This window comes from Georgenia subflava, assembly GCF_009193155.1.
In the GTDB taxonomy this organism is placed as follows: domain Bacteria; phylum Actinomycetota; class Actinomycetes; order Actinomycetales; family Actinomycetaceae; genus Georgenia; species Georgenia subflava.
In genome coordinates this window covers 397,976-513,318 of sequence record NZ_VUKD01000003.1, presented here as the reverse complement: position 1 = coordinate 513,318, position 115,343 = coordinate 397,976, and the positions used below count along the sequence as shown (strand labels likewise).

Genomic DNA, 115,343 nt, shown 5'->3' with positions numbered 1-115,343 from the left:
GGCGCCGCAGGCGTCCGCGGGTGGTGGCACCGCCTCGCCGCCGGCCCGCAGCGACGCCACGACTGCCATGGGGTCCGCGCCGTGCGGGCTCACGGCCGTGCCGGCCAGGCGACCGTGGCGGACCAGGACGATCTCCCAGCCGCCCTCGTCGCGCCGGCGGGCCGCGACGATCTCCGGGGTGGTGACGAGCGGTCGCAGCCGCTCGGTGCGGCGGGCGCCCTGCAGCAGGGCGCGGAGCCTGTCCCGCTCCGTGGCGGCCTCCTCGTAGCGCTGCTGCGCGGCCAGCCCGGCGATCCGCTCCCGGATGGTCGCCACGGCCTGGTCGACGTCGCTCGCCAGCGCGGCCCGCACCGGCGCGATGGCGACGGCGTACGCGCGGCCGTCCTGCCCACCGGTGCAAGGCGCCCCGCACCGACCCATCTCGGCGAGCACGCAGGCGTTGGCCCCCGCCCGCGGGACTGCGGGAAGCCGCGGCGTGCACCGTCGCAGCCCGGCGATCTCCTGCAGCGCCTCCATCGCGGCGGTTGCCGAGCCCCGGCTGCTGAACGGGCCGAGCGCTCGGTGCAGGTCCGTGGCGGGCACCCGGCGCACCACGCTCAGGCGGGGGAAGGCCTCGTCGGTCAGCCGCAGCCACGGCCGCCGCTCCGGCCGGCGGGACCGGCGGTTGTACGGGGGGTCGAGCTCGGCGATCTGGCGGAGCTCGCGCACACGGGCCTCCAGGGCGGTGGCGCACGGGACGGTGCGCACCCCGGTGGCGATGTCGAGCATCTCGCCGATGCGGGCACGCTTCTCCGCCGCGGTGAAGTACTGGCGGACCCGGCGGCGCAGGTTGACCGCCGTGCCGACGTAGAGCACCTCGCCGCCCGGGCCGACGAACTGGTAGACCCCGGGGGTGTCGGGCAGGCCGTCGGCCATGCTCACCTTGCGGCGTCGGCGCGCTGGGACCGGGTCCGTCGCGGTGGCCAGGTCCTCCAGGTGGGTGACCCCCAGCGGGCCGACCCGTCCGAGCAGCGCGTGCAGGACGTCGACGGTGGCGCGGGCGTCGTGCAGGGCCCGGTGGTCGGGGGTGACGGCGGTGGAGAAGAGCGCGGCGAGGGTGCTCAGCTTGTGGTTGGGCGCCTCGTCCCGGGTGACGACTCGTCGGGCCAGGGCGACGGTGTCCAGGACCTGCGGGCGCGGCCACTCCAGGTCCATCCGCTCGGTCGCGTGCCGCAGGAAGTCGACGTCGAAGCCGGCGTTGTGCGCCACGAGCACGGTGCCGTGGCCGAGGCCGGCGAACTCGAGGAAGGCCGGCAGGACCTCGGTGATCGGAGGCGCCGCCATCACCATCGCGTTGGTGATGCCGGTCAGCACGGTGATCATCGGCGGGATCGCTAGCCCCGGGTTCACGAGCGTCTGGAACTCGCCGAGCACCTCCCCGCCGCGGACCTTGACGGCGCCGATCTCCGTGATCTCCGAGCCGGCGGGGGAGCCGCCGGTCGTCTCCAGGTCGACGACGACGAACGTGACCTCGTGGAGCGGGGTCCCGATCTCGTCCAGGCCGAGCTGGACCGGGACGCCCCGACCGTCGGCCGCCCGGGTGACGTCGTCGAGCCTCAGCCGGGCGCCGGGTGCGGCGTCGAGGAGGGTGGTGCTGGCCATGGGCGCGACAGTACGGGCGGGCACCCACATATCGGCTGAGCGACCCGCCAGCGCCTCCGCCGTGGCTGCGGTGGCCGAGCACCGCTCGGCACGCGGGCCGGTCGCGGAGCACCTGTCGTGCGGGCCGGTCGGAAGCGCACCTGTCGTGCGGGCCGGGCGGAAGCGCCGTCGTGCGGCCGGTCGGAGCCCACCTGTCCGGGTGCGGCGGTGCCGCCGGACGCACCGCGGGCCCGGCACGTGCGTCGACGTTCCGGGCCCGCGGTGGAGCGTGGCGTCAGGCGGCGCCGGCGCCCGTGGCGCGCGACGCGGCGGCGCCGGCGTAGAACTCCTCCACGGTCTGCGCGTAGTCGGCGAGGACGAGGTTGCGCTTCACCTTCAGCGACGGGGTCAGGTAGCCGTTCTCGACGGTGAAGTCCTCGTCGAGGACGTGGAAGGCCCGCACGGACTCCGCCCGGGAGACCTTGGCGTTGGCCCGGTCGACCGCCATCTGGAGGTGCTCGCGCACGAACTCGTCGCGCGCGGCCTGCTCCACCGTCATCGCCTCCTTGCCGTGGTTGGACAACCAGCCGGGCAGCATCTCGGCGTCGAGGGTGATCAGTGCGCCGATGAAGGGCTTCTGGTCACCGACGACCACGCACTGGGAGATGAGCGGGTGCGCCCGCATCGAGTCCTCGAGCGGGGCCGGCGCGACGTTCTTGCCGCCGGCGGTGACGATGATCTCCTTCTTGCGCCCGGTGATCCGCAGGTACCCGTCCTCGTCGATCGAGCCCAGGTCACCGGTGCGGAACCAGCCGTCGTCGAAGGCCTCCGCCGTCGCCTCGGGGTTGTTGTGGTACCCGCGGAAGACCGGGATGCCCTTGGTGAGGATCTCCCCGTCCTCGGCGATCCGCACGGACGTGCCGGGCAGGGGCGGGCCGACCGTGCCGATCTTGACCTTCTCGGGGCGGTTGACGTTCGTCGGCGCGGTCGTCTCCGTCAGGCCGTACCCCTCCAGGACGATGAGGCCCACGCCCCGGTAGAAGTGGCCGAGCCGCTCACCCAGCGCCGCACCGCCGGAGACGGCGTACTGCGCCTGACCGCCGAGCGCGTGGCGGATCTTGGACAGCACGAGCTTGTCCGCGACGCGGTGCTGGGCCTTGAGCGCGGCCGAGGGGCCGGCGGGGTTGTCCAGCGCCCGCGAGTAGCTGATGGCGACCTTGGCCGCCCACCGGAAGATCTTGGTCTTGAGCCCACCGCCGGTGCGTGCCTCCACACCGTTGTAGACCCGCTCCCACACGCGCGGGACCGAGAGGATGAACGTCGGCCGGAAGGTCGCGAAGTCGGCGACCGCCTGCTTGGTGTCCGGCGTGTGCCCCATCGGCTTGCCGGCCACGAGGACGAGGACCTCCACGAACCGGGCGAAGACGTGGGCGAGCGGGATGAACAGCAGGGTCCGCGCGTTCGCCGGCTGCACGACGACCGCGAGGGCGTCCACGGCCTCGACGCTGAGCAGGACGAAGTTGCCGTGGGTGAGCTCCGCGCCCTTGGGACGCCCGGTGGTGCCAGAGGTGTAGATGATCGTCGCGAGGTCGTCCAGACCGACGCCGTCGTGGCGGGCGGCGAGCTCGGCGTCCGAGACGTCCCGCCCGCGCTCGGCGAGGGTGTCGAGCGCGCCGTCGTCGATCGTGAGGACCTCGCGCAGGTGGGGCAGGCCGTCGTCCTCGGACCGTGCCTGCTCGACGACGGCGGCGTTGTCCGCGGTCTCGGCGAAGACGATCGCGGTGTCGGAGTCCGACAGGATCCAGTGGGCCTGCGAGGGCGACGACGACTCGTAGATCGGCACGGGGACGGCGCCGGCGTGCCAGGCGGCGAGGTCGAGCAGGGTCCATTCCAGGCGGGTGCGGCACATGATCCCCACCCGGTCGCCGGGCGCCACGCCGCTGGCGACGAGCCCCTTCGCGAGCTCCTCCACCCGGGCCAGGGTCCACGCGGCGTCGTGCCGGACCCAGGTCTCGCCGACCTTCTCCTCGTAGAGGACCTGGTTCGGACGCTCACGGGCGTGGTCGACCAGGTAGTCGGTGATGCTGCGCGAGGGGTCGACCTCGACGCGGCGGGGGGTGGTGAACTCTTCCATGCTGTCTCCATCGGCAGTGGGGGGTGTCCGCGCGGCGGTCCGGGTGCCCGCGGGGCCCAGACTATCGGCAGAGTGGCACGGATCGGCGCGGCGCGCGGGCGGTTCGCGACCGTGGGCGCGAGGATCGACGCCAGGGACGGACGACGAACGAGGGGTCATGGACGCGATCGGTGTGGACATCGGCGGGACGAAGATCGCCGCCGGGGTGGTGGGCGAGGACGGCACGCTCAGGGCGCAGACACGCCACGACACGGACCCGACCGACCCCGCGGCCATCGAGGCGGCGGTGATCGCCGCCGTGGCGGAGCTGCGCGACGGCCACGACGTGGGCGCCGTCGGGGTGGCCGCGGCCGGCTACATCAGCCCGCGGCGCGACGGCGTGGTCTTCGCCCCCAACATCGCCTGGCGCGACTACCCGCTGCGGGAGCGGCTCTCGCACGGCATCGACCTGCCGATGGTCGTCGAGAACGACGCGAACGCCGCGGGCTGGGCCGAGTTCCGCTTCGGGCGGGGCCGGCACGTCGAGCACATGGTCATGGCCACCGTGGGCACCGGCCTCGGCGGCGCGATCATCGCCGACGGGCGCCTGCTGCGGGGCGCATTCGGGGCCGCGGGGGAGATCGGCCACATGGAGATGGTGCCGAGCGGGCACTACTGCGGGTGCGGCCACGAGGGCTGCTGGGAGATGTACGCCTCGGGCGCGCCCTGACCCGGGCGGCCCGCGCCGCGGCGGTGGCGTACCCGGACCGGGCCGTCGCGCTGGTCGAGGCCGCGGGCGGCCCCGGCGCGAAGATCAGGGGCCCGCACGTGACGGAGGCGGCCCGGGCGGGCGACCCGCTCGCCGTCGAGCTCTTCCGCGAGCTCGGCACCTGGCTCGGCGCCGGCATCGCCGACCTCGCCGCGATCGTCGACCCCGAGCTCGTCGTCGTCGGCGGCGGGGTCGCCTCCGCCGGCGACCTGCTGCTCGAGCCGGCGCGCGAGTCCTTCCGGCGCAACCTCACCGCCCGGGGGTTCCGCGGGGAGCTGACGATCGAGCAGGCCGAGCTGGGCAACGAGGCAGGGATGGTCGGCGCCGCGGACCTCGCCCGTCACTGACGGGGCCGACCTGGCCGGCACCGGAGCGGTGCCGGCCGAGCCCGACCGGGGACTGCGCCGCCGCCCCCGGGTCAGACGACGGCGCCGTCCCCGGGACCGCTGTCGTCGGGTTCGGTAGGCATCCGCCACAGCAGGAGCGCGACCCCGCCCACCAGGGCCGCGCCGAGCCCGACGAGCACCAGCGTGGGCACGGGGGACCAGAAGATCGCCAGCAGCAGGCCGACGACGACGGAACCCACCACGCCGACCCAGCCGAGCGTCAGCGCCGGGTCGGTGTGGTCCAGCGGCCCCGGGTCGGGTGCCTCGAAGCCGTCGATGCCCGAGGCCGGGTCGTCCTCGTCGTCGTCCTCCGGCGAGTAGTCGCGCGGACCGGGCGGCGCCGGGCGGTGGACCGGTCGGTCGGCGGACTCGGCGGCGCCCACCTCCGGCTCGGGCGCCTCGGGCATCCGCAGCTCGCCGAGCGCGGCCGTCAGCTCCGCCCAGCGGGCGTCCACCGCGGCGTCGTCGAGGGCGTCCCCGGGGGCGTCGTCGCCGTCGGGGGACTCGTCGCGGGTAGGTCCGGCCATGCCGATCACTCTAGAGTGATCGTGTGTTCTACCGGCTGATGAAGGCGACCCTCGGGACGATCCTGCGCGTCTTCTACCAGCCGTGGATCCGCGGCTCCGAGCACATCCCGGCCTCCGGTCCGGCGATCCTCGCCTCCAACCATCTCGCGGTGATCGACTCGTTCTTCCTGCCGCTGATGATCCCGCGCGAGGTCGTCTTCCTGGGCAAGCAGGACTACTTCACCGGCACCGGGATCAAGGGCAGGCTGGTCGCGGCGTTCATGCGCGGCGTCGGCACCATCCCGGTGGACCGGGCCGGCGGCAAGGCGTCCGAGGCGGCGCTCCAGACCGGGCTGCGACGGCTGCGCGAGGGCGGCCTGTTCGGGATCTATCCCGAGGGCACGCGCAGCCCGGACGGCCGGCTGTACCGCGGCAAGACGGGCGTCGCCCGCCTCGCGCTGGAGTCCGGAGCGCCGGTGGTCCCGGTCGCCATGATCGGCACGAACATCGCCCAGCCGATCGGCAAGCGGATCCCGAAGATGCACCGCATCGGAGTGGTCGTCGGCCGGCCGCTGGACTTCAGCAGGTACCGGGGGCTGGAGAACGACCGCTTCGTGCTGCGGGCGATCACCGACGAGATCATGTACGAGCTGATGCGGCTCTCCGGGCAGGAGTACGTCGACGTCTACGCGGCCACCATGAAGAACCGGATCGCCGCCGCCAAGAAGGAGGCTGGCCGGAAGGACGCCGGCCGCGGCGAGCCCCCGACCGTGACGGCGACGTCACCCGTCGGCGCGCCGGGCGGGCGTCCCGTGCCCCCGCACGTCGTCCCTGAGCCCGAGCCGGAGACGACGGCGGCCCCACCGACCGCCTGACGCGGACCGCCTGCCTGGCGCCCCGACCACCACAACTAGGATGGGTGCGGGCCGGCACCGCCGGACGGTGGGGGATCGGCCCGGCCCGCCGGCACCCGTCGGCGGCGCAGCTGAAGAGCTCAACGGAAGGTTCTCGATGTCGGTCCGTCGTGTCGCCCTGCTCACCGCGGGCGGTTTCGCCCCCTGCCTGTCCTCCGCCGTCGGCGGCCTGATCGAGCGCTACACCGAGATCGCCCCCGAGGTGGAGATCATCGCCTACCAGCACGGCTACCACGGCCTCCTGACCGGCACGAAGGTCGTCGTCGACGACGAGGCGCGCCGGCGTGCCGGGATCCTGCACCGCTTCGGCGGCAGCCCGATCGGCAACTCGCGCGTCAAGCTCACAAACGCCAAGGATCTCGTCGAGCGTGGGCTGGTCAAGGAGGGCGAGAACCCGCTGGCCGTCGCGGCCGAGCAGTTGCGGACGGACGGCGTCGACGTGCTGCACACCATCGGCGGCGACGACACGAACACCACCGCCGCCGACCTCGCGGCGTACCTGGAGGAGAACGGCTACCACCTCACAGTGGTGGGCCTGCCCAAGACGATCGACAACGACATCGTCCCGATCCGGCAGTCGCTCGGCGCCTGGACCGCCGCCGAGGAGGCCAGCGAGTTCGCGCAGAACGTTCTCGGCGAGCACCGCTCCGGGCCGCGCCAGCTGATCGTCCACGAGGTCATGGGCCGGCACTGCGGCTGGCTCACCGCGGCGGCCGCCAAGTCCTACCGCGGGTGGCTCGACACGCAGGAGTGGGTGCCGAGCATCGGCCTGAGCAAGGAGCGCTGGGACATCCACGCGGTCTTCCTGCCCGAGCTCAAGATCGACATCGCCGCGGAGGCGGAGCGTCTGCGGGGCGTGATGGACACGGTCGGCAACGTCAACATCTTCCTCTCCGAGGGTGCCGGCGTGCCGGAGATCATCGCCGAGCTCGAGGCGAAGGGGGAGGTGGTCGAGCGCGACCCGTTCGGTCACGTCCGCCTCGACGAGATCAACCCCGGCAAGTGGTTCGCCGAGCAGTTCGCCGAGCTCATCGGCGCCGAGAAGGTCATGGTGCAGAAGTCCGGCTACTTCTCGCGTTCCTCGCGGGCCAACGCGCAGGACCTGCGCCTGATCCAGTCGATGACCGACCTGGCGGTGCAGTCCGCGTTCGAGGGGACCTCCGGCGTGATCGGCCACGACGAGGAGAACGAGGACCGGCTGCGAGCGATCGAGTTCCCGCGCATCGCCGGCGGCAAGGCGTTCGACATCACCCAGGACTGGTTCGGCGACCTCATGTCCGGGATCGGGCAGGACGTCGTGGCTGCCGAGAAGGCCGCGCACTGACGGACTTGTCCGGGGTGCCCGGCCCGCTCCCTGGACGGCGTCCGTCTCACCAGTCGGCGGGACCTATCCTGGGCCGGTGAGTATCGAGGCATCCCAGGAGGTCCTGTCCGGTCTGGAGCGCTGGCGCGAGCTGCCGGCCGCCCAGCAGCCCCAGTGGCCGGACCGCGCCGTCCTGCGGTCCGTCACGGAGGAGCTGCGCCAGTCCCCGCCCCTCGTCTTCGCCGGCGAGGCGGACAGCCTGCGCGAGAAGCTCGCGGCAGCGAGCCGGGGCGAGGCGTTCCTCCTGCAGGGCGGCGACTGTGCGGAGACCTTCGCCGAGTCCACCGCCGACCGGATCCGCAACAAGATCCGCACGATCCTCCAGATGGCGGCCGTGCTGACCTACGGCGCGAGCCTCCCGGTCATCAAGATGGGTCGGATGGCGGGGCAGTTCGCCAAGCCGCGTAGCTCGGAGCTGGAGACGCGGGACGGGATCACCCTGCCGTGCTACCGCGGCGACGCCGTCAACGGCCACCCCTTCACCGAGGCGGACCGCACGCCGGACCCGACCCGGCTGCTCGGCGCGTACCACCGCTCGGCGACCACCATCAACCTCATCCGGGCCTTCACCTACGGCGGCTTCGCCGACCTGCGCCTGGTGCACGAGTGGAACCGCGGGTTCACCTCCAACCCCGCGTACGCGCGCTACGAGGTCCTGGCCGCGGAGATCGACCGGGCGATGCGGTTCATGCGCGCCGCCGGCGTGGACTTCGACGCGTTGAAGACCGTCGACTTCTACTCCTCGCACGAGGCGCTGCTGCTGGACTACGAGTCGGCGATGACCCGCATCGACTCGCGCACCGGCGACCCCTACAACACCTCCGCCCACTTCCTGTGGATCGGTGAGCGCACCCGGCAGATCGACGGCGCCCACGTGGACCTGCTCGCCCGCGTGCGCAACCCGATCGGGGTCAAGCTCGGCCCCAGCACCACCGGTGACGACGCGCTGGCGCTGATGGACCGGCTCAACCCCGACGGCGAGCCCGGCCGGCTCACGTTCATCACGCGCATGGGCGCGGGGAAGATCCGCGACAACCTGCCCGGCCTCGTCGAGCAGGTCACCGCGGACGGCCGTCCGGTCACCTGGGTGTGCGACCCGATGCACGGCAACACCATCACCTCGCCGTCGGGCTACAAGACGCGCGAGCTCGCCACGGTGCTGGACGAGGTGCGCGGCTTCTTCGAGGTGCACCAGGCGCTCGGCACCGTGCCCGGGGGCCTGCACGTCGAGCTCACCGGTGACGACGTCACCGAGGTTCTCGGCGGCTCGGAGAAGGTCGACGACGCCGCCCTGGCCCGCCGCTACGAGACGCTGGTGGACCCACGGCTGAACCACCAGCAGTCCCTCGAGATGGCCTTCGACGTCGCCGAGATGCTGCGCGACCACTGATCGTGAGCTGGGAGCGGGGGGACGTGCCGGGGCCGACGCCGAGCATGGGCGAGGGCCTCGCCGAGCCGCCGCGCCTGCCCGCCGACCGTTTCCTCCCGCCCGGCCAGCGCCCGGTGGTCGAGGCACCCGTCATGCACTACGGGCCGGTGCCGCGGCCCCGGCCGGAGCGCTGGCGGTTCACGGTCGGCGGCGCGACGGCGGACGGGGCCGAGCACGCCTTCACCTACGAGGAGGTGCTCGCCCTGCCGCGCCTCGAGGTCGTGGCGGACCTGCACTGCGCGACGGGCTGGTCCTCGGTGGACGAGACCTGGGCGGGCGTGACCGCCCGGGCCGTCGTGGACCTCGTCCCGCCGCGGACGGACGTCGAGCACGTGCTCGTCTTCGCGGAGTACGGCTACGCCGCCACGGTCCGCCTGGAGGATCTCGTCTCGCCGCGCGCCGTCCTGGCCACGCACCGGGACGGCGCCGAGCTCAGCGCGGAGCGGGGCGGTCCGATGCGGCTGATCGTCCCGCACCTGTACTCCTGGAAGGGGCCCAAGTGGCTCCGCGGCTGGAACTACCTCACCGACGTCGAACGCGGCTTCTGGGAGGAGCGGGGCTACCACCTGCGCGGGGACGCCTGGCGCGAGGAGCGCTACTCCTACCAGGAGTAGGTCGGCGAGCCCTCGGCCCCCACGAGCAGGTCGGCCGCAGATTGGCCGCTCCAGACGCTGCTGCCGCGATCGGGTCGGTCATCCCGGACGCAGGTCGGCCGGCGACCTCGACCCGCTCAGACCACCGTGAGCGTGATGACGCTGCCGCGGGGGAGCATCGTGCCGCCTGCCGGGTCCTGGCTGTGCACGATGGCGAAGATCCCGCCGAGGACCTCCTCCACCGCGACCTCGAAGCCGGCCTCCCTCAGCGCCTCGCTCGCCGGGCCGAGCTGCATGCGACGCACGTCCGGCACCTCGAAGAGCTCCGGACCGAGGGAGATCACGAGGTTCACCGTGTCGCCGCGGTAGACCTCGGCCGCCCCGGCTGCGGGCTGCTGGCTGATGACGGCTCCGGCGGGCACCGTGTCGGAGTGCTGCTCAGAGGTCTCGCCGACGCCCAGCCCCGCATCCTCGAGCGTCGCGGCGGCGTCGTCTCGTGCCTGCCCGGTGACGTCCGGCGGCTCGACCGGCTCACGCCCGGCGGAGACCACCAGGTCCACGGCCCGGGTGTGCGGCACCGACTCCCCGGCCGCCGGGTCGGAGGAGATCACGGTGCCCGCCGGCAGGGAGTCGTGGTACGCCTCCTCGGTGCTGCCTAGCGGCAGCCCGGCCGCCGCGAGGAGGTCGGTCGCGGCGCCGAGGTCGTTGCCCGGCAGCTCCGGGACGTCGAGCATCAGGATGCCCAGCGAGACCGTCAGCTCCACCGTGCCGCCCTTGCGGACGTCGTCGCCGGCCCCGGGGTCGGCGGCGATCACCACTCCCTCGGGGACGTCGTCGTGGTGGGTGCGCTCGACGTCGGGCACGAGCTCTGCCGCCGTCAGCTCGGCGACCGCCGCGTCCTCCTCCATGCCGACCACTGCCGGCGCGGGCACTGTGGCACCGGGACCGACCTGGAACCACCACAGGGCCGCGCCGCCGACCGCGACGAGCAGCACGAGGAGCACCGCCACCACCCGCGGCCAGGTGCGGCGTCGGCGCGTCTGCGGCTCCGGCCGTGCCTCGTCGCGGGTGATGGCGCCGATGGGCAGCGCCACGGTGCCGTGGGACTGCTGGACGTCCGTGACCCGGGTCGCGTCGGCGTCCACGTCGCCGGTGTCCGTCCCGGCACGCCCGTCGGCCTCCTCGGCAGGGGCGACGTCGGCGCGCCGTGCCAGGGTTGCCGGGTCGAGAGCGGCGGCGCACCGCCGGACCAGGTCGAGGGCGGCGTCGGCGTCGACGGGGCGTTCGTCCAGCTCGCGGGCGGTCAGGGCACCGAGCAGCTCGTCGACCTCGACGGGCAGCCACGGCACAGCGGCGGACGGTGCCGGGATCCGCCCGTTCACGTGCTGGAACGCCACCTGGATGGGCGCCTCGCCGGAGAACGGCTGACGCCCGGTGATGAGCTCGTAGAGGAGCACGCCGACGGCGTAGACGTCGGCTCGCGGGTCGGCCCGGCCCTCGGTGACGATCTCGGGCGCGAGATAGGCGACGGTGCCCAGCACGGTGCCGGTCGTCGCCGCGGTGGCCTCCGTGACCGCCCGGGCGAGGCCGAAGTCGGCCACCTTGGCGCGTCCGTCCGGGGTCAGCAGGACGTTCTCCGGCTTGATGTCACGGTGGACCAGCCCGCCCCGGTGGGCGCAGGCAAGGGCGTCCAGGACCTGCTCGACCAGGGAGAGCGACTCGCCGAGCGGCAGCGCACCACGACGGCGCAGGACCGTCCGCAGGTTCGGGCCCGCGACGTACTCCATCGTCAGGTAGCTGGCCTCGCCGGCCAGTCCCTGGTCGTGCACGGCGACGACTCCCGGATGGGCGAGGCGGGCCGCGGCCCGGGCCTCCCGGCGGAAGCGCGCCACGAAGTCCGCGCTCTCGGCCAGGTGCGGGTGCATGACCTTGACGGCCACGGTCCGGTCCAGACGCCGGTCGACGGCCCGGTAGACGGTCGCCATGCCGCCCCGCGCCACCCGACCGGTCACCTCGTACCGATCGTCGACCAGGCGGCCGATCATCGGGTCGAGGGTCGTCGCATCCACACATCGAGCGTAGCCGCGCACACCGGCCACCCCGCCGTCCTGGGCGCCGTGTCGCGCCGCGGGCACGCAGAACGGGGCCGGACCGTCCCGGTCCGGCCCCGTCGTGTCGCGGCGTCAGAAGCGCTTCATGTGCGCCTTGATGGAGGCGACGTAGAACTCGGTGTCGGAGAAGAGGCCGTTGCGCTTCACCGATCCGGCGCCCTGGTAGTAGCCGGCGATGCCGGTCTCGAGGTCGGGGCTCGTGCGCTGCAGCTGGCGGATGATCGCCACGCCCGCCACGACGTTGTCGTACGGGTCGAGCAGGTTGAGCTTGCGGCCCACGAGGTCCGAGGCCCAGTCGCCGGACGTCGGGATGACCTGCATGGTGCCGATCGCGTTGGCGGGGGAGACCGCCGTGTGGTTGAACCCGGACTCCTGGTAGGCGTGCGCCTGGGCGAGCGCGGGGTCGACGCCCATCTCGCGCGCGACCCTGACCACCAGGGCCTGCATCTCGGCCCGGGACGGGACGCCCATCGCCAGCAGGGTCGCCTTGTTGGCGTTGGCCGAGGCGACCGTCGCCTCGGGGTAGGTGCGCCCGAGGAAGCTGTTCGGGACGAGCTGCTGCGTCGGCGAGGTGCTCGGTGCGGGCGCTCCGGGGACGGTGAGCCTCTGGCCCACGTAGATGAGTCCGGAGCTGCTCAGCTTGTTCGCGTCGATGACGGCGGCGACCGTCGTGCCCCACTTCTTGGCGAGGCCGGACACGGTCTCCCCGGCCCGCACGGTGTGGTTGCCGCTGGCGACCGTGGCGGCCGGCGTGGCGGCGGCCGCGGGCTTCGGTGCGGCGGGTGCGGACGCGGCGGCGCCCACGGCGAGCCTCTGGCCGACGTAGATCAGGCCCGCCGAGCGCAGGTCGTTGGCCTTGACGATCGCGCCGACCGTGGTGCCGTACTGCTTGGCCAGGGCCGAGAGCGTGTCGCCAGACCGCACGGTGTGGGTGCCGACGGCGCTCGGGGTCGCGGGCGCCGCGGCGGCAGGTGCGGCGGCGCTGGTCGAGGACGAGACGGCGGTGGCGCCCACGGCGAGCCTCTGGCCGACGTAGATCAGGCCCGCCGAGCGCAGGTTGTTCGCCTTGACGATCGCACTGACGGTCGTGCCGTACTGCTTGGCCAGCGCCGAGACGGTGTCGCCCGCGCGCACGGTGTGCGTGGTGGTCGTCGTCGACACGCGAGGCGACGCGGGCGCCGGGCTCGCGGCGGCCGGTGCGGCGGAGGTCGAGGCCGCCGACGGCACCTTGAGCATCTGGCCCACCCGGATCAGGGCCCGTGAGTCGAGGCTGTTGGCCTTGACGATCGCCGCGACGGAGGAGCCCGTGCGCAGGGCGATGTGGGAGACCGTGTCGCCGGCCTGCACGCGGTAGGTCATCACCGGGACCGCGGCGACCGGACGGGCGGCCAGGGCGGTGGCTCCGACGGAACCCCCGTGCAGCGTGGTGTGGGGCTGTGGGGGAGCGGCGGACGCCTGGGCGGCCGGGACGGCCACGCCGACGGCGGTCGTCGCCGCCAGCGCCAGGCCGACGCCGGCGCGCCCGGCGTGCGTGCGGGCAGTGGTGCGAGAACGCTGCTCGACCTTCGACATCGAACCTCCAACGGAACGGGCGTGGGCGGGTTCCTCGGACGCTGCCGAGTCGACTCCCCGAGCCCCCACGGGATGTGACTGCTGTGGCTGGTGCGCTTTCTGGTGACCCAGTGACTGAAGTAACGCGTGTGACAGTAGCGATTCCTGTGGCGTGTCGCCACCCCTGTCCGAAAATCTCGGCCTACGCTCGTGACGTGACTGCTGTCCCCGCCGAGCCCAGCGGCTGGCTCTCCGTGCCCGAGGTCGCCGATCTGCTGGGGCTGCGCCAGCGTGAGGTCCGCGCGATGCTGCGCGACAAGAAGCTCCTCGCCGTGCCCCACGGACCGAACCGTGCGCTGTCCGTCCCCGCCGAGCTGCTGGTTCCCGCGGACCACCCCGACGGTCCCGGACCGCTGCCCAACCTGCGCGGCACGCTGATGCTGCTGGCCGACTCCGGCTACGACGACGACGAGGCGTTCAGATGGCTCTTCACCGTCGAGGACGAGCTCGGCTCGACGCCGGTCGCCGCCCTGCGCGAGCGCCGCACGCACGCCGTGCGCCGGGTCGCCCAGACCCTGGCGTTCTGAGCCGGGCCGAGGCAGTCGCGTCCATGCACCCCGGCCGCACGTCTCGCCGCGCCCGACCGCCGGCGCCGCCGCGGAGTGGTCGTTCGCCGACCGGGCCCGGGCATGGTGGTCCTGGGCGCCGCTGAGCGCCGTCGGCCGCGCCGTCGACGTCAGGCGGTGCGCCGGGTGAGCGCCTCGGCCAGAGAGGTGAGCGCCTCGACGGCGTGGTCGGGCAGCCCGGCGCCGCCCAGCGCGGACAGGCCCCGCTCGTAGCGCTCGGCGATGAGCTGCTCGTGCGCGGCCAGGGCACCGGTGGCGTCCATGATCGTCTGCATCCGTCCGACCTCCTCCGCGCTGAGGTCGGCCGCCCCGACCCGCTCACGGAGGAACGCCCGGGCGGGCCCGTCCGCGCGGATCATGGTCATCGCCAGCAGCGGGGTGCGCTTGCCCTCGCGCAGGTCGTCCCCGGCCGGCTTGCCCGTGACCGCGGGGTCGCCGAAGACGCCGAGCTCGTCGTCGCGCAGCTGGAACGCCTCGCCGAGCGGCAGACCGACGGCCCGGAGGCGGTCCAAGGCCTCGTCGCCGGCGCCGGCCAGCGCGGCACCGAGGACGATCGGGTGCTCGACCGAGTACCTGGCGGACTTGTGCCGCACCACCTGCAGCGCCCGGTCCAGGGCGGCGGCGCCGTCGTCCTGCCAGGGCATGTCCTGGGAGCGGATGTCCAGGTACTGCCCGAGCGCCACCTCGGCCGCCATCACGTCGTAGATGCGTCGTGCGCGGGCGCCGGGCGCGGCCGGCACCAGCTCGCGGGCGCGCTCCAGCTCCATGGACGACAGCGCCAGCAGCAGGTCGCCCAGCACGATGGCACCGGCCTCGCCGTAGGAGTCCGGGTCACCGAGCCAGGCCCGGTGCGCGTGCTCGGCCGCGAAATGACGGTGGGCGGCAGGCATCCCCCGACGGGTGAGCGAGCCGTCCATGACGTCGTCGTGCACGAGCGCAGCGCCCTGGAAGAGCTCGAGCGAGCTGCCCGCGAGAACGACCGCGTCGGCGGTGGTCTCGGTCGCCCCGGCGGCGAGCCAGCCGGCCGCGCAGAGCTGGGCCCGCAGCCGCTTGCCCCCGCCGAGGAGGGCCTGCGCCGGGTCCCGGAACTGCGTCATCGGCTCACCCAGGTCGGCGAACGGCGCCGTGTGCTCCTCCAGCGCGGCCGAGAGCCGGTCGGACACGCGGTCGCGCAGGTCGGTGAGGGTGCTCTGCATGGGACGACCTTACGACGGCGGTCCGTCCCCTTCCGGCCCCTGCCGGCGGGCGTCGGTCCACAGGGTCCTGAACGCCGGCTCGTGCACAGGCCGCCCGCCGCACCCCGCCCGGACGCGGCTTGATGGCCCCATGACCACCACACCAGTCATCCGCCTGAAGGAGCCGCGCGACCTCCTCGCCGTCGTCCCCTACCGTCTGGGCTTCCACCCCACCGACTCGGTCGTCGTCATCGCCACGCACCGCACGGCGCGCGGGACGACCGAGCTCGGCCTCACGGCCCGGATGGACCTGGCGGACCTCGCGCACGCCGGCCACGGACGTGCCGCCGCCGAGCACCTCGCGCACCACCTGCGCACCCAGGCCCCGCACGGGGTGCTCGCGGTGCTCTACACCGACGTCGAGGGGCGCGCGCGTCACGGCAACGGCCGGCTCGCCCGAGCGGCGGCGCACCTGGCCGACGCGCTGGAGCACGAGATCGAGCCGTGGGTCGTGGGCGCGGACGGCTGGGGCCATCTCGAGCCGTGCGCGTGCTGCCCACCCGGCGGGCACCCGCTGACCGACCTGACGTCCAGCGCTGCCGCCGCCGGCATGGTGGTCGAGGGCATGACGGCGGCACCTCGGCGCGAGGACCTCGCCGTGGTGCGGCTCGCCCCGGGTTCGCGCACGACGTCGGCCCGGCGGGCCGCGCGGAAAGAGCGTCTCCGGCGCCGTGAGGTCGGCAAGGTCTGCGGCGGCGCACCGCTCGTGCGCGGCGCGGCGTTCGGCGCGCCGGGTGCGACGCCCGCGGAGGACCAGCGTCCCCTGCTCGGGTGGCGCGCGGACGGGGCCGACCTGTGGGACGAGGCGGTCCGGACGGTCGGCGACGGCGGGACGCCCCCGGCCGGGACGCTCGGGCGGCTGCTCGCCTTCCTCGAGGACAGGATCGTCCGGGACGCCGTGGTCGCCGCCACCATGGCCGGGGTGGAGGACGCCACGGCACGGTTCCTCGACCCTGAGCTGATCGGGACGACGTTCGACTGCCCGTTCCTCCCGCGCGCCGAGGTGCTCCACCGGACGATCGCACTGGCCGCCACGGTCGCCGCTCACTCGCCACCGGGCGAGGGCGCGCCGGCGCTCGGGCTGCTCGCGTTCGTCGCCTGGTGGGGCAACGACGGCGCACGCGCCGACGTCGTCGCCGGCCAGGCCCTCGCCGAGGAACCCGGGCACCGGCTCGCCGAGCTCGTGGTCGGTGCGCTCGACGCCGGGATGCCGCCGATGTGGGCGGGCGCGCCGGGCGGCACCCTCGCCAGCTGAACGGCCCGCGCCATCCGCCGCGCCATCCGCCGCGGCCCGGCCGGGTCATCGGGTAGCGTCGCCCGGACAGGTCACCTGGGGTCGCACGGCGGCCGGGAACGGAGCGAAGATGGCGGTCGTCGTGGGTTACCTGAGCACCAACGAGGGCGAGGCCGCCCTGCGCGCCGCGGTCACCGAGGCCGGCCGGCGCGAGACGCGGCTCGTCGTCGTCCTGGCCCGTCGCTCGCGCGGCGACGACCAGTCCACGCTCGACTCGGAGGCCGACGCCGTCAGCGACCGGCTCGACGACGCCGACATCGCCTTCGAGGTCCGTCAGCTCCGTCGCGCCGACGACATCGCAGAGTCGCTCGTCGCCACCGCCGAGGAGGTGGGCGCCGAGCTCATCGTGATCGGGCTCCGCCGCCGGTCCCCGGTGGGCAAGCTCATCCTCGGCTCCAACGCCCAGCGCATCCTGCTCGACGCGCCGTGCCCCGTGCTCGCGGTCAAGCCCGAGCCGTCGGACGCCCGGGCCTGACCCGCCCGCCGCGTCGGCCGAGATCGCGCCGGACCGCACCGGACCGCACCGGAACCCGGTGGTAGCGTGCAGCCGACGAGGCCGCACCGGAGCGCTCCGGCGGGCCGCCAACTACATATCGGGCCGTCACCAGTCAGCACGGGAGAGCCGCGGTCTTGGGCCGCGCACCGAAGGAGCAACCGCCCCGGCAATCTCTCAGGTCCCCGGACCGTGCTGATCAGGCCGCTCTGGAAAGCAGGTCCGGCAGCGAGCCGGGTCTCACCCACGGTGCAAGTCCCACGAGGACGAAGCTCTCAGGTCCCAGCACAGAGGGGGAGCCAAGGAACGCGACGTGCGCACCAGCGCACCGGCCCGACGACCCCACGGAGCTCCTCGCATGACGACCGAAGCCCTGCGCACCCCGCTCTTCCAGGTGCACCGCGACAGCGGCGCCACGATGACCCCGTTCGCGGGCTGGAACATGCCCCTGCGCTACACCTCGGACCTCGCCGAGCACGCCGCGGTCCGTGAGCGCGCCGGCCTGTTCGACCTCTCGCACATGGCGCAGATCGAGGTCTCCGGCCCGCGCGCCGCCGACGCCCTGGACGGTGCGCTGGTCTCGCGCAGCTCCACCCTCGCCGTCGGCAAGGCGCGCTACACGATGCTGACCGACGCCGCCGGAGGCATCCTGGACGACCTCATCGTCTACCGGCTCGCGGACACCGAGTTCCTCGTCGTCGCCAACGCCGCCAACCGCACAGTGGTCCTGGACGAGCTGACCGGCCGGTCCGGCGCGGACGTGCACGTGGCCGACCGCACCGAGGCCCGGGCCCTCATCGCCCTGCAGGGGCCCGCGGCCACCGAGGTCCTCGCCGGACTGACCGAGCACGACCTGTCCACGCTGAGGTACTACGCCGCGGTCACCACCGACGTCGCCGGGATCCCGGTGCTCCTCGCCCGCACCGGCTACACCGGCGAGGTGGGCTTCGAGCTGAGCGTCCCGGCCTCCTCCGCCGTGCGGCTGTGGCAGGCGCTGCTCGACGCCGGCGCCCCGGCCGGCGTCGTGCCCTGCGGCCTCGCGTGCCGGGACACGCTGCGCCTGGAGGCCGGGATGCCGCTGTACGGCCAGGAGCTCAGCCGCGAGATCACCCCGTACGAGGCGAACATGGGCCGGATCGTCGACCTCGACCACGACTTCGTCGGCCGGGACGCCCTCGCCGCGCGGCACGAGGCGCCCTCGGGCGCACGTCTGGTCGGCCTCGCGGGGGAGGGCCGCAGGGCGGCCCGGTCCGGCAGCACGGTCCACGACGCCGAGGGCGAGCTCGGCACCGTGACCTCGGGCGTGCTCTCGCCCACCCTCGGCCACCCCGTCGCGATGGCGCTGGTCGAGTCCGCGCGAGCCGCCGTCGGCACCGGGCTCGAGGTCGACGTACGCGGACGCCGCATGCCGATGACCGTCGTCGAGCTGCCGTTCTACCGGCGTCCCCGCTGACCCCACCACCCGCCCCGAAAGAGAAGGAGAAGCGATGAGCTACCCCGAGGACCGCCAGTACACCGCCGACCACGAGTGGATCGTCGTCGACGGCGACACCGCCCGGGTGGGCATCACCGCCTACGCCACCGAGGCCCTCGGCGACGTCGTCTACCTCGACCTGCCCGAGGTCGGCTCGAGCGTCACGGCCGGTCAGACCTGCGGCGAGATCGAGTCCACGAAGTCGGTCTCGGACCTCATCGCGCCGGCCGACGGCGAGGTCCTGGCTGTCAACGAGAGCGCCGTGGACGCGCCGGAGACGGTCAACGCCGACCCGTACGAGGACGGCTGGCTCTACACGCTCCGGGTCGCGGAGCTGCCCGAGGACCTGCTCGACGCCGACGCCTACGCCGCGCTCGTCGAGGGGCAGGGCGCGTGAAGGGCTTCGCCACCCGCCACATCGGCACCGACGCCGCCGCCCAGGAGACGATGCTCGCCGCCGTCGGCATGCCCTCCCTGGACGCGCTCGTCCGCGCCGCGGTGCCCGACTCCATCCAGGACGGCGCCCCGCCGGCCGGGCTGCCCGAGGCGGCCGGCGAGCACGAGGTCCTCGGCCGGCTGCGGGCGATCGCCGCGAAGAACACCGTGCGCACCTCGATGATCGGCCAGGGGTACTACGACACCCTCACCCCGCCGGTGATCCAGCGCAACGTCCTCGAGAACCCGTCCTGGTACACGGCCTACACGCCCTACCAGCCGGAGATCTCCCAGGGCCGCCTGGAGGCGCTGCTGAACTTCCAGACCATGGTCATCGACCTCACCGGTCTGGAGATCGCCGGGGCGTCCATGCTCGACGAGGCGACCGCGGCCGCCGAGGCGATGCTCCTGGCCAGCCGCGCCACCAAGCACCGGGGCAGGCGCTTCGTGGTCGACGCCGACACCTTCGCCCAGACCCGGGCCGTGCTCGAGACCCGGGCGGCCCCGGTCGGCATCGAGCTCGTCTTCGCGGACCTCGGTGGAGGTCTCGGCGACCTGGACCTGACGGACGTCTTCGGCGCGCTCGTCCAGCTCCCGGGCGCCTCCGGCCGGGTCCCGGACCGGACGACGCTCGACGCCGTCGTCGCCGCGGTCCACGACACCGGCGGGCTCGTGGTCGTCGCGGCCGACCTCCTGGCCGCGGCGCTCGTCGCCTCGCCCGGCGAGCTCGGCGCGGACATCGCGGTGGGCACCACGCAGCGGTTCGGCGTACCGATGGGCTTCGGCGGACCGCACGCCGGGTACCTCAGCGTGCACAAGGGGCTGGAGCGCCAGCTGCCCGGGCGCCTCGTGGGCGTCTCCCGCGACGCCGACGGCGCACCCGCGCTGCGGCTCGCCCTGCAGACCCGCGAGCAGCACATCCGCCGCGAGAAGGCCACGTCCAACATCTGCACCGCCCAGGTGCTCCTGGCGGTCATGGCGTCGATGTACGCCGTCTACCACGGTCCGGACGGCATCCGCGCGATCGCCGAGCGGGTCCACCTGCGCGCCCGCGAGCTCTCCGAGGCGCTGCGCTCGAGCGGCGTCGAGCTCAGCCACGAGCACTACTTCGACACCCTCGAGCTGGTCGTGCCCGGGCACGCCGAGCGCGTGCGCCGCGAGGCGCTCGAGGCCAACATCACCGTCTGGGTCGTCGGCCCCGACCGCGTCCGGGTCTCCGTCGACGAGGCCACCACCGAGGAGACGGTGCTGCTGCTGGTCGCCGCGGTCCGCCGTGCGCTGGACGTCGTCGACGAGAAGGCCCTGGGCTGGAGCCTCACCGAGGGCTCCGCGCTGCCCGCCGACATGGTGCGCACCACCGACTACCTCACCCACCCGGTCTTCTCGACCCACCGCACCGAGACGGCGATGATGCGGTACCTGCGCCGCCTCGCCGACAAGGACTACGCCCTCGACCGCGGCATGATCCCGCTGGGCTCGTGCACGATGAAGCTCAACGCCGCAGCCGAGATGGCCGCGATCAGCTGGCCGGGGTTCGCGCGGATGCACCCGTTCGCGCCGGCCGAGGACGTCGCCGGGTACCTCGAGCTCGTCCACGAGCTGGAGGGCTGGCTGGGCGCCGCGACCGGGTACGACGCCGTGAGCCTGCAGCCCAACGCCGGCTCCCAGGGCGAGCTCGCCGGGCTGCTCGCGATCAAGGGCTACCACGACTCGCGCGGCGAGTCGGCCCGCGACGTCTGCCTCATCCCGGCGTCGGCACACGGCACGAACGCCGCCTCCGCGGTGCTCGCGGGTCTGCGGGTCGTCGTGGTCGCGACCGACGCGGGCGGCAACGTCGACCTCGCCGACCTGCGGGCGAAGGTCGCCGAGCACGCCCAGGACCTCGCCTGCATCATGATCACCTACCCGTCCACGCACGGCGTGTACGAGGAGGAGGTCCGGGAGGTCTGCGACGCCGTGCACGCGGCCGGCGGACAGGTCTACATCGACGGCGCGAACCTCAACGCCCTCGTCGGCCACGCGCGTCCGGGTGCGTTCGGCGGCGACGTCTCGCACCTGAACCTGCACAAGACCTTCTGCATCCCGCACGGCGGTGGCGGCCCCGGCGTCGGGCCCGTCGCGGCGCGGGCGCACCTCGAGCCGTTCCTGCCCGGCCACCCGCTGGCCCAGGACGGGCAGCGCCGCGCGGGGGCCGTCTCCGCGGCGCCGTACGGCTCTCCGTCGATCCTGCCGATCAGCTGGGCCTACGTCGCGCTCATGGGCGGCGAGGGCCTGCGGGCGGCCACCGGCGCGGCCGTCCTCTCGGCCAACTACGTGGCTGCCCGGCTGGAGGAGCACTACCCGGTCCTCTACCGCGGGACCAGCGGGCACGTTGCCCACGAGTGCATCCTCGACCTGCGTCCCCTCCGGGCGCAGACCGGGATCACCGTGGACGACGTCGCCAAGCGGCTGGTGGACTTCGGGTTCCACGCGCCGACCATGAGCTTCCCGGTGGCCGGCACCCTGATGGTGGAGCCGACCGAGAGCGAGGACCTGGCGGAGCTCGACAGGTTCTGCGAGGCCATGGCGGCGATCGCCGTCGAGGCGCGGAAGGTCGCCGACGGCGAGTGGCCGGCGGACGACAACCCGCTCGTCAACGCCCCGCACACGGCGCAGATGCTCACGGGGGAGTGGGACCACCCCTACACCCGAGCAGAGGCGGTCTACCCCGTGCCCGGGACGGTCGACGGCAAGTACTGGCCGCCGGTGCGCCGGGTCGAGGGCGCGTACGGTGACAGAAATCTCGTCTGCGCCTGCCCACCGGTCGGGGCATACGGGACGGCTTCCTGACGTTGACACAGGCAGCGAGGCGGAGCACCCGCCCGCTGCCGACCACCGCCGTCGCCCGGGAAGGGGCCGTCCCGGGCGACGGCGAGGACCTCGGGCGCGCCGTTCGTCGTGCCCGAAAGCGTCGGCTGAGGCTATAATTGTAGGGCTGCGACGGTCTGATCGATCTGATCGTCAGCCCTCCGCACCCCCGCCGAAAGGTTCTCTGTGTCCCAGTCTGCCGCCAAGACCCCCAGCACCCGCGCCGCGGCGCAGCCGGCCAAGACCCCGGCGACGTCGGCGGCCAAGAAGACACGTGCCCCCAAGAAGGCCGCGAACGCCGTCGAGGCCGAGACCCCTGCCGCGCCGAAGACGGCCCGCAAGGCGTCGACCACGGCGAAGGCAGCCGCCACCAAGACCGCCGAGAAGAAGCCGGCCCTCAAGGCCGTCCCCGACGCCGAGGCGCAGCCCGAGGTCGTCGAGGACGAGAAGGCGACGGGTCCCGAGGAGACCGGCTTCGTCGTCTCGGACGCCGACGACGACGACGCGCCGGTCCAGCAGGTCGTCACCGCCGGTGCGACCGCGGACCCGGTCAAGGACTACCTCAAGCAGATCGGCAAGGTCGCGCTGCTGAATGCCGAGCAGGAGGTCGAGCTCGCCAAGCGGATCGAGGCCGGCCTGTTCGCCGAGGAGAAGCTCGCCACCGAGGAGGGCCTCGCGCCCAAGCTGCGCCGTGAGCTGCAGTGGATCGCCAACGACGGTCACCTCGCCAAGAACCACCTGCTCGAGGCCAACCTGCGCCTCGTCGTCTCCCTCGCCAAGCGCTACACCGGTCGCGGCATGCTCTTCCTGGACCTGATCCAGGAGGGCAACCTCGGCCTGATCCGTGCGGTGGAGAAGTTCGACTACACCAAGGGCTACAAGTTCTCGACGTACGCCACGTGGTGGATCCGCCAGGCGATCACCCGCGCCATGGCCGACCAGGCCCGCACCATCCGCATCCCGGTGCACATGGTCGAGGTCATCAACAAGCTCGCCCGCGTGCAGCGCCAGATGCTCCAGGACCTGGGCCGCGAGCCCACCCCGGAGGAGCTCGCCAAGGAGCTGGACATGACGCCCGAGAAGGTCGTCGAGGTCCAGAAGTACGGCCGCGAGCCGATCTCCCTGCACACCCCGCTGGGCGAGGACGGCGACAGCGAGTTCGGTGACCTCATCGAGGACTCCGAGGCCGTGGTGCCCGCCGACGCCGTGAGCTTCACGCTCCTGCAGGAGCAGCTCCACGCCGTGCTGGACACCCTCTCCGAGCGCGAGGCCGGCGTGGTCTCCATGCGCTTCGGCCTGACCGACGGCCAGCCGAAGACCCTCGACGAGATCGGCAAGGTCTACGGCGTGACCCGCGAGCGGATCCGCCAGATCGAGTCCAAGACGATGTCGAAGCTGCGTCACCCCAGCCGCTCGCAGGTCCTGCGCGACTACCTGGACTGACAGCCCGCACACCCGGACCCGCGGCGTTCTTCGGAACGCCGCGGGTCTTCTGCTGTCCGCGCACCGGCCCGGAAATGCGGGTGCGCCCGCCCGGCGCCCGGCTCTACGCTCACGAGCCATGACACCGACTGCCCCCGCAACGGCCGGGCTGACCTGGCGCGCCCTGACCGTCGAGGACGTCCCGCTGTGGCACGACCTCGTCCGTGCGATGGAGGCCGTCGACGACCCGTCGGAGCGGTACACCCGGGACGACCTCACCGACGCGCTCACGGACGGGTCGTGGAAGAACCCGGCGACGGACTCCGTCGTCGGCCTGGACGAGAACGGGGTCGCGCGCGCGTTCGGGCTGGTCGAGGTCCGTCCCGGCGACACCCGCACGGTGCGCGCCTTCTGCTGGGGCGGTGTCCACCCGCAGTGGCGGGGCAGGGGGCTCGGCCGCGAGGTCATCCGGTGGCAGGAGGAACGTGCCCGGGAGAAGGTCCGGGAGGCGCGGTGCGGGGTGCCGGCCTACGCCCGCACCCACACCGAGGACCACCTCACCGACGCTCGCCACCTGCTCGAGCACGCCGGCTTCGTCGCGACCCGGTGGTTCGTGGACCTGACCAGACGGCTCGACGCCGACCATCCGGTTCCCGAGGTCACGCTCGACGGCGGCCTGAGGCTCGTGCCGTACGACGCCGCGCTGGCCGAGCCGCTCCGCCTCGCCCACAACGAGTCGTTCGCCGACCACTGGGGGAGCGAGCCGCGCGCACGGGAGGACTGGGAGCGCTACACCGTGGGCGGCCGTGACTTCCGCCCTGCCTGGAGCTTCGTGGTCCTCGACGGCGACGAGGTCGCAGGCTACACCATCGCGTCCGCCTACGAGCAGGACTGGGCCGCGCAGGGGTACACCGAGGGATGGACGGACCTGCTGGGCGTGCGCCCGGCATGGCGTCGGCGCAGGATCGCACCGGCCCTCCTCGTGGCGTCGATGCGCGCCTTCGCCGCGGACGGGATCGAGCGTGCGGGCCTGGGCGTCGACACCGAGAACGGCTCCGGAGCGCTGGCCCTGTACACCCGGCTCGGATACGAGCCCGAACGCCGGAGCATCGCCTACGTCAAGGACCTCTGAGGGCTTCTGAGGGCTTCGGCGCGAGGGCCCCCGAGAGTGCCGGCGTCGAGGGCCTTCGAGGTCGTCTGAGCAACGACTCCTCAGCGGTCGTCACCTGCTGGGCCTTCGGGACGGGACGGCGTGCCGGGCCCGTCCTCAGCCGGCTGTCAGACGCTCCGTCAGGGCGTTGTGGCTCTCCAGGAACCAGACCTGAGTGCCGCGGTTCGACTCGCGGACGAACGCCCCGAGCGCGTCGCTGGCAGCGACGTGCGCGGAGATGTCGCCGATGACGGCGAGGCGCTGCCGGTAGTTCACCATCTTCTGGATGAACTCACCGGCCAACCCGGTGCGCAGGTCGAAGAACCCCGGCACGAAGCGGGCCGCGGGTATGGAGATCACGGTGGCCTCGACGCCCCACGCCTCGCCGATGACGTCGAGTGCGTCCTGGCCGGTGCCGATCGGCTCACCCTCCGCAGGCACGTGCAGCACGATCTCCTCGCCGGTGGTCTCCGCTCTCATGCGTCCGAGCCTATGGACCGGGCCGTCGCTCCTGCGAGGGGATATCCGGCGTCTCCGACTTCGCCGCCTTGACCTTGCCAGTCACGCCGAGGCAACAGTTGCGACTGACCACAATCGCGGAGGCTGGCTTCCAAAGATTCAGTTGCAAACGATCCCTTGCAAAGAGAGCTTTGCATCGCTAGAGTTCGAGCATGAGCAGCACGGACGACACGACGGCCGAGACTCCGGACAGGGAGATCCGCACCCGTGTGCTCGACGTCGTCGCCCTCAAGGCGCTGGCCCACCCGCTTCGCACCCAGCTGTGGGACGCCCTCATGACAGGACCGGCCACCGCCAGCCAGCTCGCCGAGCAGCTGGGGGAGTCCTCCGGTGCGACGAGCTACCACCTGCGCCAGCTGGCGAAGCACGGCTTCATCGAGGAGGTGCCCGGCCGCGGGACCGCGAGAGAACGGTTCTGGCGGATCGTCGAGGGCAACACGCGCATCTCGCACGAGGAGGCGACCTCACCCGCGAGCCGCGAGGCGATGTCCATCTTCGGCGACGAGTGGCTGCGGCTGCGCTTCCGTTCGGCCGCGCGCTACCACGAGCGCAAGCGAGCAGGCCTCGAGGAGGAGTGGTCGAACGCTGCCACGGAGATGGACTCCTACTTCTACGGCACCCCGGAGGAGCTCGCCGAGTTCGTCAAGGACTTCGAGGCGATCGGCGAGAAGTGGGCCAAGCGGCTCAGCGGCCGCACCGAGCACGACCGACCGGCCGGCAGCCGGACCATCGAGGTGCAGTTCCGTGCGTTCCCGCGCTACCGGGCCGCGGACGAGGCCGCTGTGCCGGCCAGCGCCGCCCCGGCCACGCCCGCCCCGCCGGCAGGGGCACCCGCCGACGACACCGAGAGCACGACCACCGCGACCACCGAAGGGAGGGACAACTGATGGACCCGAGCCTGATCGACGCCTTCACGGCACGCAGCCTGGGCGTGCCGATGGACGAGATGCTCCGCGGCCGCCGGACGCGCCTGACCCCGCGTCGCCGCGGCGTCCGAGGTGGCACCACCTACCTCGGACTGCGTCGCCCCGCACCCGGCGACGACCTCTGACCGGCCCCGACCGACCTGCGCAGCCCCGGCGACCCGACCGGCCCTGGCGACCCGACCGGCCCTTCCGTCGCGGTGAAGCCGACCACCGACCTTCGTCACCCCTTCTCGACGTAGCGCGCGGCCAGGACCTGGTAGACGCCGAAGCAGATCAGGCCCAGTGCCACAGCGCCGAGCAGGAGCTTGCCGAGCGGCAGCTCGAGCAGCGCCGTGAGGGCAGCATCGATTCCGCCCGCCTGCTCAGGATCATGCCGCAGGGCCGCGACCCCCACGAGGACGCCAAGCACGCCGACGGCCACGCCGCGCGCGACGTGCCCCACACGACCGAAGGTCACCACCCGCTCCGGGACGTCACCGCGGAGCTTCTCCCGGAACGATGCCGTCACCCCGCGGTAGACCCAGTAGCCACCGAGGCTCAGGATCCCCGCGCCCACCAGTGCCACCAGCGCGACGCCGCCCGGTGCGGCCATCAGCGCCGCGGTCGCCTCCTCCTCCGTGCCGCCACCACTGCCGCCGCCCGACGCCGTCGCCAGCTGGACCGCGGTGACGAGCAGGACCACCGCGAACGCTGCCTTGGCGACCGACCCGATGCGCCGGGCGGCACGCTTCTTCGGCGCCTCGTCGCGATACCCCCACGCTGCCTCGACTGCCTGCCACACGGCGTACGCGAGGAGCCCGACCGCCATGATCACGAGGAGCACGCGGCCCAGGGGGCTGCCGGCGAGCTGCTCGAGCGCACCGCTGCTCGAGGCCTCCGAGCCGCCCCCGGAGCCCAGCGCCAGCTGGAGCGCGAGCCAGCCGAGCAGCAGCCAGACGATGCCCAGCGCGGCGTACCCGACCTTGCCGAGCGTGTGGATCCACCCGCCGTCGGCCGAGGAGCGGGCGGTGGCTGTCGCGCTGCGGGTGTTGCGGTCGATCGGTCCCATGGTGCACACAGAACCATGTGGCGGGCGCCGGGGCCCGTCGAGCGCGCACGGAGCACCGTCGCCACGCCGCCGCTCGCAGCGGGCCCACCAGACGCCGGCCCCGCTGCGCACCAGGCCCACCAGACCCCGACGCAGCGGATTGCGACAGGCCGAAGCCTTTGTACCGATATCCGGTACAAAAGCTTCGGCCTGCTGTCGGTCGTGCGCTCGTCGAGGGCGTTCGCTCGTCGAGGGCCTGCTGCCGAGGGCGTGGACTTATCGAGGGCCTGCTGTCGGTCGTGCGCGCGTCGAGGGCGTCCAGCTCTAGCGGCGGCCGTCCGTCGGCGCCAGCGACTCGGGCCGGGAGGAGCACGGGTCCGTGGGCACCACGACCGACGGCCACCACCCGAGAGGGTGGTGGCCGTCGTGGGCGTATGCCCGGTCCGGCGAGCGTGCCGGGTCGGGCGGCGAGCGTCAGCGCGCCGCGGTGCCCTCCTCCTCGTGGAGGCGGGCGGTCTCGTCGTGGATGTCCGTGGCGACCTTCTCGAGGGCCTCGGCATGCTTGCGGGCGTGGTGGGCGCAGAACAGCAGCTCACCGGACTCCAGCTGCACACGCACGTAGGCCTGTGCGCCGCAGGCGTCGCACCGGTCCAGGGCGGTCATGGCGGGTGTCGTGGTCGTAGCAGTCACATCAGCATGTAACCACCGATCCCTCGCCGGCATGCCCCCGGGACACGGCGGTTCGCTCCCGGCGTATCCGGAAATGCCCCGAATGTCGCAAGGTCGTGACTGACCTCACGCGCCCCGGCGCCTGGACGTGAGCCCGCACACGCCGTCGCGGCTCGGTACGCGGTGCGAGCCCAGCACACACCGCCGCCAGGTCGGTGCGCGGCGCGCACACGTTCGTCGCGGGTCGGCGAGGAGCATGCCCGTACACACTGCCGCGGGTCGGTGCGCCGCCGGGCGCCGTAGGAAACCTAAGATCGACGGGTGACCGCGACTGCCACCGCATCCAGCTACACCGCCCGCCACCTCTCCGTCCTGGAGGGGCTCGAGGCGGTGCGCAAGCGACCGGGCATGTACATCGGCTCGACGGACTCGCGCGGGCTGATGCACTGCCTGTGGGAGATCATCGACAACGCGGTGGACGAGTCGCTCGAGGGCCACGCGGGCAGCATCGAGATCGTCCTGCACCCCGACAGCTCGGTCGAGGTCCGCGACGACGGGCGCGGCATCCCGGTGGACACCGTGGAGTCGGTCGGGCTGAGCGGCGTCGAGGTCGTCTTCACCAAGCTGCACGCCGGCGGCAAGTTCGGCGGCGGCTCGTACGCGGCGTCGGGCGGCCTGCACGGCGTGGGCGCCTCCGTCGTCAACGCTCTCTCGGCCCGGCTGGACGTCGAGGTCGACCGCGGCGGCAAGACCCACCGGATGACCTTCCACCGTGGCGAGCCCGGCGTCTTCGACGACCGCAAGGGCGTCGGACCCGACTCGCCGTTCACGCCGTTCACCAGCTCCTCCGAGCTCACTGTCGCCGGCAAGGTGCCGCGCGGGCGCACCGGCACCCGCGTGCGGTACTGGGCCGACCGGCAGGTCTTCCCCGTCACCGCGCAGTTCTCCTACGAGGAGCTCATCGGCCGGGCCCGGCAGACGTCGTTCCTGGTACCCGGTCTGACACTGACGGTCCGCGACGAGCGTCGCCTGCCCGGCACGCCCGGCGCCGACGGCCCCGTGGAGGAGGTCTTCCGGCACGACGGCGGTGTGGTCGACTTCGCCGACTTCCTCGCCGCGGACACCTCGGTCACCGACACGTGGCGGCTGCGTGGGCAGGGCACCTTCACCGAGACCATCCAGCAGCTCGATAGCAAGGGCCACCTGCGCCCGCAGGAGGTCGAGCGCACCTGCGAGGTCGAGGTGGCGCTGCGCTGGGGGATCGGCTACGACACCACCGTCCGGTCGTTCGTCAACATCATCGCCACCCCCAAGGGTGGCAGCCACCTCGCCGGCTTCGAGCAGGGGTTGCTCAAGACGCTCCGCAAGCAGATCGAGACCAACGCGCGCCGCCTCAAGGTCTCCGCCAAGGAGCCCAAGATCGAGAAGGACGACGTGCTCGCCGGCTTGACCGCCGTCGTCACCGTCCGGCTGCCCGAGCCGCAGTTCGAGGGCCAGACCAAGGAGGTGCTCGGCACCGCACCGGTGCGCGGGATCGTCTCCAAGGTCGTCGAGACCGAGCTCACGGCGCTGCTGACGTCGTCGAAGCGGCACGAGAAGACCCAGGCCGGCGGGCTGCTCGAGAAGGTCATCGGCGAGATGCGCGCGCGTGTCTCGGCGCGGCTGCACAAGGAGATCTCCCGGCGCAAGAACGCGCTCGAGACCTCTACCCTGCCGGCCAAGCTGGCGGACTGCCGCAGCGACGACGTCGAGACCTCCGAGCTGTTCATCGTCGAGGGGGACAGCGCGCTCGGCACCGCCAAGCTGGCCCGGTCGAGCAACTTCCAGGCGCTGCTGCCCATCCGCGGCAAGATCCTCAACGTCCAGAAGGCCTCGCCGGGAGACATCCTCAAGAACGCCGAGGTCGCCTCCATCATCCAGGTCATCGGCGCCGGCTCCGGTCGGACCTTCGACCTGGAGCAGGCCCGGTACGGCAAGGTCGTGCTGATGACCGACGCCGACGTCGACGGCGCCCACATCCGGACCCTGCTCCTCACTCTCTTCTTCCGGTACATGCGGCCCCTCGTCGAGGCCGGGCGCGTCTTCGCGGCCGTCCCGCCGCTGCACCGGGTGGAGATCGCCGGCTCGGGCGGGAAGAAGGGCGAGATCGTCTACACCTACTCCGAGGCCGAGCTGATCGCCCTGCTGAAGAAGCTCGAGCGCAGCGGGAAGCGGTACAAGGAGCCGATCCAGCGGTACAAGGGCCTGGGCGAGATGGACGCCCACCAGCTCGCCGAGACCACCATGGACCCCGCGCGGCGGACCCTGCGGCGCATCTCGATGGCCGACGAGGCCTCCTTGCTCGAGGCCGAGCGGGTGTTCGAGCTGCTCATGGGCAACGACGTCGCCCCGCGCAAGGACTTCATCGTCGCGGGCGCGGAGCAGGTCGACCGGGAGCGCATCGACGCCTGAGGACGGCTCCGGAGGTGCGCGACGTCACCCGCGGCGGCGCCAGGGGCCAAGGTCCTGGCCGCCATAGGATCGGCTCATGGCCTCGTCTGCACCGGACCGTCCCGCCCGCCTGACCAAGCGGCTGCGTGCACCGGGGACCGTCGAGGTCCCGGCGGCCCATCTGGGGCTGCGGTGGCGTGCCCTCGGGGCCGACGACGTGCCGGCCGTGCTGGACCTCCATGCCCGGTGCGCCGCCGTCGACCGTCCGGTCGCCTCCCTGAGCCCGGCGACGGCTGCCGCCGCGTTCGACCCGCGCCACGAGATGGTCACCGACTCCCTGGGCGGGTTCTCGGCCGACGGCGAGCTGCAGGCGCTGGCGGTGGTCTACCTGCCGCCGGGGGACACCGACATCCTGCGCGCCTTCCTGACCGCCACGATCGCACCGTCGTGGCGGGGCCGTGGCATCGGGCGCGCCCTGCTGGACTGGCAGGACGGCCGTGCCCGCCAGCTCCTCGCCGCGGACGGGCGTGACCTGCCGGCGCGGATCGCCGCCTACGTGGACGAGCACCTCGCCGACCGCCGGCAGCTCTACGTCGCCGCGGGCTTCAGCCCCAAGCGGGTGTTCCAGGAGATGCGTCGCCCGGTCCGGGCACCGGTGCCCGACGTCGAGCTGCCCGCCGGGGTACGCCTGGTCGACTGGACGCCCGAGCTCGACGACGCCGTCCGGCTGGCGCACAACGAGGCGTTCGCCGACCACTGGGGCTCGCAGCCGCTCGCCCCGGAGTCATGGGCGGTGGTGCTGCGCGAGCTGGAGCCGCGCTGGTCGAAGGTCGCTCTCGGTGCGGCGCCCGACGAGACGGTCGTCGGCTACGCGATGACCTGCCGGCACGAGTCCGCGTGGGAGAGCCTCGGCTTCAGCGAGGGGTACACCGAGCTCATCGGCGTGCGCCGCACCCACCGAGGACGCGGCATCGCCCGCGCGCTGCTCGTCGACGTGATCGACGCCCTCGCGGCGGACGGCATCGACTCGGCCGGGCTCGACGTCGACACCGTCAACCCCTCCGGCGCGCACGGCTTCTACGAACGGCTCGGCTACACGCGCGCGGGGGCGCGCATCCTGTACACGATCGAGATCTGACCTCGCTGACCAGGGGATATGCGGGCGAAGGCGCGCACCACGTAGTGTCGACGGCGTGTCCACCCCCGTGATCGAGCCGGACGACGCCGCGCCCGCGCGCGTGCACTCTCCGCTCGCCGTACGCGCCCAGGCGCCCCTGACGGTCGACCCGCCGACCAGCCCGGGGCTGGGCTGGCGCGCCCTCGGGACGGCCGACGGCCCCGCGCTCCGGGATCTCGTGGCACGCATCGAGGCGGCCGACAACCCGCCCTACCGCACGTCCGACGAAGAGGTGCTGGAGTACTTCGACACGGGCCACGCCTGGAGCGCCGTCGGCGGCTGGGACGAGGCGGGGACCCTGCGCGCGTTCGGCTTCGTCCGTGTCCGGCACAGTGACATCACCCTGCTGCGGGCGTTCTGCTCCGGCGGCGTCGACCCGCTCTGGCGCGGCCGCCGGGCCGGGGGCGCTCTGCTGGACTGGCAGTGCGCCCGCGCCCGGCAGATGCTCGTCGAGGCGGGCAGGGATGCACCCGCACGCATCGTCGTGCACGTCGACGACGACATGGTGGTCCTCGCCCGGCAGCTGCTGGCGCGCGGCTTCGCCCCGCGGCGCTGGTACTCCGAGATGCGCCGGGACCTCGCGCAGCCGATCCCGGAGGTGCCGCTGGACACCCACCTGAGCGTCGAGCCGTGGACGGAAGAGCTGGACGACGCGGTCCGCCGCGCCCACAACAAGGCCTTCGGCGACCACTGGGGTTCGCAGCCGCACACGCCGGAGACCTGGAACCAGGGCCGCTCCCACTTCGCCCCCGGGTGGAGCTTCGTGGCCCTGGACCGCACGTCCGACCGCACGCGGGTGGCCGGCTACCTCATGTCCGGACGCTACGACCAGGACTGGCCGGCGCTGGGCTGGACCGAGGGGTACACGGAGATGGTCGGCGTCCTCCCGCAGTGGCGCGGCCGCCACGTCGCCTCCGCGCTGCTCGTGCGGGCGATGCGCGCCTACGCGGCGGACGGCATGGAGTACGCCGGCCTGGACGTCGACACCGACAACCCGACCGGGGCCGCCGGCCTCTACGCGCGCCTGGGCTACGAGCGCACCCGCGGCTCGGCGATGTACACCATCGAGATCTGAGAGCGACGACCGCCGGGCGATCTCCGCGGCGCCGGCCGGCCGTGCGACGCGGCGCGACGTGCGATGCCGTCCGTTGCCCCGGCGCGCGAGGACCGCGGCTCAGCCGATGGCGGCCACCGGTGCCGGCAGGGCGTGGCCCGAGCCGTCCCGGCGTTCGTCCACCGGCGGCAGCGCGACCGCCTGGCCGCCCGAGCCCACCGCACGGGCCGGCTCCGGGCCCACCCAGGCCAGCTGCAGGCAGTCCTCGCCGCGCAGGAAGCGCTGCGCCCGGACGCCGCCGGTGGCACGCCCCTTCGCGGGGTAGCGGTCCAGCGGTGTGACCTTGGCGCTGCCGGGCACGGTCCCGGGCAGCGCACCCGTCGTCCCGGCCACGGTGACGACCACCGAGGCGGAGACGTCGTCGGCGGCGACCACGGCGAGATGGATGACGGACGCGTCCGCGGCGAGCCGGATGCCGGCCACGCCCTGCCCCGAGCGACCCTGGGCGCGCACGGCGGAGGCGTCGAAGCGCAGGAGGCTGGCGTCGGAGCTGATGAGCACGAGCCGGTCGGTCTCGGCCGCGTGCCCGGCGCCGACCACCCGGTCGCCCTCCCGCAGGGAGATGACGCCCCAGCTGTCCTTGTTCGAGGGCCGGTCGGCCGTCACGCGCTTGACGACGCCCTGCGCGGTGGCCAGCACCAGCGGCGCCGCGTCCGCGTCCAGGCGTGCCAGGGAGACGACCTCCTCACCCTTCTCCAGGGTCACGAGCTCGGTCACCGGCACACCGCCGGAGAGCCCCGGCGCGGACCCGGTCGGCGGAAGCCCCGGCGCGTCCAGCACGTCCAGCCGCACGATGCGCCCGGCGGACGTCACCACGCCCACGTGCCCACGTGCGGTCGCCGGCACGGCCGCGGTGACGGCGTCGTGGGCGACGCGGGCACCGGCGCGCAGCGGCGCGTCCCCGTCGGCCGTGCGGGCGAGCAGTCCGGTGCCCGAGAGCAGCACCCAGCACGGGTCGTCCGGCACCTCCAGCGGCACCGCGCCGCGTCCGGCGGGCTGCCCCGCCGCGGCCTGGGTGGCCGGGCCGCCGGCGTGCTCCAGCAGCACGGTGCGCCGCGGCGTGCCGAACTCCTTGGCCACCGCGGCCAGCTCGTCGGAGACGACCGTGCGCAGCCGCTGCTCGGAGTCGAGGATCGCCTGCAGCTCCTCGATCTGGCGGGCCAGCTCGTCCCGCTCCGCCTCGAGCTCGAGACGGGAGAACTTGGTCAGCCGTCGCAGGCGCAGCGCGAGGATGTAGTCGGCCTGCGGCTCGGAGAGGTCGAAGACGGCCATCAGACGCACGCGGGCGGCCTCGGCGTCGTCGGAGGTCCGGATGACGGCGATGACCTCGTCGATGTCCGCGATGGCGATGAGCAGGCCGGCCACCAGGTGCGCCCGCTCCGTGGCCCGGTTCAGCCGGTACGTGGTACGCCGGCGCACCACCGTCAGACGGTGCTCGACGAAGACCTGCAGCAGCTCCCGCAGGCCAAGGGTGCGGGGCTGGCCGTCCACGAGGGCCACGTTGTTGATGCCGAAGGACTCCTCCATCGGCGTGAGCCGGTAGAGCTGCTCCAGCACGGCCTCGGGGTTGAAGGCGTTCTTCACCTCGATCACGACGCGTAGCCCGTGGTGCCGGTCGGTGAGGTTCTGGATGTTGCTGATCCCCTGGAGCTTGCCGGCCTTGGCGAGGTCGGAGATCTTCTCCATGACCCGCTCGGGCCCGATCATGTAGGGCAGCTCGGTGACGACGATGCCCTTCTTGCGCGCCGTGATGTTCTCGATGCGCGCCGTGGCCCGGGTGCGGAAGCTGCCGCGACCGGTCGCGTACGCCTCGCGCACGCCCTCGAGCCCCACGATCTTGCCGCCCTCGGGCAGGTCCGGGCCGGGCACGAACCGGATGAGGTCGTCCAGGCTCGCGTCGGGGTTGGCGATGAGGTGCCGGGCAGCGGCGACGACCTCGACGAGGTTGTGCGGTGCCATGTTGGTGGCCATGCCCACCGCGATGCCGGTGGCGCCGTTGACCAGCAGGTTCGGGATCGCTGCCGGCAGCACCGACGGCTGCGTCAGCTGGTTGTCGTAGTTGGGGACGAAGTCGACGACGTCCTCGCCCAGGTCCGCCGTCATCGCCAGCGCGGCCGGGGTCAGCCGCGCCTCGGTGTACCGCGAGGCGGCCGGGCCGTCGTCGAGGGAGCCGAAGTTCCCGTGGCCGTCGACCAGCGGCAGGCGCAGCGAGAAGGGCTGGGCCATCCGCACCATGGCGTCGTAGATCGCGGAGTCGCCGTGCGGGTGGAGCTTGCCCATCACCTCGCCGACCACGCGCGCGGACTTCACGTGGCCGCGGTCCGGCCGCAGCCCCATGGCGTCCATCTGGAACAGGATCCGGCGCTGCACGGGCTTGAGCCCGTCACGGGCGTCGGGGAGGGCACGCGAGTAGATGACGGAGTACGCGTACTCCAGGAACGAGCCTTGCATCTCGTTGGAGACGTCGATGTCGACGATCTTCTCGTCGACCGCAGGGGGAGTCGTCGGGGTCTTCCGGGCCATGGGGTGATTGTCCCTGACGATCGGGCCGAACCCGTGCAGCGGCGCGGGCGGACCTGAGCACGCCGCCGCCAGGTGCGCCGGCAGGTGTCGCTGGGTGCCGTCGGGGAGTGCCGCCGTCGGGTGCCGCCTGGAGGTGCCGGCGTCGGGGTGCTGGATAGGCTCGCTGGTCATGGACAGGGGCACGACGGCGCACGGACGTCCGGGGGAGGCCTACCCCGCCGAGTGGGAGGCCGACGTGGTGCTGCGCGACGGCGCCACGATGCACATCCGCCCCATCCTGCCGGGCGACGCAGAGGCGCTGCAGCGCATGCACCTGGCGCAGTCCGAGCAGTCGGTGTACTTCCGCTTCTTCGCCCCGATGGCCCGGCTGACGGACAAGGACCTGCACCGCTTCACCCACGTCGACCACCACGACCGGGTGGCCCTCGTGCTCACCCACGGCAGCGATATCCGCGCCGTCGGCCGCTTCGACGCGATCGGCCGGGGCGAGGCGGAGGTCGCGTTCTACGTGGCCGACACCGAGCAGGGTCGCGGGCTCGGCTCGGTGCTCCTCGAGCACCTCGCCGCGGCCGCCCGCGAGCGGGGGATCCACCGCTTCGTCGCCGACGTGCTGCCCGCCAACGCGCGGATGATCCGCGTCTTCTCCGACGCCGGATACGACGTCGACCAGTCCGTCGACGACGGCGTCCTGGCCGTCGCCTTCAGCATCGAGGAGACCGAGCGCTCCTGGCGCGTGATGGCCGAGCGGGAGCGGCACGCGGAGGCGCTGAGCATGCGCACGGTCCTGTCCGCCGGCTCCCTCCTCGTCGCCCGCCTCGGCCCGGACGGCGCCGAGGGGGACGTGCTCGCCACCGCGGCCGCCCGCTCGGTGCTCGCCGGCGGCTTCACCGGACCGCTCCACCTGGTCGGGCTGCCGGACGCGGCCGGCGGGCAGGCCGTCAACCACGCGGACGTGGGCGAGGTGGCGGGACCGGTCGAGCTCGCGGTGGTCGCCGGGCCCGCGCGGGAGGTCGTCGCCGCCGTGCCCGCGCTCGACGCCGCGGGCGTCCGCGCCCTCGTGGTCCTCTCGCACGGCTTCGGCGAGCAGGGGCCGGCCGGCATGGCGCACCAGCGCGAGCTGCTGCGCCGCACCCGGGCCGCCGGCATCCGGCTCGTAGGCCCGGCGAGCTACGGCGTCGTCGGGAACGGCCCGGCCGGCCGCTACAACGCCTCGCTGTGGACCGAGCGGGTCGGCCTGGCGCCCGACGCCGGCGAGCCGGGCGCCCTTGCCGACGCCTCGGCCGAGCGTGGCGTCGGACTGTTCTGCCAGTCCTCGTCCGCCGGGCTCGCGCTGCGCTCGACGGCCGCCCGGCGCGGGCTGCCGGTTGCGAGCTTCCTCTCCTCCGGGCTGCGGGTCGACGTCTCCGGCAACGACACGCTGCAGTTCTGGTCCGCCCACGACCCCACCGCCGTCGGGGCGGTCTATCTGGAGTCCATCGGCAACCCACGCAAGTTCTCCCGGATCGCCCGGCGGCTGTCCGCGACGAAACCGCTCGTCGCCGTCGTCTCCGGGCAGACCGGCCAGGCCACCCCGCCCGGTCATGCCGTACGCACCTCGACCCAGCCGCAGCGGGTGCTCACCGAGATGCTGCGCCAGGCCGGCGTGGTGCGCGCCAGGACCGCGCGCGAGATGCTCGACATCGCCGCGCTGCTGCTCGCCCAGCCGCTGCCCGCCGGGCCCCGCACCGCCGTCGTCTCGTCCTCGGCCTCCCTCGCCGCCCTGGTGACCGACGTCGCCGCCGCCGAGGGGCTCGCGGTCGCCGGGCGGCCGGTGGTCCTCGAGCCCCTGTCCGGCGGAGCCGCCTACGCCGCGGCGCTGACGGAGCTGGCGGCCCGGGACGACTGGGACGCCGTCGTCGTGGCGCACTCCCCGCCCCTGGGCCGGACCGACCCCGAGGTGGCCGCGGCGATCGCCCGGGCCGCCGCGCACGACACCCGCACCTGGGTGGCCAGCGCGCACGGCCTGCACGGGCTCACCGCCGCCCTGACCGCGGACGGTCGGACGGTGCCGTCGACCACGACCGTGGAGGACGCCGTCGCCGCCCTCGCCGGAGCCGTGCGCCACGCCGGGTGGCGGGCCGGGGCGGGGGACCCGCTCGTCTCCCCGTCGGGGATCGACCCGGTCCGCGCCCGCGACGTCCTGGCCGCCACGCTGGAGGAGCTGCCGCCCGGACGCCGGGAACGCCTGGACGGCGCCACCGCCGCGAGACTGCTCGCCTGCTACGGCATCGAGCTGCTGCCCGCCGCCACGGTGACCGACGAGGCGTCCGCCGTCGCCGCCGCCAACACGCTCGGCTGGCCGGTCGCGCTGAAGTCCGGGAACGAGGTGCTGCGCCACCGCGCGGACCTGGGGGGCGTGCGGCTGGACCTGCACGACTCCGACGCCCTGCGGGACGCGATGGCGCACATGCGCGCACGCACCGTGGCGGTGCTCGGCCGCGAGTCGGCGTACGAGGTGCAGGCGATGGCGGCGCCCGGGGTGGCGTGCGTCGTGCGCGGCACCGAGGACGACCTGTACGGCCCCGTCGTCGCCTTCGGTCTCGGCGGGGACGCCACCGAGCTGCTGGGGGACGTGTCCTACCGGATCCCGCCGCTCACCGCGGCGGACGTCGGCGAGATGGTGCACTCGGTCCGCGCCGCGCCGCGGCTGCTCGGGCACCGGGGGCTCCCGGCCGCGGACGTCGCCGCCCTGGAGGACGTCGTCGCCCGGGTGTCGATGCTGACCGACGACCTGCCGGAGGTCGCCGAGGTGCTGCTCAACCCCGTGATCGTGGGGGAGCGGGGCACCGCGATCACCTCTGCCGTCGTGGAGATCGCCCACCCGGTGCGTCAGGACGCGGGCCGACGCGCGCTGCCGGCACCGCTGCTGCCGGACGAGCCGGGTGTCCGGGGACCCGCTGGGGAGAGGGACGACGCCGACGCGCCCGGGGTGGGAGAATGACCGGGTGCCAGTGACGAACCTCGCCAAGCAGCTGCGCTCCGACCTCAATCTCGCCGGGTACTACCCCGACGTCGTCGCCGGGGTGATCGACGTCGCCCTGGCCGACGAGCCGGTGTCGTCCTTCCTCGTGCACCCGGAGACCACCTTCGACGAGACGGAGGTGTTCCGGCACCTCACGGCCCTCGTGCTGACCCCCACCCGCCTGGTCGTGGCGCACGTGGACGACGCGCCGGGGGCGGACGGCCGCCCCGCCGCGCTCGCCACCACCGAGTCGGTCGCCCTGTCGGAGGTCCGCTCGGTCGCCCTCACGCACGGGGTCAGCGAGCCAGCCCGGTCCCGCGGCATGGAGACCCAGGAGCTGACGGTCGCCATCAGCTGGGGGACCGCGCAGAGCATGGACCTGGTGCCCGCCACCTGCGGCGACCCCGACTGCGAGGCCGACCACGGCTACACCGGCACCATGACTCCGGAGGGCGTGGAGGTGCGGGTCAGCGCCCACGCCGAGGGCTCGGGGGCGCTGGCGGGGGCGCTCGGCTTCGCGCGGGCCCTGTCCGGCGCGACCGCCGGCAGCCGGGGCAGCCAGGCGTGATCGAGCATGCTCCGCAGGTACGCGCCGTCATGTCCGCGGCCCTGGACGCCGTCGGGCTGACCACGGCCTCGAACGGGACCACCGGCGCGCACGACCGGGCCGAGCTCGGCCTGCCCACCGCCCCGAAAGTGTGCGTGGTGCTCGTCGACGGGCTCGGGATGCGGATGCTGACCGAGCGTGGCGGGCACGCGCCCTTCCTGCGCTCGCACCTGCCGGACGCCGTGACCCTGCGCAGCACCTTCCCGTCCACCACCGCCACGGCCGTCACCGCCGTCGGGACGGGCGAGCTGGCGGGTGTCACCGGGATGCTGGGCTACTCGGTCCGCGACCCCGGCCACGGCGGCGTCCTGAACCTCATCCGCTGGGAGGGCACCGGGCTGACCCCGCGCGCCTGGCAGCGCCGCGACACGCTGTTCGAGCAGCTCGCCCGCCGGCGCGGGGCCGGCGAGGACCTGCCCGAGGTCGTCAGCGTCGGGCCCGCCCGCTTCGTAGGCTCCGGCCTCACCGAGGCGGCGCTGCGCGGGATGCGCACCGTCTCCGCCGAGTCGCTGGCCGACCGGGTCGACGTGACCGCCGCCCAGCTGCGGCGCCCGGACGTCGCCGCCGTCTACCTCTACTGGGGGGACGTGGACCACATCGGCCACAAGCACGGCTGGGGCTCGTGGCAGTGGGGCGAGGAGGTCACGGCCGCCGACGGCGAGCTGGCCCGCCTGGCCCGGTCGCTACCGAGGGACACCCTGCTGCTCGTCACGGCGGACCACGGCATGGTCGACGTCACGACCCGCACGGACGTCGCCACCACCCCCGCGCTCGCGCAGGACGTCGAGCTCGTTGCCGGCGAGCCGCGCGCGAGCCACGTCTACACGGCGCCGGGCACCGCCGCGGACGTGGCGCTGCGCTGGCAGGCGGAGCTGGGGGAGACGGCGTGGGTCGTCCAGCGGGACGAGCTCGTCGCCTCGGGGCTGCTCGGCGAGGTGGCCCCCGACCGGGTGGCGACGGTGGGTGACGTCGTCGCGGTGATGCGCGGCCGGGAGGCGGTCGTCGACTCGCGCACCCAGCCGCCGGCGTCGTTGGAGATGGTCGGCATGCACGGCGCGCTCACGGAGGACGAGATGGCCGTCCCGCTGCTCAGGACGGTGGTGTAGGTGACCGAGCTCCGGACCCGCGGGCGGGTGGTGTAGGTGGCCCAGCTCGTCTTCTTCTCCGGGACGATGGACTCGGGCAAGTCCACCCTGGCCCTCCAGATGGACCACAACCACGCCGCCCGGGGCCGGGAGGGACTGATCTTCTCCCGCAACGACCGGGCCGGCGAGGCGATCCTGTCCTCCCGGCTGGGCCTGGCGGTGCCGTCGGTGGAGGTCACCGACGGCACCGACTTCTGGGACGAGGTGGTGCGCCGGCGCACCCGCGGCGGCCGCGTCGACTACCTCATCTGCGACGAGGTGCAGTTCTACTCGCCGACCCAGGTGGAGCAGCTCGCACGGCTCGTCGACGAGATGGGCGTCGACGTCTTCGGCTTCGGCATCACGACCGACTTCCGCACCCGGCTGTTCCCCGGCTCGGCACGCATGCTCGAGCTCGCCGACCGGGTCGAGCGCCTCCAGGTCGAGGCGCTGTGCTGGTGCGGCGCCCGGGCCACCCACAACGCCCGTACCCTCGACGGCCTCATGGTCACCGAGGGGGAGCAGGTGGTGATCGGCGACACCGACCGGGCGGCCGAGGTCGGGTACGAGGTGCTGTGCCGGCGCCACCACGTGCGGCGCGAGACCGCCGCCGCGGCACGGGCGGCGAGCCTGAGCCCGGACACCCTGCCGTTCGGCACCTCGGCGGACTGACCGGAGCCTGCCCCAGGCGGTTGCTCCGGGCCTCTACTCGGGGCGAGCCCCGAAGACGATCTCGTCCCAGCTGGGGACGCTCCGGCGGGCGGTACGGCGCTGGCGCCGCCTGGCAGGCTTCTCCGCGGCGCTCTCCGACGACGCCGCCTCCCGCGCGGACCGGCGGTCGGTGCCGCCGGCCGGGCGGTCGGTGCCCCGGGTCGGGCGGTCGGTGCCCCGGGTCGGGCGGTCGCTGGCGGTCGGCCGCTCGCTCGCGCCGGCCCGCTCGAGCGCCGCGGGTGCGTCCTCGGCGGGCAGCGCGGGAGTGGTGCCCGGCTCGTCGGTCGCGACCGACGCGGCCGGCTCACGCCGCGGGAGCGCCAGCACGTGCGCGTCCGTCGCCTCCTCGGGCCGGGATGCGGGTGGGTGGGCGCCCCACAGGCCCTCGCCGTCCTCGTCCTCCGGCTCGAGCTCGGGCTGGAGCTCGCCGCGGGTGCCGCGGTGGGCGGCGAGCTCGGCCAGCAACGTCTCCGTCGGCGAGCCGTCCGGCCCCCCGGCGGCAGGTGCGCTGCTCGCCGACGCGGCCGACGTGGTCGATGCGGCGGCCGGACTCGTCCGACGCCGCTCCTCCTCGGCCTCGACGTCGAACACCCGGGAGCGAGCGCCGACCGGGCTCAGGTGGCGGCGCTGGGGCGCCCCGGGACCGACATCGGTCTCGGAGAGCCAGCGCGACTCGTCGTCGACGGCGTGCATCGTCCTGGCGGCGAGGTCCACCTGCCAGCGGGCCTCGCGCTCACGCTCCCCGGCCACGAAGGTGACCATGACCTCCCACGGCGCGCCCTGACGCCGCACCGCGTCCCACTCGAGGGAGCCGGCCTCCACCCCGCGCGCGGCGAGGCGGTCCACCACGAGATCTCCGAGCCGCGGCGCGTCCGACTCGTGCCCCAGGCGCTGGGCCTGGGCCTGCTGGACCACCCAGCTGCGCTCGGCGACGACGGGGCCCTCGTAGCGGCGCACGTGCTCGGCGGGCAGGCCGGACTGCTCGGCCACCTCCGCCACGGACGCGCCGGCACGGATGAGCGCCTGAATGTCCTTCGGCCGGAGCGCGGACTCACCGGCGGCGCGCAGCGCCTCGAGCCCGGGGCGGTCCCGGCGGACTGCTGCACGCAACGAGTCGTCGATGTCGAGCCGGTACCGCCGGCCGTCCTCGTCCGTGAGCGTGAGGTGCTCGCCGTCACCGTGCAGCCCGAGAAGTTCGAGCTCAACCATGGTTCCTCCTCGAGGTTCTCAGCACGAGGGTGCCACCTGCACGGCCCGCCGTGAGGGATTGGTGGAGGTGTGTTCGCGTGTCGGACAATGGTGGCAGCCGGGCCTGTGACCGGCGCCACCCAGGGAGGACCATGAACGACCAGCGCTCCGAGCCGCACGCCCGCGGTGCAACCGAACCCGTCCGGCACGAAGCCGCCACGTTCCCCGACGGCACGGACGCGCAGTCCCTGATGACGCTCTGCGAGGAGCTCGCCCGCGCGGCCGGGGACCACGTGCGCGCCCGCACGGGCGACCACGGCGGGGTGGCGGCCACGAAGTCGTCGGTCAACGACGTGGTCACCGCCGTCGACACCGAGGTCGAGACCCTGCTGCGGGAACGGATCGCGGCGGCCCGCCCCGACGACGGCGTGCTGGGCGAGGAGGACGGCGTCGTCGCCGGCACCTCCGGTCTCACCTGGGTGGTCGACCCGATCGACGGCACCGTCAACTTCCTGTACGGGATCCCGTCCTACGCCGTCTCGGTGGCCGTGGTGGCCGGTGGCGCGGACCCGCTGCGCTGGACCGTGCTCGCGGGCTGCGTGCACGCCGTCGCCGGGGGCACGACGTGGACCGCCGGGCTGGGGCGGGGCGCGTGGCGCGACGGGGAGCCTCTGACGGTCCGCCCGGCCGTCCCGCTGGGGCAGGCGCTGGTCGGCACCGGGTTCGGCTACACCGTCGCCCAGCGCACCCGCGAGGCCGCCGTCGTCGCGCGGATGCTCCCGCAGGTGCGCGACATCCGCCGGATCGGGTCGGCCGCCATCGACCTCTGCCTGGTCGCCGACGGACGCCTCGACGCCTACTACGAGACCGGGCTGAACCCGTGGGACATGGCGGCGGGGTCGCTGGTCGTGACCGAGGCCGGCGGGACGATGACCGGGCTCGGCGGTGCGCCGGCGTCCCCGGCGATGACCGTCGCCGCCGCCCCGGCCCTGGCCGCCGAGCTCGTCGCGGCCCTCGAGCTGGTCATCGCCTGAGCCCGGATCCACCGAAGGCGGGCCCCGGGACGGACCCGGGACGGACCTCGTCGCCGGTCAGGCACGTCCCGCCCGGCGGAGCCGGTACCACTGCGGCGCGGTACGTGTCAGCGGCCACCCCAGCTTCGTCGTGTCGGCGGGCTCGACCGAGAGCACCTGCCACCCGGCGAAGGCGGCCTCCAGCTCCGCTCGTGTCACGCCGCCGACCACGGAGCGCATCCTGGTCGCCTGGAACTCGAGCATCAGCAGCGTCGCACCCGGGTTCGCCAGTGCACTGACACCCCGGCCCTCGGCCGTGCGCTGCCCGGGCGAGAGGCCCTGGAAGCATCCGACGTCGAGGAAGAAGTCGAACGTGCCGAGCCCGGCCCCCTCGAGGGCGGTGACGTCGCCGACCGCGAAGGTGGCGCCCGGGATGCCCCTGCGGCTCGCCGCGTCGACCGCCTGCGGGACGGCGTCGACGCCCACGGCCTCCCAGCCCTTCTTCGCGAGCACCGCGGTGTGCAGTCCGCGCCCACAGCCGAGGTCCAGGGCCCGACCGGGCGGGTGCGGCCGTTCCGCCACCTCCCGGTCCACCAGCGCCTCGACCCCCGCACGGGTGGCCGTGGCGTGAGTCTCCCAGGGGGTGACGCCGAAGCGGTAGGCCAGCGTGTACCCGAGGCGGTACATCCGGTCGTGCGCCCTCATGCCGACCTCCTGGACACGTCGAGCAGGTCTCGCGCCGCGAGCACCCCCAATGACAGCACCGAACGAGTCTCCTGACGACCGCATCGGCCGGTGGTTCCCCGCTCGAGGGGGCGCGCATCCTGCGACGGCTCGGTAGCCGGCCGGCGTGCAGCCGTCCGACGGCCAGGTGGCGGACTGACGTGCAACCCTCCTGTGGCTCGGCGGCGGAGGCCTCCAGAGCTGTGAGGTCCCTCACGCGGGCGTCTCAGAACGCCGTGCTGCTGGGCGAAATCTGCTCCGGTGGTGCACAATCCGTTGACCGCGGGAACAAAGCCGGCTTCCGGACGTTTTCCGGGGTACCGGCAGGACCTGCCGCATCCCACTCATGTCAAGACGAAGAACCGGAGCGTGACGCCGAGATGGCGACCGACTACGACGCACCGCGCAAGAACGAAGAGGACCTCAGCGAGGACTCGATCGAGGAGCTGAAGGCTCGTCGCGCCGAGAAGAACTCCGGCGCGGTCGACGAGGACGAGGCAGAGGCTGCCGAGGGCTTCGAGCTCCCGGGCGCCGACCTGTCCGGCGAGGAGCTCTCGGTCCGGGTGCTCCCGCGCCAGGCCGACGAGTTCACCTGTGCGAAGTGCTTCCTGGTGCACCACCGCAGCCAGCTGGCCTACGAGGACAAGGGGCAGCTGGTCTGCTCCGAGTGCGCCGCCTGACCCACTCAGCGCCGGCCCAGCGCGGCCACGAGCTGTGCGGGCCGGCGTGTGCACACCAACCAGTAGGGCGTGGCGTCCCTCTCGTCGACGACGGGCACACGCACCCCCGAGCGGACCCAGGAGCGCTGGCAGACCCAGGCGCGCAGGTCCGCGTCGACCCCCATCACCCGACGCACCCCGTCGGCGTCGAGGATCTCCGCCGGCCCCAGCGCCTCGACCGGGATCACCGCGCGGCCGGCGTGCAGCCGCACCGAGCGCGGATCGCCGCCGTCTGCCGGGTCGCCGCCGGCGACCACCCGCACCACCGGTGAGCTGAGGACCAGCAGCACCGAGGTGCCGACGACCCCGAGCACGCCCGCGACGACGGCCGGGACCACGCCCCACGCCGAGGCCGCCAGCGCTGCGCCGCCGCCCACCAGCAACGAGAGCAGGTGCACCGCGGGCGAGGGGGACAGCCGTTCTTCGAACAGCGCGGTGCCGGGCCGGGTCGAGGTCTTCTCCACCCCTCAACTCTGCCACCTGCGGCGCACCTGCCCCGTGCGCCGTCGCGGGCAGGCCGGCGAGCCGTGGCATCTGCCCCCGCGGGCCGAGGGACCTGCAGGCGCCCCGGCCGCGCGGGTACAGTCGACCGCGCGCCTGCCCGCCCGAGCGTGCAGGTCCGAGACCGCCGAGGAGATCCACAGATGAGCTTGTTCTCGCGCCGCAAGCGCGCAGCCGAGACGCCGGAGCCCGAGGGTACCGACGACGCGGCGGCCACCGACGCGACCGGCACCGACGGCGCGGAGGAGGCGACCACCACCGGCGGCGGCCCGCACGACGTCGCCGACGTCCCCGAGCTCGGCCCGCGGCTGGACCTCGGCGCACTACGCATCCCGCCCCGGGCCGGCATGCAGCTCCGCCTGGAGATCGAGAAGAAGTCGCGCAACGTCGTCGCGGTCACGCTCGCCCTGTCCGGCTCGGCGATGCAGCTGCAGGTCTTCGCGGCGCCGCGCTCGACCGGGATCTGGTCGGAGCTGCGCGAGGAGATCAGCGCGTCGGTGTCCAAGCAGGGTGGCACGAGCGACGAGGTGACCGGTCCGTTCGGCCGCGAGCTGATCACGCGCCTGCCGGTCAAGACGCCGGAGGGTCAGCCGGCCCACCGCCCCGCCAGGTTCCTGGGCATCGACGGTCCCCGCTGGTTCCTGCGCGCGGTGCTGACCGGCAGGTCCGCCGTCGACCCCGCCGTCGCGGCCGAGCTCGAGGCCGTGCTCGCCGACGTCGTCGTCGTGCGCGGCGCGGAGGCCCGGGCGCCGCGCGACGTGCTGCTCCTCCACGCGCCGGGCAAGCCGACCGCGCCGCGGGCGACCGAGCAGGCGGAGCCCGGGCTGGACCCGCTGCGCCGCGGCCCGGAGATCACGGAAGTCAGATGAGCACGCGCCTGGGCCAGGCGCTGCACCGGCTCACGGCGTCGCGCGAGGAGCTCGAGGCCGCCGACGAGCGCCGCACCAGCCACGCCCCCGGCTCGGTCGCCGTCGCGGACCTCGTGCCGCGCCGGCGAGCGGCGGTCTCGGGCGTCCTGACCGCGCTGACGTACCGGCCGCGCACCCAGACACCGGCGCTCGTGGCCCGGCTCTACGACGGCACGGGCACCATCGACCTGATCTTCCTCGGGCGCCGGGAGGTGGCCGGCATCGAGCTGGGCCGCCGTCTCGTGGCCGAGGGGATGGTCTACGACGACGACGGGAGACCGGCGATGTACAACCCCGCCTACGAGCTCGCCCCGCGGGCGGCCCACGCATGAGCGCCGCCGGCGCCGACCACGGCGCGCCTGGGGGCGAGGAGCAGCCCCGCGTCGAGGAGCAGCCCCGCGTCGAGGGGCACCACCGCGTCGAGGAGCACCATCGAGTCGAGGAGCAGCACCGCGTCGAGGACGCGGCCGCCGACGCCGCCCAGGGCTCGAGGCTGCGCGGTCTCGCCGGCGAGGACTTCTCCGTCGCCGAGACGATCGGCGGCGTGCGCGGTCTCGTCGAGTCCATGGCGCCTGGGCTCGTCTTCGTCGTCGTGTTCATCGCCACCCGGGAGCTCGTGCCGCCGCTCGTCGCCTCCCTTGCGGTCGCCGTCCTCGCGATGGTCCTGCGCCTGGTCGCGCGCACCCCGCTCACGCAGGCCGCCGGCGGCCTCGTCGGTGTGCTGATCGGCGTGGTGTGGGCCTGGCGCTCCGGCGAGGCGGAGAACTACTTCGCGATGGGCCTGTGGACCAACGGCGCCTACGCCGTCGCGCTCACCGTGGCCCTCCTCGTCGGCTGGCCCGCGGTAGGAGTGGTGGTCTCGCTGCTGAAGAGCCAGGACTTCTCGTGGCGCACCGACCCGGCGCAGTCCGCTCGGCGGGCGCGCTACCGCCTCGCGACCTGGCTGTGGGTCGGGATGTTCGTGCTGCGCCTGGCCGTCCAGGTGCCTCTCTACGTCAACGCCGAGGTCGCCTGGCTGGGCACCGCCCGCCTCGTGATGGGCCTGCCGCTGTGGGGCCTCACGCTGTGGGCGACGTGGGTCCTGGTGCGGGAGCCAGCAGCCGCTGCAGCCCGCTGAGCTGGTCCTCGGCGTCCGCGGAGACGACGAGCAGCAACTCGTCGCCGGCCTCGAGCGTGTCGTCCGCGCTCGGGGCGAACGGGCGGTCCTCGCGGATGACCGCGGCGAGCACCGTCGCCGGGGGCCAGCTCACCTGCCCCACGCGCCGGCCGACCACCGGGGAGTCTGCGGGCAGGGTCAGCTCGTGCATGCTGGCGCCCGACTGGTGGAAGCGGAAGATCCGCACGAGGTCGCCGACGCTGACGGCCTCCTCCACGAGCGACGTCATGATCCGCGGCGTGGAGACCTGCACGTCCACCCCCCACGCGTCGTCGAACATCCACTCGTTCTTCGGGTTGTTGACCCGGGCGACCACGCGCGGCACGCCGAACTCCGTCTTGGCGAGCAGGGAGACCACGAGGTTGGCCTTGTCGTCGCCGGTGGCGGCGACGACGACGTCGCTGCCGGACGCCTCGGCCTCGGCGAGGGCGCTGGGCTCGCAGGCGTCCGCCAGGAGCCAGTCCGCCTCGGCCACGCTCGCCACCCGCATGGCGGCGGGGTTGCGGTCGATCAGCGTCACGGCGTGACCGTGGGCGAGGAGCTCGCGTGCGATGGAGCGGCCCACGGAGCCCGCCCCGGCGATGACGACGCGCATCAGTCCTCCTTCGGCGGGGGAGTGGCGAGGACACGCTGCGCGGCGCCGATCCGGTCGGTCGCCACCATGAGGTGGACGACGTCGTTCTCCTGCACCACGGCGCCGGGCTCGGGCACCAGGCCGCGGCCGAGCCTGGTCAGGTACGCCACCCGCGCCCCGGTCGCGCGCTCGACGCGGGCGACCGACTCGCCGACCCAGTCGGTGTGCACGTCGCACGTGACGAGGGAGACCTTCGACGAGGCGTCCTGGTACTCCGAGACGGCGCCGAGCGGGAGCATCCGGCGCAGCACCTGGTCGGCGGTCCAGCGCACGGTCGCGACCGTGGGGATGCCGAGCCGCTGGTAGACCTCGGCCCGGCGTGGGTCGTAGATGCGGGCGACGACGTTGTCCACGCCGAACGTCTCGCGCACGACCCGGGCGGCGATGATGTTGGAGTTGTCACCGTTGGAGACGGCGGCGAAGGCGTGCGCCTCCTCGATCCCGGCCTGGGCGAGCGCCTCCCGGTCGAACCCGAGCCCCGTCACGCGGCGCCCGCCGAAGTTCGAGGGCAGACGGCGGAACGCGTCGGGGTTCTGGTCGACCACCGCCACCGAGTGGCCGTTGGCCTCGAGCTGCTCGGCCAGCGACGCACCGACGCGGCCGCAGCCCATGATGACGAAGTGCACGGGACGTGACGCTACCGCCGGACGCCCGGCCGGGGTAGCGGACGCCTCGACCGCCGGACGCCCGGCCGGGCCGCTGCCGCCCGCCGCGCGCTGTCCGTGCGCGGGCTTAGCATGAGGTCTCGTGCCGGGTATCGCAGAGGCGTTCAAGCGGGTGCTGGTCGGGCGGCCGGTACGTAGCGACCGGGTGGGGCAGACCCTGCTCACCAAGCGGATCGCGCTGCCGGTCTTCGCCTCCGACGCGCTCTCGTCGGTCGCGTACGCCCCCGACGAGATCCTGCTCACGCTCTCCCTCGCCGGGCTCGCGGCGGTGACGGTCTCGCCGTGGGTGGGCCTCGCCGTCGTCGTGGTCATGCTGACGGTGGTGACGTCCTACCGCCAGACGGTGCACGCCTATCCTTCCGGCGGCGGCGACTACGAGGTCACCACGACCAACCTCGGCCCGCGCGCCGGGCTGACCGTCGCCAGCGCCCTGCTGGTCGACTACGTCCTCACCGTGGCGGTGTCCATCTCCTCCGGCGTGCAGTACCTCGCCGCGGCCGTGCCTGCCACGGCGGGGTACCAGACGGTCATCGCCGTCGGCGTCGTCGTCGTGCTCGCCCTCGTCAACCTGCGCGGGGTGCGCGAGTCCGGTCGCGTGCTCGCGATCCCCGGCTACCTCTTCATGGGCGCCATCGGCGTCATGGCCCTTGTCGGGCTGCTGCAGCACGCCGCCGGCACGCTCGAGCCGGCGGCCTCGGCCGCGTTCGACGTCGTCCCCGAGGCCGCGCTGGACTCCGGGCTGGTCGGACTGGCGGGCGCCTTCCTCGTGCTGCGCGCGTTCTCCTCCGGGGCGGCGGCCCTGACCGGTGTGGAGACCGTCAGCAACGGCGTGCCCGCGTTCGAGCGCCCACGGTCGAAGAACGCCGCCACGACCCTGCTGCTGCTCGGCCTGATCTCCGCCGTCATGCTCATGTCGGTGCTCGCCCTCGCCCGGTCCACCGGGGTGCGCTACGTGCAGGACCCCACCACCCAGCTGCTCCTCGACGGCGCTCCCGTCGGCGAGGACTACCAGCAGGACCCGGTCATCGGGCAGATCGCCGCCACGGTGTTCGACGGCGCTCCGGTGATGTTCTTCGTCGTCACCGTGGTGACGGGCCTGATCCTGCTGCTCGCCGCGAACACCGCGTTCAACGGCTTCCCGGTCCTGGGGTCGATCCTGGGGCGCGACGGCTTCCTGCCGCGCCAGCTCCACACCCGCGGCGACCGGCTCGCGTACTCCAACGGGATCCTCGCCCTGGCGGTGGCCGCCGTCGCCCTCGTGGTGATCTTCGACGCCGAGGTCACCCGGCTCATCCAGCTCTACATCGTCGGGGTGTTCATCTCGTTCACGGTGAGCCAGCTCGGCATGGTGCGGCACTGGACGCGGCACCTGCGGGTCGAGACCGACCCGAGGACGCGCTCGCGGATGCGCCGCTCGCGGGTGGTCAACACGTTCGGGCTGGCCATGACCGGCGTCGTGCTGGTCATCGTGCTCGTCACCAAGTTCACCCACGGCGCCTGGGTCACCCTGCTGCTGATGGCCGTGCTGTACGCCGTCATGAACGCGATCCGCCGGCACTACGACCAGGTGGCCCGCGACCTCGCCGTCCCCGACCTCACCGCCGCTCGTGCGCTGCCAGCGCGGGTGCACGGGATCGTCCTGGTCTCTAAGCTCCACCAGCCCACCATGCGTGCGCTCGCCTACGCCCGCGCCACGCGCCCCTCCACGCTCGAGGCCGTCACCGTCGAGGTCGACCCGGCGGAGAGCCGCGCGCTGCGCCGCGCGTGGGACGAGGCAGAGATCCCGGTGGCTCTGACGGTCCTCGACTCCCCGTTCCGTGAGATCACCCGACCGGTGGTCGAGCACGTACGCTCGGTACGCCGTGCCTCGCCCCGGGACCTCGTCGTGGTCTTCGTGCCCGAGTACGTCGTGGGCCACTGGTGGGAGCAGCTGCTCCACAACCAGAGCGCCCTGCGGCTCAAGGGACGGCTGCTGTTCACCCCGGGAGTCGTCATGGCCTCGGTGCCCTTCCAGCTCCACGAGGTCGACCACCTCGAGGCCGGACCAGGAGACTCACATGCCCGTTGACCCGCACGCACAGGAGACACCGCCGGTCGACGCCGACGGCGAGGGGGACGGCGCCGTCGTCGAGATCGGCGACCCCGCGCACGGCGGGCACTGCGTCGCGCGTCTGGACGGGCGCGTCGTGTTCGTGCGCCACGCACTGCCGGGCGAGGAGATCCGGCTCCGGGTGACGGACCGGCGCTCGCGCTTCTGGCGGGCGGACGCCGTCGAGATCCTGCGCCCCTCCTCGGACCGGGTCCCCTCGGTGTGGCCCGAGGCGGGGCCGGACGGGGTCGGTGGCGGCGAGCTCGCGCACGTCGCGCTGCCGGCCCAGCGCGTCTGGAAGGCCCGGGTGCTCGCCGACACGCTGCGGCGGATCGGCGGGGAGCAGGTGGCCGAGGACGTCGCGTCCGTAGCACCCGAGGGGGTCGTGGTCGAGGCGCTCGCGGGCGACGACGACGCCGGCGGCCTCGGCACCCGCACGCGGGTGGACCTGACCGTGGACCCATCCGGCGTCGCCGGCATGCACCGGTTCCGCAGCCACGAGGTGGTCGCTCTCTCCTCGATGCCGCTGGCCGAGCAGTCGCTCGTCGACCTCGGTCTGCTCGGACCTGACTCGCCGTGGCGGCGCACCTGGCACCCCGGCGCCCGGGTGAGCGCCGTGGCGCCGTCCGCGGGCGAGCCGATGGTCCTTGTCGACGGCGAGCCGGTCCCGCTGGGCAGGCGGGGCAAGGGGCCGGCCCGCCGCGCCGTGCGCGAGGTCGTGGCGTCGCCGGTCGGTGAGCTGTCCTACCGGGTGTCCGGCAGCGGGTTCTGGCAGGTCCACCGCAGGGCGCCGGAGGCGCTCGTGGCGGCCGTGCTCGCCGCCGCGGCGGTCGAGCCGGGGCAGAAGGTCTTCGAGCTCTACTCCGGCGCCGGCCTGCTGAGCCTGCCGCTGGCGCGCGCGGTGGGGGAGTCCGGCACGGTCGTCACCCTCGAGGGCGCCGACGGTGCGGTTCGGGATGCCCGGCGAAACCTGCACGACCATCCCAACGTGGCGATCGGGCACGGACCTGTCGAGCCGCGCACGATCGCCGAGGGGGGTGCGGAGGCGGACGTCGTCGTGCTCGACCCGCCGCGAGCGGGCGCGGGTGCCGGCGTGATGGCCGCCGTCGCCGAGCTGGCGCCGTCACGCATCGTCCACGTCGCCTGCGACCCGGCCGCGCTGGCGCGCGACCTCGCCGCCGCCCGGGCCGCCGGGTACGTGACGACCGGGGTGCGAGCGTTCGACCTCTTCCCGCACACCCACCACTTCGAGGTCGTGGCGGTCCTCGAGCGGGTGTGACGGGTTGCCCCTCGAGCTGCGTCGTAGGGGCTGTCCTCGACCGCGAAGGACCTGGCCGCGCGGGACGGCGGCCGAGGTCGCTGAAGTGGTCGCGATAGCAACCACTTCAGCGATCTCGTTCAGGCAACGAAGCACGCTCGCTCTGCGTGTCGGTGGACACACCCGCGCCCCGCAAAGTATCTTGATATCGAGATATCACGGGTGCGTACGCCGTGGGACCATGAGGTCTGTACGCGACGTGGCGCCGGTCGCGCCGCCGCGCCCGAAGGTCAGCACGAGCCGAGGAGCACATGTGAGTACAGACAGCTTCAAGTCCAGAGGAACGCTCGACGTCGGCGGGAAGAGCTACGAGATCTTCCGCCTGTCGGCGGTCGAGGGCCTGGACCGCCTCCCGTACAGCCTGAAGATCCTCGCGGAGAACCTGCTGCGTACCGAGGACGGCAAGAACGTCACTGCCGACCATGTGCGCGCACTGGCCGAGTGGGTGCCGGACTCCGAGCCGAGCACGGAGATCCAGTTCACCCCGGCACGCGTCGTCATGCAGGACTTCACCGGTGTGCCCTGCGTCGTCGACCTCGCCACCATGCGCGAGGCCGTCGCCGAGCTCGGCGGCAGCCCGGACAAGATCAACCCGCTCGCCCCGGCCGAGCTCGTCATCGACCACTCCGTCGTCATCGACGTCTTCGGCCGCGAGGACGCCTTCGAGCGCAACGTCGAGTTCGAGTACGGCCGCAACCGGGAGCGCTACCAGTTCCTGCGGTGGGGCCAGTCGGCGTTCGACGACTTCAAGGTCGTCCCCCCGGGCACCGGCATCGTGCACCAGGTCAACCTCGAGTACCTCGCCCGCACCGTCATGACCCGTGACGTCGACGGCGTCACCCGCGCCTACCCCGACACCTGCGTCGGCACCGACTCGCACACCACCATGGTCAACGGCCTCGGGGTGCTCGGCTGGGGCGTCGGCGGCATCGAGGCCGAGGCGGCCATGCTCGGCCAGCCCGTCTCCATGCTCATCCCGCGGGTCGTGGGCTTCAAGCTCTCCGGCTCCATCCCGTCGGGCGCCACGGCCACCGACGTCGTGCTGACGATCACCGAGAAGCTCCGCGAGCACGGAGTCGTCGGGAAGTTCGTCGAGTTCTACGGCGAGGGCGTCGCAGCGGTCCCGCTGGCCAACCGCGCCACCATCGGCAACATGAGCCCAGAGTTCGGCTCCACCGCCGCGATCTTCCCGATCGACCAGGTCACCCTGGACTACCTCCGGCTCACCGGCCGCGCCGATGACGAGGTCGAGCTCGTCGAGGCCTACGCCAAGGAGCAGGGCCTGTGGCACGACCCCTCGAAGGAGGCCGCCTTCTCCGAGTACCTCGAGCTCGACCTGTCCACGGTCGTGCCGTCGATCGCCGGCCCGAAGCGCCCCCAGGACCGGATCGCGCTGACCGAGTCCAAGGACCAGTTCGTCAACGACCTGAAGAACTACGTCCTCAACGGCCACGGCATCGCCAAGAGCGCCGTCGACCAGGAGCTCATGCAGACCTTCCCGGCCTCGGACTCGCCGTCCCACGACGCGCTCGAGGAGTCCGCGGCGGCCGGGCAGCCCACGCACTCCGAGGCGGCGCCTGCCGGGTACCGGCGCCCGCACGCGAACGTGCCGGTGACCATGGAGGACGGGCGGGAGACGACGCTCGACCACGGCGCCGTCGTCATCTCCTCCATCACCTCGTGCACCAACACCTCCAACCCGTCGGTGATGATGGCCGCCGGGCTGCTGGCGAAGAACGCCGTCGAGAAGGGCCTGAAGGTCAAGCCGTGGGTCAAGACCTCGATGGCACCCGGATCGAAGGTCGTGACGGGTTACTACGACAAGGCCGGCCTGTGGCCGTACCTGGAGAACCTGGGCTACCACCTGGTCGGTTACGGCTGCACCACGTGCATCGGCAACTCCGGGCCGCTGCCCGAGCAGGTCTCCGAGGCCGTCAACACCCACGACCTCGCCGTCGCCTCGGTCCTGTCCGGCAACCGGAACTTCGAGGGCCGGATCAACCCGGACGTGAAGATGAACTACCTGGCGTCCCCGCCGCTGGTCATCGCCTACGGCCTGGCCGGGACGATGGACTTCGACTTCGAGACGGAGCCGCTCGGGCAGGACAAGGACGGGGCCGACGTGTTCCTGCGCGACATCTGGCCCTCGCCGGCCGACGTCGAGGCCACGATCCGCTCCTCCATCGACCGGGACATGTTCACCGAGGATTACTCCGACGTCTTCGCCGGCGACCACCGGTGGCGCGCCCTGGAGACCCCGGAGGGCGACATCTTCGACTGGCAGGACGACTCCACCTACGTGCGCAAGCCCCCGTACTTCGAGGGCATGAAGCTCGAGCTCACGCCGGTCGAGGACATCACCGGCACCCGGGTGCTGGCCAAGCTGGGGGACTCGGTCACCACGGACCACATCTCGCCGGCCGGCTCGATCAAGCCCGACAGCCCGGCCGGGAAGTACCTGGCCGAGCACGGCGTGGCCCGCCGCGACTTCAACTCCTACGGCTCGCGCCGCGGGAACCACGAGGTCATGATCCGCGGCACCTTCGCCAACATCCGGCTGCGCAACCAGCTGCTCGACGGCGTCGAGGGCGGCTTCACCAAGAACCTGCTGACCGGTGAGCAGCAGACCATCTTCGACGCCGCCGAGGCGTACGCCGAGGCCGGTGTTCCGCTGGTCATCCTCGGCGGCAAGGAGTACGGCTCGGGCTCCTCGCGCGACTGGGCCGCGAAGGGCACCGCACTGCTGGGCGTCAAGGCCGTCATCACCGAGAGCTTCGAGCGCATCCACCGCTCGAACCTCATCGGCATGGGCGTCCTGCCGCTGCAGTACCCGGCAGGCCAGAACGCCGAGTCCCTCGGGCTGGACGGCACGGAGACCTTCGACATCACCGGTGTGACCGCCATGAACGAGGGGACCACGCCGAGCACCGTCAAGGTCACGGCCACCAAGACCGACGGCAGCGTCGTCGAGTTCGACGCCGTCGTGCGCATCGACACCCCCGGCGAGGCGGACTACTTCCGCAACGGCGGAATCCTGCAGTACGTGCTGCGTCAGCTCGTCGCCGCCTGACGAACCATGACGACGGCGCACCGCGCCGCTGCCGGCCCCGTCCACCTTCGTGTGGGCGGGGCCGGCGGCCGTTCGGACGCTGCCGGCATCACGCTCGGGCGGACGTCGTCGGCGCGGCCCGGGCGGACGTCGTCGGCACAGCTCGAGGGGAGATCGTCGGCACCGCTCGAGCGACGTCGTCGGCAGCACGGCCGGAGCGGACGTCGTCGGCGGCACGGCTCGAGGGGATGTCGTCGTCGGCACGGCCCAAGGGGACGTCGTCGTCGGCACTGCTCCGGCGGACGTCCTCGGCACCACGGCACCACCGTCGTCCCGCCCGTTGCCCGATCGTGACCCATGAACCGGGGCCAGGCGGCGCAGCGACTCATAGAGTCTGGCCATGGGACCTGGTGCGGGCCGCCGTCGTCGCAGGGCAACCGTGGCGACGGGCGTCGTGGTCGCCGTCGTGCTTGGCGCATGTGCCGCTGCGGACGCCGGGGTCGAGCTGCGCTCCGATGTCGAGCGCGACGCCGTGGTGTTGTCAGAGACATCGGACGTGGTGTCAGTGGTCGAGGCGACCACCGCGCTCGGTGTCGGTCTGCTCGCCCCGGACTCGACCGAGAACCAGCTGATCTCGCCGGCGTCGGTCGCCGTTGCGCTGTCGATGCTCGCCGAGGGGGCGCGGGGCGACAGCGCCGCTGAGCTCGACCGCCTGCTCGGCGCTGCCGGTCAGGACCGCACCGATGCCTTCAACGCGCTCCAGTCGGCCATGCAGGAGTACGACGGTGCCCCGGACGTCGATGACGACGACCTGCCCGACGTCCCGCTGCTGCACCTGGCCAACGGGATCGTGGTCGACGAGGACAGGACCGTCGAGGACGAGTTCCTCGACCGGCTCGCCGCTGGGTACGACGCGGGCGTCAGGGTCGCCGAGCTCTCGGATGCGAGCGGGAAGGCGGCGCTCGACGCGTGGGTGCGGAAGCACACCGGTGGTCGGGTCGAGGCCTCCGCCATCAGGCCCGATCCCGACCTGTATCTCGTGCTCCAGAACGCCGTGGTGCTCGCCGCCCGCTGGGAGGCTCCCTTCGAGGCGGGCATGACCCGAGACCTGCCCTTCACGCTCGGAACGGGTGACGAGATCGAGCTCGCCACGATGGTCCGTCGGGGAGACATGGTCTACGCCGATGACGGCCCGTGGCAGGCCGTGCGGCTGCCCTACACGGAGGCTTTCGCCATGGACGTCGTCCTGCCGACCGAGGGGACTGCGCCGACGGAGCTGACTGCCGACGACTGGGCGACGCTCGATGCGGCGTTCGCCACGCCGCAGCAGAGCGAGGTGCTGCTTGCTCTGCCGAAGGTCGACATGGCCACCTCCACATCGTTGCTCGAACCGCTCGAGGCCCTGGGTCTGACCAGCCTCTTCACGTTCGGACGCGCCGACCTGACCGGCATCGCGCCGGACCTGTTCGTCTCCGCGGTCGCGCACCAGGCGACCCTGACGATGGATGAGGAAGGCACCGTCGCGGCCGCGGTGACCGAGATCGGGGCCGAGGCGGGTGCCGCTCCCGAACCGACCGAGCCCGTCGAGATGACGGTTGACAGGCCCTTCGCGATCCGAGTCGTGCACATCGAGACGGGTTGGCCGCTGTTCCTCGGTGCGGTCCAGGACCCCCGCGGCTGACGCGGGAAAGCATGCCCGTGTCCGAGCCTGGGTCAGATGTCAGTGGCCCGAACTAGTGTTTGAGACATGCTCGAGGACGAGGTGTCGGGGTCGGCCGGTGGTGCACCGGTCGACGGGCCGAGCGCCGCCGTGGAGTTCTCGCCGCTCGAGGCGTGTGTGCGTGGACGGGTGGCGTCTTATCGTCGGGCGGCCGGCGTGGTGTGCGTGGACGCCGGGCGTGTGACGGTGACCGGCTGCACGGCCGGCGGGTCCGGGGTGGACTTCGCTCGGCCGCCGGGGGTGTGGGAGCTGGAGTCGATGGTCCTGGACCCTGACGAGGTCGATGCACGGAGGTCGCCGCACGGGCTTGTCTCGGTCGCCGCCCGGTTCTTGGAGGACCAGTCCGGGGGTCCGGTCCTGGCGCACGTGCTGGATGCGCTCGAGCCCGCCGGGGTCGGCGAGCAAGAACTTGTGGAGGCGATCGCGGGGTTCGAGCGTCTGGCGTCGTGGGCGATGTCGGCCCAGGCCAGGTTCGTCGCGGAGCTGACCGACCGGCGCGGGAGCGGCTCGAACGCGTTGACCGAGGCCGGTGCGGAGATCGGCGCCCGCCTGGGCACCACGACCAAGGCGGGGGAGGCGAAGGTCCACTTCGCTTCCGGGTTGTGCCTGTTCCCCAAGGTCGCCGACGCGTTGACGACCGGGACCATCGACACCAAGAAGGCCGGGATCCTGTCCTCGCGGGAGCCGGGGATGAGCATCGAGGACCACCGCAAGGCCGTGGACGAGCTGCTGGACCAGGCCGGTGAGCTGTCCGGGACCGCGCTCAAGGCGAGGCTGCGCAAGGCCGCGCTGACCATCGACCCCGACGCGGGAGCGAAACGTCGGGTGGCGGAGCACGCGGACCGGCGGGTGGTCTTCGACCCGGCCCCGGACGCGATGGCCTGGATCAGCGCGTACGTGCGCGCCGAGGACGCCGCCCGGGTCCGCACCATCTTGGACGCGGTCGCCAAGGCCGCGAAAGGGAACAAGGACATCGACCCCAGGTCCCTGGACCAGGTGCGGGCGGATGCGTTCGTGGACGTCTTCACCGCCCTGGCCGCCAAGGGCGTCGACCTCACCGGCCAGCCTCTGCCCACCCGCACAGGCACCGCGGGTGTGTCGGTGCAGGTCACCGTCGGGGCCGGGACCCTGCTGGGTGTTGATGACGAGCCGGGCATGCTGGGTGGGTACGGGCCGATCCCGGCCGACCTGGCCCGGCAGATCGCGCAGGACGGGACGTGGCGGGCGTTGTTCACCGATGCCGATGGCCAGTTCCGTGCCCTGGGGACGAAGAAGTACCGCCCCGGCGCGGACCTGACCCGCACGATCGTCGCCCGGGATGTGACGTGTACTTTCCCGGGGTGCCGCCAGCCGGCGGTGTGCTGCGACCTGGACCACATCGTCGCTTACGACCCGGCGTGTGCGGCGCGGATCGCGCAGACCACCGAGGTCAACCTCCACCCGCTGTGCCGGCGCCATCACAACCTCAAGACGAACAAGAAGTGGGGCGCGAGGCGGGCTGCGGACGGGTCGATCGTCTGGACCGCACCCACCGGGCACACCTACCGACGCCGACCCGAACCCATCCCCGGCACACCCACCCGCGGTGGCGCCGCAGGCGGCGGAGGTGGCGGAGGTGGCGGCGGTCCAGGTGGTGGTGGAGCCGGCGGCCGGGGCAGCGGCGGCGCCGGGAGCCGCCGGAACGGTGCCGGCGGGACCAGCGGCACCGGCGGCGGAAACAGCGGCGGCGCCAGCCCACCCGACCCCCAGCAGAGCGCTGACGACACCCCGCCGTTCTGAGCAGCCGGTTGCTCCCCCTCAGCATGCGCACCCACCCCGACGAGGGCGCCCGTGCGGTTACGCGAGGTTCTCTACTGCGAGTCGCGGGACGTCACCGGCCGGCTCGAAGCCCCACACCTGGGCGTAGAAGCTGAGCTCGGCGAGCACGGCTGCCTGGATGTTCTCCGCCCTGCGGAAGCCGTGCGCTTCGCCCTCGAACATCACCACAGCGACTGGCAGGCCCTTCGAGCGAACGGCCTCGGCCATCTGCTCCGCCTGGTTGGGTGGCACGACCTTGTCGTCGGAGCCCTGGAGCAGCACCAGCGGCGCCGAGAGCCGGTCGGTGTGGTGCACGGGTGACCGCTCGCGATACACCTCCTCGGCCTCGGGGTAGGGGCCGACCAGGCCCTCCAGGTAGCGCGACTCGAACTTGTGCGTGTCACGGGCGAGAGCCGCCAGGTCACCGATCCCGTACAGGCTCGCGCCCGCCGTGAACACATCCGTGAAAGCCAGTGCGGCCAGTGTCGTGAACCCGCCCGCGCTCCCGCCGCGGATGGCCATCCGTCTCCGGTCCACCATTCCTGAAGCCGCGAGATGCTCGGCGCCGCTCGCGCAGTCAGCGACGTCGACGACGCCCCACACGCCGTCGAGGCGTTCCCGGTAGGCGCGGCCGTACCCGGTGGACCCGCCGTAGTTGACGTCCAGGACCGCAAAACCCCGGCTCGTCCAGAACTGCACGCCGAGCGAGAGCACGCCGAGCGTCGCAGACGTCGGTCCGCCGTGGGTCATCACGATGAGCGGCGGAAGCTCGTCCTCGGGTCCGACGAACCGGGACGAGCGGGGCGCGTAGAAGAAGCCATGCGCCTCGGCGCCGTCGGTCGATGACCAGGAGATCGGCCGGGCGGGCGACACGTCGCCGTCGTCGAGACGCACCGCGCAGCTCTCCTTGAGCACGCCGACGTCACGTGCCTCGAGATCGATCTCCACGATGGCAGGCGTCCTGGTCGGAGTGGCCGCCACCAGGACGACGCGTCCTCCGGAAGCGGCGATGTCTCCGACGGGCTCCCAGCCGGTGTGCCACTCCTCGAGCTCACCGTTGGCCAGCCGCACCGTCCCCATGTGCCAGCGGCCCTCGCTCGTCCAGCTGCAGACGACGTGGTCCTCGTCGAGCACCGCCACCGTGCGCGGGCCGAGGCGCCACTGTGGCGGCGTGAACTCCATCTCGCTCGGGTGCAGGTCCCGGCTGCGCGGCGGACCGTCCCGACCGGGCCCGACCCCCTCGGTGCGGTAGAGGTTCCACCAGCCGGAGGAGTCATCGACGTGCAGGAGGTCGCCGCCAGGTGTCCACACCGGCTGGGCGACGCTGACGCCGTCACCACCGGCGATGACCTCCTCGTCCGCGAGCGTGCCCTCCGTGGTGAGCGCACCGACGTGCAGCCGCGAGCTCGTCCAGGGCATGTGCGGGTGCTCCCAGGTGATCCACGCCAGCCGCGTCGCGTCCTCGTTCAGGACCGGCGAGGTCACGAAGTCATGGCCAGTGACCAGAGCGGTGACCCGTGAGACGTCGTCCGCGGCCGAGCCGTCGAGCGGGACCGACACCAGCTCGTTCACCGGCTCGCCACCGTCGGCCGCCGAGCTGTGGTCCTCGCGCACGGCGTAGACGACGCCACGCGTGACGTCGATGACCGGGTCCGCGAACCGCCACTGCGCCTCGGGCGTGAGACCAACGGGTTCCGGGTCCGACGGGGGACCGGCGTGCCGACCACCGCCACGGCCGGTCTCGAGCCGGTACAGGCGGCCGTCACCGCCGTGCGAGAACACGACGGTCCCGGCGAGGACCGTGTAGGCGGCGCCGCCGTACTCGTGGACTCGCGATCGGACGTCGGCGGGTGAGCCGTCGGGCATGGTCGCGACGACGTCGGCGGGCTCACCGTCCGCCGAGCGGCACACCAGTGCCGTCCGACCACCCTCCTCGGGCCGTCCCTCGAGCCAGTACACGTGCGCCCCGTCGATCTGCGGCAGCGACAGCGACACCGCACGCTCGGTGAGGGTCTGCGCGAGCACCGGCGACGGCCAGGTGCCGCAGGGCAATGGCTCTGCGCCACGGTCATCGATCATGGTCGTCACCCTATGGGCGTTCAGCCCTTGACCGCCCCCTCCCCGACATTCATCAGCCGCTTCTGGAAGATGAAGAACAGCACTGCCACGGGAATGGTCATGAGCGCGGCGGCGGCGAGCTTGATCGGGTACTGCGACCCCTGACTGAGTGCGCCGGAGCTGAGCTGGGCCACGCCCTTGGTCAGGGTGAAGAGCTCCTGGCTCTGCGAGGCGACGATGAAGTGGGACAGCTCGTTCCACGAGCCCTGGAAGGACAGGATGATGATCGTCACGACGGCGGGGGTCGCCATCGGCAGCACGATCGACCAGAAGGTCCGGAACACGCCGGCCCCGTCGATGCGGGCCGCCTCCTCGACGCTGGGCGGGATCGACTCGAAGAAGTTCTTCATGATGAAGATCCCGGCCGCATCCACCAGGAGGGGCAGCACGAGAGCCGCGTAGGTGTCGTAGATGCCCAGCTGGTTGATCACGAGGAACTTCGGGATGAGCAGCACAACGGTCGGCACCGCCATGACCGCCACGAGCCCCGCGAAGATCAGGCTCCGGCCCGGGAACCGGAGGCGGGCCAACGCGTAGCCGGCAAGGGAGTTGAAGAACACCCGACCGAGCGTGACCAGGACCGTGACGATGACGGAGTTGCCGAACCACAGCGGGAAGTCGGAGTTCTGGAACAGGCGCTCGTACGCCGCGGTGGTGGCCGTCTGGGGGACGAGGGAGAGCGGGTTCTGCGCCGCCTCGGCGTTGCTCTTGAAGGACGTCGCCACCTCCACCAGGAAGGGATAGATGTAGACGATCGCCAGACTCACCAGGACGGCGTAAGTCAGCGACGTCGCGATCATGCGCTTCCGCTCGGGGGTGCGACGCGGACGGTTCGCCGCCGGCCGTGCCGTCTGTGTCGTGCTCACGACTGCCTCCGTGGTCGATCGTCAGGTCCCGCGGCTGGCACGTCGCTCGCGGTTCCCACCGAGCCCGGCGCTCCGGTAGCAGCCGCTGCACCGCCGGCCACCACCGGGCGCCGCCGTCGCCGTCGCCGCCACGGCCGTGAGTCACGATCGCTCAGGAGCAGCCGCTGGAAGATCGTCAGCACGACGATGATCGCGAACAGGATGAAGGCGATGGCAGCACCCTCCCCCCAGTTCTGGCCCTCGAAGGAGGTCTGGTAGGACAGGTACGCCGGCGTGAGCGTCGTCTTCCCGGGGCCGCCCTGGGTGCCCGTGTAGATCTGGTCGAACACCTGCCAGGTGCCGATCAGACCGAGGGTGACCACGGTGAACACTGTCGGCCTGAGCATCGGCAGCGTGACGTGCCAGAACCGCTGCCAGGCGTTGGCGCCGTCCATCATCGCCGCCTCGTCGACCTCGCCGGAGATGTTCTGGAGCGCTGCGATGAACAGCAGCATGAACGTCCCGGAGGTGGTGAAGATCGCCATGATGATGAACACCGACATCGCCACCGACGGTCCGGCGAGCCACTGCCACCAGCTGATGCCCAGGAACGGTGCGGCCTGGAGCCCGGCGGGTGCAGCGTCCACACCGACCGCTGCGAGCAGGATGTGGAGCACACCGCGGGGGTCGTTGAACCAGTTCGGTCCCGTGATGGAGAGGTAGCTGAGGAGCTTGTTCACGGCGCCGGAGGCGCTGAACAGGAACAGGAAGAGCACGGTGATGGCCACCGAGCTCGTCACGGACGGGAAGTAGAACGCTGTCCGGAAGAACCCCCTGCCCCTGAGGACCTTCCGGTTGACCAGCATCGCGAGCCCGAGCGCCACCGCGGTCTGGACGGGCACGACCAGTGCCACGTAGTACAGGTTGTTCCGCAGCGACGTGGCGAAGTCACGCTGCGCCAGCCCGCCTCCGCTCAGCAGCTCCTGGTAGTTCTGCGTGCCGACGAAGCTCGCCCCGCCGGCGAACGGGCTGCCCCGGCCCTGCCAGTCGGAGACGCTCACCCACAGCGCCATGCCGATGGGCAGGACCAGGAAGAGGCCGAGGATGACGAGCATCGGCGCGATGAAGATCCATCCGGCCACCGGCTCGCTGCCGCGCACGGCGCTCTTCCGCCGCCTGGGCGCCGGGGCGCGCCCCACGACGTCTGTCGCCGTCATGATTCCGGCCTCTCCCTGGTCGGCCGGCTCAGCTCGCCTCGGCGACGGCTGCGGACATCGACGACTGCACCGATGTCAGGATCGCCTGCGGCTCGGCGCCCGCGAGCCCCTCGAGCTGCGCGTTGAAGTCGCTGACGACGGCCGCCACCCCGTCGATCGGCGGCACACCCTGGGCATAGTCGACCCCGCTGAGGAACGCCTCCATCTCCGGGAACTCCTCCAGGTAGCTGTCGGCCGCGGACTGCACGGACGGCATCACACCGAAGGCCCGGGCGAACTCCAGCTGCTGCTCGGTGGTGGTCAGATGTTCGACCAGCGCGACGGCCGCTTCCTTGTTCTGCGAGTCGGCGGCGATGCCCCAGCAGTTGGTGAACTGCAGCGTCCCCGGACCGGCTGGGCCCTCCGGGAGCGAGACGGCCGTGTAGCCGACGTCCGGGAAGTCGTTCTGCATGGCGCCGGTGATCCAGTTGCCCTCGATCGTCATGGCTGCGGCTGCCGTGCCGAAGGCCTCGCCGCCCCAGCCGGTTCCGACCTCGGACGGGTACTTCACGTTGCCTGCCGTCAGCTGCTCCTTCACGAAGGTCAGCGCCTCGGCGTTCTCCGGGCTGTCCACGACGGCCTCCGAGCCGTCCTCCGAGACCAGTCCGCCGCCGGCCTGCGCCATGAACACACCGATCCGCTGCCACTCCGGCCCGAACGAGAGTCCGACCTGAGTGTCTGTGGTCAACGTCGCCGCCACCTCGGCAAGCTCCTCCCAGGTCGTGGGGTAGTCGTCCTCGGTGAGTCCCGCCGCTGACCACGCCTCGTCGTTGATGATCAGCGCGAGCGTGGAGAAGTCCTTGGGTGCGCAGTAGAGCTGGTCCTCGAAGGTGAAGGAGTTGACGAGCTCGGGGTAGAAGTCGTCGACGTTCTCCAGCTGGTCGGCATACGGCTCGAGGGAACCGTTCGCGGCGTATCCGGGGAAGTGGTCGGTGCTGACGTAGAAGACGTCGGGCGGCGAGCCTGCGGCGAAGCCCTGGCTCAGCTGCTGCGGGAGGTCCGCCGCCACGTTGACGCTCGCCTCCGTGCCCGACTCCTCGGACCAGGCGGCCACCGCCTCCTCGACCGCTTGGGTCTCGGCATCGCCGCTGGAGGCAATGAGCACATCGAGGCTGCCGGAACCACCCTCGGAGCCGCCGTCCGTACCGGCGGTGTCCCCGCCGTCGTCGAAGCCGGATCCACCACCGCACGCGCTGAGCGCCACTGTGATGGCGCCGACAAGCACCAGGACGCCGTAGCGGCGGCCACTGGGACGTTTCGTGGACATCGATCTCTCCTTCGCGTGGTGGGCCGGCCGCTTCAGGCGGTGGCGACCCTCGAACCGGTGGACTCCCGGACCTGGAGGTCGGGGTCGAGCAGGATGTGGGTCGGGGGCGGAGTCGTGCCTGCCGGACGCTCGTCGAGTAGGAGGGCGACGGCACTCTCCGCCGCCACCTCCAGCGGTTGGGCCAGACTCGTCAGTCCCACGGCGGCCGCAACGGGGGTGTCGTCGAAGCCCGCCACGGCAACCGTGTGCGGGTGCTCCGACGCAGCTCGCAGCGCCCCCAGGGCGACCGTGTCCGAGACGCACACGACGGCGGTGGCGCTGCGCTCGGCGATGAGCGTCGCGGCGGCCGACCGGGCATCACGGACGTCGTTGTCGGTGCGCGCGACCCAGGCGGACGGTTGCTCGGCCGGCGCCAGGCGCAGCCGGTGCACCGCCCGCAACCACCCCGCACGCCGGTCGTCCCCGACACCGGAGCCCGCCGGCCAGCCGACGAATCCGATCCTGGTGTGGCCGAGGGCGGCGAGGTGGGTCACGGCCACGTCGGTGCCGGCAGCACCGTCGACGTCTACCCACGCGTGCGTGGTCCCTTCCTCCTGGGCCCCCCAGGGCCGCCCGAACGTGACGAAGGAGACGCCCTCTCTGCTCAGCCACGCGGTGCGCGGGTCGCCGTGGTGCGTGCCGGTCAGGAGGACGGACTCGATCTCCCGGGCCGCGAGGACCTCTTCGTACTGGTCGAGCTCGTCGTCGTCCGACGAGGCGGCCAGGAGCAAGATGCGGTATCCGCGGTTCCGCGCAGCGGTCGCCACTGCGTGCAGGAACCGGTCTCCCACGCCACCCGCTCCCGTCTCAGCCTTGGGGGGCAGGGCTAGCCCGATGGCCCGCGCTGCACCCGTCCGCAGTGCTTTGGCTGCACGCGACGGGCGGTAGCCGAGCTCGGCGATCGCCTGCTGGACGCGCGCGAGCGTCTCCGGCCGAAGCATCTCGGGAGAGTTCATCGCGTTCGACACCGTCTGGCGCGAGACCCCCGCGCGGTGGGCGACGGTGGACAGCGTCGCGCGCGAGTCGACAGGCATGTCGATCACCTCCCGGCGCCGTGGCACTTTCGTTTTGGATCGATCCAATCTACGGTAAGAGTGCGCCAGGTCACACTTGCTGTCAAGCGCCGCAGATCACGGAACGGATACGGAGACAGCCATGGCTCGACAGCCTTTCCTCCACGACCTTCTCGTCTGCCTCCAGGCACCGACCCAGGTGTGGTCCGGTGCGGACGGCCAGCTTCGTGGCTCCGGGGTGCACGGTGTGATGCACGCAGACGTCCGGGTCCTGTCCCGCGCGCTGCTCACGGTCGGCGGCGAGGAGCCCGAGCACCTGTCCGGCGGCAGCGAGGGCGCCGACGGCCTGGTCGTGGTCGCTGCGGCCCGGGCGGTCGACGGACCTGGCGCCGACCCCACGACCCGGGTCGTGCGGCGCCGTCGGGTGGAGCCAGGTGCCGTCGTCGAGGACATCGTCCTCTCGGCCGCGACGGCGGAACCGGTGCGGGCAAGGCTCGAGCTCTCGCTCGGCAGCGACATGGCGACCCTGGAGACGGTGAAGCAGGGTCTGCCGAGCCAGGAGGAACCCGCCGACATCTCGCCCACGCAGGTGACCTGGACCGGCCCCGACGGCATCACAACTACCGTCGTCGTCGACGGCGCGCAGGTGGTCGGCACGGTCACGTCTCCGGTACTGCGCTGGGACGTCGTCGCGAGCGCCGGCCGCCCGGCAGCGGTCGGCTGGACTCTCACCGTCACCGATCCCGCGAGCGTGGTCCGGCAACCGGCCGCCGTCCGGCCGGAGTGGTCGGTGCCGACCGTCACCGCCACCGACCGGCGGCTCCCGGCATGGGTGGACCAGAGCCTCGCCGACCTTTCCGCCCTGCGGATGACGTCCGACCTGTCACCCGAAGACACGTTCCTCGCCGCCGGCGCGCCATGGTTCTTCACCCTCTTCGGCAGGGACTCCATCTGGGCGGCCCGCATGCTGCTCCCGCTCGGCACGGAGCTGGCAGCCGGGACGCTGCGCACGCTCGCCGCGGCCCAGGGCACCAGGACCGACCCGGCCAGCGCGGAGCAACCGGGCAAGATCCTGCACGAGGTCCGTCGCGCCGCGCTCGTCGTCGACGAGCGCACCGTCCTGCCTCCCACGTACTACGGCACGATCGACGCCACCCCGCTGTGGGTGTGCCTCCTGCACGACGCCTGGAGGTGGGGGATGCCGGAGGACGAGGTCGCGGCGCTGCTCCCGCACCTCGAGGCCGCCCTCGCCTGGATGGCGGAGCACGGGGACGCGGACGGAGACGGCTTCCTCGAGTACGTGGACGAGTCGGGCACCGGCCTGGCGAACCAGGGCTGGAAAGACTCCGGCGACTCCGTCCAGTGGCGCGACGGCACGCTGGCCGAGGGAACGATCGCGCTCTGCGAGGTGCAGGGGTACGCCCACGAGGCGGCCGTGGGCGGCGCCGCGCTCCTGGACCACTTCGGACGTCCCGGCGCCCAGCGGTGGCGCGACTGGGCGGCCTCTCTGGCCGAGCGCTTCCGCGCGGCCTTCTGGGTGGCGGACGACGACGGCGACTACCCGGCCATCGCCCTCGACGGCCGCAAACGCGCGGTCGACTCCCTGACGTCGAACGTCGGGCACCTGCTCGGTACCGGGCTGCTGAGCCACGACGAGGAGGAGCGTGTGGTGCGGCGCCTGACGGAACCGTCGATGAGCTCCGGCTACGGCCTGCGGACCCTGTCCGAACGCTCCGGCGGGTACTGGCCGCTGCGGTACCACGGTGGCGCCGTGTGGCCGCACGACACCGCGATCGTCATCTCCTCGATGGCCCGGGCAGGCTTCGCCGAGGAGGCCGGTCGCCTCGGGGCCGCGCTGCTGGAGGCAGCCGCGGACTTCGACTTCCGGCTGCCTGAGCTCTTCGCCGGAGACGCCCGCGGCACGGTTCCCGCCGCGGTGCCGTACCCGGCGGCGTGCCGGCCGCAGGCGTGGTCGGCCGCCTCCGCCGTCGTCGTCCTCTCGACGGCGCTCGGCCTGGACGTCGACGTGCCCGCGGGCACGGTCAGCGTCCGTCCCGTCCCCGGCGCGCTCGGTCGTGGGCTGGCCGTGGAGGGCCTGCGGGCGGGCGGGGCCGCCCTCGACCTCACGCGGGACGACGGCGGTCGGCTCACCCCCCGCTCCGCCGCGGGGCTGCGCAGCATCGGCGCCTGACCGCCACGCCGGCCCGCCTGCCCGGACTGCACCCGTTCTTCCGGCGTTCTAGAGTGGGGCGCTGGCGCACCGACCCGGGTGCGCGCGAGGGAGGAAGCAGCATGAGTCACCTGGAGCGCATCCGTCGCCCGGCCGATCTGCGCCGGATGTCGACGGCGGAGCTCGAGGTGCTGGCCAAGGAGATCCGCGACTTCCTGGTCACGTCCGTCGCGCGCACGGGCGGCCACATGGGTCCGAACCTCGGTGTGGTCGAGCTGACCATCGCCGTCCACCGCGTCTTCGACTCCCCGGCCGAGCACGTCGTTTTCGACACCGGCCACCAGGCCTACGTGCACAAGCTGCTGACCGGGCGTCAGGACTTCACCGAGCTTCGTCGCCGCGGCGGCCTGTCCGGCTATCCCTCGCGCACCGAGTCCGACCACGACGTCGTCGAGAACTCCCACGCCTCCACCGCACTGAGCTGGGCCGACGGCATCGCCAAGGCGAACCAGCTCCGCGGCCTGGGCGATCGCAGCGTGGTGGCGGTCATCGGGGACGGCGCCCTCACCGGCGGCATGGCCTGGGAGGCCCTCAACAACATCGCCGACGGCCAGGACCGCTCGCTCGTGATCGTCGTCAACGACAACGGGCGCTCCTACGCACCGACCATCGGCGGGCTCGCCAACCACCTCGACGCGCTTCGCACGACCCCGCACTACGAGAAGGTCCTCGACTGGGGCAAGCGGACGCTGCAGCGCTCGGGCCCGCCCGGCCGGATGGCCTTCGACGCCCTGCACGGCATGAAGAAGGGGCTCAAGGACGTCATCGCGCCGCAGGGGCTCTTCGAGGGGCTGGGCATCAAGTACATCGGCCCCGTCGACGGCCACGACATCGCCGCCATGGAGGTCGCGCTCTCGCGGGCCAAGGCCTTCGGCGGACCGGTCATCGTCCACGCCATCACCGAGAAGGGCCGCGGCTACACGCCCGCCGAGACCGACGTCGCGGACCGCTTCCACGCCGTCGGCGTCATCCATCCCGAGACGGGCCTGCCCGTCGCGCCGTCGAGGTTCGGCTGGACGTCGGTGTTCGCGGAGGAGATCGTCGAGATCGGACGACGGCGCAGCGACGTCGTCGCCATCACGGCCGCCATGCTCGCGCCGGTCGGGCTCGCGCCGTTCGCGGAGGAGTTCCCCGACCGGGTCTTCGACGTCGGCATCGCGGAGCAGCACGCCGTCACGTCGGCTGCCGGCATGGCCTTCGCCGGGCTGCACCCGGTCATCGCCCTGTACGCCACGTTCCTCAACCGCGGGATCGACCAGGTGCTCATGGACGTGGCGCTGCACCGTGCCGGCGTCACCTTCGTGCTCGACCGTGCCGGCCTGACCGGCGACGACGGCGCCTCGCACAACGGCATGTGGGACATGGCACTGCTGCGCACGGTCCCGAGCCTGCGCCTCGCCGCCCCGCGTGACGAGGACACGCTGCGTGCCGAGCTGCGCGAGGCCGTCGCGATCGACGACGCACCCACCGTCGTGCGCTACCCCAAGGGTGCGCTGCCCGACGCCCTGCCCGCAGTCGCACGCCAGGGGAGCGTCGACGTCCTCGCCCGGCACGGCGGCGTCCCGCGCGTCCTCGTCATCGGCGTCGGCCCCATGGCGCACACCGCCGTCGAGGTCGGCACGGCGCTGGACGCCCAGGGGATCGGCTCGACGGTCGTCGACCCGCGCTGGGTGCTGCCCGTCAGCGCGGACCTGCTCCACCTCGCCCGCCAGCACGACCTGGTCGTCACCGTCGAGGACGGGCTGGCGAGCAACGGCGTCGGGTCGGCGCTGCGTGACGCCCTTGCGGCGGCCGGCACCGACGTGCCCGTCCGCTGCCACGGCGTGCCGCTGCGGTTCCTCGAGCACGCGTCCCGTACTCAGCTGGTGGAGGCCTTCCACCTGCGTGGGCAGGACATCGCCCGGGAGACGGCGTCGGCCGTCGCGGCTCTCGTCCGCACGACCGAGCCCACGTCGCTGCCCACCGAACACTGAGGGCGCTGCGCCCGACCGCCGATCGCCTCCGGGTCCGCGCCTGCCTCGCGGGTCTGCCCGGTCCCGCCTGCCCTCGCAGTATGTGGAAGATCCGTCAGGACTCCCTGACGGACGTTCCACACCTGGTCCACGGGCGGCGCACTCTTGTCGCGGATCACGCCCGCGAGGAGCCGCTCCCTACGTCGCGTCGACCGGCAGGCTCGCCACGCCCGGCTCGTGGAACCGGCTGCCGGTGACGTCCTCGGCCGCCCCGGTTCGGTCCAGGTACGGGCTGAGGCCGCCCAGGTGCAGCGGCCAGCCGGCACCGAGCATCATCGCCAGGTCGACGTCCCCGACGTCACCGACCACGCCCTCGCCGAGCAGCAGCGAGGTCTCCTCGGCGAGAGCCTTCTGCACCCTGGCGAGCAGCCCCGCCGCGTCCCGCGGCTCGGCCAGCGGCCGGGAACCGAAGAGCTCGGCGACGGCCGGGTCGACCGGCGAGGTCGCCGAGGGACGGCCCTCGCCGAGCACGAAGGACCGGCACTCGGCCACCACCCGAGCGAGGCCGGGGGAGTCGGGGTACCGCTCGCCCAGGTTCTCCCTGAGGGTGACGAGCACGTGCTCGGCCACCGCCGGGCCGACGAGCTGGAGCAGCTGGAAGGGCCCCATCGGCAGCCCCATGGGCACCAGTGCGGCGTCGGCGTCCGCGACGGTGGTGCCCTCCTCGAGGGCGCCGAGCACCTCACCGAGCAGCCGTACGAGGAGCCGGTTGACCACGAACCCCGGGGCGTCGGCGACCGCGACGGCGCTCTTGCGGCACGCCTCGGCGACCGCGAACGCCGTCGCGTAGGTCTCGTCGTCGGTGCGGGCGGCGCGCACCACCTCCACCAGCGGCATCTGCGCGACCGGGTTGAAGAAGTGCAGGCCGACCACCCGCTCGGGATGGGCCAGGTGCTCGGCCATGTCGCTGACCGAGAGTGCCGAGGTGTTGGTCGCGAGCACCGTCTGAGGGCCGACGACCTGCTCGAGCTCGGCGAACACCTGCTGCTTGACCGCCGGCTCCTCGAAGACCGCCTCGACCACGAGGTCGGTCCCGGCCAGGTCGGCGAGCTGCGTGGTCACCCTCAGGAGCGGCCTGAGCTGCTCGGCCTCCGCCGGCCGCAGCTGTCCCCGCGTCACGGCGTGGTCGATCTGGGCGTGCACCGCGGCTAGGCCACGCTCGGCGCGTTCGTCGTCGAGGTCGCGCATGGTGACCGGTACGCGGAGCGAGCGGGCGAGGAGCAGGGCCAGCTGTCCGGCCATCAGCCCCGCGCCCGCCACGCCGACGGATCCGATCTCGCGCGGTCCGACGTCCACCGGCCGGCCGGCCGGGCGCTTCGCGCGCCGGGTCAGCAGGTCGAAGGCGTACAGCCCGGCACGGAGCTGGTCCGTCATCACCAGGTCGACGAGTGCGTCGTCCTCGACCGCGAAGGACTCGGCCCGGGTCCGCGTGCGGGACGCCGCGACGGTCTTCAGCGCCCGCGCGGGCGCGGGGGCACCGCCGGCGGCCTTCGCCTCGGCCAGCGGGTGCCGGGCCTCGACGGCGGCCAGCCACTCCTCGTCGGTGAAGTCACCGCTCGACCGCTCGACGGCCACCTCACCGGTCACCACCCGGCGCAGCCAGTCGACGGCGGCGGCGGGTCCGCCGTCGACGTCGAGCACCGCGTCGACGAGTCCTGCCTCCTGGGCCGTGGCCGCCGCCAGCAGGCGGTTGTTCCTCGCGGGGTTGTCCACGATGACGGTCAGCGCGGTGTCCGGTCCGACGAGCCGCGGCAGGGTGGTGCACCCGCCCCAGCCGGGCAGGAGCCCGAGGTAGGTCTCCGGCAGACCGATCGCGCGCACCCCGGCGACGGCGGTCCGGTAGTCGCACGCGAGCGCGAGCTCGAGCCCGCCACCCAGCGCTGAGCCGTTCAGGTGCGCCAGCGTGGGTACCGGGAGGTCGGCGATCGCGGCGACCACCTCGTGACCCCCCTCCGCCAGCTCGCGCACCTGCGCGGCGTGGTCGGCGGAGCGGATGAGGTGGAGGTCCGCCCCGGCGAGGAAGGTGCGCCCGGTGCCGGTAAGGACGACGGCCGCAACCTCCGACGACGCCGCTCGCGCCCCGGCGTCGGCCACGGCCCGCGCGACGTTGGCCAGACCGGCCGGACCGAGCGTGCACGGCCGCTCCGACCCGTCCTCCGGGGCGAGGGTGAGCACGAGGACGGTGCCCAGACCTGGAACCTCCACGTCGGTCGGGTGGACCCCGGTGACGCGCTCGGCGTACGGGGCGGTGGATGCAGCGGGCACGGGATCTCCAACCAGATAGACGACACTGTCGGTATCAGATACCTGTGCCGAGCCTACCGGGCGGGAGCCGCCTGCGGCGCCCCGTGGTCTCGGTCGGCCAGAGGTCCCGATGACGCCTGTGCCGTGCGGGGGCCGACGGCGCCCGTGCGATGGGGGCCGATAACGCCTGTGCCATAGGGGGGCCGATGCCCTGTGCCATACGGGGCCGATGCCCCTGTGCTACAGGGGGCCGATGCGCCTGCGCCATAAGGATCCCGGTGGGCGCCTGCGCCCGGCACGTGCGCCTCGGGCGCTGCACGACGGTCAGACCGTGCGCAACGCCTGCGTGAGCGGCTCCGCCACGACGCCGACCTGCCACTGCCGGGCGCCGAGCGCCAGGAGACGGTCGGTGACATGGCCGGTGCTCGGGCGCGGCTTGACCTCCCAGGCGAGCCTGCGCTGTACCCGGGGAGAGAGCAGGTTCTCCTGGGGGAGCGCGTTCTCCTCGGCCAGCGCTCGCACGCTGGCGCGCACCACGTCCAGGCGCTCCGCGGCCTCGGGGTTCCGTTCCGCCCACGACCGTGGCGGCGGCAGCTCGCCCGGCGCGTGGGGTGCCCGCCGCGGTGGGAGCTCGGACTCGGGCAGGGCGAGCGCCCGGCTCACGGCGGCCTGCCAGTAGGCGGCGTGCCGGCGTGTGCCCTTTCCACCGAACTCACGCACCTTCACCAGCTCCTCGACGGAACTGGGCTGAGCCTGGGCCGCGGCGACGATCGCGGCGGCGGGCAGCACCCGGCCGGGAGAGCGGTCGCGCCGTCGGGCGAGGTCCTCGCGCGCCAGCCAGACCTCGCGGGCGACGGCGAGGCCGCGCGGGCTGCGCACGTTCTGCAGGCCGGCCGTGCGTCGCCACGGGTCGACCCGCGGCTCGGCCGGCGGGGCGGTCCGCACGTGCTCGAACTCCTCCAGCGCCCACTCCAGCTTGCCCGCCTGCTCCAGGCGCGCGGTCAGCACGTCGCGCAGCTCCAGCAGGAGCTCGACGTCCAGCGCCGCGTACCGCAACCACGACTCAGGCAGCGGACGGGTGGACCAGTCGGCCGCGGAGTGCTCCTTCGCCAGGGCGTAGCCGAGGTTCTCGGCGATGACGGCGGCGAGACCGACCCGCTCGCTGCCCAGCAGCCGTGAGGCGAGCTCGGTGTCGAAGAGCGCGGCCGGGGTCAGTCCCAGCTCCCGCAGGCAAGGCAGGTCCTGGTCGGCGGCGTGCAGCACCCATTCCGCGGGGTTCACCACCTCGGCCAGCGCGGTCAGGTCGTCCAGAGGCACGGGGTCGAGCAGCACCGTGCCGGCGCCGGCGCGACGTAGCTGCACCAGGTACGCGCTCTGGCCGTAGCGGAAGCCAGAGGCCCGCTCGGCGTCCACGGCGATCGGCCCGCCGGACGCCCGCAGCGCCGCGACCACGGCGTCGAGCTCGTCGGGGGTGGCGGTGACCGGGGGGACGCCGTCGGCCGGGACCGTCAGCGGCTGCGTCGCCGGTGCGGCGGGCGCTCCGTCCGAGGCCGGTGCGGCGAGCGCTTCGTGCCCGGCCGGTGCGGCGGGCGCTCCGTGCGCGGCCGCGGGGGGCAGCTCCTCGGGCGCGTTCGTGGCGGGGGGCGCGTCTGTCCCGTTGGCAGGGTCGGCGTCGGCGGTGGCTGGCACGGCCTCCACCGTACGACCCGGAAGGCTCCTGGCGCCCGCGCCGCGCTCAGCGCCGACGGGTGAGGGAGCTGACATTCTCGGGGAGCGGCTCGAGACCGGCGGCGGTGCACGCCAGTGCCGCCCACGCGGTCAGGTGCGGCCCGAGGTCCGTGGTGGTGGGCGTCCAGGAGGCCCTGATCTCGATCTCGACCTCGCCGCCCCGCAGCTCGAGACCGCCGAAGGTCTCCGAGAGCACCCGGGTCACGGTGCCGGAGAGGTTGTGGAAGCCCGCACCCGCCTCCACCAGGGAGTCGGTCAGCCATGCCCAGCCGACCTCGCCGAGCAGGGGGTCTGAGCCCATCTCCTCCTCGAGCTTGGCCTTCGCGAGCACGATCACGCGGAACGTGCCGTGCCAGGCGTCCTGCCCCTCGGGGTCGTGCAGCACCACGAAGCGGCCGGACCCGAGGAAGGACTCGGGGTCCATCGTCCGCGGGGAGGCGTTGACCTCGGCGGTCAGCGCCAGCGCGTACGGCGCGATCCGCGTCGGCGCCGGCACCTCCTCGAGGTGCAGCTCGGGGCGCAGGCGGTGACCGCGCAGACTCAGCAGCGCATCCTCGAAGTCCGGTGGTGCCACCGGCCCGTCCGCTCTCACGTACCCAGGCTAGGTCGCGCGCGCCCCGTGCGGGTGGGGGCGCGCCGAGTACCGTGGGTGCAGCCCGCCCGCCAGCCGAAGGAGAGACCGTGCCGCACAGCCCCCGGACGGAGCTGCTACCCGTCATCCTGGGGACCGACATCGGTGTCTACTCCATCGCCCGCTCGTTCCACGAGGCCTTCGGTGTGCGCTCGGTGGTGGTGTCCGGGCAGTCCCGCGGGCCAATCGACCACTCCTCGATCATCGACAACGTCTACGTGGGGGAGGGCGGCACGCTCGACGAGGAGCTGATGGTCGCCACGCTGATACGCATCGCCGAGGAGAACGCCGGCCGCCGTCTGGTGCTGATGGTCAACATGGACCAGGACGTCGAGATGGTGCTGCGCCACCGCGAGCGGCTCGAGCGTCACTACCTCGTGCCGCTGGCCACCACCGAGGCGGTCCGTGGCGCGTCGGACAAGGCCCACCTGGGCGAGGTGGCGAGCTCGCTGGGCATCGGCACGCCGCTCTCCGTCCCCCTCGAGACGACGGCGGACGAGCAGGTCTGGCGGGAGCGGCTCGCCGACGTGCCGTTCCCTGCGATCCTCAAGCCGGTCGACGGTGGCACGGTCTACGGCACGCTCTTCTTCCCCGGGCGGAAGAAGGCCTACCCGGTCGACGACGTCGAGGCCGCCCTGGCCGCCATGCGTCTGGTGCGCGACGGCGGTTTCGACGGCGTCATGCTCGCCCAGGAGCTGGTCCCCGGGGACGACACGACGAGCTGGGTGGTCAACGGCTACGTCGACCGGTCCGGGACCATGACGGTGGCGGCCTCGGGCGTGGTCCTGCTCGGTCTGCACCAGCCGGGCTTCATCGGAAACGCCGGGATCATCTTCGTCAAGGAGAACCCCGAGCTCATCGACCAGGCGCGCCGGCTCGTCGAGGCGGTGGGACTACGCGGCTTCGTCAGCCTGGACGTCAAGATCGACCCCCGCGACGGCGTCGCGAAGTTCCTCGACCTCAACCCACGCATCGGCCGGGGGAATTACTACGTCAACGTCGGAGGGCTGAATCCTGTGCGCGCGATGGTCTCGGACCTGGTGGACGGCCGCGCGCTCACACCGGCCGTCGCCCGGCGCCGGGGCGTGTTCGGGTTCGTGCCGACGGCGACCATCGGGTGGTACGTGCGAGACCGGGCGCTGCTGCGCGAGGTCCTCGCGGTGCTCGCCCGGCGGCGCCCGGTGCACCCGCTGCGCTATGCGCCGGACCGGAACCTGCGCCGCTGGCTCTACCGCCGGCAGGCCGCCGTCAACCAGCTCCTCGCCCTGGCCCGGCACTACCCACGCCCGACGAGCTCGGGCTTCTGAGGCCCGGGGCCGTCGGGCCTTCCGCCAAGACTCACGGCCACCCTGCCGAGCCGGCCGTCCCCCCGCCGAGCGAGACGTCTCAGCCGGCTGCCGGTGGGCTCAGCTCGCTGCCGAGCCGGGCTCCGCCGTCGTCTCGGGCTCCTCGGGGCGCTCGTCCGCGCCGCGCAGGCCCGCCAGCGCGCGCCGCGCGGCGTTCTTCAGGTCCCGTCCCTTGGCGAGGATGGTGTAGAGCCCCGGACGCACCGGCAGGTCGCGCGCGGCGGCGGCCGGCACGATCTCCGGGTCGAACTTCGTCTTGAACATCGTCAGGCCGGCGAGGCCGGGGAACTCGTCCGAGCCCACGCCACCGAGGTCGTAGGTGCGCACGCCCTCGGCGCGCAGCCGGGTCATGATCTCCCACTGCAGCAGGTCCGGCGCGCACGCCGTGCGCGCCTCGTGCCCGGACGCCCCGATCGAGTAGGTGGCGTGCGAGCCGACCACGTTGACCTGCGCCCACGCCAGCGCACGGCCGTCGCGGCGTACCACGAACATGCGCATGAGCTCGGGTCCGACGAGCGAGATCATGTCGAAGTAGCGGGCAGCGGGATAGATGCCGAAGTCGGCACGCTCGCCTGTCTCGTGGAAGATCGCGTAGAGCTCGTCGAACGCGGCCCGGTCCAGCCCGGTCTCCTCGGTGACGACGAGCGACTCGTCGCGCTGCGCCTTGCGCACGTCGCGCCGCCCGCGCTTCTTCATCCCGGCCATGATCTCGTCCTCGGAGCGGTCGAGGTCGACGATCACCGTCGAGTCGAAGGTGATGCCCTGCATCACCGGGCGCAGGTCCGTCGCACCGTGGCGGGTGTGCAGCCGCACGAAGACGACCGACGGCTCGGCCCGACGCAGCGCACCGACCAGCAGGTCGCGCAGGGCGCGCTCACGCTCCGCGGTGGGCTCGACGAGCCAGACCGGACCGAACTTCGCCCACAGGAAGTGCGCGCCCGGCACCAGGTCGACCTTGGCGAATGACACGGCGGCGACGGCCTCACCGTCCTCCTCCAGCACGAGCCGGCCCCACGGCTCCCGACCGGCCACCGTGCGGTCGTAGCGGTCCCAGTCCACCGTCTGCTCGATCGGCATAGGAGCGCCCGCGGTGACCACGCGGTACCGCGCGTCGTCGACGGGACTGAGCTTCAGGACCACGGTCTCACCTCGGGATGGCTGGGGCAGGGCAGCCTCGATCGTAACCAGGGCGCTCCCGGCCCACCCGGCGGGCCGCACGGACCGGGCGCGCCGGTGCTCAGCGAGCACGCCCGGCGGGAGCCGGCCGCCACAGTCCTTACGCTGGGGGCAGACCCCGAGGAGGAACCGCGTGAGAAGCTCTCAGATCACCCCGGTCGACGCCGCCGAGCTCGACCGGCTCGCCGCCGCTGCAGGCGTCACCGTCCCGGTCGAGCAGTCACCCGCCTGGGACCGCATGGACGACGCCGTCCCCGGGCGCCGCCCGTGGCGCCGGCTGGTCTGGCGTCTGGACGGCGTGCCGACCGCCGTGATCGCGCTCACCCACTTCACCGGCCGGGGGTTCACGTTCCTCTGGGCCAAGCACGGGCCGGTCTGGCTGGTGGAGCCGACGGCGGAGCTCGAGCTCGCACTGCGCCGCGCGCTCGTCGCCGCCGTGCGGGCCGCGGAGCCGAAGGTCGTCTTCGTCCGGCTGCACGCCCGGCACCGCGCACCGGACCTGCGCGAGCTGCTGCAGACGGTCACCTACGACCGCACGGTGGTGCTGGACCTCGGTCGCGAGGAGGAGGAGATCCTCGCCTCGATGAAGAAGCGCGGCCGGCGCGACGTGCGCAAGGCGCTGCGCGAGACGTCCCTCACCGCGGGCGAGGAGACCGGGCTGGACCGGTCCGCGTTCTCCGAGCTCTACCAGCTCCTGGTCGAGACCAGCGGGCGCGACCGCTTCGGCATCTCCGCCGAGGAGCACTACTGGACCATGCTCGAGGCGCTCGGGCCCGAGCACGCGCGGCTGTTCGTCACCCGTCGTGAGGGGCGCGCCCTGGCCTGGGGCATCGTCACCGTCAACGACGGGCGGGCCACGTACTACTACGCCGCCTCGAACGCCGAAGGGCGGCGGGCGGGCGCTGCCGACCTGCTCGTCTGGCACATGACGTGCGCCCTGCGCGCGAGCGGGGTGCACACCTTCGACCTCATGGGCATCGACTCCGACCGGGCCCCCCAGCTCACCGGCGTGCGGGACTTCAAGACGAAGTTCTCCGAGGAGGTCACCGAGGTCGACGGCGCGTGGGACGTGCCCGTCCATCCCACCTGGTACGGCGTGCTCGTGGCGGCCCTGGCAGCCAAGCGGCGGGCGGTCGCCACGGCACGGGAGCTACCGGGCCGGGCGCGCACGCTTGCCGGCCGGCTCCGGGGCACGGGAGGCGCTGAGCAACGCGACGAGTGACGCAGAGCCGTCCGCACCGCTTCTCGGCGCGGACGGCGCGGCCGAGCGGTGTGCGGAACAGGGTGGCCCCAGCGGTGCGCGGAAGGGGGCAGCCGAGCGGTGTATGGAGGGAGCCGGGCCACGTGTGCGGCAGACCACCACCAGCGCACCGCCTCCGCGCTGCTCAGACCGTTTACCATCGAATTACGGAACGTGACTCTTTCGTATATGTCGGTTAGGCTCGCCTTCGTTAGGTAAGCCTTCCTTCTACTCCTCACCTGGAGCCCTCGTGCGCCTCAGCACCCGCCGCACCGTCACCGCAGCCGCCGGCACCCTCGCCCTGGCCACCGTCCTCGCAGCCTGTTCCAGCTCGGGAGCCACCGACGACGCGACCGACGAGGCCGCTGCTGGTGGCACCGTCACCGTCGAGCACGCGCAGGGGACCACCGAGGTGCCCGCCGACCCGCAGACGGTCGTCGTCCTGGACATGGGCGTGCTCGACACCCTCGACACCCTGGGCGTCGAGGTCGCCGGGCTGCCGCAGGCGAGCGTTCCCTCCTTCCTGAGCGAGTACTCCTCCGACGAGTACACCGACGTGGGCACGCTCCAGGAGCCCGACTACGAGGCGCTGGCCCGGCTCGACCCGGACCTGGTGATCGTCGGCTTCCGCTCCGCCGCGGCCTACCCCGAGCTCGCCGAGACGTACCCGACCGTCGACGCGACGTTCGAGTGGACCGGCGACTACGTCGAGAACTTCGGCGAGAGCGCCACGATGCTCGGTGAGATCTTCGGCAAGGAGGCCGAGGTCGCCGACGCGCTGGCAGGCATCGAGAGCCAGATCGAGGAGATCCGCCCGCTGGGCGAGGCCGCCGGCACCGGGATGGTCCTGCAGACCTCCGGCGGCGAGGTCACGATGAACGGCGTCGACTCGCGCTTCGGCATCATCTTCTCCCAGCTCGGTGTGACCGAGGCGGAGACCGACGTCGACACCGCCTCGCACGGCGAGGTCATCTCGTTCGAGCTCGTCCGCGACGCGAACCCCGACTGGCTGTTCGTCAACGACCGCGACGCCGCGATCGGCCAGGGCTCCGGCCAGGCCGCTGAGCAGATCCTGGACAACGAGCTCGTCGGCGCGACCACCGCGTGGCAGGAGGACCAGGTGGTCTACCTCGACGGCGAGCGCTGGTACATCGTCATGCACGGGCTGAGCAACGTCCCCGCCATGCTCGACGAGGTCGGCGAGGCCCTGGGCCGGTGACCTCCACGCCGCACGCGGTCGCCGGGCGCGGGGTCTCCACCCCCGCGTCCGGCGTTCGCACGTCGACGGGGCCGGCGGAGCGCCGGCCGGCTCCGGCGCCGTCCGCGCCGACCTCCACTCCGACGGCGCCCGAGCGCCCCAGCAACCGCCGGCACCGCCTCGCGCTGGTCGGTGGCGCGGCCGTCGTGGTCGTGCTCGCCCTGGTGAGCCTGTTCGTCGGCGTGTCCGACCTCAGCGTCGCCGACATCCTGCGCGGCGACCTCAGTGCCCGGGACGCACAGACCCTGCTGGTCTCGCGGGTGCCGCGCACGGTGTCGATCCTGCTGGCCGGCTCGGCGATGGCCGTCGTCGGCCTCGTCATGCAGCTGCTGGTGCGGAACAAGTTCGTCGAGCCGTCCACCGCCGGGACCACGGAGTCCGCGGGGCTCGGTCTGCTCGTCGTCACCCTCCTCGCCCCGGCGATGCCGCTGGCCGGGAAGATGGGCGTCGCCGCGGTGTTCGCCCTCGCCGGCACCATGCTCTTCCTGACGATCCTGCGCCGCATCCAGCTGCGCTCGGTGGTGGTGGTACCGCTGGTCGGCATGATGCTCGCCGGCGTCATCGGCGCGCTGTCGACCTTCCTGGCCTACCGCAACGACCTGCTGCACACGCTGTCCAGCTGGATGACGGGCGACTTCTCCGGCGTGGTGCGCGGCCGCTACGAGATGCTGTGGATCGTGGCCGGGTGCGCCGTCGTCGCCTACCTCGCCGCGAACCGGTTCACCGTCGCCGGCCTGGGCGAGGAGTTCACCACCAACCTGGGGCTCAACTACCGGCGGGTCCTCGCGCTCGGCCTCGGGATCGTCGCCGTCACGAGCGCCGTCGTCGTCGTGGTCGTCGGTGGCCTGCCCTTCCTCGGGCTCGTCGTGCCGAACATCGTCTCGCTCGCCATGGGCGACTACCTGCGCCGCTCGCTGCCCTGGGTGGCGCTGCTCGGCGCCGCGTTCGTGCTCGTGTGCGACATCATCGGCCGGCTGGTGATCCACCCGGCCGAGATCCCGATCGGCATCGTCGTCGGCGTCGTCGGCGCCGGGCTGTTCCTCTACCTGCTGCTGCGGAGGCCCTCCGGTGCTCGCTGACAACGCCTCGACCCTCGTCGCGGCGGAGCGGCGCACCACCCGTCCCCGCGTGCGGCTCGCCCTGCTGGCGCTCGCCGCCGTCGGGGTCGTCCTGGCCTACCTCACCATCGGCGCCCTGGACGCGTTCGCGCTGATCGCGCCCATGCGGGCCCAGCGGGTGGCCTCGATGCTGCTCGTCGGCATCGCGATCGCCGTCTCGACGGTCCTGTTCCAGACCGTGACCGAGAACCGGATCCTCACGCCGGCGATCATGGGCTTCGACTCCCTGTACGCGCTGATCCAGACCACCGCGATCTTCTTCCTCGGCACCACCGCGGTGATCGGGGTCGCGCCGCCGCTGCGCTTCGCCATCGAGGTCGCCGCGATGCTGGTGATGTCCTTCCTGCTCTTCCGCTGGATCTTCGGCGGACCCCGGCGCAGCCTCTACCTCGTCGTGCTCGTCGGCATCGTGCTCGGCGTGTTCTTCCGCTCGATCTCGACCTTCATGCAACGGGTCATCGACCCCAACGACTTCCTCGTCGTCCAGGACCGGCTGTTCGCGTCCTTCAACGCCGTCGACCCCACGCTGCTCGCGCTGTGCGCGGCCGTCGTGGCCGGGACGTGCGTGTGGGTCTGGCGCAGCCACCGCGAGCTCGACGTGCTCGCGCTCGGCCGGGAGAACGCCGTCACCCTCGGCGTCGACCACCGGCGCCGCACCATGTCCGTGCTGCTCGTCTGCGCCGTGCTCGTCTCGGTCTCGACCGCCCTGGTCGGCCCCATCACCTTCTTCGGCCTGCTGGTCGCCAACCTCGCCTACCAGGTGGCCGGCAGCCACCGGCACGCCGTCGTCCTGCCCACCGCCGCCCTGCTGGCCGTCATCACCCTGGTCGGCGGGCAGGCCGTGCTCGAGCACGTGTTCGGGCTCGACACCGTGCTCAGCGTCATCATCGAGTTCCTCGGAGGGATCGTGTTCATCTTGCTGCTCGTCCGGGGAGGCCGGCGATGATCCGCACCCAGGCCCTGACCAAGCGCTACGGCCGGTCGGTCGTCGTCGACGGCGTCGACCTCTCCCTCTCGGCCGGCGGGATCACCTCGATCATCGGCGCGAACGGCGCCGGGAAGTCCACGGTGCTGTCGATGATCTCCCGGCTGCTCGACATGGACGGCGGCACCGTCAGCATCGACGGCCTCGACGTCTCGCGCACCCCCAGCGCCGAGCTCGCCAAGCGCATGTCCATCCTGCGCCAGGACAACCACCTGGCGGTCCGGCTGACCGTGCAGGACCTCGTGGCCTTCGGCCGCTACCCGCACTCACGGGGCCGGCTGACCATCGAGGACCGCCGGCACATCACCGCCGCGATGGACTACCTCAACCTCGGGCCGTTCGCCTCGCGCTACCTCGACGAGCTCTCCGGCGGCCAGCGGCAGCGGGCGTTCGTGGCCATGGTGCTGTGCCAGGACACCGACTACGTGCTCCTGGACGAGCCGCTGAACAACCTCGACATGAAGCACGCCGTCGCGATGATGAAGCTGCTGCGCCGCACCGCCGACGAGCTCGGCAAGACCGTCGTCGTCGTCGTGCACGACATCAACTTCGCCTCCTGCTACTCCGACCACATCGTGGCGATGAAGGACGGACGGGTGCACTGCCAGGGCGGCCCCGAGGACGTCATCACCACCGAGCAGCTGCGCGAGATCTACGACATGGAGGTCGCCGTGGAGACCATCGGCGGCCGGCGCATCGGGGTCTACTACCACTGACGGGTCAGGACCGGCGCAGCACCGCGACGCCGTGCCCGGGCACGTCGGCCCACGTGCCGTCCGGGCCGTCGGTGCCGCGCACGGGCTCCCACTCCAGCAGCACCTCGCCCACGCCCTCCAGCGGCACGCGCGCCGGCGTCTGCGCCAGGTTGAGCACCACGTCGATCGCGCCCCTGGTGAGCACCAGCCAGGTGCCGTCGTCGGCCACCCGCACCGCCGTGGCCGACCGGTCCCCGGAGGCGATGTCGGCCTCGGTGTGCCGCAGCCGCACCAGGTCGGTGCAGAAGCGCAGCAGCCGGGCATTGTCGGGCCGCGCCGGCTCGTCCCAGTCCAGCCGCGAGGCCGCGAGGGTCTGCGGTGCCTGCGGGTCCGGGACCTCGATGTCGCGCCCGTAGAGCTCCGCCCAGCCGTGGGTGCCGAACTCGCGACGACGGCCCTCGCTGACCGAGCGCGCGAGCTCGGCCTCGCTGTGGTCGGTGAAGTACTGGAACGGCGTGGTCGCGCCCCACTCCTCACCCATGAACAGCATCGGTGTGCCCGGGCCGAGCAGGACGACCGCGGCGCTGATCGCCAGCTGTCCGGGAGCGAGCACCCGGCTCGGCCGGTCGCCGAGCGCCCGGTTGCCGACCTGGTCGTGGTCCTGGGCGAAGACGACGAAGCGGCGACCGTCGACGTCAGGCGGCACGGGCGCACCCCAGACCTGGTCCCGGAACGTCGAGAACGTCCCGTCGTGGACGAAGACGTCGGTCAGGGCCTTGGCGAGCACCTCCGCCGGGCCGAAGTCGACGTAGTAGCCGTGCCGCTCCCCGGTGACCGTCGCGTGCAGGGCATGGTGCAGGTCGTCGGCCCACTGCGCCGTCATCCCCAGGCCGCCCTCGGCCGTGGGCGTGACCATCACCGCGTCGTTGAGGTCGGACTCGGCGATCAGCGACAGCGGCCGGCCCACCTCGCCCTCGAGCGCGGCGACGGCGTCGGACAGCTCAGCGAGGATGTGCGTGGGGGAGTCGTCGATCAGCGCGTGCACCGCGTCGAGGCGCAGCGCGTCGAGGTGGAACTCGCGCAGCCAGCGCAGCGCGTTGTCGATGATGAAGGCGCGCACCTCGGCGCTGTCCGCGCCGTCGAGGTTGACGGCCGAGCCCCAGGGCGTCTCGTGCGCGTCGGTGAAGTAGGGGCCGTACGCGCCGAGGTAGTTCCCGGACGGGCCGAGGTGGTTGTAGACGACGTCGAGACACACCGCGATGCCGCGGGCGTGGGCGGCGTCGACGAACCGCTGCAGCGCGGCCGGGCCGCCGTAGACGTCGTGCACCGCGTACAGGGCGACGCCGTCGTAGCCCCAGCCGGCCGAGCCGGGGAAGGCGGCGACCGGCATGAGCTCGACCATGTCGACCCCGAGGGCCGCCAGGTGGTCAAGCCGGTCCACCGCGGCGTCGAGGGTTCCGGCGGCCGTGAAGGTGCCCACGTGCAGCTCGTACACGACGGCGCCGAGCACGGAGCGGCCCGCCCAGCCGGCGTCGGCCCACTCGTGGGCCCCGGTGTCGAAGGTGCGGGAGGGGCCGTGGACGCCGTGCGGCTGCCAGGGGCTGCGCGGGTCGGGCAGGACGGCACCGCCGTCGAGCGCGTACGCGTAGTCGGTGCCCGGGGCGAGCGGCTCGGGGGAGTGCCACCAGCCGCCCTCCCCGGCGACCATGGGCGCCGTCGTCCCCGCGGCCGGCAGGTGCAGGACGACCTCGCCGGCGGCCGGGGCCCAGACGCTCACGGGGACGCTCATGAGGTGCGCTCCAGCAGGGCGACGGGGTAGCTGTGCAGCAGGTCGCCGAGCCGGGCCGGCCCGCCGGGGTGCTCGGCCCGGGTCAGCACGTCCCGCCAGGTGCCCTCGGGGAGCACCACCGTCGCGTCGGGCAGCCCGGGAGCCGGCTGTGCGTCCGCGACGAGGCGGGTGGCCACGGCGACCGCCCGCGGGCCGTCGGCGTCGGTGCGGGCGAGAGCGACGGCGTGCCCGGTCGTGGTGGGCAGCGGCCGGTAGCCGGCCTCGGCGCCGACGAAGGCGTCCGGGTGGGTGCGGCGCAGCCTCAGCGCGGCAGCGGTGAGCCAGAGCTTCTCCTCGTCGAGGCCGACCGGGTTCCGGCCGGCGTCGAGCTCGGCCAGGGTCGTGGCGAGCGCGTCGAGGTCGACGGGGCGGCGGTTGTCCGGGTCGACGAGAGAGGTCTGGGTGATCTCCGAGCCCTGGTACACGTCGGCCACGCCGAGGACGGTGAGCTGGAGCAGCTTCGTGCCGAGGATCGAGCGCCGCGCGGCCGGGCCGCTGCGCTCGAGCCAGCCGGTGAACCCCTCGACCACCGCGGGGTGCTCGAGCAGCGCCGTGGCGTAGTCCAGCATCGCCGCCTCGCGGGCCTCGTCCGGCGCCGTCCAGGTGGTCCACGTCTTCTGCTCCCGGGCCGCCTTGGTCAGGTATGCCCGCAGCCGCTCGGCCTCGATCGGACCGGACTGCGTCCACGTGCCTGCCAGCGTCTGCCACAGGAGGTTCTCGGTGCGTCCGTCCAGGTCGCCGGGCCGCAGGTCCGCCGTCGCCCTGCGCAGGTCGGCGACCAGCGTCGCCCACGCCTCCGGGTGCGCGGAGAGGACCCCGATGCGGGAGCGGACGTCCTCGCCGCGCTTGGTGTCGTGCGTGGTCCCGGAGGTCATGGTGGCGGGCCAGGCCGCCCCCGTGGCGGCCGCCCAGGTGTGCAGCTCGTCCGGGTCGATGCCGAACCGGGTGGGTGCCGCGCCCACCTCGCACAGGCTCACCAGGTGCGTCCACCGGTAGTAGGCGGTGTCCTCGACGCCCTTGGCCATCACGGCCCCGCACACCTGCGGGAAGCGGACCATCAGCTCGGCGCGGCGGGCCTCGTGGGTGCGGCCGGCGCTGCCCACCTCGAGCCCGAGGAGGAGGTCGACGACGACGGCGAGGGTGTCGTGCCGGTCCGGCTCCAGCCGGGTCCGGGCCACCTCGGCGGCCTCGCGCAGGACCCGCTGCTCGCCCGGGGGCGCGTCCTCGCCGGGCACGACGTAGGCGCGGTAGCGGTCCAGGGCGACCACCAGCTCGACGACGCAGTCCTGCAGCGACCGGAAGGTGTGGTCGCGCAGCCGGACGTCGTCGTGGCAGATGTCGGCGAGCAGGGTGGTGACCCGATGGACCTCGGCGTACAGCGCCGTGGAGACGATCTGGCGCTTGGCCTCCTCGATCATGGCGGGGAGGTTGGCGGCGTCGCCGGTGATCTCCTGCATGAGCGAGGCCAGCGGGACGGCGCCGCCCGGGTCGACCTGGAGGGCGTGCAGCCGCCAGGCGGCGTCGTAGCCGGTGGTGCCGGCCACGGGCCAGTCGTCGGGGAGCTCCTCCTCGCCCTCGAGGATCTTCTCCGCCACGATCCACGCGCCGCCGGTGGCCTCGTGGAGGCGGCGGAGGTACCCGCGCGGGTCGGCCAGGCCGTCCGGGTGGTCGATGCGGAAGGCGTCGATCACCCCGGCGTCGAACAGCTCCAGCAGCAGGGCGTGCGTGGCGTCGAAGACCTCGGGCACCTCCACGCGGACGGCGGCGAGGGTGCCGACGTCGAAGAAGCGGCGGTAGTTCAGCTCCTCGTCGGCCACCCGCCAGTACGCCAGGCGGTAGTGCTGACGCTCGACGAGGTCGGCCAGCGGGAGCTGCTCGGTCTCCGGCCGGACGGGGAAGACGTGGTCGTAGTAGCACAGCACCGCCTGCTCGCCGAGCTCGGGCTCGGACGGCACGACGCGCCGGTCCAGGGTGAGCTCGCCGGAGGCCAGCACGTCCCCGATGCGCGAGCCGAGCACCGGCATGAGCAGCCCGTCACCGGCGTCGAGGTCGACGTCGAACCAGCCCGCGTAGGGCGAGGCCGTCCCGAGCTTGAGGACCGACCAGAGGGCCTGGTTGTGCCACACGGGGGTCGGCACGGCCATGTGGTTGGGCACGACGTCGACGACGACACCCATCCCGCGCGCGTGCGCCGCGGCCGCCAGGGACTCCAGGCCCGCGCGGCCACCCATCACGTCGCTGATGCGACTGTGGTCGACGACGTCGTAGCCGTGCGTGGAGCCGGGCGCCGCCTGCAGCACGGGCGAGAGGTACAGGTCGGTCGCCCCGAGCGAGTCGAGGTACGGCAGGGCCGCCTCGGCGTGGGCGAAGGTGCGGTCCGGGCCGAGCTGGAGGCGGTACGTGCTCACGGGCAGGCGGCGGCCGGGGGAGGGGAGGTGCCCGCTGCCCGCGCCCTGGCCTCCCTGGTTGCCCTGGGGTGCGGTCACTGCTGCTCCTGCCCGCCGCTGACCAGGACGATCGAGGCGCGACCCGCGACGGTGAGCGCGGCACCCGCGTCGTGCTCCTTGCCGACGGCGGAGGTGTCGAAGGTGTCCAGGGCCGTGGTCCAGAGCTCGGCGTAGTCGGTGCCGGGCAGCTCGAAGTCGATCGGCTCGGCGGCCGCGTTGAGCAGCACCAGCACGGAGTCGCCGACGATCTTCTCGCCGCGCACGTCCGGCTCCGGGATGGCGTTGCCGTTGAGGAACACCATCACGGACTTGGCGAACCAGGTGTCCCAGTCCTCGTCGTCCATGTGCTCGCCCGCCGGTGTGAACCACTCGATGTCGCCGATCTCGGACTCCCCGCCGTGCTGCGGGGCGCCGGCGAAGAAGCGGCGACGGCGGAGCACCGGCTGCTCGGCGCGCAGCGCGATGAGGGAGCGGGTGAACTCGAGGAGCTCCGCGTTCTCGGGGTCCAGCTCCCAGTCGATCCAGGAGAGCTCGTTGTCCTGGCAGTACGTGTTGTTGTTGCCGCCCTTGGTGCGGCTGAGCTCGTCGCCGTGCAGGAGCATCGGCACGCCCTGGCTGATCATCAGGGTGGTGAGGAAGTTGCGCTGCTGGCGGGCGCGCAGGGCCAGGATCTCCGGGTCGTCGGTGGGGCCCTCGACGCCGCAGTTCCAGGAGCGGTTGTGCGACTCGCCGTCGGCGCCGCCCTCGCCGTTGGCCTCGTTGTGCTTCTCGTTGTAGGAGACGAGGTCGCGCAGCGAGAAGCCGTCGTGGGCGGTGACGAAGTTGATCGAGGACACCGGGGTCCGCCCGGTGTGCTCGTACAGGTCGGCCGACCCGGTGATGCGGCTGGCGAGCTCGCCGAGGGTGGAGGGCTCGCCGCGCCAGAAGTCGCGGACCGTGTCGCGGTACTGCCCGTTCCACTCCGACCACAGCGGGGGGAAGCCGCCGACCTGGTACCCGCCCTCGCCGACGTCCCACGGCTCGGCGATCAGCTTGACCTGGGAGATCACCGGGTCCTGCTGGATGATGTCGAAGAACGCGGAGAGCCGGTCGACCTCGTGCAGCTCGCGGGCGAGGGTGGAGGCGAGGTCGAAGCGGAACCCGTCGACGTGCATCTCCTCGATCCAGTACCGCAGCGAGTCCATGATCATCTGCAGGGTGTGCGGCGAGCGCATCAGCAGGGAGTTGCCGGTGCCGGTGGTGTCGAAGTAGTGCGCCTCGTCGCCCTCGACCAGCCGGTAGTAGGAGGCGTTGTCGATGCCTCGGAAGGACAGCGTCGGGCCCTGGTGGTTGCCCTCGGCGGTGTGGTTGTAGACGACGTCGAGGATCACCTCGATACCCGCCTCGTGCAGCGCCTTGACGAGGACCTTGAACTCGTCGACCTGCTCCCCGCGGGTGCCGTAGGCCGCGTAGGCGTTGTGCGGGGCGAAGAAGCCGATGGAGTTGTAGCCCCAGTAGTTGCTCAGGCCCTTCTCCTGCAGGTGCGGGTCGTTGACGAACTGGTGCACCGGCATGAGCTCGAGGGCGGTCACGCCCAGGTCCACCAGGTGCTGGATGACGGCCGGGTGCGACATGCCGGCGTAGGTGCCGCGCTGCTCCTCCGGGACGTCCGGGTGGAGCTGGGTCATGCCCTTGACGTGGGCCTCGTAGATGACGCTCTCGTGGTACTCCCGGTTCGGCGGCCGGTCGTAGCCCCAGTCGAAGAACGGGTTGATGACGACGCCGACCATGGTGTGGGCGGCGGAGTCGTCGGTGTTGCGCTCCGCGGGGTCGTCGAACTGGTACGAGTACAGCGACGGGTCGGCGTCGATCTGGCCGTCGATCGCCTTGGCGTAGGGGTCGAGCAGCAGCTTGGACGGGTCGCAGCGGTGCCCGTTGGCGGGGTCGAACGGGCCGTGCACCCGGTACCCGTAGCGCTGCCCGGGCCGGACGGTCGGGAGGTAGGCGTGCCAGACGTGGGCGTCCACCTCGGTGAGCTCGAGCCGCTCCTCGCCGCCGTCGTCGTCGAGCAGGCACAGCTCGACCCGCTCGGCGACGCTGGAGAACAGCGCGAAGTTGGTTCCGGAACCGTCGAAGGTGGCGCCCAGGGGGTAGGGACGTCCAGGCCAGATCTGCATTGGGACAGGTTCCCACGACGTCGGCGAACCGGCTCGGCCGCAGCCGCCGGTGTGGTGGGCAGCACACCGGCCGGGCCGTCCTCGTCCCGCGCGCGGGCGCCGCTCCTGGGAGGATCGGCGTGCCGGGCCCGGCCCACGCCGGTCGGGCGGTCGGACCGCGGAGGAGGCAGTGATGCCAGTGCTGGAGATCATCGGGTGGGTCGGCACCGCCGTCGTGGTCTGGTCGATGATGCAGCAGCAGATCCTGCGGCTGCGGCTGATCAACCTCGTCGGGTGCCTGCTGCAGATCGTCTACAACGGCGTCCTGGGGGTCTGGCCGGTCGTGGCGCTGAACGCCGTGCTCGCGCTGATCCAGGTGGTCAACCTCTACCGCCTGCTGCGCACCCGTCACTCCGAGGAGGCCTACGAGGTGCTGCGGGTGGACCCGGCGGGGGAGTACCTGCATCACCTGCTGGTGCGCCACCGGGAGGACATCGAACGCTTCACGCCCTCGTTCGAGAGGCCCGTGCCCGACGGCGCGGCGTACCTCATCGTCAAGGGCGAGGAGACCGTCGGTTACGTCCTCCTCCACGACGCCGGCGACGGCGTCGCGCAGGTGGACCTGGACCACGTGGTGGAGAAGTACCGCAACTTCACGCCGGGCGAGTTCGTCTTCACGTCCTCCGACATCCTCCGCGAGGACGGCTACCGCAAGGTGGTCAGCGCCCCGGGCGTGCGGGAGCCGTACTACGCGCGCATCGGCTTCACGCGGGTGGGTGACCGGTTCGAGCTCGAGCTCGCGGCGGCGTAGTCGCCCGGGACGGCGTGGCGACCCGCACGGCGTGGTCACCCCGAACGGCGTGGTCACCCAGGGACGGCCTGGTCCCCCGGACGGCGCGGTCACCCGTCGACGGTGTCGTCACCCCCTTCGCGCCGTCGTCATCCGTCGGCTGCGAGGTCACCCGTCGACGGTGCCGTTACCTCTTCCCGCCGTCGTCATCCGTCGGCGGGTGGTCAGCCCTTGACGGCGCCACCGGTGATGCCGCGGACGAAGTATCGCTGCAGCATGAAGAACACGATGATCGGGATGATCATCGAGACGAAGGCAGCTGCCGTGACGAACTGCCAGTTCCCGCCGAAGTTCGTCGTCAGGTTCGCCAGGGTCACGGACAGCGGATGGTTGCGGGGGACCGGCCCCAGGTAGACGAGCGCGACGAGCAGGTCGTTCCAGACCCACAGGAACTGGAAGATGACGAGCGAGGCCAGGACCGGTACGGACATCGGCAGGACGAGCCGGAAGAAGATCGTGGCGTGCCCGGCGCCGTCGATCTCGGCGGCCTCGAACAGCTCGCGGGGCAGGCCGCCGATGTAGTTGCGCAGCAGGTAGACGGCGAAGGGCAGGCCGTAGCCGGTGTGCGCCAGCCACACCGCGAGGATCGTCCCCGCCAGCTCGTACCCGCCGATGCTCGCGTCGCGGAACAGTGTGAGGACCGGGATGAGGGTCACCTGGAGAGGGACGACCAGGAGGCCCACGACGACGACGAAGATGACGTTGCGCCCCGGGAAGCTCATCCAGGCGAACGCGTACGCGGCGAAGGCCGAGACCATCACGACGAGGACGGTCGCCGGGATGGTGATGAACAGGCTGTTGAGGAAGGAGTCCCAGAAGCCCGCCCGGTTGAGGACGTAGTCGTAGTTGGCGAACGTGAAGTCCCAGGGCGGCACGAGCGCCGTCCACCAGCCGGAGGCGTTCGTCGCCTCCGCGGTGCGGAAGGAGGCGACGAAAAGCCCCACTGCCGGGACCGCCCACAGCACCATGATGAGGACGAGCACGATGTGCAGGAACGGCCGACCCGGGCCTCGCCCGGTGTCGTGCTCGCGCCCTCTCGGCTCGCGCGTCGACGGCAGCTCGGTCCCCACGGCGACCGGTGCCTGTGCCTGCGTCATCGGACCTCCTCCTGCTGCTTGAACCGTTTGACGTTGAGCACCATCACCGGCACCGTCGCGAGGAGGAGCACGACGGCGACCGCGGCGGCGCGCGCCGGCTGGCCGTTGGCGAAGAGCTCCTTGTACATGGTGTTGGCGATGACGTCGGTCTGGAAGTTGCCGTTCGTCATGACGTAGACGATGTCGAACGTCTTGATCGCGAAGATGATGACCGTCGTCGCCACGACGGCGATCGTGGGGGCCAGCAGCGGCAGGATGATGTGGCGGAAGACCTCACGCTCGTTCGCGCCGTCGATGCGGGCCGCCTCGAGCAGCTCGGCGCTGATGCCCTTCAGTCCCGCCGAGAGGATGACCATCGCCAGCCCGGTGAGCATCCACACCCCGACGATGATGAGCATGAGGTTGTTCCACGGGGCGGTGCTCAGCCACCCCACACGTGGGCCGCCGACGAGGTCGAGGGCGGCGTTGAGCGTGCCGGTCTCGGGGTTGATGTCGTACATCAGGCGCCAGATGACCCCGGCGGCGACGAAGCTGATCGCCATCGGCAGGAACACCACCGACTTGACGACGACCTCGTACTTCACGCGGTCGACGAGGACGGCGATGAGCAGCCCCAGGCCGACGACGAACAGGGGCAGCAGCACGGCCCACAGGACGTTGTTGCGCAGGGCGTTGAGGGTGTCGCTTCGGGTGAAGAACCACTGGTAGTTCTCCAGGCCGGCGAAGGCGTCGCCCCGCCGGTTCTGGAAGCTGCGGTAGACCGTGGCCAGCGTCGGGTAGACGAGGAAGACCCCGAGGAAGGCGAGCGCGGGGGCCAGCCACAGCCACGGGCGGATCGCGGCGGAGACCCGCCGGGAGAGCCGGGAGATGATCGCCTCGACGAGCATGACGTAGGCGACGAGCGCGGCCGGGACACCCACGACGACGATGATCGCCAGGGCGAGCCGGTTCTCGAACAGGTCGACGAGCACACGGACCTCCTTACCGGGAGGGCCGGGCCGTCGCCCGAGGGCTGCGACGGCCCGGCCCCCAGGTCACTCGCTGTAGGCGTCGGACTGGGTCTGGTCCAGGTCGGACAGGATCGAGTCGAGGTCGCCGGGGTTCTGGGCGAAGGCGACGATCGCGCGGTTGAACGCGTCGGTCATGGCCGCCGGCATGGTGTCGGAGCCGTCGAAGCGGAAGGTCTGGGCGTTCTGCAGGATCTCGGCGGAGCGCCGGGAGGTCTCGTCGGGGTACACGTCCAGGGGAACGCCCGAGTTGGCGGAGATGAACCCGCCGCGCTCGACCCAGATCTGCTGGGCCTCCGGGGTGAGGAGGTACTGCACGAGCGAGCGTGCCGCGGGCGTGTCGTTGAACATGCCGATGAGGTCGCCGCCGCCCGTGACGCCGCCGGAGAACTCGGGGTCGATGTCCGGGAACGGGAAGAAGTCGAACTGGTCGGGCGTCACGCCGGCCTCGTTGACGAAGAAGTCGGTGATGAAGGAGGCCTGGTGGTGCAGGAGGCACCCCGGCGGGTCGTCGAACATGGGGTTGCCCCCGCTTCCGAACGCCGTGTTGACGATGTAGTCCGAGCCGCCGTAGGAGTTCTCGAGCGCCTCGCCGAACGTCTCGAACGCCGCGGTGATCTCGGGTGAGCTCCACTCCAGCTCGCCCGCCACCCAGGCGTCGTAGGCGTCCGGACCGGCCTGGCGCAGGACGATGTCCTCGATCCAGTCGGTGCCCGGCCAGCCGGAGGTCGCTCCCGACTCCACTGCGATGCACCATGTGGTGGTGTCGCCGGTGGCGAGCTCACCCGCCTGGGCGGTCAGGTCGTCCCAGGTGGCCGGTGCGTCGCCCGTCCACACGGCGGTGTTGTAGAAGATCAGGCCCTTGACCGCCGCCTTGGTGAACACGCCGATGAGGGTGTCGTCCTCCGCCTTGCCGAGATCGGCGAAGCCCTCAGGGGTCGCGCCGGCGTACGTCTCGAAGTCCACGAAGTCCAGGGGTTGCAGCGCGCCCTGGTCGTACCAGTCCCTCATCGGCCCCGGACCGGGCAGACCGGCGACGTCCGGCAGGTTGCCCGACGCGATGCCGGTCGTGAGCTGCTGGCTGAGGTCGCGGGTGCCCGTGTACTCCACCGTCGCACCGGTCTCCTCCTCCCAGGGGGCCACCATGGCGAGGAAGGAGTCCTGCTCGTCGCCGGACCACGACCCGATGAAGCTCACGGTCTCGCCGCTGATGTCCTCGGAGCCGCCGGTACCGGCGTCGCCGCCGCCACCGCCGCCGTCGCCGTCCCCGTCACCACCGCCGCAGGCGGCGAGTATCAGGGCCAGGCCGGCGACGCCGGCGCCCAGGGCCCGGGCCCGTGATGTGGTCGCTCTCATGGTCGTCCTCCTGTGCTCGGCCGCCGGTCGTGCCGGCAGACCATCGATGAAGGGGATCCTCGGTACCGGGTCCGACGTGCGCCGGGCAGGGCGGCGGGTGCCGCCGACAGCCGGCAGGCTGCGCGTCCTGACAGCCGACGGGCGGTACCGAGGGGTGTGACGAGAGGTCGGAGGGTGGGCGCGCGGCGCGCGTGGCAGCGATGGAAGGTGGCCGACCCGCGCAGACGGGTCTGTGTCACGCGTCGCATCGTCATCACGCGCCGCATCCTCAACCAGCCGGGTCAGGCCGTCGTGCCATCCCCCTGGGCGCATGGGCACCCTGGGCCCGGTCGACTCTGACCGAATCGAGGCTCATGTTTCTCCGCCCGCCGACGGAGTGTCAAGGGCGCCGACGGACACGGTCTGGTCACGATCCGGTCGTCCCGTGGCGCTTCCTCACGGCGTCGGCCGTCGATCAGTGAGGCCGCGCCCGACTGGACGGGTCCTCCGTGCGACCGGCGCCTGTCGTACGGTGGGCGCGGCGAGTGTTCCCACGGCGGTCGCACAGCATGGTGCCCGTGCCGCCGGCCTCGTCCTGCTGACGACTTCGGTCCAGCTCCGACTGCGACGCGCGCGCACCCTCTCGCCAGAGCATCATGGCCCCGAAAGAGAAGGTGAGGCGAGTGACGCCCTCTGACCACGAAGTGACACCGGGCACCGACCCGACCGACGTGACGATCGATCGTGTGCGGTTCGGCGCCACGGAGCGGCGCCGGCCCCGGATCGACGAGAACCGGGCGCCCATCTCCAGCGTTGAGCTGAGCAAGGGGCCGACCGAGCTCGCCGAGCACCGCGGGGCACGGGTCAACTGGCGGGTGTTCACCGTCTCGGCCGCCGTGATCGTCGCGTTCTCCCTGTGGGCCATGCTCGCCCCGGACAACGCCGCGAACGTCATGCGCGACCTCGTCCTCGACATCGCCACGAACCTCGGCTGGTTCTACGTCGTGACCATCGTGCTGGTGATCCTGTTCGTGGTCTGGGTCGCCTTCTCCAAGGAGGGCCGGGTACGCCTCGGCCCCGACCACTCACGGCCCCAGTACAAGCTGTTCACCTGGGTCGCCATGCTCTTCGGCGCCGGCGTCGGCATCGACATGCTGTTCTACTCGGTGACCGGGCCGATCACGCAGTTCATGATGCCCCCGGCGGCGGACCCGCAGTCCGCCGAGGCGGCGCAGGACGCCGTCGTGTGGACGATGTTCCACTACGGCATCTCCGGCTGGGCGATGTACTCCCTGCTGGGCATGGCCATGGGCTACTTCGCCTACCGGTGGGGGATGCCGCTGTCGATCCGGGCGGCTCTCTACCCCCTGCTCGGCAAGCGCGTACGGGGTGCCGCCGGCGACGCGATCGACATCTTCGCCCTCATCGGGACCGTCTTCGGCGTCGCGACGTCGATGGGTATCGGCGTCGTGCTCCTGAACGTGGGCTTCGCGTGGCTGTTCGACCTCCCCGAGGGACTGGCCCTCCAGATCGCCCTGGTCCTCGTGGCAGTCGTCATGACTGTCGCCGGCTGCCTGTCCGGCGTGGACAAGGGCATCCGCCTGGTGTCCGAGCTGAACATCTGGATCGCGGCCGCGATGATGCTCTACATCCTGGTCACGGGCCAGACCGCCTTCCTGCTCAACGCCCTCGTCACCAACATCGGCCGGTTCGTCGGCACCCTGCCGGAGCGGACCCTGGAGACGTTCGCCTACGAACCCGGCGGCGCCGACTGGATGGGCGGCTGGACGCTGTTCTTCTGGGCGTTCTGGCTGGCCTGGGGGCCGTTCGTCGGCCTGTTCCTCGCCCGGATCTCCCGTGGACGGACGCTCCGCGAGTTCGTCGTCGCCGCCATCACCGCCCCGGTGCTGTGCGACTTCATCATCGTCTCGATCTTCGGCAACTCTGCCCTGTCTGTCGTCATGGGAGGCGAGAACCCCGGGTTCGCCGAGCTCGCCATCGAGCAGCCGGAGCAGGGCTGGTACGCCCTCCTCGAGATGTTTCCCGGCGCGGCGTTCCTGATCGGGCTGGCGACCCTGTCCGGCCTGCTGTTCTACCTCACCAGCGCGAACTCGGGTGCGATGGTGATGGCGAACTTCTCGTCCACGATCCCGGACCCCGCCCAGGACGGCGCGAAGTGGCTCCGCATCTTCTGGGCACTCCTGACCGCACTGCTCACGGTCGCCATGCTGGTCGCCGGCGGTGTCACCACCATGGAGTACGCGACGCTGATCTTCGCCTTCCCGGTGACGATCATCGCCTACCTCGTCATGGCGTCGTTCTCGAAGGTCCTCCGCATGGAGCGGGCAGAGCGGGAGGGCCAGATCATCCGTCGCCGCTCGGCTGCGGCCCACGGCGGCCAGGTGCCGGAGAAGACGTGGAAGCAGCGCCTGGCGCAGCTGCGGTCCTACCCCTCGCAGAAGGCTGTATCGCTCTTCGTGGAACGGACCGTGCACCCGGCGCTCACCGCCGTCGCCGACGAGTTCCGTGAGCAGGGCTACGACGCGACGCTGTCCGTCGCCCCGAACGCGGAGACCGGCGTCGACGAACGCACGCTGGTCGTCCACATGCCGGGGCACCGCGACTTCCACTACCAGGCTGCCGCCGTCGAAGCCGCCGTACCCCGCCTCGGCGGCCGGCCGATGTCACACGGCGACGACGTCTACTACAAGGTGGAGGTCTTCACCCAGACCGGCACCGAGGGCTACGACCTCATGGGGCTGACCCAGCAGCAGGTGATCAACGACGTCCTGGACCGCTACGAGGCGCACCTGTCGTTCCTGCGCTACTCCAGCGAGCACGATTACGCATCTCTCCTGACACCGACGACCCCTGTCGCCCCGGACACGGCCCCCTCGATCCCGACGGTGGCGGACGACGTGGAGCGCATGGAGGAGTGAACGGCCCGCCGCACGGCGGGAGAACCCGAAACGGCCGGAGGGGCCGTCCGGACTGGTCCGGACAGCCCCTCCGGCCGTGCTGGTGGGCGATACTGGGATCGAACCAGTGACCTCTTCCGTGTCAGGGAAGCGCGCTACCGCTGCGCCAATCGCCCGGGTCTTGCTGTACTGAGAGGTGGCGACGGGATTCGAACCCGTGTATACGGCTTTGCAGGCCGCTGCCTCGCCTCTCGGCCACGCCACCCTGAGGTTGGGATGCCCACCGGGGTGGAGCCTCCGAGCGGATGACGGGACTCGAACCCGCGACCCTCACCTTGGCAAGGTGATGCTCTACCAACTGAGCCACATCCGCACGCTCCGCCGAGGACGTTTCCGCTCTCGGTGGTGCGTCCAGAACTTTAGACCACCGTCGCGGCCAAAGTCCAAACAGTGGGGGTGGTCGAGGCGGGTGATCAGTGACACAGTGCCCTCATGAGCGCCGAGAACCGCGTGATCCTGTGGTTCGACGGGCGGCTGCGCGACCACGCCGAGCCCGTGGTGCTTGCGACCGACCACGGTCTGACGGTAGGCGACGGCGTCTTCGAGGCCTGCGAGCTGCTCGACGGACGCCCCTTCGCGCTGAGCCGGCACCTCGACAGGCTCGAGCGCTCGGCCGCCGGACTCGGCCTGCCGATCCCGGACCGAGAGGTGGTGCGTCGCGCGGTCCACGAGGTGGCCGACGCCTGGGGCACCGAGCTCGCGCGGATCCGCATCCTGTGGACCGGGGGACCGGGACCGCTCGGCTCGGAGGCGGCCTGGGGCCCGGGGACCCTGCTGGTCGCCGCCTCCGCCGTCGGCGCCCCGCACGCGGTCAGCGTCGCGGTCGTACCGTTCGTGCGCAACGAACGCTCGGCGATCGCCGGGCTCAAGACCACCTCGTACGCCGAGAACGTCCGTGCACTCGCCTGGGCGCACGAGCACGGCGGGGACGAGGCGATCTTCGCCAACACCCGCGGCGAGCTGTGCGAGGGGACGGGCACGAACATCTTCATCGAGGACGGCGGTGCGCTCCTCACGCCGCCCCTGGACTCCGGCTGTCTCGCCGGCGTGACCCGCGCGGTGGTGCTCGAGTGGGCCCGCGAGGAGGGGATCGAGGCCCGCGAGGAGACGATCCCGCTGAAGGCGATCCACGAGGCCGAGCACGTCGCCCTGAGCTCGTCCACCCGCGGGGTGGTGCCGGTGGTCGCCGTCGACGGCCGCGCACTGGAGCCCGGACCGCTCACGCAGCAGGTGGCGGAGATCTACACGCGTCGGCACGTGCTCACTCCGGACCCGTGACTTGCCCCGGCTCCAGACCGGCCGCTGACGTGGCCTGTGGCCTTCCTCTCACCGCCACGGACGCCGCGAGTTTCACGATCGGACGTGGGATTCGCTACGATCACATCTCGCAACTGGAGCGGCCGCCACGGCGGAAGCACCGGACGCGGGCGATTGGCTCAGTGGTAGAGCGCCTCGTTCACACCGAGGAGGTCACTGGTTCGAACCCAGTATCGCCCACCAGTGAAGGCCCAGGACCGTGCGGTCCTGGGCCTTCGTCGTTGGGTGGGTGCATGTATTTCGACAGGCCTGAGACCTGGATGTCAGTGGTCGCACATAGGTTCGATACATGTCGAGGTGGACGGGTTCGCTGGGTGGTGACACCGGTGGGTTCTGCTGCGAGCAGGACGGTTACGGTGGTCGCCCGTGCTCGCACCTGCGTGAGTTCGCGCTCGCGGTAGCGGCGCAGGAACGCATCGAGAGCACGCGGCGACTGTCCCGGCTAGGTTTCACAGGGCTGGTCGAGGCGGCGGACGAGGGCGACCCGGCCGCGCTGGAGGCGCTGGAGGTACTCCTCGACGGCCCGGAAGACGACTGGGCGGGCAGCGCGCCGCCCACGAGCGCGGACCCGTTGGCCGACGACCCACGGTTCTACCCGCTCCCCGAAGACGGCGAGGGCCACCCGACCGGTACCGGCGCCATCGACTGCGCCACCGACGACGCAGTCGGCACTCGCGCCGCTTCCGCTCGTACCACCGCCAGCGACAGCGCCGACACCGTGATCGAGATCGACATCGACATCGACATCGACGACACCGATACATGCGACGTCGGTGGGTCGTGGTCGCGGGTGCTGGACCGGCCGTTGACGGAGGTCTTCGCGCAGGTCGAGGCCGAGTCCGGTCGTAATCTCGGGATCAGCCTGACCGCGCTGGGGCAGGCGAAAGCGGGCCCGGTCCTGGCCGCGCTGCTGGCCGGGGTGGACCAGGACCAGATCGACCGGTTCGCGACGCTGGAGATCCTGGCCGGGTACAAACGGATCGAGGCCTGGGCCGCCGCCGCCGCAGCACGGACCGCCTCGACACTGGCGGACAAGGCCACCACGTTCCACCACCCGTCACTGCCGGAAAAGATCGACGCCACCGGGGAGGAGATCGCGCTGCGGCTGGCAATCTCCAAGACCGAGGCCAGGGACCTGGTCACCGTCGGACACGGCCTGACCCGGGCGTTCACCCAGACCGGTGCCGCACTGGCGGCCGGGGCGATCGACTTCCGCAAAGCGGCCAAGATCGTCACCACGTTGCAGCACGCCCCGGGCCCGGTGGCTGCCGAGGTCGAGGCCGAGGTCCTGCACCAGGCCGACGGGCGCACCCCCTCCCAGCTCCAGCGCGACCTGAACAAGGCCCTGATCGCCGTGGACCCCGAAGACGCCCAGGACCGCCATGCCCGGGCCCGGGCAGGCCGGCACGTCAACCACACCAAGGCCCTGCCCGACGGCATGGCCTCCCTCTACGCCGTCCTGCCCGCCGAGGACTGTGTCACCGTCGACCTCGCCCTGGACGCGATCGCGACCACCGCCAAGGCCGCCGGCGATACCCGCACCATGACCCAGCTACGCGCCGACGCCATGGCCGCCATGGCCCGCGGCACCATCCACACCGGCTGGACCGGCCCACCACCACACCACGCCACCACGACGGCCCCGGACCGGAGCGGCCCGACCAGTTCCGCAGCGACCGGTCTCGGCACGATCTTGCCGCCCGCCGCGTCGCCGGCGCCGCCACCGACAGCCGCGGTCGACCCGCCAGCCGGTGACGCACCACCTCAAGCCCCCGACAGGCCCGTCGACACCGACCCCTCCGGCGGCACCGACCGTGACGCCTCAGGCAGCGCGGGGGCTGTCGGCAGTCCTCCCGACACTGAGGAGACCGGACAGAGCCCCGGGTCCGGGCGCACAGCCGTAGCGGACAGGCCAGGACCGGGGTCTGACGGGACAGCTGTGCCCACCGGGCCACCACGGCCCCCGGTTGAGGACGCCAACGCCGAACCGGTAGCCGGTCAACCGCCCGACGGGCACGTTGACGAGCCCGAGAACACCGACCCACCGACGGACGAAGCCGTGGTGCCGCCGTGGTGGCCCTTCCTCCAGACCGGTCAGCCGATGCGCTGCGGCAGCCCGGCCACCACCCACACCCAGATCAAGGTCACCGTCCCCCTCAACGTCCTCCTCGCCGGCCAGAATGCCGACCGCGCCGGTACGGGCGACGGCAGCTCGGGCGACGCCAGCAGCGCCAGCGACGGCCGCAAGTGCACCACCGATGGCACCTCCACCGCCGATCACACCGGCGCCGACGACAGCGGCAACGCCCGCAACGGCCACAGCTGCACCTGCGGCGCCACCAGCAGCAACGGCAACGGCAACGGCACCGGAGAGAGCGGCAGCGGCTGCGGTGGGTTGGTCGACGGGCGCGACCGCGGCGATGACCCGACCACCGCCACTGAGCCGCTCGACGACCCCCTTCCTGAGGTCGCGGTCCTGCACGGCTACGGACCGATCACCGGCGACGTCGCCCGCGCCCTGGCCGCCGGCGGCACCTGGCGGCGCCTGATCACCGACCCCGTCACCGGGACCGTCCTGGACCACGGCCGCACCAGGTACCGGCCCCCGGAGGACCTCCAAGAGCACGTCCGTCTACGCGACACCACCTGTGTGCTGCCGGGCTGCTCGGTCCCGGCCCAGCGCTGCCAGATCGACCACACGATCCCGTGGTCCCAGGGCGGGCACACCGCCGACACCAACCACGGACCCCTGTGCACCCGCGACCACACCCTCAAGACCATCGGTGCCTTCACCGTCGTCCAACCCCAGCCCGGCATCTTCGAATGGACCACACCCACCGGCCACGTCTACCGACGCGAGACCGACGGCACCATCACCATGCTCCCCGCCCGACGCACACCACCCACGACTCACGGCAGCCTCAGCATGCGACTCAGAACAGCGCCACGTCTGCGGTTCCGAGCGGCCCCGACTCGGCGGCGAGCGGCTCGGACACCGCCGCTGCTCACGGGCGCTCCCACGATCCCTGGACGGGCCGCGACGCCGAGGAAGGCGACCCGCCACCGTTCTGATCGGCTTGCACCGACTCCGCGTTCCTGGCCAGGTTCCCGCGTCGGTACGATCGACAGGTCCTGTCCGCGCCCACAAGGAGCATCCGTGACCATCGACCACTTCCTGACCATCGACGGCGTCGAACGGACGGTCACCGGTCGCACCACGGGCACCGAGCACTACGCCGACCGGCGTGACGTCGTCGCCCTGGCGGTGGACGGAGAGCTGAAGGACCTCGAGACCGACCTGACCGACCTTCCTGCGGGGGCGAAGGTCGAGCCGGTGACCATCGACAGCCCCGCCGGCCTGTCGATCCTGCGCCACTCCGCCGCTCACGTCCTGGCCCAGGCCGTCCAGCAGGTCAACCCCGACGCCAAGCTCGGCATCGGCCCGCCGATCACCGACGGCTTCTACTACGACTTCGACGTCGAGACCCCCTTCACCCCAGAGGACCTCAAGGCCCTGGAGAAGGCGATGGGCCGCATCGTCAAGGAAGGCCAGACCTTCCGCCGTCGGGTCGTCACCGAGGACGAGGCGCGCGCCGAGCTGGCCGACGAGCCCTACAAGCTCGAGCTCATCGGGCTCAAGGGGCCTGGCGGCTCGGCCGAGGGCGAGGTCGCCGAGGGTGCGTCCGTGGAGGTCGGTGGCGGCGAGCTCACCATCTACGACAACGTCCGGCGCGGGGGAGAGGTCGCCTGGAAGGACCTGTGCCGCGGCCCCCACCTGCCGTCGACCAAGCTCCTCGGCAACGGCTTCACCCTCATGCGCTCCGCAGCCGCCTACTGGCGCGGCAGCGAGAAGAACCCCCAGCTGCAGCGCGTGTACGGCACCGCGTGGCCCACCAAGGACGAGCTCAAGGCGTACACCGAGCGCCTGGCAGAGGCCGAGCGCCGCGACCACCGCCGCCTCGGCTCCGAGCTGGACCTGTTCTCGTTCCCGGACGAGATCGGCTCCGGCCTGCCGGTGTTCCACCCCAAGGGCGCGATGATCCGGATGGAGATGGAGGAGTACTCCCGCCGCCGCCACGTCGAGGCCGGTTACTCCTTCGTCAACACCCCGCACATCACCAAGGCCCAGCTCTTCGAGACCTCCAAGCACCTGGAGTGGTACGCCGACGGGATGTACCCCCCGATGCACCTGGACGAGGTGCGCGACCCCGAGGGCAACATCACCAAGCAGGGCCAGGACTACTACCTCAAGCCCATGAACTGCCCGATGCACAACCTGGTGTTCAACTCGCGCGGCCGGTCCTACCGCGAGCTCCCGCTGCGGCTGTTCGAGTTCGGGCACGTCTACCGGTACGAGAAGTCCGGCGTCGTGCACGGGCTGACCCGGGCCCGCGGGTTCACCCAGGACGACGCCCACATCTACTGCACCCGCGAGCAGATGAAGGACGAGCTCGCCGGCCTGCTCGGCTTCGTCCTCGACCTGCTCAAGGACTACGGCCTCGAGGAGTTCTACCTCGAGCTGTCCACCCGCGACCCGGAGAAGTCCGTCGGTGACGAGGCCACCTGGGACGAGGCGACCCGCACCCTCGAGGAGGTCGCCACCGCCTCCGGCCTCGAGCTCGTGCCGGACCCGGGCGGCGCGGCGTTCTACGGGCCGAAGATCTCCGTGCAGGCCAAGGACGCGATCGGCCGCACCTGGCAGCTCTCCACGATCCAGCTCGACTTCTTCGAGCCGGAGCTCTTCGAGCTGGAGTACACCGCCCCCGACGGGTCCCGGCAGCGACCGGTCATGATCCACCGCGCCCTGTTCGGCTCCATCGAGCGCTTCTTCGGCGTCCTCCTCGAGCACTACGCCGGCGCGTTCCCCGCCTGGCTCTCCCCGGTGCAGGTGGTCGGCGTCCCCGTGGCCGACGTCTTCGACGACTACCTCGCCGGTGTGCTGGACCAGCTGCGCGCCCGTGGCGTCCGCGTCGAGCTGGATACCTCCGACGACCGGTTCGGCAAGAAGATCCGCAACGCCGCCAAGGAGAAGGTGCCCTTCGTGCTCATCGCCGGCGGCGAGGACGTCGAGGCCGGTGCCGTCTCCTTCCGCTATCGCGACGGCTCCCAGCGCAACGGCGTGCCGGTCGCAGAGGCGGTCGAGGAGATCGTCGCCAAGATCGCCGCGCGGGAGCAGGTGTGACGCTGCGCCCCGAGCACCCGGGAGGTCCGGACGCCGGGAACGGCGAGACGCCGCGGGACCACCCCGGCGTGCCCGACGCCTTCGAGCGCCTGTGGACCCCGCACCGCATGGTCTACGTCGGCGGGCAGGACAAGCCGGCCGACGACGGCGCCGGCGCCTGTCCCTTCTGCCGCACCCCCGGGCGCGACGACGAGGACGGCCTGGTCGTCCACCGCGGCGAGAGCGCCTACGTCGTGCTCAACCTCTACCCGTACAACCCGGGCCACCTGCTCGTGTGCCCCTACCGCCACGTGGCCGACTACACCGACCTCACCGCGGCGGAGCGTGACGAGCTCGGCGTGCTCACCGCGACGGCGATGACGGTGGTCCGGGCCGTCTCGGCGCCGCACGGCTTCAACCTCGGGATGAACCAGGGCGCCGTCGCCGGCGCCGGCATCGCCGCGCACCTGCACCAGCACATCGTCCCCCGCTGGGCGGGCGACGCGAACTTCCTGCCCGTCGTGGCACGCACCAAGGCCCTGCCCCAGGTCCTCGGCGAGACCAGGGACCTGCTCGCCCGGGAGTGGGCGACGACGGGCGCGCCCACCTCGACGGCGGACCAGGCGACCATCTCCGAGGAGAAGTAGTGCTCAGCACCAACGCCCGTGGCTTCGCCCAGGCCGCATTCGGCCCGGCCGCGCGCCTGCTCGTGCGCCTGGGCGTCAGCCCGGACACCGTCACGGTCACCGGCACCGTCCTGAGCTCGACGGCGGCCCTGACGCTCCTGCCGACCGGACACCTCACCGCCGGCGCCCTCGTGCTCGGCGTCCTGGTCCTCTTCGACAACCTCGACGGGCAGATGGCCCGCCTGACCGGCACCGAGTCGCGCTGGGGCGCCTTCCTCGACTCCACCATGGACCGCCTCGCCGACGCCGCCGTCTTCTCCGGGGTGGCCGTGTGGGCGCTGCGGTACCTGGACGGCGCCCTCGGCAACCTCACCGCCGGGCTGGCGCTCGTGTGCCTCGTCCTCGGCGGCGTGGTGCCCTACGCCAAGGCCCGCGCCGAGTCCCTCGGGATGACGGCGGACGTGGGGCTCGCCGAGCGGGCCGACCGGCTGCTCGTCGTCCTCGTCGCCGTCCTGCTCGTCGGTCTCGGGCTGCCCGCAGCCGTCCTCACCGTGGCGCTGGCACTGCTCGCGCTCGCCAGCGCGTACACCGTCCTCCAGCGGATGCGCACGGTCCACACCCAGTCCCGACCGGGCGGTGCCGCGTGAGGATCGACATGACGAAGGTCTTCATGCTCGCGAAGTCGGGCGTGGAGCACCTGCCCGAGCCGGTGGCCCGAGGGCTGTTCACCGCCGTCGCCGACGTCGTGTGGCTGACCCGGACCGGTGGGCTCGCCCAGCTCGAGCGCAACCTCGCGCGCGTGCGCCCGGACCTCGACCGGCGCGGCCTGCGGCAGCTGTCCCGCGCGGGCATCCGGGCCTACCTGCGCTACTACTGCGAGGCTTTCCAGCTGCCGCGGCTCTCCGCCGACCAGCTGCGGGCGCGGGTGCGTGCCACCGGAGACGGACCGCTGCGGGAGACCTTCGCCGACGGCGGATCCGTCGTCGCCGCCCTCGGCCACAACGGCAACTGGGACCTCGCCGGGGCCTGGGCGACCAAGGAGCTCGCGCCGGTCGTCACGGTCGCCGAGCACCTCGAGCCCGAGGAGCTCTTCCAGGACTTCCTCGACTTCCGCACGTCGCTGGGCATGACGATCATCCCCATGGACCGCGGCAGCGGCGTGTTCCGTCAGCTCATCCGGCACACGCGCGGCTCCGCGAGCATCGTGCCGCTGCTCGCCGACCGTGATCTGTCGGCGTCCGGCGTCGAGGTCGACCTCTTCGGCCATCGGGCCAGAGTGGCCGCAGGGCCCGCCGCACTGAGCCTCGCCACGGGCGCCCCGCTGCACGCGACGATGATCCGGCACGAGCGGCTCACCGGCGCCCGACGCCGCGCGGCGGGCTCCCGCTGGGGGATCGTCATCGAGTTCTCCGAACGTCTCGACGTCGCGGGCGAGACGCCCGACGGCGAACCGCTCGACGTCGCCACCCTCACCCAGCGGTGGGTCGACGCCCTCGGCGCCGGGATCGCACGCCACCCCGCAGACTGGCACATGCTCCAGAAGGTCTTCCTGGACGACCTCGACGCCGGCCGGCTGGCCGCCCCGTCCGCCAGCGCGCACGAGGCGCGCTGATGCGCGTCGGCATCGTCTGCCCGTACTCCTTCGACGCCCCGGGCGGGGTGCAGTTCCACGTCCGCGACCTCGCGGAGGAGCTGATCCGCCGCGGTCACACGGTGAGCGTCCTCGCCCCGGCCGAGGAGTCCACCCCGGTGCCCGAGTACGTGGTCTCGAGCGGCAAGACCGTCGCGATCCCGTACAACGGCTCGGTCGCCCGGCTGAACTTCGGGCCCGTCGTCGGGGCCCGGGTGCGCCGCTGGGTGGAGCAGGGCGACTTCGACCTGCTCCATCTGCACGAGCCGTTCCTGCCGTCGCTGAGCATGCTGGCGCTGTGGGCCGCCGACGGTCCCGTCGTCGGCACCTTCCACACCTCGATGGAACGCTCCCGCGGCCTCCAGGCGATCTCCCCGATCGTGGTCCCGATGCTCGAGAAGCTCACCGCACGCATCGCCGTCTCCGCGGAGGCCCGCCGCACCCTGGTCCAGCACCTCGGCGGCGACGCCGTCATCGTCCCCAACGGCGTCTACGTCGACCGCTTCGCCGACGCCCCGAAGGACCCGGGCTGGGTGGGGACCGACGAGCGCCCCACCATCGCGTTCCTCGGGCGCCTCGACGAGCCGCGCAAGGGGCTGCCGATCCTCGCCGACGCCGTGGCGCCCGTGCTCGCCGAGTTCCCCGGCGCCCGCTTCCTCATCGCCGGCCGCGGCGACGCCACCGAGGAGCGCGAGCTCCTCGCCCGCCACGGCGACTCCGTCACCTTCCTCGGCGGGATCAGCGATGCGGAGAAGGCCAGCCTCTTCGCCTCGGTCGACGTCTACGTCGCGCCCCAGACCGGCGGCGAGAGCTTCGGCATCGTCCTGGTCGAGGCGATGAGCGGCGGCGCCCTCGTGGTCGCGGCGGACATCCCCGCCTTCCAGGCGGTCCTCGACGACGGCGCGCTGGGCCGGCTCTTCCACCGCGGCGACGCCGCCTCCCTGGCCCGCACGCTGGTCGAGGTGCTCGGCCGGCGCGAGGCGAACGCCGTGCTGCGCGAGCGGGCCGCCGCGGCGGTGCGCCGCTACGACTGGGGCACGGTGACGAGCCAGGTGCTCGCCGTCTACGACCTGGTCTTGTCCACGGCGCACGCACCGGTGCGCGAGGACCCACGCTCACGCACGATGTTCGGCCGCATCCGCGCCGCCGCCCAGGGCGGAGATCGTCCGTGGGGGTGACCGAGTGGGTGCTGATCGCCGTCGCCGTCCTCGCTGTCGCGGTCGTCGTGCTCTGGCGCCAGGCGGTACGCGTCGACCGGCTGCATCGCACCGTCCTGCGCTCCCGCGCCACCCTCGAGGCGCAGCTGGCCGCCCGGGCGGCCGCGGCCAACGAGCTGGCGGCCACCGGTGCGCTCGACCCGGTCGAGGCCCTGCTGGTGACCGACGTGGCGCTGCGGGCCTCGGACGCGGCCGCCGGCGGGCTCGTCGCCGACGGCCTCGAGGGCCGGCCCGACGGCGATCCGCTGGGGGAGGAGCCGCCGGCGAGCCGTCCCGGCGTGGACCGTGCAGGCGTGGACCGTGCCGTCGTCGAGAGCGAGCTGAGCCGGACCCTGCGCGCGGTGCTCGGGGCCGAGGGGCAGCGTGCCGACCTGGCGGAAGACCCGCGTGCGGCAGACGTGCTCGTCCGGCTGGAGCAGGCCTGGTACCGGCTCCAGCTCGCCCGCCGGTTCCACAACGCCCGCGTGGTGCAGGTGCGCCGCGTGCGCGCCACACCGCTCGTGCGCCTGTTCCACCTCGCCGGGCACGCGCCCGTGCCGGAGCCGTTCGACATGGACGACGCGCCGCCGCACGACTGACCTTGGCCGCAGTGTCCGGAGACGGCGGTGTGTCCGGCGGCGGTGTCCTGCGACGGCGGTTCGCGGATCCGGCGCTCAAGGTCCGCGTCGGCCTCGACGGTCAGGCAGAAGACGCCGGGCGCCGCACGGCACATCCCGAACGTCCGCGACGCCGCGCACACCCGAGCCTCTAGGGTGACGCTCATGTCCTCGACCGGCCCGTGGCCACCGCACGAGCACCGTCCCGCCGCTCCCCACGAGGGGCCGTCGTCGGCGGGTAGGCCGCAGCCGTGGGACGCGTCCGGCCGACCGCCGACGGCGGGCCCGTCCGCCACGACACCGACAGTGACCGGCCCGTTCGCCACGACACCGGCCGTGACGGGCCCCGGATGGCCCCAGCCGGTGCAGCGACGGACGACCACCCTCGTCGTCGAGATCGTCGGGATCGCCCTCGGGCTCGCCGGCGTCGTGTGGATGCTCTCGCTCATCCTCAGCCAGGGCGGGACGGCCTCGACGGTCGTCGCAGGTCTGCTCGCCTTCGTCCCCCTCGTGGGCGTCGTCGCCGCCGTCATGTGGGTCGACCGCTGGGAACCCGAGCCGCGGATGCTGCTCGTCACCGCGCTCGCCTGGGGCATCGGTGTCTCCACCGCCGTCTCGCTCGTCTTCAACGAGCTCTTCGCCCTCTCGGTGCTCACCACCACCGGCAGCGCGGTCCACGCCTCCGTGCTCGGCACGGTGATCGGCGCGCCGCTGGTGGAGGAGACCGCCAAGGGCGTCGGCGTGCTCCTGATCTTCCTGCTCCGCCGCAGGTACTTCGACGGACCCGTCGACGGCATCGTCTACGCCGCCGTCGTGGCCGCCGGCTTCGCCTTCACCGAGAACATCCTCTACTTCGTCCAGTTCGACGACATGCTCACCGAGGTGTTCGTCAGCCGCGCGATCCAGTCCCCGTTCGCTCACGTCACCTTCACCGCCCTGATCGGCATCGCGCTGGGCTTCGCCTCCCGCGCGCGCAGCAGGTACGCCTGGCTCTGGATGTTCCCGGTGGGCTGGCTCGCCGCGACGATGCTCCACGCCGTCTGGAACGGCTCCGCGGTGCTCGCCCTCTACGACGTCCTCTACTGGGTGTTCCAGGTGCCGCTGTTCGCGGCCGGCATCGTGCTGGTCGTTTGGCTGCGCAACGACGAGAAGGCGACCATCGGCAACCGCCTGACCGAGTACGCCCGCGCCGGCTGGTTCGCGCCCTACGAGGTCGAGATGCTCACCTCGTTCCAGGGCCGCCGCGCAGCCCGCCGGTGGGCCGCTGCCCGCGGCGCCCGCGCGAAGGACGCCATGCAGGACTTCCAGGAGGCCGCGACCTCGCTCGCCTACACCCGCCAGCGTGCGCTCTCCGGCCGCTACGACGTCGGCACGCGTCGCGACGAGAAGGAGCTGCTCGCCGCGGTGACCCGCGCCCGGGACGGCTTCACCGCGCCGCCCGCACGGCGGGCCTGAGCCGGAGCACCGGGCCGCAGTCCGACGCCGGCGCACGCACGGGCACACTGGACGCCGGGCCACGCACGCGCACACTGCACGGCACCTGGTCCCAGCGTCGGGCCGGCAGGCGGGACCGCCGTACCTGGGGCCGATCCGGCGCGACTAGACTGTGTGCGTCCGTCCCGCTCCCTCCCGCAGAGGTCACAGTGTCTGAGAACGAGTTCGCCGTCGACGTCCCCCAGCAGGGCACCGCCCGGGTCAAGCGCGGCATGGCCGAGATGCTCAAGGGCGGCGTCATCATGGACGTCGTCACCGCCGAGCAGGCCAAGATCGCCGAGGACGCCGGCGCGGTCGCCGTCATGGCGCTCGAGCGCGTGCCCGCGGACATCCGCGCCCAGGGCGGCGTCTCGCGCATGTCCGACCCGGACATGATCGACTCCATCATCTCCGCGGTCTCCATCCCGGTGATGGCCAAGGCCCGCATCGGCCACTTCGTCGAGGCCCAGGTGCTGCAGTCCCTCGGGGTGGACTACGTCGACGAGTCTGAGGTCCTCACCCCGGCCGACTACGCGAACCACATCGACAAGTGGCAGTTCACGGTGCCCTTCGTCTGCGGCGCCACCAACCTCGGCGAGGCCCTGCGGCGGATCACCGAGGGTGCGGCGATGATCCGCTCCAAGGGCGAGGCCGGCACCGGTGACGTCTCCAACGCCACCACCCACATGCGCGCCATCCGTCAGGAGATCCGGCGCCTGCAGAACCTGCCCGAGGACGAGCTCTACGTGGCCGCCAAGGAGCTCCAGGCCCCCTACGAGCTCGTCAAGGAGGTGGCCGAGGCCGGCAAGCTCCCCGTGGTGCTCTTCACCGCCGGTGGCATCGCCACACCGGCCGACGCCGCCATGATGATGCAGCTCGGCGCCGAGGGCGTCTTCGTCGGCTCCGGCATCTTCAAGTCCGGCAACCCGGCCCAGCGCGCCGCGGCTATCGTGCGCGCCACCACCTTCCACGACGACCCGTCGGTGATCGCGGACGTCTCCCGCGGCCTGGGCGAGGCCATGGTCGGGCTCAACGTCGACGAGATCCCGCAGCCGCACCGCCTGGCCGAGCGCGGCTGGTGACACGGCGCGGATGGCTGACGCGCTGACCTACGGCCTGGGACCCGACTGGGAGCCGGGTGAGGACGGCCTGCCGTTCCGGCGGGCCGCCCGCGTCGTCGTCCTCGACGACGACGACCGGCTGCTCCTCGTGCGCGGCCACGACGCCGGCGAGGTCACCCGCAGCTGGTGGTTCACCGTCGGCGGCGGGCTCGACGCGGGGGAGGACGTGCGCGACGGCGCCACACGCGAGGTCTTCGAGGAGACCGGGCTCGTGGTCCGGCCGGCCGACCTCGTCGGACCGGTACTGACCCGTAGCGCCGTCTTCGACTTCGCGCGCGTGACCTGCCGCCAGGACGAGGAGTTCTTCCTCGCCCGGGTGCCGTCCGGCCACGACTTCTCCCACGACGGGTGGACCGACCTCGAGCGCGACGTCCTGGACGAGATGCGTTGGTGGGACGTCGACGAGCTCGCGGCCGCGGTCGCCGAGGGCACCGTCGTCTATCCCGAGACGCTGCCCGAGCTGGTGCGCGCCCTCCTCGACGGGTGGGACGGCACGACGCCGCACCTGGACGAGTCCTCGGTCCTCGGACCGAGCACGTAGGCTGCCCAGCCGTGACCGACCCAGCCGTGACCGATCCTCTCGCCGGTGCCACCGTCGTCGGGGACACCGCCGTAGGGGACACTGTCGCCGGGGACACCGTCGCCGGCGACACCGCCGTAGGGGACACTGTCGCCGGGGACACCGTCGCCGGCGACACCGCCGTAGGGGACACTGTCGTCGGTGACACCGCCACCCGGGACGCCGTCGTCGACGACCCGACCGGTCCCACCATCGGGGTCTTGGCCCTCCAGGGGGACGTCCGCGAGCACCTGGCCGCGCTGACGGCGTCCGGCGCGACCGCGATGACGGTGCGCCGCCCGGCCGAGCTCGCCGCCGTCGACGGTCTGGTGCTGCCCGGCGGGGAGTCCACCACGATCGACAAGCTGCTGCGCACCTTCGACCTCTTCGAACCCCTGCGCGAGCGCATCGCAGCGGGCCTGCCGGTGTACGGCTCCTGCGCCGGCATGATCCTCCTGGCCGACCGGGTCCTGGACGGCACCAGGGACCAGCGCACCCTCGGCGGCATCGACATGACCGTGCGGCGCAACGCGTTCGGCCGCCAGGTCGACTCCTTCGAGGGGCCGCTCGACGCGCCGGACCTCGCGGGCGGCGGCGCCCCCCTCCGCGCCGTCTTCATCAGGGCCCCGTGGGTGGAGGACACCGGACCGGGCGTGCGGGTCCTCGCCCGTACCGGCGGGGGATCGGCCGGCGGCGGTAAGATCGTCGCAGTTCGCCACGGCAGTCTGCTCGCGACCGCCTTCCACCCGGAGATCGGCGGAGACACGCGGGTTCACCGGTTCTTCGTCGCCATGGTCCGCGAGAACCGTGACGCGGCGCGTACGCATCACCCGAGCAGCTAGGAGCACACATGTCCGGCCACTCCAAGTGGGCGACCACCAAGCACAAGAAGGCGGCGATCGACGCCAAGCGTGGCAAGCTCTTCGCCCGCATGATCAAGAACATCGAGGTGGCCGCCCGCACCGGCGGCGGCGACCCGGCCGGCAACCCCACCCTGTTCGACGCCATCCAGAAGGCGAAGAAGTCCTCGGTGCCCGCCGACAACATCGACCGCGCCGTCAAGCGCGGCTCCGGCCTGGAGACCGGCGGCGCCGACTACGAGACGATCATGTATGAGGGCTACGCACCCGGCGGTGTAGCCGTGCTGGTCGAGTGCCTCACGGACAACCGCAACCGCGCCGCCTCCGACGTCCGCGTCGCGTTCACCCGCAACGGCGGCAACCTGGCCGACCCCGGCTCCGTCTCCTACCTGTTCAACCGGCGCGGCGTCGTCGTGCTCCCCAAGGTCGACGGGCTCACCGAGGACGACGTGCTCTCCGCGGTGCTCGACGCCGGCGCGGACGAGGTCAACGACCTCGGCGAGACCTTCGAGGTCCTCTCCGAGGCCACCGACGTCGTCGCCGTGCGTACCGCGCTGCAGGAGGCCGGCATCGAGTACGACTCGGCCGAGGCGCAGTTCGTGCCCTCGATGGAGGTCGAGGTCGACGTCGAGGGTGCCCGCAAGGTCATCCGGCTCATCGACGCGCTCGAGGACAGCGACGACGTGCAGAACGTCTTCGCCAACTTCGACGCCTCCGACGAGGTCATGGCCGCGCTCGACGACGAGGACTGATCCACCGACCCGCCACGGGCGAGGCTGCACCGAGACGTCGGCGGTCGGTGCGAGAGTAGACGCGTGCGCATCCTCGGAGTCGACCCCGGCCTCACCCGCTGCGGCCTCGGCGTCGTGGACTCCACGGCCGGGCGCAAGGTCTCCCTCGTCGAGGTGGGCGTGGTGCGCAGCCACGCCGAGCTCTCCCCGCACCTGCGGCTGCTGGCCGTCGCCGAGGAGATCGACAGCTGGCTCGAGCGGCACCGGCCGGACGTGGTCGCCGTCGAGCGCGTCTTCGCCCAGGCCAACGTCCGCAGCGTCACCGGCACCTCGCAGGTCGCCGGCGTCGCGATGCTCGCCGCGGCGCGCGCCCACCTGCCCCTCGCCCTGCACACCCCCAGCGAGGTCAAGGCCGCGGTGACCGGCAACGGGCGCGCCGAGAAGCCCCAGGTCCAGGAGATGGTCCGGCGCATCCTCGGGCTGGCGGACCGACCACGTCCCGCGGACGCCGCCGACGCCCTCGCCCTCGCGATCTGCCACGCGTGGCGGGGGGGCGGAGCGGGCAGCGCCGTCCGCGCCCAGTACGGCGGGGCCGACACCCTGCCCCGGTCCACCGGGTCCGGGCTCACTGCCGCGCAGCGCGCGTGGGCGGAGGCCGAGCGGTCGGCGCGCCGGGCGGGGGCTGTCGCACCCAGGGGGTAGGTTGACCTCAGTCGTACACCTGTTCGCGAACGTCGGCCGCAGGCCGAGGGAGAGAGACCCGCAGGGATGATCGCCTCAGTCACGGGCACCGTCGAGTCGGTGGGGCTCGACCACGCCGTCGTCACCGTCGGGGGCGTCGGCATGCTGGTGCACGCCACGCCCACCACCCTCTCGGGCCTGAGCGTCGGGCGGGCCGCGCGTCTCGCCACGGCGCTCGTGGTGCGGGAGGACTCGCTCACGCTGTTCGGCTTCGCGGACGACGACGAGCGTGGCGTCTTCGAGACCCTCCAGACCGTCTCGGGCGTCGGGCCGCGGCTGGCTCTGGCGATGCTCGCCGTGCACACCCCCGACGGACTCCGCCGCGCCGTCGCAGGTGAGGACCTCGCCGCGCTGCAGCGCGTCCCCGGCATCGGCCGGAAGGGCGCCCAGCGCATCGTGCTGGAGATCGGCGACAAGCTCGGCGGACCGACCGACGGCGCCGTCCCGGCCGTCGCCGCACCCGCCGGCTCGGCGCCCGAGGTCGTGGACGCCCTGGTGCAGCTGGGCTGGTCCGACAAGGTCGCCGGGGGTGCGGTCGAGGCGGTGCTGTCCGGCGACGGCGCACCACAGGACGTCCCCGGCGTGCTCCGCGCCGCCCTGCAGCACCTCGGCGGGCACGCCCGTGGCTGAGGAGCAGGAGGTCATGGACGCCGGCGCCGACGACGTCGAGCGCGCGGCCGAGGCGGCCCTGCGGCCCCGTCGGCTGGCGGACTTCGTCGGCCAGGAGGTGGTGCGCGACCAGCTCTCCCTGCTGCTGGACGCCGCGAACGCGCGCAGCACGCCCCCGGACCACGTGCTGCTCTCCGGCCCGCCGGGTCTGGGCAAGACCACGCTGGCCATGATCATCGCCGCCGAGGTCGACGGATCTCTCCGGCTCACCTCGGGGCCGGCCATCCAGCACGCCGGCGACCTCGCGGCGATCCTGTCGTCCCTGCAGGAGCGCGACGTGCTCTTCATCGACGAGATCCACCGCCTGGCCCGTCCGGCCGAGGAGATGCTCTACCTGGCGATGGAGGACTACCGGGTCGACGTCGTCGTCGGCAAGGGGCCCGGTGCGACGTCGATCCCCCTGAGCCTGCCGCCCTTCACCGTGGTGGGCGCCACCACCCGGGCCGGCCTGCTGCCCGCGCCGCTGCGCGACCGCTTCGGCTTCACCGGCCACCTGGAGTTCTACAGCCCGGCCGAGCTCGAGCGGGTCCTGCGCCGCAGCGCCGGCCTGCTGGGCGCGACGCTGCACGACGACGCCGCCGCCGAGCTGGCCTCGCGGTCGCGCGGGACGCCGCGGATCGCGAACCGGCTGCTGCGCCGGGTGCAGGACTTCGCGCAGGTGCGCGGCACCGGGGTGCTCGACCTCGCCGCCGCCCACGGCGCCCTCGACGTCTTCGAGGTCGACCGGCTCGGCCTGGACCGGCTCGACCGCGCCGTCCTGCAGGCCCTCTGCACGCGCTTCGGCGGCGGCCCGGTGGGACTGACCACGTTGGCCGTGACCGTGGGGGAGGAGCCGGAGACCGTCGAGACCGTCGCGGAGCCGTTCCTCGTCCGCGAGGGGCTCGTCGTGCGCACCCCGCGAGGGCGGATGGCGACCCCTGCGGCCTACGACCACCTCGGTCTGCGGCGCCCCGACGACGGCACCCTCTTCTCATGATGGTTGGAGCACACCCCAGCCTCACCTAGACTCGGGTGGTTACTGTCTCGACCTCGACTGCGACCGGAGCTCCTTCCCGATGGATCCCACACTCATCATCTTCCTGCTGCTCATGATCGGCATGATGTGGTTCATGACCAGCCGCGGCAAGAAGCGCGTCGCGGCAGAGCGGGCACGGCTGGAGGAGACCCTGGTCCCGGGCGCCTCGGTCATGACCATCGGCGGCTTCCTCGGCCGGATCGTCGACATCGACGGCGACGTCATCACCCTCGAGAGCCCCTCGGGCGTGGAGACGATCTGGATGCGTACCGCCATCAAGGAGGTCAAGGAGCCCCCGTTCGCGGCCGTCGAGACCGACGAGTCCGACGAGCGGTCCGACGGCGAGGCCGTCATCGTGCCGGACGACGCCTCCGCGCTGACCCCCGACGCGACCGACGCCCCGGCCAGGGACGTCCGCGCACCCGGGGTCGAGCGCGACGCCACCCAGCCCGGGTCGGACGACGACGGCCGCGAGCCCGGAACCACCCCGCGGGCCTGACGCCCGACCGACCACCTCCGAGCGCACCCGCCCCGCGGGCGCCAGGCACGAGAGAAGACACCCGGTGGCGCAACGCCCGAAGAAAGCACGTCCAGGCCGCACGCTCGGCTTCCTCGCCGTCCTCGTCCTCGCCCTGTTCGGCTCGCTGTTCGCCGGCTCGCAGCTCACCGAGGACGCCGCGATGACGCCGAAGCTCGCGCTCGACCTCGAGGGCGGGACCCAGCTGATCCTCACCCCCCGCACCACCGACGGGTCGGAGGTGACCGAGGAGGACGTCCAGCAGGCGATCTCCATCATCCGCCAGCGTGTCGACGCCTCCGGTGTCGCCGAGGCCGAGATCACCAGCCAGGGCGGGTCGAACATCGTCGTCGGGCTGCCCGGCACCCCGGACGAGGAGACGCTGGACCTCGTCCGCCGCTCCGCGCAGCTGCGCTTCCGCCCGGTGCTGACGGTGGCGGGGCCCGGTCCGATCGACCCGGCCGCCCTCGCGGACCTCGAGGAGGAGGCCACCGCGGACCCGACCGAGGGCGCCACCGCGGAGCCGACCGAGGAGCCGACCGAGGAGTCCACCACCGCGCCGACCCGCGAGGAGATCGAGGCGGCGGCGCTGCAGGCCGCCGACGTCAACGGCGACGGCGAGCTCTCCACCGAGCCGGAGACCGAGCCCACCAGCTCCTCGGACCTCAACTGGGTCACCGAGCAAGTCAGCTACGACTTCTACACCCTCGACTGCACCGACCCCGCCAACCGGACCGGCGGCGCGCAGGACGACACCAACGCACCCCTCGTCGCGTGCTCGGAGGACGGCACCTCGAAGTTCATCCTCGGGCCCACCGCGCTCGAGGGCACGAACATCGTCTCGGCCACCTCGGGCATCGGCGCCAACTCCCAGGGCGTGAGCACCGGCCAGTGGGTCGTCTCCCTGGAGATGGACGACGAGGGCACCGACATCTTCGCGGAGTTCAGCGAGCGGCTCCTGGGGATGAACCCGCCGCAGAACCAGTTCGCCATCGTGCTGGACGGACTCGTCGTCTCCAACGCGCAGATGCAGGCGGCGATCTACGACGGACGCGCCCAGATCAGCGGCAACTTCACCCCCGAGACGGCCGCGACGCTGGCGAACCAGCTCAACTTCGGCTCGCTGCCGCTGAACTTCGAGGTCCAGTCGCAGGAGGAGATCTCCGCGACGCTGGGTTCCGAGCAGCTCGAGAAGGGTCTCCTGGCCGGGATCATCGGCGCCGGGCTGGTCGTGCTGTACATGCTCTGGCAGTACCGGGGCCTCGGCCTCCTCTCGGTCGCGAGCCTCGCCCTCGCCGGGGTCATCGTCTACGGCGTCATCACGCTCATGTCCTGGCTGATCGGCTACCGGCTCTCGCTGCCCGGCGTCGTCGGTCTCATCGTCGCCGTCGGCATCACCGCGGACTCCTTCATCGTCTACTTCGAGCGCATCCGCGACGAGGTGCGCGACGGGCGCACCCTGGCGTCCGCAGTCGAGCACGGCTGGCCGCGCGCGAAGCGCACGATCCTCGCCTCCGACGCCGTGAACTTCACCGCCGCCGCGGTGCTGTACTTCCTCGCCGTCGGCGGTGTGCAGGGCTTCGCCTTCACCCTCGGCCTCACCACCCTGATCGACCTCGTGGTGGTGGTCCTCTTCACCCACCCGATGATGAAGCTGCTCGTCCGGACGAAGTTCTTCGGCCAGGGGCACCGCCTGTCCGGGCTGAACCCCGAGAGCCTCGGCGCGACGTCGGCGACCTACCGCGGCCGCGGCCAGGTCCGCCTGCCGCGTTCGGTCACCGAGGAGTCGCCCGCCGAGAAGGCCCCGCGGCGCGCGAAGACCCTCGTCGGCGCCGGCGTGGGCAGCTCCGGGACCACCCCGGAGCGGCAGGGCGTCCATGACGTCGGGCACGAACAGGACGACGCGACGTCGCACGAGACGACGGCGCCGGGGGCCCGGCCGGCATCGCCCGCCAGGACCGTCCGGCCCGACGTGCCGCAGGTGGACGAGAACGGGCGACGGCTCACCATCGCCGAGCGGCGCGCCGCGGAGCGCGCGGAGGCGGCACGGCTCGCCGCCGAGACCGACGACGCGGAGGCGTCCGGCGCGTCCGGCCCGGACCCGACCGACACGGGCACGGGCCCCGCCGGCGATACCGACCCTTCGACCACAGGAGGTGAGCGGTGATGGCGTCGTTCTCCCAGATCGGCAACGAGCTCTACACCGGGCGCCGTTCCATCAACTTCGTGGGCAGGCGCAAGACCTGGTTCATCGCCGCCCTCGTGCTGATGGTCGCCTCGGTCGCCCTCGTCCTCGTCAAGGACATCAACCTCGGCATCGAGTTCCGCGGTGGCTCGCAGTTCACCGTCTCCGGTGCCTCGACGCTGGACCAGCAGCCGGCGAACGACGTCATCGCCGAGCTCGGCGCCGGCGAGTCGCCTCGTGTGTCGAGCGTCGGCTCGGACTCCCTGCGCGTCCAGACCGCCGAGCTCACCAACGAGCAGACCTCCCAGGTGCAGGACGCGCTCGCCGAGGCCTACGACGTCCCGCCCGAGGACGTCGCAGCCACCTTCGTCGGCCCGACCTGGGGCGAGGACGTGACCGCCAAGGCCC

The 115,343-nt window shown here is 72.7% G+C and carries 91 protein-coding genes, 4 tRNA genes, 1 pseudogene and 2 riboswitches (2 of these 98 running past the window's edge); of the genes and pseudogenes, 63 read left to right on the top strand and 33 right to left on the bottom strand.

Annotated features, from left to right (window positions below):
* Positions 1 to 1,641, bottom strand: the 5' portion of a protein-coding gene (locus GD748_RS12320; RefSeq protein WP_226921265.1) for a DEDD exonuclease domain-containing protein. 141 nt of this gene lie to the left of the window's left edge; only the first 1,641 of its 1,782 coding nucleotides appear in the window; its start codon is at positions 1,639 to 1,641; its stop codon lies beyond the left edge, outside the window.
* A gap of 274 nt (positions 1,642 to 1,915) precedes the next feature.
* Positions 1,916 to 3,754 (bottom strand): AMP-dependent synthetase/ligase, encoded by a 1,839-nt coding sequence (locus tag GD748_RS12315; RefSeq protein WP_152195476.1) that lies wholly within the window; start codon positions 3,752 to 3,754, stop codon positions 1,916 to 1,918.
* A gap of 157 nt (positions 3,755 to 3,911) precedes the next feature.
* Here GD748_RS12315 and GD748_RS20335 point away from each other — a divergent pair, with 157 nt between their 5' ends.
* Together GD748_RS20335 and GD748_RS20330 are read left to right on the top strand one after the other, a co-directional pair.
* Positions 3,912 to 4,463 carry an ROK family protein gene (locus GD748_RS20335; protein WP_452176688.1) on the top strand — a complete coding sequence of 184 codons (552 nt, stop codon included), beginning with the start codon at positions 3,912 to 3,914 and terminating at the stop codon, positions 4,461 to 4,463.
* Positions 4,415 to 4,849 (top strand): ROK family protein, encoded by a 435-nt coding sequence (locus GD748_RS20330; RefSeq protein ID WP_452176687.1) that lies wholly within the window; start codon positions 4,415 to 4,417, stop codon positions 4,847 to 4,849. The genes GD748_RS20335 and GD748_RS20330 overlap by 49 nt, the downstream gene beginning before the upstream one ends.
* 71 nt (positions 4,850 to 4,920) lie before the next feature.
* Here the strand turns inward: GD748_RS20330 and GD748_RS12305 are convergent, their stop codons facing one another.
* Positions 4,921 to 5,415 carry a hypothetical protein gene (locus GD748_RS12305; RefSeq protein WP_152195475.1) on the bottom strand — a complete coding sequence of 165 codons (495 nt, stop codon included), beginning with the start codon at positions 5,413 to 5,415 and terminating at the stop codon, positions 4,921 to 4,923.
* A 38-nt stretch (positions 5,416 to 5,453) separates the two neighbouring features.
* On the opposite strand from GD748_RS12305, the gene GD748_RS12300 reads away from it, so the two are divergent.
* From GD748_RS12300 to GD748_RS12285, 4 genes are all read left to right on the top strand, one after another.
* Positions 5,454 to 6,269: a lysophospholipid acyltransferase family protein gene (locus GD748_RS12300; RefSeq protein WP_152195709.1), complete on the top strand. Its 816-nt coding sequence runs from the start codon at positions 5,454 to 5,456 to the stop codon at positions 6,267 to 6,269.
* Positions 6,270 to 6,405: 136 nt separating this feature from the next.
* The gene (locus tag GD748_RS12295) at positions 6,406 to 7,632 is read left to right on the top strand and encodes a pyrophosphate--fructose-6-phosphate 1-phosphotransferase (protein WP_152195474.1); all 1,227 of its coding nucleotides are present in this window, start codon (positions 6,406 to 6,408) and stop codon (positions 7,630 to 7,632) included.
* A 76-nt stretch (positions 7,633 to 7,708) separates the two neighbouring features.
* The gene (locus GD748_RS12290; RefSeq protein WP_152195473.1) at positions 7,709 to 9,061 is read left to right on the top strand and encodes a class II 3-deoxy-7-phosphoheptulonate synthase; all 1,353 of its coding nucleotides are present in this window, start codon (positions 7,709 to 7,711) and stop codon (positions 9,059 to 9,061) included.
* Between the two features lie 44 nt (positions 9,062 to 9,105).
* Positions 9,106 to 9,714 carry a molybdopterin-dependent oxidoreductase gene (locus GD748_RS12285; protein WP_152195708.1) on the top strand — a complete coding sequence of 203 codons (609 nt, stop codon included), beginning with the start codon at positions 9,106 to 9,108 and terminating at the stop codon, positions 9,712 to 9,714.
* 116 nt (positions 9,715 to 9,830) lie between these two features.
* Here the strand turns inward: GD748_RS12285 and pknB are convergent, their stop codons facing one another.
* Both pknB and GD748_RS12275 read right to left on the bottom strand, forming a co-directional pair.
* Complete coding sequence (pknB, locus tag GD748_RS12280) at positions 9,831 to 11,762, bottom strand: Stk1 family PASTA domain-containing Ser/Thr kinase (RefSeq protein ID WP_226921261.1); 1,932 nt, start codon at positions 11,760 to 11,762, stop codon at positions 9,831 to 9,833.
* A gap of 114 nt (positions 11,763 to 11,876) precedes the next feature.
* The gene (locus GD748_RS12275) at positions 11,877 to 13,376 is read right to left on the bottom strand and encodes a lytic transglycosylase domain-containing protein (RefSeq protein WP_152195472.1); all 1,500 of its coding nucleotides are present in this window, start codon (positions 13,374 to 13,376) and stop codon (positions 11,877 to 11,879) included.
* Between the two features lie 194 nt (positions 13,377 to 13,570).
* Here GD748_RS12275 and GD748_RS12270 point away from each other — a divergent pair, with 194 nt between their 5' ends.
* Positions 13,571 to 13,942, top strand: a complete 372-nt coding sequence (locus GD748_RS12270) for an Rv2175c family DNA-binding protein (protein ID WP_226921258.1) — start codon at positions 13,571 to 13,573, stop codon at positions 13,940 to 13,942.
* Between the two features lie 149 nt (positions 13,943 to 14,091).
* Here the strand turns inward: GD748_RS12270 and GD748_RS12265 are convergent, their stop codons facing one another.
* Complete coding sequence (locus GD748_RS12265; RefSeq protein WP_152195471.1) at positions 14,092 to 15,177, bottom strand: polyprenyl synthetase family protein; 1,086 nt, start codon at positions 15,175 to 15,177, stop codon at positions 14,092 to 14,094.
* Positions 15,178 to 15,307: 130 nt separating this feature from the next.
* Between GD748_RS12265 and GD748_RS12260 the strand changes: the two genes are divergently transcribed.
* The 7 genes from GD748_RS12260 to GD748_RS12230 all read left to right on the top strand — a co-directional run bounded on the left by GD748_RS12260 (position 15,308) and on the right by GD748_RS12230 (position 24,313).
* Positions 15,308 to 16,471: a DUF4192 domain-containing protein gene (locus GD748_RS12260; RefSeq protein ID WP_193312926.1), complete on the top strand. Its 1,164-nt coding sequence runs from the start codon at positions 15,308 to 15,310 to the stop codon at positions 16,469 to 16,471.
* A 109-nt stretch (positions 16,472 to 16,580) separates the two neighbouring features.
* On the top strand, positions 16,581 to 16,985 hold the full coding sequence (locus GD748_RS12255) for a universal stress protein (RefSeq protein WP_152195469.1): 405 nt from the start codon (positions 16,581 to 16,583) through the stop codon (positions 16,983 to 16,985).
* A 129-nt stretch (positions 16,986 to 17,114) separates the two neighbouring features.
* Positions 17,115 to 17,206: riboswitch (glycine riboswitch) on the top strand.
* Positions 17,207 to 17,304: riboswitch (glycine riboswitch) on the top strand. It abuts the riboswitch before it with no gap.
* Between the two features lie 57 nt (positions 17,305 to 17,361).
* Positions 17,362 to 18,456, top strand: a complete 1,095-nt coding sequence (gcvT, locus tag GD748_RS12250) for a glycine cleavage system aminomethyltransferase GcvT (protein WP_152195468.1) — start codon at positions 17,362 to 17,364, stop codon at positions 18,454 to 18,456.
* Positions 18,457 to 18,490: 34 nt separating this feature from the next.
* Positions 18,491 to 18,874: a glycine cleavage system protein GcvH gene (gcvH, locus tag GD748_RS12245; protein WP_152195467.1), complete on the top strand. Its 384-nt coding sequence runs from the start codon at positions 18,491 to 18,493 to the stop codon at positions 18,872 to 18,874.
* Positions 18,871 to 21,741 (top strand): aminomethyl-transferring glycine dehydrogenase, encoded by a 2,871-nt coding sequence (gene gcvP, locus GD748_RS12240; protein ID WP_152195466.1) that lies wholly within the window; start codon positions 18,871 to 18,873, stop codon positions 21,739 to 21,741. Before gcvH ends, gcvP begins: the two co-directional genes overlap by 4 nt.
* 204 nt (positions 21,742 to 21,945) lie before the next feature.
* Entirely contained in the window at positions 21,946 to 23,202 is a 1,257-nt protein-coding gene (locus tag GD748_RS12235; RefSeq protein WP_152195465.1) for an RNA polymerase sigma factor, read from the top strand.
* A 118-nt stretch (positions 23,203 to 23,320) separates the two neighbouring features.
* Complete coding sequence (locus GD748_RS12230) at positions 23,321 to 24,313, top strand: GNAT family N-acetyltransferase (protein ID WP_152195464.1); 993 nt, start codon at positions 23,321 to 23,323, stop codon at positions 24,311 to 24,313.
* A 135-nt stretch (positions 24,314 to 24,448) separates the two neighbouring features.
* Here GD748_RS12230 and GD748_RS12225 read toward each other — a convergent pair whose 3' ends face one another.
* Positions 24,449 to 24,811, bottom strand: coding sequence for a DUF4180 domain-containing protein (locus GD748_RS12225; protein ID WP_152195463.1), 363 nt, complete (start codon positions 24,809 to 24,811; stop codon positions 24,449 to 24,451).
* 191 nt (positions 24,812 to 25,002) lie between these two features.
* On the opposite strand from GD748_RS12225, the gene GD748_RS12220 reads away from it, so the two are divergent.
* A complete protein-coding gene (locus GD748_RS12220; protein WP_152195462.1) occupies positions 25,003 to 25,737 on the top strand; it encodes an ArsR/SmtB family transcription factor in 735 nt (244 codons plus the stop codon).
* On the top strand, positions 25,737 to 25,901 hold the full coding sequence (locus tag GD748_RS19525) for a hypothetical protein (RefSeq protein WP_193312925.1): 165 nt from the start codon (positions 25,737 to 25,739) through the stop codon (positions 25,899 to 25,901). The genes GD748_RS12220 and GD748_RS19525 overlap by 1 nt, the downstream gene beginning before the upstream one ends.
* Before the next feature lie 95 nt (positions 25,902 to 25,996).
* On the opposite strand, the gene GD748_RS12215 is transcribed toward GD748_RS19525, so the two are convergent.
* Both GD748_RS12215 and GD748_RS12210 read right to left on the bottom strand, forming a co-directional pair.
* Complete coding sequence (locus tag GD748_RS12215; protein WP_152195461.1) at positions 25,997 to 26,824, bottom strand: DUF1206 domain-containing protein; 828 nt, start codon at positions 26,822 to 26,824, stop codon at positions 25,997 to 25,999.
* 453 nt (positions 26,825 to 27,277) lie between these two features.
* Complete coding sequence (locus GD748_RS12210; RefSeq protein WP_152195460.1) at positions 27,278 to 27,526, bottom strand: DUF7455 domain-containing protein; 249 nt, start codon at positions 27,524 to 27,526, stop codon at positions 27,278 to 27,280.
* Between the two features lie 267 nt (positions 27,527 to 27,793).
* Here GD748_RS12210 and GD748_RS12205 point away from each other — a divergent pair, with 267 nt between their 5' ends.
* The 3 genes from GD748_RS12205 to GD748_RS12195 all read left to right on the top strand — a co-directional run bounded on the left by GD748_RS12205 (position 27,794) and on the right by GD748_RS12195 (position 32,154).
* The gene (locus GD748_RS12205; RefSeq protein ID WP_152195459.1) at positions 27,794 to 29,923 is read left to right on the top strand and encodes a DNA gyrase/topoisomerase IV subunit B; all 2,130 of its coding nucleotides are present in this window, start codon (positions 27,794 to 27,796) and stop codon (positions 29,921 to 29,923) included.
* Positions 29,924 to 29,999: 76 nt separating this feature from the next.
* Positions 30,000 to 31,040: a GNAT family N-acetyltransferase gene (locus tag GD748_RS12200; RefSeq protein ID WP_152195458.1), complete on the top strand. Its 1,041-nt coding sequence runs from the start codon at positions 30,000 to 30,002 to the stop codon at positions 31,038 to 31,040.
* A 55-nt stretch (positions 31,041 to 31,095) separates the two neighbouring features.
* Positions 31,096 to 32,154 (top strand): GNAT family N-acetyltransferase, encoded by a 1,059-nt coding sequence (locus GD748_RS12195; protein WP_226921256.1) that lies wholly within the window; start codon positions 31,096 to 31,098, stop codon positions 32,152 to 32,154.
* A 99-nt stretch (positions 32,155 to 32,253) separates the two neighbouring features.
* On the opposite strand, the gene GD748_RS12190 is transcribed toward GD748_RS12195, so the two are convergent.
* Positions 32,254 to 34,716: a DNA gyrase/topoisomerase IV subunit A gene (locus tag GD748_RS12190; protein WP_152195704.1), complete on the bottom strand. Its 2,463-nt coding sequence runs from the start codon at positions 34,714 to 34,716 to the stop codon at positions 32,254 to 32,256.
* Positions 34,717 to 34,885: 169 nt separating this feature from the next.
* Between GD748_RS12190 and GD748_RS12185 the strand changes: the two genes are divergently transcribed.
* Genes GD748_RS12185 through GD748_RS12170 form a run of 4 tightly spaced genes read left to right on the top strand, consistent with a single transcriptional unit; the run spans position 34,886 to position 40,120 of the window.
* On the top strand, positions 34,886 to 37,696 hold the full coding sequence (locus tag GD748_RS12185) for a GNAT family N-acetyltransferase (RefSeq protein WP_152195457.1): 2,811 nt from the start codon (positions 34,886 to 34,888) through the stop codon (positions 37,694 to 37,696).
* A gap of 4 nt (positions 37,697 to 37,700) precedes the next feature.
* On the top strand, positions 37,701 to 38,285 hold the full coding sequence (locus GD748_RS12180; RefSeq protein WP_152195456.1) for a DUF5998 family protein: 585 nt from the start codon (positions 37,701 to 37,703) through the stop codon (positions 38,283 to 38,285).
* A complete protein-coding gene (locus GD748_RS12175) occupies positions 38,282 to 39,430 on the top strand; it encodes an alkaline phosphatase family protein (RefSeq protein WP_226921254.1) in 1,149 nt (382 codons plus the stop codon). The genes GD748_RS12180 and GD748_RS12175 overlap by 4 nt, the downstream gene beginning before the upstream one ends.
* A 36-nt stretch (positions 39,431 to 39,466) precedes the next feature.
* Positions 39,467 to 40,120, top strand: coding sequence for a thymidine kinase (locus tag GD748_RS12170; protein ID WP_152195455.1), 654 nt, complete (start codon positions 39,467 to 39,469; stop codon positions 40,118 to 40,120).
* 33 nt (positions 40,121 to 40,153) lie between these two features.
* Here the strand turns inward: GD748_RS12170 and sepH are convergent, their stop codons facing one another.
* Positions 40,154 to 41,368 (bottom strand): septation protein SepH, encoded by a 1,215-nt coding sequence (sepH, locus tag GD748_RS12165; RefSeq protein WP_152195454.1) that lies wholly within the window; start codon positions 41,366 to 41,368, stop codon positions 40,154 to 40,156.
* A gap of 131 nt (positions 41,369 to 41,499) precedes the next feature.
* On the opposite strand from sepH, the gene GD748_RS12160 reads away from it, so the two are divergent.
* Entirely contained in the window at positions 41,500 to 42,381 is an 882-nt protein-coding gene (locus GD748_RS12160; protein ID WP_152195453.1) for an inositol monophosphatase family protein, read from the top strand.
* A gap of 57 nt (positions 42,382 to 42,438) precedes the next feature.
* Here the strand turns inward: GD748_RS12160 and GD748_RS12155 are convergent, their stop codons facing one another.
* Positions 42,439 to 43,065 (bottom strand): class I SAM-dependent methyltransferase, encoded by a 627-nt coding sequence (locus tag GD748_RS12155; protein WP_226921251.1) that lies wholly within the window; start codon positions 43,063 to 43,065, stop codon positions 42,439 to 42,441.
* 398 nt (positions 43,066 to 43,463) lie between these two features.
* On the opposite strand from GD748_RS12155, the gene GD748_RS12150 reads away from it, so the two are divergent.
* Positions 43,464 to 43,763, top strand: coding sequence for a DUF4193 domain-containing protein (locus tag GD748_RS12150; RefSeq protein WP_152195452.1), 300 nt, complete (start codon positions 43,464 to 43,466; stop codon positions 43,761 to 43,763).
* Between the two features lie 5 nt (positions 43,764 to 43,768).
* Here GD748_RS12150 and GD748_RS12145 read toward each other — a convergent pair whose 3' ends face one another.
* Positions 43,769 to 44,266, bottom strand: a complete 498-nt coding sequence (locus tag GD748_RS12145; RefSeq protein WP_152195451.1) for a DUF3093 domain-containing protein — start codon at positions 44,264 to 44,266, stop codon at positions 43,769 to 43,771.
* 180 nt (positions 44,267 to 44,446) lie between these two features.
* Between GD748_RS12145 and GD748_RS12140 the strand changes: the two genes are divergently transcribed.
* Genes GD748_RS12140 through GD748_RS12130 form a run of 3 tightly spaced genes read left to right on the top strand, consistent with a single transcriptional unit; the run spans position 44,447 to position 46,328 of the window.
* Complete coding sequence (locus GD748_RS12140; RefSeq protein WP_152195450.1) at positions 44,447 to 45,172, top strand: DUF3710 domain-containing protein; 726 nt, start codon at positions 44,447 to 44,449, stop codon at positions 45,170 to 45,172.
* On the top strand, positions 45,169 to 45,543 hold the full coding sequence (locus GD748_RS12135) for an OB-fold nucleic acid binding domain-containing protein (protein ID WP_152195449.1): 375 nt from the start codon (positions 45,169 to 45,171) through the stop codon (positions 45,541 to 45,543). The genes GD748_RS12140 and GD748_RS12135 overlap by 4 nt, the downstream gene beginning before the upstream one ends.
* Positions 45,540 to 46,328, top strand: a complete 789-nt coding sequence (locus GD748_RS12130; protein WP_193312924.1) for a DUF3159 domain-containing protein — start codon at positions 45,540 to 45,542, stop codon at positions 46,326 to 46,328. Before GD748_RS12135 ends, GD748_RS12130 begins: the two co-directional genes overlap by 4 nt.
* Here the strand turns inward: GD748_RS12130 and GD748_RS12125 are convergent.
* A complete protein-coding gene (locus GD748_RS12125; protein WP_152195448.1) occupies positions 46,270 to 46,962 on the bottom strand; it encodes a potassium channel family protein in 693 nt (230 codons plus the stop codon). The genes GD748_RS12130 and GD748_RS12125 overlap by 59 nt on opposite strands.
* Positions 46,962 to 47,612: a potassium channel family protein gene (locus tag GD748_RS12120; RefSeq protein ID WP_152195700.1), complete on the bottom strand. Its 651-nt coding sequence runs from the start codon at positions 47,610 to 47,612 to the stop codon at positions 46,962 to 46,964. The genes GD748_RS12125 and GD748_RS12120 overlap by 1 nt, the downstream gene beginning before the upstream one ends.
* Before the next feature lie 136 nt (positions 47,613 to 47,748).
* Between GD748_RS12120 and GD748_RS12115 the strand changes: the two genes are divergently transcribed.
* The 5 genes from GD748_RS12115 (at position 47,749) to GD748_RS12095 (ending at position 57,621) form a co-directional block, all read left to right on the top strand.
* Positions 47,749 to 49,734, top strand: coding sequence for an APC family permease (locus tag GD748_RS12115; RefSeq protein ID WP_152195447.1), 1,986 nt, complete (start codon positions 47,749 to 47,751; stop codon positions 49,732 to 49,734).
* Positions 49,724 to 51,034 carry a class I SAM-dependent RNA methyltransferase gene (locus GD748_RS12110; protein WP_152195446.1) on the top strand — a complete coding sequence of 437 codons (1,311 nt, stop codon included), beginning with the start codon at positions 49,724 to 49,726 and terminating at the stop codon, positions 51,032 to 51,034. Before GD748_RS12115 ends, GD748_RS12110 begins: the two co-directional genes overlap by 11 nt.
* Positions 51,035 to 51,326: 292 nt before the next feature.
* A complete protein-coding gene (locus GD748_RS12105) occupies positions 51,327 to 54,143 on the top strand; it encodes an aconitate hydratase (protein WP_226921250.1) in 2,817 nt (938 codons plus the stop codon).
* Positions 54,144 to 54,522: 379 nt separating this feature from the next.
* On the top strand, positions 54,523 to 55,803 hold the full coding sequence (locus GD748_RS12100) for a serpin family protein (protein WP_152195444.1): 1,281 nt from the start codon (positions 54,523 to 54,525) through the stop codon (positions 55,801 to 55,803).
* A 66-nt stretch (positions 55,804 to 55,869) separates the two neighbouring features.
* Complete coding sequence (locus GD748_RS12095; RefSeq protein WP_152195443.1) at positions 55,870 to 57,621, top strand: HNH endonuclease signature motif containing protein; 1,752 nt, start codon at positions 55,870 to 55,872, stop codon at positions 57,619 to 57,621.
* 57 nt (positions 57,622 to 57,678) lie between these two features.
* Here the strand turns inward: GD748_RS12095 and GD748_RS12090 are convergent, their stop codons facing one another.
* From GD748_RS12090 to GD748_RS12070, 5 genes are all read right to left on the bottom strand, one after another.
* Entirely contained in the window at positions 57,679 to 59,718 is a 2,040-nt protein-coding gene (locus GD748_RS12090) for an alpha/beta hydrolase family protein (RefSeq protein WP_152195442.1), read from the bottom strand.
* A gap of 20 nt (positions 59,719 to 59,738) precedes the next feature.
* Complete coding sequence (locus GD748_RS12085; protein ID WP_152195699.1) at positions 59,739 to 60,557, bottom strand: carbohydrate ABC transporter permease; 819 nt, start codon at positions 60,555 to 60,557, stop codon at positions 59,739 to 59,741.
* A gap of 62 nt (positions 60,558 to 60,619) precedes the next feature.
* On the bottom strand, positions 60,620 to 61,819 hold the full coding sequence (locus GD748_RS12080) for a carbohydrate ABC transporter permease (RefSeq protein WP_152195441.1): 1,200 nt from the start codon (positions 61,817 to 61,819) through the stop codon (positions 60,620 to 60,622).
* A 28-nt stretch (positions 61,820 to 61,847) separates the two neighbouring features.
* Positions 61,848 to 63,125: a sugar ABC transporter substrate-binding protein gene (locus GD748_RS12075; protein WP_152195440.1), complete on the bottom strand. Its 1,278-nt coding sequence runs from the start codon at positions 63,123 to 63,125 to the stop codon at positions 61,848 to 61,850.
* A gap of 32 nt (positions 63,126 to 63,157) precedes the next feature.
* The gene (locus GD748_RS12070; RefSeq protein ID WP_152195439.1) at positions 63,158 to 64,198 is read right to left on the bottom strand and encodes a LacI family DNA-binding transcriptional regulator; all 1,041 of its coding nucleotides are present in this window, start codon (positions 64,196 to 64,198) and stop codon (positions 63,158 to 63,160) included.
* Between the two features lie 121 nt (positions 64,199 to 64,319).
* Here GD748_RS12070 and GD748_RS12065 point away from each other — a divergent pair, with 121 nt between their 5' ends.
* Together GD748_RS12065 and dxs are read left to right on the top strand one after the other, a co-directional pair.
* On the top strand, positions 64,320 to 66,368 hold the full coding sequence (locus GD748_RS12065; protein ID WP_152195438.1) for a glycogen debranching N-terminal domain-containing protein: 2,049 nt from the start codon (positions 64,320 to 64,322) through the stop codon (positions 66,366 to 66,368).
* Positions 66,369 to 66,469: 101 nt separating this feature from the next.
* Positions 66,470 to 68,380 carry a 1-deoxy-D-xylulose-5-phosphate synthase gene (gene dxs / locus GD748_RS12060; RefSeq protein WP_152195437.1) on the top strand — a complete coding sequence of 637 codons (1,911 nt, stop codon included), beginning with the start codon at positions 66,470 to 66,472 and terminating at the stop codon, positions 68,378 to 68,380.
* A gap of 177 nt (positions 68,381 to 68,557) precedes the next feature.
* Here dxs and GD748_RS12055 read toward each other — a convergent pair whose 3' ends face one another.
* The 3 genes from GD748_RS12055 to GD748_RS12045 form a co-directional block, all read right to left on the bottom strand.
* Positions 68,558 to 70,684 (bottom strand): 3-hydroxyacyl-CoA dehydrogenase NAD-binding domain-containing protein, encoded by a 2,127-nt coding sequence (locus GD748_RS12055; RefSeq protein WP_152195436.1) that lies wholly within the window; start codon positions 70,682 to 70,684, stop codon positions 68,558 to 68,560.
* 303 nt (positions 70,685 to 70,987) lie between these two features.
* Positions 70,988 to 72,280, bottom strand: coding sequence for an HRDC domain-containing protein (locus GD748_RS12050; protein ID WP_452176690.1), 1,293 nt, complete (start codon positions 72,278 to 72,280; stop codon positions 70,988 to 70,990).
* 118 nt (positions 72,281 to 72,398) lie between these two features.
* Entirely contained in the window at positions 72,399 to 72,983 is a 585-nt protein-coding gene (locus tag GD748_RS12045; protein WP_152195434.1) for a DUF3000 domain-containing protein, read from the bottom strand.
* Between the two features lie 89 nt (positions 72,984 to 73,072).
* Here GD748_RS12045 and GD748_RS12040 point away from each other — a divergent pair, with 89 nt between their 5' ends.
* On the top strand, positions 73,073 to 74,329 hold the full coding sequence (locus tag GD748_RS12040; RefSeq protein ID WP_152195433.1) for a carboxylate--amine ligase: 1,257 nt from the start codon (positions 73,073 to 73,075) through the stop codon (positions 74,327 to 74,329).
* 99 nt (positions 74,330 to 74,428) lie between these two features.
* Here GD748_RS12040 and GD748_RS12035 read toward each other — a convergent pair whose 3' ends face one another.
* On the bottom strand, positions 74,429 to 75,508 hold the full coding sequence (locus GD748_RS12035; RefSeq protein ID WP_152195432.1) for a lipid II:glycine glycyltransferase FemX: 1,080 nt from the start codon (positions 75,506 to 75,508) through the stop codon (positions 74,429 to 74,431).
* Between the two features lie 169 nt (positions 75,509 to 75,677).
* Between GD748_RS12035 and GD748_RS12030 the strand changes: the two genes are divergently transcribed.
* From GD748_RS12030 to GD748_RS12010, 5 genes are all read left to right on the top strand, one after another.
* Positions 75,678 to 76,766, top strand: coding sequence for a lipid II:glycine glycyltransferase FemX (locus tag GD748_RS12030; RefSeq protein WP_152195431.1), 1,089 nt, complete (start codon positions 75,678 to 75,680; stop codon positions 76,764 to 76,766).
* A gap of 268 nt (positions 76,767 to 77,034) precedes the next feature.
* A complete protein-coding gene (locus tag GD748_RS12025; RefSeq protein ID WP_226921248.1) occupies positions 77,035 to 78,003 on the top strand; it encodes a siderophore ABC transporter substrate-binding protein in 969 nt (322 codons plus the stop codon).
* 164 nt (positions 78,004 to 78,167) lie between these two features.
* Positions 78,168 to 79,121, top strand: coding sequence for an iron chelate uptake ABC transporter family permease subunit (locus GD748_RS12020; protein WP_152195697.1), 954 nt, complete (start codon positions 78,168 to 78,170; stop codon positions 79,119 to 79,121).
* The gene (locus GD748_RS12015) at positions 79,111 to 80,106 is read left to right on the top strand and encodes an iron chelate uptake ABC transporter family permease subunit (protein WP_152195430.1); all 996 of its coding nucleotides are present in this window, start codon (positions 79,111 to 79,113) and stop codon (positions 80,104 to 80,106) included. Before GD748_RS12020 ends, GD748_RS12015 begins: the two co-directional genes overlap by 11 nt.
* Positions 80,103 to 80,861, top strand: a complete 759-nt coding sequence (locus GD748_RS12010) for an iron ABC transporter ATP-binding protein (RefSeq protein WP_152195429.1) — start codon at positions 80,103 to 80,105, stop codon at positions 80,859 to 80,861. The genes GD748_RS12015 and GD748_RS12010 overlap by 4 nt, the downstream gene beginning before the upstream one ends.
* Positions 80,862 to 80,865: 4 nt before the next feature.
* Here GD748_RS12010 and treZ read toward each other — a convergent pair whose 3' ends face one another.
* Genes treZ through glgX form a run of 3 tightly spaced genes read right to left on the bottom strand, consistent with a single transcriptional unit; the run spans position 80,866 to position 87,271 of the window.
* Positions 80,866 to 82,629: a malto-oligosyltrehalose trehalohydrolase gene (treZ, locus tag GD748_RS12005; RefSeq protein WP_152195428.1), complete on the bottom strand. Its 1,764-nt coding sequence runs from the start codon at positions 82,627 to 82,629 to the stop codon at positions 80,866 to 80,868.
* On the bottom strand, positions 82,626 to 85,154 hold the full coding sequence (gene treY / locus GD748_RS12000) for a malto-oligosyltrehalose synthase (RefSeq protein WP_152195427.1): 2,529 nt from the start codon (positions 85,152 to 85,154) through the stop codon (positions 82,626 to 82,628). Before treY ends, treZ begins: the two co-directional genes overlap by 4 nt.
* The gene (gene glgX, locus GD748_RS11995; RefSeq protein ID WP_152195426.1) at positions 85,151 to 87,271 is read right to left on the bottom strand and encodes a glycogen debranching protein GlgX; all 2,121 of its coding nucleotides are present in this window, start codon (positions 87,269 to 87,271) and stop codon (positions 85,151 to 85,153) included. The genes treY and glgX overlap by 4 nt, the downstream gene beginning before the upstream one ends.
* A gap of 172 nt (positions 87,272 to 87,443) precedes the next feature.
* Here glgX and GD748_RS11990 point away from each other — a divergent pair, with 172 nt between their 5' ends.
* A complete protein-coding gene (locus GD748_RS11990) occupies positions 87,444 to 88,061 on the top strand; it encodes a YgjV family protein (protein WP_152195425.1) in 618 nt (205 codons plus the stop codon).
* Positions 88,062 to 88,264: 203 nt separating this feature from the next.
* Here GD748_RS11990 and GD748_RS11985 read toward each other — a convergent pair whose 3' ends face one another.
* The 3 genes from GD748_RS11985 to GD748_RS11975 all read right to left on the bottom strand — a co-directional run bounded on the left by GD748_RS11985 (position 88,265) and on the right by GD748_RS11975 (position 91,560).
* Positions 88,265 to 89,197, bottom strand: coding sequence for a carbohydrate ABC transporter permease (locus GD748_RS11985; RefSeq protein ID WP_152195424.1), 933 nt, complete (start codon positions 89,195 to 89,197; stop codon positions 88,265 to 88,267).
* A complete protein-coding gene (locus GD748_RS11980) occupies positions 89,194 to 90,168 on the bottom strand; it encodes a carbohydrate ABC transporter permease (protein WP_226921246.1) in 975 nt (324 codons plus the stop codon). Before GD748_RS11980 ends, GD748_RS11985 begins: the two co-directional genes overlap by 4 nt.
* 63 nt (positions 90,169 to 90,231) lie before the next feature.
* Positions 90,232 to 91,560: an ABC transporter substrate-binding protein gene (locus GD748_RS11975; protein ID WP_152195423.1), complete on the bottom strand. Its 1,329-nt coding sequence runs from the start codon at positions 91,558 to 91,560 to the stop codon at positions 90,232 to 90,234.
* A 635-nt stretch (positions 91,561 to 92,195) separates the two neighbouring features.
* Here GD748_RS11975 and betT point away from each other — a divergent pair.
* On the top strand, positions 92,196 to 94,478 hold the full coding sequence (gene betT, locus GD748_RS11970) for a choline BCCT transporter BetT (RefSeq protein WP_152195422.1): 2,283 nt from the start codon (positions 92,196 to 92,198) through the stop codon (positions 94,476 to 94,478).
* 80 nt (positions 94,479 to 94,558) lie between these two features.
* Here the strand turns inward: betT and GD748_RS11965 are convergent.
* The 3 genes from GD748_RS11965 to GD748_RS11955 form a co-directional block, all read right to left on the bottom strand.
* A tRNA-Val gene (locus GD748_RS11965) sits at positions 94,559 to 94,633 on the bottom strand.
* 18 nt (positions 94,634 to 94,651) lie between these two features.
* Positions 94,652 to 94,722, bottom strand: a tRNA-Cys gene (locus GD748_RS11960).
* A gap of 35 nt (positions 94,723 to 94,757) precedes the next feature.
* Positions 94,758 to 94,830: transfer RNA gene (locus GD748_RS11955), tRNA-Gly, on the bottom strand.
* A gap of 119 nt (positions 94,831 to 94,949) precedes the next feature.
* On the opposite strand from GD748_RS11955, the gene GD748_RS11950 reads away from it, so the two are divergent.
* The 20 genes and pseudogenes from GD748_RS11950 to secF form a co-directional block, all read left to right on the top strand.
* A complete protein-coding gene (locus tag GD748_RS11950; protein WP_152815570.1) occupies positions 94,950 to 95,795 on the top strand; it encodes an aminotransferase class IV in 846 nt (281 codons plus the stop codon).
* Between the two features lie 147 nt (positions 95,796 to 95,942).
* Positions 95,943 to 96,017: transfer RNA gene (locus GD748_RS11945), tRNA-Val, on the top strand.
* A 106-nt stretch (positions 96,018 to 96,123) separates the two neighbouring features.
* Positions 96,124 to 98,601: pseudogene (locus GD748_RS19965) on the top strand (DUF222 domain-containing protein); the annotation flags it as partial.
* 396 nt (positions 98,602 to 98,997) lie between these two features.
* Positions 98,998 to 101,016, top strand: coding sequence for a threonine--tRNA ligase (gene thrS / locus GD748_RS19960; protein ID WP_226921336.1), 2,019 nt, complete (start codon positions 98,998 to 99,000; stop codon positions 101,014 to 101,016).
* Between the two features lie 2 nt (positions 101,017 to 101,018).
* The gene (locus GD748_RS11935; RefSeq protein ID WP_226921335.1) at positions 101,019 to 101,642 is read left to right on the top strand and encodes an HIT family protein; all 624 of its coding nucleotides are present in this window, start codon (positions 101,019 to 101,021) and stop codon (positions 101,640 to 101,642) included.
* Positions 101,642 to 102,268, top strand: a complete 627-nt coding sequence (gene pgsA, locus GD748_RS11930; RefSeq protein ID WP_152195420.1) for a phosphatidylinositol phosphate synthase — start codon at positions 101,642 to 101,644, stop codon at positions 102,266 to 102,268. Before GD748_RS11935 ends, pgsA begins: the two co-directional genes overlap by 1 nt.
* 8 nt (positions 102,269 to 102,276) lie before the next feature.
* Positions 102,277 to 103,233, top strand: coding sequence for a phosphatidylinositol mannoside acyltransferase (locus GD748_RS11925; RefSeq protein ID WP_152195419.1), 957 nt, complete (start codon positions 102,277 to 102,279; stop codon positions 103,231 to 103,233).
* Positions 103,233 to 104,429 carry a glycosyltransferase family 4 protein gene (locus tag GD748_RS11920; RefSeq protein ID WP_152195418.1) on the top strand — a complete coding sequence of 399 codons (1,197 nt, stop codon included), beginning with the start codon at positions 103,233 to 103,235 and terminating at the stop codon, positions 104,427 to 104,429. The genes GD748_RS11925 and GD748_RS11920 overlap by 1 nt, the downstream gene beginning before the upstream one ends.
* Positions 104,420 to 105,046 carry a hypothetical protein gene (locus tag GD748_RS11915; RefSeq protein WP_152195417.1) on the top strand — a complete coding sequence of 209 codons (627 nt, stop codon included), beginning with the start codon at positions 104,420 to 104,422 and terminating at the stop codon, positions 105,044 to 105,046. Before GD748_RS11920 ends, GD748_RS11915 begins: the two co-directional genes overlap by 10 nt.
* Positions 105,047 to 105,427: 381 nt before the next feature.
* On the top strand, positions 105,428 to 106,519 hold the full coding sequence (locus GD748_RS11910) for a PrsW family intramembrane metalloprotease (protein WP_226921244.1): 1,092 nt from the start codon (positions 105,428 to 105,430) through the stop codon (positions 106,517 to 106,519).
* A gap of 188 nt (positions 106,520 to 106,707) precedes the next feature.
* Positions 106,708 to 107,619, top strand: coding sequence for a pyridoxal 5'-phosphate synthase lyase subunit PdxS (gene pdxS, locus GD748_RS11905; protein ID WP_152195415.1), 912 nt, complete (start codon positions 106,708 to 106,710; stop codon positions 107,617 to 107,619).
* Positions 107,620 to 107,629: 10 nt separating this feature from the next.
* Positions 107,630 to 108,199 (top strand): NUDIX hydrolase, encoded by a 570-nt coding sequence (locus GD748_RS11900; protein WP_152195414.1) that lies wholly within the window; start codon positions 107,630 to 107,632, stop codon positions 108,197 to 108,199.
* 230 nt (positions 108,200 to 108,429) lie between these two features.
* Complete coding sequence (gene pdxT, locus GD748_RS11895) at positions 108,430 to 109,059, top strand: pyridoxal 5'-phosphate synthase glutaminase subunit PdxT (RefSeq protein ID WP_152195693.1); 630 nt, start codon at positions 108,430 to 108,432, stop codon at positions 109,057 to 109,059.
* Positions 109,060 to 109,067: 8 nt separating this feature from the next.
* A complete protein-coding gene (locus GD748_RS11890) occupies positions 109,068 to 109,829 on the top strand; it encodes a YebC/PmpR family DNA-binding transcriptional regulator (RefSeq protein ID WP_152195413.1) in 762 nt (253 codons plus the stop codon).
* Positions 109,830 to 109,892: 63 nt separating this feature from the next.
* Positions 109,893 to 110,510 (top strand): crossover junction endodeoxyribonuclease RuvC, encoded by a 618-nt coding sequence (gene ruvC / locus GD748_RS11885; RefSeq protein WP_152195412.1) that lies wholly within the window; start codon positions 109,893 to 109,895, stop codon positions 110,508 to 110,510.
* Between the two features lie 66 nt (positions 110,511 to 110,576).
* Positions 110,577 to 111,179: a Holliday junction branch migration protein RuvA gene (ruvA, locus tag GD748_RS11880; RefSeq protein WP_152195411.1), complete on the top strand. Its 603-nt coding sequence runs from the start codon at positions 110,577 to 110,579 to the stop codon at positions 111,177 to 111,179.
* Positions 111,180 to 111,192: 13 nt separating this feature from the next.
* Positions 111,193 to 112,194 carry a Holliday junction branch migration DNA helicase RuvB gene (gene ruvB, locus GD748_RS11875; RefSeq protein ID WP_152195692.1) on the top strand — a complete coding sequence of 334 codons (1,002 nt, stop codon included), beginning with the start codon at positions 111,193 to 111,195 and terminating at the stop codon, positions 112,192 to 112,194.
* 79 nt (positions 112,195 to 112,273) lie between these two features.
* On the top strand, positions 112,274 to 112,732 hold the full coding sequence (gene yajC / locus GD748_RS11870) for a preprotein translocase subunit YajC (protein ID WP_152195410.1): 459 nt from the start codon (positions 112,274 to 112,276) through the stop codon (positions 112,730 to 112,732).
* Between the two features lie 64 nt (positions 112,733 to 112,796).
* The gene (gene secD, locus GD748_RS11865) at positions 112,797 to 114,917 is read left to right on the top strand and encodes a protein translocase subunit SecD (RefSeq protein ID WP_152195409.1); all 2,121 of its coding nucleotides are present in this window, start codon (positions 112,797 to 112,799) and stop codon (positions 114,915 to 114,917) included.
* A protein-coding gene (gene secF, locus GD748_RS11860) for a protein translocase subunit SecF (RefSeq protein ID WP_152195408.1) crosses the window boundary here: on the top strand, positions 114,917 to 115,343 show its start. The gene runs 683 nt beyond the window's last position; 427 of the gene's 1,110 nt are visible here — the first part of the coding sequence; the start codon lies at positions 114,917 to 114,919; the stop codon falls past the right edge of the window. Before secD ends, secF begins: the two co-directional genes overlap by 1 nt.

Bases quoted from the DNA above. Each gene is read 5' to 3' on its own strand.
- GD748_RS12255 (WP_152195469.1), top strand. From the start codon at position 16,581: ATGGCGGTCGTCGTGGGTTACCTGAGCACCAACGAGGGCGAGGCCGCC.
- ruvA (WP_152195411.1), top strand. From the start codon at position 110,577: ATGATCGCCTCAGTCACGGGCACCGTCGAGTCGGTGGGGCTCGACCAC.
- GD748_RS11990 (WP_152195425.1), top strand. From the start codon at position 87,444: ATGCCAGTGCTGGAGATCATCGGGTGGGTCGGCACCGCCGTCGTGGTC.
- dxs (WP_152195437.1), top strand. From the start codon at position 66,470: ATGAGTCACCTGGAGCGCATCCGTCGCCCGGCCGATCTGCGCCGGATG.
- GD748_RS12210 (WP_152195460.1), bottom strand. From the start codon at position 27,526: ATGCCGGCGAGGGATCGGTGGTTACATGCTGATGTGACTGCTACGACC.
- GD748_RS12125 (WP_152195448.1), bottom strand. From the start codon at position 46,962: ATGCGCGTCGTCATCGCCGGGGCGGGCTCCGTGGGCCGCTCCATCGCA.
- GD748_RS12070 (WP_152195439.1), bottom strand. From the start codon at position 64,198: ATGCCTGTCGACTCGCGCGCGACGCTGTCCACCGTCGCCCACCGCGCG.
- GD748_RS12220 (WP_152195462.1), top strand. From the start codon at position 25,003: ATGAGCAGCACGGACGACACGACGGCCGAGACTCCGGACAGGGAGATC.
- GD748_RS12120 (WP_152195700.1), bottom strand. From the start codon at position 47,612: ATGGGCTGCGGCCGCGTCGGTGCGTCGCTGGCCGAGCAGCTCGAGGCC.
- GD748_RS12200 (WP_152195458.1), top strand. From the start codon at position 30,000: ATGGCCTCGTCTGCACCGGACCGTCCCGCCCGCCTGACCAAGCGGCTG.
- glgX (WP_152195426.1), bottom strand. From the start codon at position 87,271: ATGCAGATCTGGCCTGGACGTCCCTACCCCCTGGGCGCCACCTTCGAC.
- GD748_RS12150 (WP_152195452.1), top strand. From the start codon at position 43,464: ATGGCGACCGACTACGACGCACCGCGCAAGAACGAAGAGGACCTCAGC.
- GD748_RS12160 (WP_152195453.1), top strand. From the start codon at position 41,500: ATGAACGACCAGCGCTCCGAGCCGCACGCCCGCGGTGCAACCGAACCC.
- sepH (WP_152195454.1), bottom strand. From the start codon at position 41,368: ATGGTTGAGCTCGAACTTCTCGGGCTGCACGGTGACGGCGAGCACCTC.
- GD748_RS12275 (WP_152195472.1), bottom strand. From the start codon at position 13,376: ATGTCGAAGGTCGAGCAGCGTTCTCGCACCACTGCCCGCACGCACGCC.
- GD748_RS12215 (WP_152195461.1), bottom strand. From the start codon at position 26,824: ATGGGACCGATCGACCGCAACACCCGCAGCGCGACAGCCACCGCCCGC.
- GD748_RS12155 (WP_226921251.1), bottom strand. From the start codon at position 43,065: ATGAGGGCGCACGACCGGATGTACCGCCTCGGGTACACGCTGGCCTAC.
- gcvH (WP_152195467.1), top strand. From the start codon at position 18,491: ATGAGCTACCCCGAGGACCGCCAGTACACCGCCGACCACGAGTGGATC.
- GD748_RS11975 (WP_152195423.1), bottom strand. From the start codon at position 91,560: ATGAGAGCGACCACATCACGGGCCCGGGCCCTGGGCGCCGGCGTCGCC.
- GD748_RS12265 (WP_152195471.1), bottom strand. From the start codon at position 15,177: ATGCAGAGCACCCTCACCGACCTGCGCGACCGCGTGTCCGACCGGCTC.
- GD748_RS12010 (WP_152195429.1), top strand. From the start codon at position 80,103: ATGATCCGCACCCAGGCCCTGACCAAGCGCTACGGCCGGTCGGTCGTC.
- GD748_RS12190 (WP_152195704.1), bottom strand. From the start codon at position 34,716: ATGGCCCGGAAGACCCCGACGACTCCCCCTGCGGTCGACGAGAAGATC.
- GD748_RS12230 (WP_152195464.1), top strand. From the start codon at position 23,321: ATGACACCGACTGCCCCCGCAACGGCCGGGCTGACCTGGCGCGCCCTG.
- treZ (WP_152195428.1), bottom strand. From the start codon at position 82,629: ATGAGCGTCCCCGTGAGCGTCTGGGCCCCGGCCGCCGGCGAGGTCGTC.
- GD748_RS11985 (WP_152195424.1), bottom strand. From the start codon at position 89,197: ATGACGCAGGCACAGGCACCGGTCGCCGTGGGGACCGAGCTGCCGTCG.
- GD748_RS11925 (WP_152195419.1), top strand. From the start codon at position 102,277: ATGACGAAGGTCTTCATGCTCGCGAAGTCGGGCGTGGAGCACCTGCCC.
- GD748_RS12295 (WP_152195474.1), top strand. From the start codon at position 6,406: ATGTCGGTCCGTCGTGTCGCCCTGCTCACCGCGGGCGGTTTCGCCCCC.
- GD748_RS11920 (WP_152195418.1), top strand. From the start codon at position 103,233: ATGCGCGTCGGCATCGTCTGCCCGTACTCCTTCGACGCCCCGGGCGGG.
- GD748_RS12095 (WP_152195443.1), top strand. From the start codon at position 55,870: ATGCTCGAGGACGAGGTGTCGGGGTCGGCCGGTGGTGCACCGGTCGAC.
- GD748_RS12140 (WP_152195450.1), top strand. From the start codon at position 44,447: ATGAGCTTGTTCTCGCGCCGCAAGCGCGCAGCCGAGACGCCGGAGCCC.
- GD748_RS12085 (WP_152195699.1), bottom strand. From the start codon at position 60,557: ATGATCGCGACGTCGCTGACTTACGCCGTCCTGGTGAGTCTGGCGATC.
- yajC (WP_152195410.1), top strand. From the start codon at position 112,274: ATGGATCCCACACTCATCATCTTCCTGCTGCTCATGATCGGCATGATG.
- GD748_RS11900 (WP_152195414.1), top strand. From the start codon at position 107,630: ATGGCTGACGCGCTGACCTACGGCCTGGGACCCGACTGGGAGCCGGGT.
- ruvB (WP_152195692.1), top strand. From the start codon at position 111,193: ATGGACGCCGGCGCCGACGACGTCGAGCGCGCGGCCGAGGCGGCCCTG.
- GD748_RS12135 (WP_152195449.1), top strand. From the start codon at position 45,169: ATGAGCACGCGCCTGGGCCAGGCGCTGCACCGGCTCACGGCGTCGCGC.
- GD748_RS20335 (WP_452176688.1), top strand. From the start codon at position 3,912: ATGGACGCGATCGGTGTGGACATCGGCGGGACGAAGATCGCCGCCGGG.
- GD748_RS11950 (WP_152815570.1), top strand. From the start codon at position 94,950: ATGAGCGCCGAGAACCGCGTGATCCTGTGGTTCGACGGGCGGCTGCGC.
- GD748_RS12100 (WP_152195444.1), top strand. From the start codon at position 54,523: ATGGGACCTGGTGCGGGCCGCCGTCGTCGCAGGGCAACCGTGGCGACG.
- GD748_RS12305 (WP_152195475.1), bottom strand. From the start codon at position 5,415: ATGGCCGGACCTACCCGCGACGAGTCCCCCGACGGCGACGACGCCCCC.
- GD748_RS12075 (WP_152195440.1), bottom strand. From the start codon at position 63,125: ATGTCCACGAAACGTCCCAGTGGCCGCCGCTACGGCGTCCTGGTGCTT.
- GD748_RS12185 (WP_152195457.1), top strand. From the start codon at position 34,886: ATGGACAGGGGCACGACGGCGCACGGACGTCCGGGGGAGGCCTACCCC.
- GD748_RS12300 (WP_152195709.1), top strand. From the start codon at position 5,454: ATGAAGGCGACCCTCGGGACGATCCTGCGCGTCTTCTACCAGCCGTGG.
- gcvT (WP_152195468.1), top strand. From the start codon at position 17,362: ATGACGACCGAAGCCCTGCGCACCCCGCTCTTCCAGGTGCACCGCGAC.
- GD748_RS12130 (WP_193312924.1), top strand. From the start codon at position 45,540: ATGAGCGCCGCCGGCGCCGACCACGGCGCGCCTGGGGGCGAGGAGCAG.
- GD748_RS12110 (WP_152195446.1), top strand. From the start codon at position 49,724: ATGCCCGTTGACCCGCACGCACAGGAGACACCGCCGGTCGACGCCGAC.
- GD748_RS12080 (WP_152195441.1), bottom strand. From the start codon at position 61,819: ATGACGGCGACAGACGTCGTGGGGCGCGCCCCGGCGCCCAGGCGGCGG.
- GD748_RS12090 (WP_152195442.1), bottom strand. From the start codon at position 59,718: ATGATCGATGACCGTGGCGCAGAGCCATTGCCCTGCGGCACCTGGCCG.
- GD748_RS12285 (WP_152195708.1), top strand. From the start codon at position 9,106: ATGGGCGAGGGCCTCGCCGAGCCGCCGCGCCTGCCCGCCGACCGTTTC.
- GD748_RS12315 (WP_152195476.1), bottom strand. From the start codon at position 3,754: ATGGAAGAGTTCACCACCCCCCGCCGCGTCGAGGTCGACCCCTCGCGC.
- GD748_RS12065 (WP_152195438.1), top strand. From the start codon at position 64,320: ATGGCTCGACAGCCTTTCCTCCACGACCTTCTCGTCTGCCTCCAGGCA.
- betT (WP_152195422.1), top strand. From the start codon at position 92,196: ATGGCCCCGAAAGAGAAGGTGAGGCGAGTGACGCCCTCTGACCACGAA.
- GD748_RS11890 (WP_152195413.1), top strand. From the start codon at position 109,068: ATGTCCGGCCACTCCAAGTGGGCGACCACCAAGCACAAGAAGGCGGCG.
- GD748_RS12260 (WP_193312926.1), top strand. From the start codon at position 15,308: ATGACCACCACACCAGTCATCCGCCTGAAGGAGCCGCGCGACCTCCTC.
- GD748_RS19525 (WP_193312925.1), top strand. From the start codon at position 25,737: ATGGACCCGAGCCTGATCGACGCCTTCACGGCACGCAGCCTGGGCGTG.
- GD748_RS12225 (WP_152195463.1), bottom strand. From the start codon at position 24,811: ATGAGAGCGGAGACCACCGGCGAGGAGATCGTGCTGCACGTGCCTGCG.